The sequence below is a fragment of the Halanaerobacter jeridensis genome, assembly GCF_016908315.1.
Taxonomy (GTDB): Bacteria; Bacillota; Halanaerobiia; order Halobacteroidales; family Halobacteroidaceae; genus Halanaerobacter; species Halanaerobacter jeridensis.
In genome coordinates this window covers 115,344-230,686 of the sequence record NZ_JAFBDQ010000001.1, presented here as the reverse complement: position 1 = coordinate 230,686, position 115,343 = coordinate 115,344, and the positions used below count along the sequence as shown (strand labels likewise).

Below are 115,343 nucleotides of genomic sequence, written 5' to 3'. Positions count from 1 at the left end.
CCATTCTCCGACAGGTGATTTAGTACTGGTCTTTCCTACAGCCACTGGAAAAGTATGAACTAATTTATTATTTTTAAAAACCTTTAACTGCTTTTGATATGCATTCACCACTAAAGAAACATTCTCTGAATCTAAATTTTTTAGATTAATTACAACTGCATTTTCTACTACTACTACACTCAATAAAATTAAAAAAATTACAACCACTATATCATCTTTCATATTCCACTCTCCTTTTTATTTAATCTATGCAAAGGTATAGTAATTTTATGTATTTTTATTATCCAAAAAATAAAACAGTGGCTTTAATGAAAGCATTAAAGCCACTGTTAAATAATAATTACAAATTTTGATTTTCACATCTAAGTTAAAGAATTAAAGCTCCTAACCAAGCAAATAAGATTAAAGGAATATTATAGTGCAAAAATGTAGGTACACAAGTATCCCAAATATGGTCATGCTGCCCATCAGCATTCAATCCTGCTGTCGGTCCTAAAGTACTATCTGAAGCTGGAGAACCAGCATCACCTAAGGCACCAGCTGTCCCAATTAAAATAATTGTAGCTAAAGGACTAAATCCTAATGCTTGCGCTAAAGGAACATAAATTGCTGCAATAATTGGAATTGTACCAAAAGAAGTCCCAATCCCCATTGTAACTAATAAACCTACAATTAACATTAAAATACCACCAATTAATTGACTACCACCAATTAAAGCATCAACAGATTGAACAATCGACTGTACTCCACCTGTAGCTCTAATTACATCACCATATCCAGCCGCAATTAACATTACAAAAGCAATTACCCCCATCATCTTAACTCCATCATCAATCAAATCATGTAGTTTATGCCAATCTACACTTCCTGTTACAACCATAATACCTAAACCTACTAAAGCACCTAATGGTAAAGAATCAATAGTTAGTTGGATTGCTAAAGCTGCTAATAAAGCTAACAAAGAAAAAATGTGTTCTATATTCCATTCTACATCATGATTAACTGAATCTACTTCTCCCTCTAAAGCCTCTGCATCATACTCACGGTCTTGATTATAAGTGATAAAGATAGCTACTAAGAGGCCTAATAACATTCCTAATACTGGAATCCAAATTACACTAGAAATCTGGCCCAAGCTAACATCCATCCCGTTAGCACTCATTTCATCACGAATGATTTTATGAAAAATAAGTCCAAATCCTGCTGGAATAGCCATATATGGAGCCTGTAGCCCAAAAGTCAAGGCTGAAGCTACTGCTCTCCGGTCTATTTTTAACTTATTAAATAGTTCTAATAACGGCGGAATTAAAATTGGAATAAAGGCAATATGAACTGGTATTAAATTTTGCGATAAACAAGCAAAAGCCCCAATTAGCAACACAAATAATTTCTTTTTATCTTTAATTAATTTACTTAGTTTACTACTTAGTAAATGGACTATACCTGTTTTTTGTACTGCTACCGCTAAAGCTCCTAATAAAATATAACTTAAAGCTGTTTCAGCATTGCCCCCCATACCATTAATTAAAGTATTCATCGTCTTAGTTAAAGTTAAACCACCTGTTAAACCACCTGCAATAGCTGCTACTAACAAAGCTAAAATTACATTTAAATTTGCTAAACTGAGTATAATCATAGTTGATACTGATACAAGTACTGGATTCATTAAAAAATTCACCTTCCCTTTTTTAATTATTTAATGTATTAAAGTAATATAAGAATAAAACAATATTATCCGGAAGCATTAGCTAAAACTGCTCCCGGATAATTAACTACAAATTTTAATTAATAAGAAGCAATTACATCATCTAATAAATCAATAGCATCTCCTACTACTTTAGGGTTATTACTTTTAGCTCCTTTAAAGTTACGTTTCTTTTCATCTTCATAAAGACCAAAACCATCTAAATCATAAGCCACCATCATTGATTTAGCTAAAGGCTGATCTACTACTAAAAACCATTCTCTAATTAACTCATGTTTTTCTGGTAAATAAATAAACTCAATATCTGGATGAGATTCAAGATCAGCATCATTCTCACCAAAGAGATACACCTTGCCTACAGTATCTGCTAAGTCTAAATAACGATCCCAAATCGCTTCTGCCCGTGATACTTTCTGAAAACCAGCATAAACAGTAGTATCAGATGCATCATCTTTATTCAATAAAACTTTCTCCATAATATAGCACATCTGCTCTAATTTAGGTATTTTAGTTTCATACTTCAAACTACTTGACTTCAATTTACTATCACTAACATCACCAGTTAAATTTTCTACTTCACCTTCTACTTCACTAAATATTTCTTCATACAGTGATACTTCTTTCATTAGTTGACACCTCCATAAAAATTTAAATATACATTTGATATTTATTAATCTTTCATTATCAACGGCATTAATATTTCAACACTATATTAAATCATAACAAGTTTTCCGTTGTCGGGGCTGATAACCCATATCGGAAATTAAAGTAACAATTCTTTCTGGAGCTAAATACTCTCCTGTATCTTTTCCTGCTGCTTGAGAAATGTTTTCATTAAATAAAGTACCGCCTAAATCATTAGCTCCCGCGCTAAGCATCAATTGAGCCAACTTTGGTCCATACTTCACCCACGAAGCTTGAATATTAGGAATATTATCTAAAAATAATCGTGCTACTGCTATCATTAACAGATCCTCTCTCCCGGTTGTTTCATTTTTCACTTGACCACTTTGCCCTAAAGACGTATTATACGGAATAAAAGATAGCGGAATAAATTCTGTAAATCCATTAGTTTCATCTTGAATATCACGAATTATTTTTAGATGTTCTATACGTTGAGGAATTGTTTCTAAATGACCATACAATATAGTAGCAGTCGACCTCAAACCTACCTGATGAGCTGCTTTAATAGCCTTAATCCAATTCTGTGTCGAAATTTTATTAGGACAAATTTTAGTTCTCACTTCTGGAACTAAAATTTCAGCTGCTGTCCCCGGCACTGAATCCAAACCAGCTTCTTTTAAAAGACGATACCCCTCTTTGAAACTTAAACTTTGCTCACGTAGAGCATGTTCTAATTCAGCAGGAGTAATACCATGTAAATGTACTTCTGGCAACTGTTCTTTAATCTTTTCAATAATTTTTAAATATGTGCTTAAATCAAATTCTGGATGCAAACCACTAACTAGACAAATTTCACTCACATTAGCTTCTTCTGCTTTATCCAAATGCTGATTTATTTCTTGAGCAGTCAATTGATAAGCATCAGAACTATTCACATCTTGATGAAAACCACAAAAAGCACAGTTATTGACACAAACATTAGTTAAATTCAAATTGTAATTAATTACATAAGTAACTCTATCTCCTACTAGCTGCTGCTTAACTTCTTCAGCAGCAGCTATAACTTGATAAATATCAGTACCTTTAACTTCTAAAAGTTCTACTGCTTCTGTAGTTGTTAATCTTCCTCCAGCTTTAACTTTTGCTAAAATCTCTTTTTGCTCTATATTCATCAAGCCAACCCTCACTTTGCAGGCAATCCCAAACTGATTTTCGAATCCATTTCTGATTTAAGTACTGCGAATAAATCGGCAATCTCTCCTGAAATTCTACTTCTGGAAATAGATTTTTTAATTCTTTTATTTTTGGCCACTGATGATCAGGATTAATATAATCTGGTGTTAAAGTTGAAACTCCTCCTAAATCATCTATAAGCTCAACTGGAATTTCTTCTAGGTCTACTAAATTAGGTGGCACTTGTACTGCAATATCTTCAGCTAAAATTTCATTAGCTAATTGCAAAGTATCAATTAAAACCTCTACTTTCGGAGTAAATAAGTGACTATTTGAAGGCGGGTCAACTGGCTGTAAAATCACTTCTTGTAGATGCCCGTACTGTTGAAATAATTTTTTAAGTTCTTCTAAACTAGCTATTCTATCTTGCCTACTCTCTCCAATCCCTAATAACAGACCTGAAGTAAAAGGGATTTTTAATTCTCCAGCGGCAGCAATAAAATCACGCCTGACTTCAAATGTTTTCGTAGGAGAATGAGTATGAGCTTTTAGATCAGCAGTTGTCTCTAACATCAATCCTAAACTCGCATTATAATTAGCCAATTCTTTCAATTCATCTTTCTCTACAACTCCAATATTTGAATGAGGTAACAGTCCCTGCTTTAAAGCTTCTTGACAGGCAGCAATCACAAAAGAAATCCAAGAATCAAATCCTGTCTTCTGCTGTAATTTTTTCTTGAAATCTGATACTTGTTCCGGTTTAGTACCACAAGTAAATAAAACTTCTTTGCAACCCGCTTCTTTAGCTTTTTGCAAAATATCTTGGATTTCATCCATAGACATAATTTTAGCTTCAGATACCGCTTCTTTAAAATGACAATAAGTACAATTATTAGCACAGACAGTTGTTAGCGGAATAAATACATTTTTAGAATATGTTACAGTCTTCATCTTATCTCCTTTTAAAAGTATTATTTATAAGCAATTTTCTACATTTTTTTATCAACGCTAATTTTTATTTTCTATATAAAACTATATATTCCTGTTTTAAATTAGAAAATAAAAAACACTAAAGATTAGAAAAATCAGTCTCTAAGCTTTAGTGCTATTGTATATATATAATATAAAATTCAATAATAATTTTCAACTCATTTCTCTAGAAGAACTTATATCTGTAATAATCTCTTCTTAAAGCTAGTATTATAATCTTCCCTTATCTTTTTTTATTTTCAGTTTTATTGGCATACATTTTTTGATCAGCTTTTTTAAAAGTCTCTTCTAATGATACTTCTTTTCTATCTTTAACAGCATAACCAATTGAAATAGAAAATATTTCAATTGAATCATTTCTCTTTAAATAATTATTTTCTTTTTCCTTAATCCGCTGAAAAATTTTGTGAGCTCCATTACCACCTGTTTGTGGTAATATTAAAGCAAACTCATCTCCTCCAATTCTTGCAGCAATATCTTCTTTTCTAATAGAATCTTTAATTATTTGAGCTGCTGTTTTAATATAATCATCACCCTTTTGATGTCCATAATTATCATTAATATATTTTAAATTATCTAAATCAGCAATTATTATAGTAATCGGCAATCTCCGACTAGAATCCAATCTTTGGATTTCATTTTCAAAATATCTCCTGTTATATAAGTCAGTCATCTTATCATGAAAAGAAAGATATTCTATTTCTTTTTCTCTTTGTTTATTTTCTGTAATATCTAGTGACGTCCCTACAATTTTTTCTACTTCTCCATCATTGATTACAGGTGTTAATTTAGTTAACCACACCCTTCTACCGGCTGGAAGATCAAGCTCTTCCTCATAACTAATACTTACTTTTTTCTTTAGACATTGTTTATAATTTTCTTCTAATTCTAAACCTAATTCTTCTCCAAAAATTTCAACTGGCGTTTTACCTTTAATATTTTCAGTTTTTAAACCAGTAGATTTTTCATGAAAAGTGTTTAAACGCTGGAATTTTAATGTTTCATTTTCAACGTTAATTAAAAATATAGCATTTTCTACGTTAGAGAAAATAGTTTCATATTCTCTAGATATTTTCCCCAATTTCAAATTACTTTTTTTCCGCTTAGAAATATCTCGTACACTAACAACTATTCTTTGGCTTTGATTGTAACTATTGATATTTAACATTCTAGCTTCATAGTATTTCTTTTCTTCATTAATTTTCAAGCTATATTCAAAAGTGACAGGTTTTTCTTCGTTAAAAAGTTCATTAATTTTAGTTTGATAGATATTATATGTCTTTCTAGATAAAAATTCTTTTATATTCTTGCTAATTGCTTCTTTTTTAGAGTAAAGAAGTTGGGATTCATCTTCTGTCCAAACATCTAGAATATCGCCTGCTTTATTTATCAAAAATATCATGTCTGGAATAGTTTCTATTACTCGCTGTAAGTTATCTCGATTACGGCGCAGTTCATTTTCTAAAATATTCTGTTCAGTAATATCTTTCGCCTGACAAAAAAGATGTTTTACATTACCTCTATTATTAAAAATAGGAGTTTTTTTAATTTTAAATAATCTACTTTCTCCTTTAAAATTTCTAACCCACTTTTCTTTTCTAAAAGTTTTCTTATCCCAAAATATATCTATATTCTCTGCAATTATTTCTTCTGCATCCTTAGCAGCGAGTATATTAAAAATATATTCATTATTGAAATTTTCCTTATTTTTTCCAAAAAATCTGGCATAACTCTCATTAACCATTTTATATGTATACGGATCCTTATAATACCATATCTGATTATCTAAATACTTAACTAGATTTTCATTAATATCGTTTTTACTAGTCTTAACTGATCTTGTTTTTTCCATTATAATTTTTACATTATTTTTTAGTTCACTTTGGTCTATAGGTTTATTTAAAAACAAATCACCATTTAGAAGCTGTTTGTTATCTTGCACTTTATCATCTGAAGCACCTGTTAAGAAAATAACAGGAATGTTATAATTGCTTTTTATTTTTTGAGCTAGTTGATAACCAGATATTTGACCAGCAAGAATTATATCGATAATTATTAATTTCGGTAAACTGGCTGAATCAATTTTTTTCATAAAATTGATTACTGTTTCAGCTTTAAAAAAACATTTTACTTTATACCCCATTTCATTCAATACATCTTTTATTATAGCTTTATCTAATTTTGCATCTTCAACCACAAATATTTCACTCATAATTCTCACTCCTTACTTAAATCAAGATCAAATATAATACAAATACTAGACTAGTAATTATATTTAAATAACAAAATAGCCAGTTAATAAATCACTGGCTATTTAATGCTGAGGCAGACCTGACAATCTTAGAGTTTATCCTTAAATTCAGGTTTTTGCGTCACAACCTTTCGATTGTTTTGCTATTAAATTAAATATATTTATTTTTTAATTATTATCTATTTTATATAATTTATAATACAAATTATATCATCAAAAATCATATTAGTAAATAAAAATAGTAAAATCATAATCTGGTGGGACTAGCAGGATTTGAACCTGCGACCTGCAGATTAGGAGTCTGCTGCTCTATCCAGCTGAGCTATAGTCCCAAATAAAATAAGGATATTAATAATTTTCCGCTTTCTCTTCTTTCATTTTTTGTTTTTCTGCATACATTTTTTCATCAGCAATAGTGATTAATTCTTCTACCGAAATCTCTTGCTGTCCTTTATATTCTGCAATACCATGACTAGCAGATATTTGATAAGGTTTATTAGTTTTTTGATTAATTAGTCTAAACTTATTCCTAATTCTCTGCCAAATTTTATCAGCAAGTTCAACATCACATTGAGGAAAACAAATTAAAAACTCATCCCCTCCTAATCTAATTAATTTATCACTAGTTCTAATCTCACGACTAACGGTCATAGCAACTAATTTAATCAATCTATCTCCTTCTTTATGACCATAATTATCATTAACTGTCTTTAGATTGTTAACATCAACAAAACAGACTGATAATTTCTCTCCACTTGCTAATTTTCTTTTTTCTTCCTCTAATATTTGCAGACCTATATGTCGATTATAAACTCCCGTTAAAGCATCATAATAAGCTCGGTCTTTTAATCGTTCTTTAGCCTCCTTACGTTCAGTAATATCAGTCACTATTCCATCTAATCTGATAACTTCTTTAGAATAATTTCTAACTGGAATCGTATACTCTTCTACCCAACGCACTTCTCCATTTTTCTTAACAATTCTATATTCAAACTGCAAATGTTCTTCTCCGGTTTCTTTTTTCTTTAGCAACTCTTCTTTTTTCTCAATAATTTCTTCATCCTCAGGATAAATAACTTCTGATAACAAATTAGAATCATCATAAAATTCTTGGGTTTGATATCCATATACTTTAGTACAAGAACCTGAAATTTCAATTATATCTCCATCTTCTACATTTAAAGAGAAAAAAACAATATTGTTATGGGCAAATATATTTTCTAGCTTTTCTTTAGTTCGTTTTAGTTCAGTTTCAATCTCTTTTTGGAAACTAATATCTTGATAAGTACCAGTTACCCGCAACATTTCACCTTCATTATCTCTTTGAATAACTTCTCCTCGGTCTAAAATCCATTTCCAACCTTCATTAACTTTCCATCTATATTCAGCTTGATAAAAATCAGTCTTATTCAATTCTTCAGTTAATTTTTTTATTACTTCATCTCTATCTTGAGGGTGAATTCGTTTTTTTAAAGTAGTTAAATAATTGCTAATTATATTTGAATTAAAACCCAATTTCTCCATAAAATCAGAACTGCAGCGCACTTTATCTTTCTTTACATTCCAGTCCCAAATTCCGATGCGAGATCCTTGTACAGCACACCGCAGACGTTCTTCTTCAATTTCTAATTCTTCTTTTATTTCCCTATATTTGACAACATAAATCAATAATAAAACTATTATTATAACTAACAAAATAATAGTAACAGTGATAAACCAAAATGTTTTTTGATTTTTTTGATAAAAGTATTGGGGCGAATTAATAATTTTATTTTTAGACGGCAATTTATTAAAACTCACATTATACTCTTTTAATTTATTATAATCAAACATATACTTTGTAGAATTTATCATATTTAAAGCCGCAGTATTTTCTCCCTTTAATAACTTCAAAGCCAAATGAGCTGCATTTTCTCCTTCTTGATAATTATTAATTAACTTTCCACCTATTATCCCATAGTCCAAATAAAAACTCCAACTACTATAAATAGGACTATTACTATAATCGACTAAATCTTGAGCTACAGCACGCAAAGTAATGTATTGATTATCATCTCCTCGCGAAATTTTACCTAAATATATAATATTATTAGTTCCTAGCTGATCTATTTTTTTCTTGATTTCTTGAGTATTATTTACTTGATAAACTTGATATTTGTTAGCTGCAATACTATCATTAGTTGCTACTTGTTCTTCAAAAAATTTACGATTGCTTGTCCCACTAGAATTATTAGCAAAAAAAGCAACTAACTGCTCGCGCTTAGGATGTAATTTTAAAGCTAATTCCACAGTACTGTTAATATCAAGTTTTTCATTATTACCATAATAATGACTATTAGCATCAATAAGAGCTCCAATATTTTTATTGATACTACAAAATACAATTGGGGTTTGTTTAAACAATTGCTCTTGATAATCCTTCACAAAGTTAAATGCATTGCTATTGACCGCAATAACTAAATCTATATTTTTAGTACTATATTTATGCTTATATAATTGGTATAAACTTTGGAAATGTTTTTTCTCAAATCCTCTCTTACTATCCATATATTCTAGATGAAGATTAATCTTTTGCTCAGCAAAACTATCTTTAATACCTTGCTGTACTTTTTTAGTTTCTATATAATCTTGATGAAATGAATGTAAAACCAGTACATTATCTTTGGCAAAAGCAGAAACAGTAAAGAAAAAACAAACCCCAATTAATATAGTGGTGATTAATCCATAATTTAATTTTTTTATTTTAGATTGCACCTAAATCACCCAACTTTATAATAGAATAAATTAATCATTTATTTCTATACTGCTCTAAATCTATAATCTTTTTTTCTTCTGAGCCTCCTATTTTATCTTGCTCAGTTTTATCATCTTCTCCTAATTCATCTAAAGTATTAAATATTTCATCAAAAAACTTTTCAAGGTCTTGTTCATCAATATCCTCAGGCAAGTCTTCTGACATTAAAATCTCTGCTTCAGGCTCTAAAAAATTATATAAGTCGCGTTCTTCCTGAGATAATTTTTGCTTTAAATTTTGTTTAGATCTTTTCTTCTTTTGTTGTATATTTTCAAAAACTAATTTATCTTTTGGCGATAAACGTTCTTTTATTTTCTCATTATACATTTGCTGTAAAAAGAATTTAGTTTCAATTAATTCATTTAATTCCCAATTTCCCACTAATATTTGTTCAAACTCTTCTACCAAATCATCCATTTGTAATAACGCAATTAAATTATCACATTCAATCTTCTCTCCATTTGGAAAAGTTATCTCTATTTTATTACTATTAGGTCTTGTCATAAATATCCCCTCTATTAAAATAAATTTTAAATATCATATATCTATTTCTTTATAATATCTATTTTACCTTTTTTTAAACAAAATATTTTATCAATCGAAATTTAATTTAATCTTTAAAATTTTTAAGAAATAATAATTAAACCCAAAATAATTTAAATTATTTAACTATTTTTAATAATAATCCAATATTTTCGGAGTTGAATTCAGAATTGCTTTCAATTATAATATAATTGAAGTTGATAGTGAAGAAATAAAAAAATAAGTATTGGAGGTGATTTTGTATGTTCGATTTAATGACTTCCAATAATAAGAAAGGTCAAGTATCTAAGCAAAATCGTCAACCTAGGGACTTATTTTCCAGTGTTTTAGAAGATTTCATGGACTTAAATGATATCACCGGTTTCAAAACTGATATTAAGGAAACAGACGATGCTTATACGATCGAAGCTGAATTACCTGGTATGGATAAAGAAAATATTGACCTAGAATTAAACAATAACTATCTCACTATCACTGCAGACAATGAAGAAGTAATTGAAGAAGAAAAAGATAATTATATCCGTAAGGAACGCAGAACTGGAAAATATCAACGCAGTTTCCGATTAAGTAACGTTAAGCAAGATGAAATAGAAGCAGAATACAATGATGGAATTTTGGAAGTCAATCTACCTAAACTTGAAGATGATAAAGAAAAACGAAAAACTATCGATATTAAATAAAAACAATCTTGGTAACAAATCCGTCTCCATAAAATGGAGACGGATTTTTTAATTATAAGTGCTCATCTAATAACTGGTACAGTTAAACCACCTTGTGGTAATACAATTGAAGTATAGTCATCATATTTTTGATTAATTTCTTTTAGCACTTGCTCAAGATTATCCATTTTAGTAGCAAACATCATTTCAGTATTTTCCTGAGAAAAATCAGATAATAATATAAAATCTTTCTCTAATACAACTTTACTAATCGCAAATGCTTTATGACCACCAAGAATGAATTTTTCTCTAATTCGTTCAACGTTATCTTTAGGTTCTTCAGCTTCAGTCAGCCACTCTTCAAAGGTCTCCTCACCTAATCCATTTCTACATTCCGCTAACAAAACAATCGTTCCGCCTTCTTTAACTACTCCATCTGCATTATCTAAAGCCTTCTGAGCTTGATAAATATTAATATCTTTTGGATATCCTCCTGCGCTCACTATAGCTACATCAACCTTATCTTCTAATTCAACATGATACATTTCAGCTGAAGTTCTAACCCCTTTTAGCCATGCATTTTCTAAATCTCCAGCTACTACTTCTACTATCTCTTGTTGACTATTTGTCACTACATTTAATATAAAATCTACTCCAGCTAATTTAGCCCCTTCAATCATTTCTTGACTAATCGGATTTTCTTCAATTGCTGGTAAATCACCAATTAAATTTACCATCCGTGAATGATTAAATTGAATAGTATCTCTCCCTGCTACCCCAGGCAAAATTGATTTTCTCCCCCCAGAAAATCCAGCAAAATAATGGGGAGTGATCACACCTGTTGTAATTAATAAATCAGCATCTAAAACTTCTTGATTTAAATATAATTGATTACCAGAACTCAGTTCCCCTAAATCAGCTAAATTTTGATCAGGATCATGAGAAACCAAACGATAGTTATCTACTATTTCATCTCCAAAAATCCTGCGATTTTGTTCTTCTGTATTTGGGTCATGAATTCCTGTAGCAATAATTAAAGAAATCTCATCTTTTGTTACTCCCTGTTGATGTAACTCCTCTAATAATGGAGGCAACATAACCTTATAAGGAGTTGCCCGGCTGACATCATTAACAATAATCACTACACTATCAGGATTTTTTTCTGTTACTAATTCCTTTAGTGGAGCAGAATCAATAGGATTCTTTAACTTCTTTTCAATCTTTTGTTGTGGCGTCTTTACCCCCTCTTTTTCATTAGGACGAAGCACTTGCGGTTGCGATAATCTATCTAAGTCAAGCTCTACTTTTTCAGAACCATATTTTAATTTCATAATTAACTTCTCACTCCTCTACTTTTAGAATTAAATTAAAGATTAATAACTTTATTATAAACTTCAACTGCTTCTTTTGCCATCTCTTCAATTGAATTATCTTGGGCATACTGATAAGCATTTTGCGACATCTCTTCTAGTAATTCCTGACTTCTAATTAACTTAGTTACTTTCTCTGACCACTGATTAATATCTTCAGGTACTTTATATCCATTATAACCATTCTTAATTACATCATCTATACCACTGGACCTAACTGCTACTACAGGTGTAGCCCCAGCCATTGCTTCTAATAATACCATACCTTGAGTTTCTGATTTAGAAGCAAATACAAAGAGATCTGCCATATTATAATACTTACTAATCTCTTGATGGTCTATTGTTCCAATCAACTGAACATAGTCTGTCAACTGATTATCAATAATATATTGTTCTAAGTTTTCTTTTTCTGAACCATCTCCTGCAATCAAGCATTTAAAATTTAATGTGGTTGTTTCTTTAATATGTTGCAAAGCTTCAATTAAAAAATAGAGATTCTTTTCTTTAGACAATCTAGATACAGATAGCAATAATACTTCATTATCACTTTTATATTTGTTCTGGAGTTGATCTATTTCATTTTGAGATACCTGATAGTCATCAAAATCAACTCCAGTAGGCAATACTTCAATATGCCTACTAACTCCAATATTACGGAGATACTCTTTAGCAGTCCCTGTTGGAGCGAACACTGCATCTGAACGATTAGCAGCTTTCTTAATAATATAATGAGCAATTCTATTTTCAAATAACTTTTTAAAAATCATAAAATCGGGCAAATAATGAGAATATTTTTCTAATCTTGTATGATAAGTTAATACCCGCGGAAGATCATATTCTTCAGCTAAAGATAAACCTTTAGAGCCTAGCCAAATTGGGTGATGCGAATGTACTAAATCAAAATCTAATTCAGCAAATTTTTCTTCTATATCATTAGAAAAAATATTAACAATTGGTAATTCCATTCCATTTTGTTCTTTATGCATTAAAGTCTTACATCTAATTACCTTATCTTCATCCTGCTTATCATTCTGAGGATATTCAGGAGCAAAAATATAAACCTCATGACCTAATTTTCGCAGTCCTTTGCTTAATCTTTCAATTGAAATAGGAACTCCGCCAATAAAAGGAAAATAATTGTTAGTAAAAATAGCTATTTTTAACTTCTCTTTATGCAGTTTATTATCAGCTGAATTAAATTCACGATAATAATCCACTTCACGTCTTAATTCTAAATAGAACATGAAAGCAACCATAAAGATAATTACTAATATTAACAATACTGTAGTATAATTAGTATACATAAAAGACTGCAAGAAAATCCAAACATTTTCTAGAAATTTAGCAACTTCAGGATTTAAAAACCCAAATTCTTTAGTCACTTCTTTTATCTGATAATTAATTCCTTGGGGGGTTACATTAACTTTTAAATAGTGGTAAAAGCTTTTTGGGTTATCTAAAATCATAGTTCCCCCCGCACCACCTGTAATAAAATAAGGTACTTTCTTAAAAATTTCTTTTTCGTAAATCTCTAAGTTAGAAGAAAATACACTAGTTACATTATATTTAGCAAATATTTCTTTATAATATTCTCTTTCTTGCTCTTTTTGAACATATTTAGTTTCTTCATCTAATAGATAGTCAACATTAACCTTAAAAGGTGGTCGATTCATAATTACAAATCGTTTATCATAGAGTAAAGAAGTCTCTAGTTCTCCCTTTAACCATGTCTTTTGCCATGGTTTAGGACTATGTCCCGTTGTATCAATAAAAATAAAATAAGAATCATCCACCTGAAAAGAAAAATAAAAAGGCCCAAAGTATTTATAATAATTTTTATACCCTTCTTCTTTAACTTCATTTTCACCTACTCCCGTAATAAACGGGACTTTCATGTCAGATAGAGTACGATATAAAACTCGATATTTCCCCTCACCACTATCTACTACATTATTTCCAGTAGAAATTATAAAATCAACTTCATCTTTATGAATTTTAGGCAAAATCTTTTTATCAAAAATTGTAATAGAGTTTTTAATATTCCCCAGTACTATAAAGGAAAAAGACTCTTTATCATCTACTGTTTTTTTGACCTTCTCTATATTTTTTAAATTAACTGCATTAAAATTTTGAATAGAACGAGGTGCATAAACTCTATAAGAAATAATAATTATTAAAATTAAAATACTACTTGCTAATATCACCTTCGCTTTATTACTCACTTACTTTATCCCCCTTGATGAAACCAGTAAAAAATAATATCATACCGATTAACATCCCAATATATTTTGTTAAAAATCTCCAAGCAAATATCAAAGGGACTATATCACTAGATTGTACAAATCGAGCAAACAATAGTGAATAGCTACCTTCAGCTACTCCAGTAGCACCTGGAGTAGGGGCAAAATACATAGAAAAAACAACTATTACCTGCATTAAAATTATAGATAAAGGTGCAACTTCATAACCTAATCCTTGAATTAGAATTACCGAAAAAGAAAATTCAGCTAATAGAAACAATAAAGTAGCTAAAATAGTAGCAATAATATCTTTTCTTCTACCTCTTAAAAAATAATTTAAATTATCACTAAAAATATCAATTTCCTCAAATAAGTTCTGACATAATTCACGGAATTTTTCTTTAGAGATAATATTTTTATGCTTAATAAAACGCAAAAAATTATATACAATCTTTTTTAATAGTCTATTTTTAAATATAACTATATAGAAAAAAGTAAAATAAAGTACTGAAAACAAAGATATATAAAATAGAACTGTCTGCTTAGGAAAAACTTGTGTGAATTCTTGCTCAGTTAAAATGATTAAGGGGGTCGTAATAAAAAAGAACATGGTAGCTAAAACAGTCCTGATAGTAGTTGCAGCAGTAGCATTACCTAAAGAAATCCCTCTTTTATTTAAAAAATAAATCTGAACAAAACCCCCGCCTGTAGCAAAAGGAGTCACATTAGAAATAAACAAATTAATAAATACCAATTTTACTATATGCTTAAAATCAATATCAGTATTTAAAGTTTTTAATACATAATAAAGTCTTAAACCATCAAAAGTAAAGTAAAATAGTAATAACAACAATAGACCTGAAAAAACAGATAAAGAATAAGACTTAAAAATAGCAAAATTAGAATTAGCCCCAAATATTTTATAAACAATATATAAAGATAATCCTGATAGAGCAATAAAGACCAATAAATATATAGAATAACTGAGTAAATTTTTATTATTTGTTCTTTCAGATTGCAATTTATCCTGTTCGTTATTTGAATAACTCATTTTTAGCTCCTTCTAATATAAAATTTAATTTCCTAATTATGCTAAACCATATTATATCAAAAAACAATGCAGATGCCAACATAGATTTCTTATCCAATTTTTTATAATAAAAAACTCAAAGAAGTCATTTTTATGACCTCTTTGAGTAACAACAATCTAAACTGCTAATTTTTTATTAGAAATTTCGGCTACTGCTGATAACTCTTTCATCAATTGATCATAGCCATCAAGGGTTAAAGATTGTTGTCCATCACATAATGCTTCTTCTGGATTAGGATGAACTTCCATCATTACACCATCTGCACCTACACTAATACCTGCTTTAGCCAAAGGGCCAACTAAACTTCTCTTACCAGTACCATGACTAGGATCCACAATAACTGGTAAATTAGTCTTTTCTTTAATTAACGCAATAGCATTCAAATCCATGGTATATCTAGTAGCAGTTTCAAAAGTTCTAATTCCCCTCTCACATAAAATCACATTTGGATTACCATGACTAATTACATATTCAGCTGCCAACAACCATTCTTTAATAGTTGCAGCATATCCTCTCTTTAACATAACAGGTGTATCTAATTCTCCTAATTTTTTTAATAGACCATAATTCTGCATATTTCTAGAACCGATTTGTAATATATCTGTATATTGATTAACCAATTCAATATCTGTCGAGTCAAGTAATTCTGTAACTATTTTTAAACCTGTTTCTTCTCTAGCTTCAGCCAAATATTTTAAACCTTGTTCCTTCAATCCTTGGAAACTATGCGGTGAAGTACGTGGTTTAAATGCTCCCCCTCGTAAAATTTGTCCCCCAGATTTTTTAACTTGTCTTGCTGCCTTCATTAACTGCTCTCTACTTTCAACTGCACAAGGTCCTGCCATAACAGTCAATTCATCTCCACCTACTGCAACATCACCTACTTTAACAACTGATTTCTGTTCTTCTAAACTTAAATCTTCTAACATAATATCTACTCCCTTCGCAAATTATTTTAATTAAAATTGTTTTTTAAATATAAAAAACCTACTCCAATTTCGTCTTAGGACGAAATGAAGTAGGTAAATTTCGTGGTACCACCCTAAGTTGACTATTTATTAAAAATAGTCCACTAGTTCTGTTAACGACATCCGTGCCGGTATAACTTACTAATAAGTTCAGTTATACAACTCCAGAGGGAAACTTCAATTAAAAATCCTTTTAAAGATGCTTACAGCCGATGACATCTTCTCTCTTACAAAAGGATACTTTAATCTACTTTACTCCTTCTTCGTTGTTAAGCAATATTTATATGTTGTAATTAATGTTAACAGACAGAATATTAATTGTCAATAGTATAATCTGATTTATCTCTTCAAATTATAATTAAAGCTAATTTTGCATCTTATTGAGAAGTAACACGCTCTAAATTAACCTTAGCATTAGTATAATTAGAATTTATTTCTATCGCTTTCTTATAGGCCTGCTTCGCTTTGTCTAACTGTCCCGTGTTTTCATAGCATAAGCCTAAGTTATTGAATATATATGCTGCTTCGGGATTAATTTTTCCTGCTTTCTTCAAATGAGGGATCCCCTTTTCATATTCACCCTTTTTCAAATATAAATATCCTAAATAGTTCAAATAATAATAATTTTCTCCATCAATCTTAACAGCTTGCTTAAAATTTCTAATTGCAACTTTAAGTTTACCACGGGCATTATGTACCCGCCCTAATAATGCATAAGCATCCGGCTTACCATAATCATTTTTCATTGCTTCATTGGCCATATCCATAGCTGCTTGATATTTATCAAGTTGATAATAAGTTCGTCCTAAATTAACTAACACCTTGTAATCATCTGGAGCAATTTGATGAGCTTTTTCTAGCTGTGTTTGAGCAAAATCATAATTCCCCAAACGATAATAACTTAATCCTAATAAATAATGAGCTTGCTTAGAGTCAGGATTATTTGCAACAGATTCTACTAGGTGTTCAACAGCTTGTTGATATTGTTCGTTGTTAAATGCCTCTAAACCTGATTTTAAAGCATTTTCTTGTTGAGCAGTAGCTACTCCAGTAACTAACAACATAATAATCATTACCATACTTAATAATATTTTTTTATTTATCATCTTTTACCACCCTCTTTAATTATTTTAAATAAATATTTTCCGTTAACACAGCTTCTAACTTCTTCATTGAGCTATACTGCCGCCACTGATTACGAGACGGATGGGGGATATCAGTAATGATTTGGGCTGAAGTGCTAACTTTTTTGCTTGTAATAGTTAACTCTAAATAACTTTGCGCTAATTTTCCACAAGGAATTAAATAATTTACTGCGCATTCAGATAAAATATTATTGAGTCTTATAGCAAAATCATTTACTAAAACTTTTTTAATTTCATTCCAGCTTTGGTCACGATGACTTTTAGCTTGATAATTAACTCGTAATTTTTCTAAAATATGTATTATTTTTTTCTCTACTGCAGATAATTTATAATTCTCCAAAGCACTAGCTTGCATTGGAGCAGGTGCTACATTAATTATTCCAAATTGCTTTAATCCCTTATAGTGTTGTTGATAGTCTTCCACATTGCTGACTAATTTACCAAAAGCTTGTTTAGACTCTTGGTCATAAATAAATTTAGTCATCTCAACACCAGAATTACCTGCTACTGGATAACCATGTTTTATCTCAGCTTTATGTGGGGATTCTAAAATAAATAAATAATTCATCTCTCGATTAATTACATCTTCAACATTATACTTTTTAAAATAATTTTTACTTTCTGTTATTAAATCCAAGATTCAATTCCTCCATTTAATTACCTAATAGTTTATCTAGCTCTTGACGAAAAGTTTCAATATCTTTAAATTCTCGATAAACTGAAGCAAATCGGACATAGGCTACTTCATCTATATTTCTCAAATGATCCATTACTAGTTCTCCAATAATTGTACTATCAACTTCATTCTCCATTTGGTTCTTAACCTTTTGTTCTATTGAATTAACTATACTTTCTAATTGTTCACGAGACACAGGTCTTTTTTCACAAGCTTTTAGCAACCCATTTAAAATTTTATTACGATTAAATCTTTCACGATTACCACCACTTTTAATTACCATTACAGGCAAATCATCTATACGCTCATAAGTAGTAAATCTCTTACCACAATTTAAACATTCTCTTCTTCGTCTGATTGTTGTATTATCTTCTGTTGCTCTAGAGTCAATTACTTTACTTTCTAAATTAGTACAGTATGGACATTTCATAAATTGATTACCTCGATTGAGGTAAACCCCCCTTCTAAAAAATCATTATTAGTTATAAATTACTTTCTAGATATTTTTTTAAAATCCTGCAAATTAATATAAAAACTCTTGATTCTTATTAATCTAATAGTTGTTTTTCATCTTTTATTAGTTTAACCAAGATAACATCTTCTCCTATTTTATGTATATCATCCCATGATATATAGATGTTTTCTTGTTGTGATAAAAAATTAAAGATACCACTTTGTTGAGGAATCATAATCCCTTTAATCATTCCTTCATTCAAATTAATATCAACATCCACAACTTCACCTAATCTTTGCCCATTACTAATATTAACAACATCTTTAGCACTTAATTCTGAAGTCTTCACTAGCCTTCCACCCCTTTTTATATATTATATGAAAAATCTAACTAATAAAAACATTAATCTATAATAATTATATGTATAAGACATAAGTTCGTTACTTAGGTAATAATTTTATTAATGCTTTTAACCTAATTAAAATAACAAATTTAGAAAAATTTAATTATATAGTAGCGCTACTTTTATAATTATGATACTTATATGTTCATTATTTTTTAACTTTCTTTAACATATTTTTTTAAGTCCTGCAATGCAGCTTTCTCTAAACGAGAAACTTGAGCTTGAGAAATACCTATATTATCAGCTACTTCCATTTGGGTTTTTCCTTCATAAAAGCGAAGTGCTAAAATTAATTTTTCTCGTTGCTCTAATTTTCTTAATGCTTCTCGAACAGCTATACCTTCTAACCAACTTTCATTTTCTTCATTATTATCACTAATTTGATCTAAAACATAAATCGGATCCCCCCCATCATTATAAATTGGTTCAAACAAAGAAATTGGATCTTGAATTGCATCTAATGCATGAATAATTTCTTCTCTAGGAATTCCAATTTCTTTAGCTACTTCAGTTAAATTAACTTCTTCAGAATTTTTACTTTCAATCTCTTCTTTCATTTGTAAAGCTTTATAAGCAGTATCACGGAGGGAGCGACTAACTCTAATTGGATTATTATCTCTTAAATGTCTTTTTATTTCACCAATAATCATTGGTACTGCATAAGTAGAAAACTTGACATTTTTACTTAAATCAAAGTTATCAATTGCTTTCATCAATCCAATGCAACCTACTTGAAATAAGTCATCGATTGGTTCACCTCGATTATTAAACCTCTGTAATACACTTAAAACAAGTCTTAAATTACCTCCAACTATTTTGTTCCTAGCTTTTAGATCTCCTTGCTGCATTTTTCTAAATAATTTTCTCATCTCTTGATTTGATAAAACCGGTAATTCTGAGGTGTTAACTCCTGATAACTCAACTTTTTTTCTCATCTATTCCCCCCCTACTAAAAAATTCTTTTCTTTATCATTATGTGTATTAACGACAATATATATACATTAAATGATTTGAATTTAAAAGAATTATTATTTATGTTTGAGCAAATAGCTTTAATGTTGTATACTAGAAACGAGCAAATGATTATATCCGATATTTTTTCAATTAATTTAGGAGGTAAACTATGAAGAAATTAAACAATCACAAACTATTAGTTATTTTAGCTTTTAGTATGATTTTATCTTTTGGACTAATTATGAATGTTCGAGGACTGACTAATCCTCTCTTACAAGATGATTATGGAATTAATTACTCTCAGCTAGGTACAGTTTTAATGTTCTTTTCTATTGGAGCTAGTTTAGCAAGCTTTTTCAGTGGTTTCTTAATTGAAACTTTTAGCTTAAAACATGTATTTCGAGCAGGATTAGTGGTAGGAATAATTGGCTTAATCTCTATTTACTTTACTACTAATTATTATCTATTAATGCTAGTTATATTTATCATTGGCTTAGGGATGGGGACTACAAATGTATCAGCAAATTCATTAGCTTCAAGAATTTTTACTAAAAACAAAGGGAAAATGATGAATTTATTTCATTTTTTCTTTGGAATGGGCTCGGCTTCATCTCAACTATATGCTCCTTTTGTCATTAGCCTTGGCTTTCGCTGGGAAGCAGCTTATTCTTTTGGGGTTATATTATTAATAGGACTGTTTGGATTTACTTTTATTCCTACTTTTCCTCAACAGTCTGATGATGATTCCTCTAAAAACGCTAAAGTAACAACCATTTTAAAGGATATACGTGTTTGGTTATTTATCCTAATGTTTTCTTTTTATGTAGGGGCTGAAATAGGAATGAGTAGTTGGTTAGGGGTCTATTTAGATAACATACAACAGCGAACACCTGAAGAAATTGGTGCTTATATGTTTGGATTTTTTGTATTATTTACTATAGGCCGCTTAATAGCAAGCTTTATTGTAGAGAGAGTAGGATACATAAAAACTATTATAATATCTGCTGCTGCTGCAATGATTACTATTGCTATTGGATTACTTGGGCCAAAAAGTTTTGCTTTCTTTTTCTCTCTAACTGGTTTATTTCTTGCTCCTCATTTTGCAACTATCCAAGCAGTTATGTTTGAAGTTTTTGACGAAAACGTTTCAGCTATTGTAGGGCTGACATTAACTGCTGGTAGTGTAGGTAATATCTTATTTGCTAATAAATTAGCAGGAGCAGTTAATCAATGGCTAGGTATTCAATTAGGTTTTGGCATTTTTATTGTTTACTTAACTATTCTAATTGGAATTACAATTTATCTTCGTCAACATTATGTTCAATCTAAAAGTTAAACATAGAACTTAATAAGTCCACATCAAAGAAAGCCGCCTTTTTCATTGTAGAAAAAGGCGGCTTTCTTTTAATCAGTTAGATCTTTTTTATTTTTTTCAAAAAATTCTTCCTCTTTTTTAAATATCCAACGCGTTAATTGCTGAGTGATCTTATCTGGTAATTCTAAAAATTCTACTCCCACAATCATGCTATCCTCTTCAATTCTTACTATTTTCCCCTTTAAGGCTCCCCCGTTTAAAAATGATAAATTTAATTTTAATTCTAAAATTTCTCCCACTTCTAATTCTTGGCAAAATTCAACTTTCATTTTAAGTCCAACACTACTAATATCAATCAATTCTGCTATTTTAGGAGTTCCATCTAAGCCGGTAGTTTTAAATTGGAAATCACTATCTTCAGCTAGACAATAATCTATACTTTGCTGAGCCTGAACTCGAAATGATTTACGCCTTTGTATTCGCTGCACTTTACCTTTCTGCACTAAAATCAATTTACTAACTTCCTTTATCTGTTCAACTTCTACTACTACTTTATAAAGAGCATCTTCTCCCACAAAACACATATTTAATAAAATTCCAATCCGAATAAATTCAATCTCAGCAAAATTTTTATCTAAATTAAGTAATGATACTTCTAAACAATCTTCTTCGATAGTTACTACTTCACCTTCTACCTTAGTCAAAAGTTCTTGATAGGGAACGTCACCACTAGTTAATTTACTTAACTTTACTTTTTTCCCCACTTCTAAATATGAATTCAAAAAAACTGCACCTCCAGTTTAAATTTTGATTAAAGCAAAATCCATTATACATAATTCTACAAATCAATTTTAGTTCCTTTAAAAATTGTCACTTCTTAAATGATAAATAGAATTAAAACTTTCAAGAATTATCTCTGATTGATAAATATTAATTATATTAACCGCAGTATTAGCTTGATTAAGACGCCAGCACTTCTCTAATGGCATTTCTAAGAAATTACTAATAATAACCCGATTAACTCCTCCATGAGCAGTTACTAATATAGTTTGCCCTTGATGTTCATCTAATATTTCTTCAATTGTTTCAAACACTCGGCGCTCTATATCTTTTAAACTTTCTCCCTGCTCAGGACCATTCTCCTTTGGATTTTGGTCCCATAATTCAAATTGTTTTGGATAATGTTCTTTTATTTCTTCATAAGTCAACCCTTCCCAGACACCAAAATCTATTTCTTGCAAATTTGACCGCTGCTGTATCGGGAGTTTATGCAAAGCAGCTATGATTTTTGCTGTTTTATAAGCCCTGTCTAAATCACTACTATAAATAACATCAATTTTCTCATTTGCTAATCTTTTAGCTAATTTATGAGCTTGTTTCTCTCCGTTTTGATTTAAGGCAACATTTTTATTACCTTGGAATCTAGCCTCTTTATTCCAATCAGTCTCTCCATGTCGGACTAAGATTAATTTTGTGACCATTATAATCCTCCTCTTATGATTTAATATTAGATTACTCTTCTACTAGATATTTACTGTTCAAAAGGAAGCTTGACCTTATTCATTTCTGTTACTCAATCATCCCTGATTTTATCTTTATCTTTTAATTTTTACTACTAACTAGTGCTAAGATAATGAAACTTTATATAGATTTTATCAAAGAAACGATTCATTATCCACTAAAAAAAGAAAAACAAGAAGCCAAAAATGGCTTCTTGTTTAACTTAACTAGCAAAATAATGTCTTCCTATTCTAGTTACAACCTGTCTCGTATAAATCCAATGAGAAGTTACCTTAGCTGGATTATAATAAAAAGTAGCTCCAAATGTAGGATCCCAACCTTTTAAAGCAAGTTTAACTGCTCGTTGAGCATCAGTATTTGGAGTTAACCAAAACTGACCATCATGAACTGCTGTAAAAGCCCACGGTTGAAAAACAACTCCTTTGACTGTATTAGGAAATCTGTTATCTTCTATCCGATTCAAAATTACTGATGCAACAGCAACTTGTCCTTCTAAAGACTCTCCTCGTGCTTCAGAATAAACAGCTCTAGTTAGTAAATTAAAATCCTCTTTACTTAAACTATGAATAGCAACTTTAGAAGTAGACTTTTTTATTTCAATTTTTTGTCCTACATATATATAATTAGAATTTATATTATTCCAAAGTTTCAATTCATTAATACTAACATTAAATTTATGAGCAATTTTTGATAAAGTATCTCCCCGCTGCACATAATATAAATTATCATTACTTTTATTTGTTATATTTTTTAATTTATCAATAGTATCATATCCAGCCAGACCATCAATCCTTAAATTATTAGCTTGTTGAAAGTGAATCACTGCTCTTTCAGTCATTTTCCCATAAATCCCATCTACTGAATAATAATAATAACCTGAATGCTGTAATTTACTTTGTAACTGTACAACATCAGAACCCACATGACCAAATTTTAATGTTCTCTGTCCTAAATCTAAAGCCTGAACAGTAGTAACAGAACTAACTACTAAGATAGTTGTGATAATTATTAAAATAGCTATAAAATTTGTCTTCTGCTGCATTTAATCGAGCCACCTCCTTCTATTTAAATTAACCATTCATAATTATACTTGATTATTAGCTAATTAGCAAAGGAAGTTAATGTTAAGAAATAAACAAAAAACTAAATAATCAAGCCTGGACCACGGCTTGATTATTTAGCAAAAACATGATTGCCAATTTCAACTACTACTTCTCTTGTCTTAAACCACCATCTATTTTTAGCCGTCCGAGGATTATAAAAATAACAAGCTCCTCGAGTTGGGTCTTGACCTTTTAAAGCTGCTCTTGCAGCACGATAAGACGTCCGATTAGGTCTTAAATTTATCTGGCCATTAGCAACAGGGCTAAACTGTCCTGGCTGATAAACCACACTTCTGATATCATTTGGAAAATACGAACTAAGCACCCTATTTAAAATCACTGCTCCTACTGCTACTTGCCCAATATATCTTTCTCCACGAGCTTCACCGTGAATTAGACGAGCTAATAATTCAAATTCTCTATCACTAATTGTATGATAAATTACTTCTTTTTGGCTTAAATTATTAATTGGTAGTTCTATTTTATCTCCTTTACGAATTACATTTGATTTATCTAACTTATTCAACTTCTTTATTGCTGCTATACTTGTTTTGAATTCACGTGCTAAGTCATATAAATTATCTCCTGCTCGCACATAATATTCTAAAGTTCGCAAATTACTAATATCAACGCTTTCAGAAGATGAAGAATTCTTTATTTGTACATTATACTTTTGATTACAATTCAATTGATATTCGCCTGATTCTTTTTCATACAAAGAAATATTTTTATCCTGCTGTTGATTATGATTAAAGTCTAGACTATTAACGTTAGGAATTACTAGTTCATCTCCTACTTTAATCACTTCATCATCTGATAAATCATTTGCTGACCGTAATTTTTTAACGCCTAACTCAAATTGGCGAGATAAGTCATATAAAGTATCTCCTTGTTGTACTTCATAAATCAAATCAACTTGAAAAGTTGGTGCAGCAAAAACTAAATTGCTCAAGCCAAATAAAAGAATTAAGGCTAAAGATATAATTAAAAATCTTTTCATTTTATTCTCCCTTCTTTCATTACTGAATTCACTTACAGATAATACTATTATATAGTAAACTTATTTAATCAAATCTCTAATAGCAGCTAAATTCTGTTCATCATCTCCAGCTTCATCAATTGGTGTCTCTAAGATAAAAGGTTTATCTTTAAGTTGGGGATGATTGACTAATTTTTCAAAGCCTAAATTACCAATTTTACCTTGACCAATATGATGATGTCTGTCTTTATTACTTCCTAAGTCCCCTTTGCAGTCATTAGCATGAATTACCCCCAATTTATCTAAACCAAAAACATCATCAATGACCGTTAGTAGTTCTTCTATTTCTTGCTCACTTCTTAAATCATATCCTCCTGCAAAACCATGACAAGTATCAAAACAAAGTCCTACTTGAGATCTATCTACTAAATTATTATAAATTTGGGATAATTCTTCCATTGTAGTTCCAATTGCAGTTCCTGCCCCAGCAACATTTTCTAATAATATTTGAAAGGATAGCTGTTTATTACTCAAAACTTCATTTAAGGCAGCAATAATTCTTTTTCGCCCCTTTTCAACGCCTCCTCCAGTATGACTACCTGGATGTAAAACTAAATACTGCGCTCCAATTTTATTAGCTCTATCTACTTGTTCTTTAAGAGCAGTTATTGATTTCTGATATAAGTCTTCTTTAGGAGAAGCTAAATTAATCAAATAAGGAGCATGAATAACTACTGGACTTATATTATATTTTGTTAAATTATCTTTAAATTTCGCAATTTCTTTCTCATTTAACTCTCTTGCTTTCCAACCACGAGGATTAGAAGAAAAAATTTGGACTGTATCACACCCTAATTCTTCTGCTCTAACTACTGCTTTATCAATACCACCGGCAATTGAAGTATGTACACCAAACTTGATAATATCACCTTCCCAAATTACAACTTGATAACTTAAAATAACAAAATTAAAACTAAAATTCGCAGCAATAAGAAATAAAAAACTCTATCTCTGTTATTGAGATAGAGCCACCATTTAAATATATTCAACATTATTTTTTATTTTCCTGCAAGTTGTTGCAAATATATTGATAATTTAAAGAAAATAGCGAAAACATAAACCAGAATAAATCTAGTTTATGTTTTTTTAGATTAATTAATTACTATCTTCTTCATCAGATATAGCTTCTTTTCTAGATAAGCTAATACCACGATCATTAATATCAATTACTTTAACTAAAACTTCTTCGCCTTCTTTTAAGATATCTTCAGTATTCTTAACATGATGATCAGCTAATTCAGAAATATGAACTAAACCTTCTTTACCAGGTAAAATTTCTACAAATGCTCCAAAGTCAACAGTTTTCTTAACTTCACCCATATACATATTTCCTACTTCAACTTCCTCAGTTAATTTCTCGATGATCCGTTTAGCTTCTTGACCACTTTCTTGGTCTTCAGCAGCAACAAAGACTGTTCCATCATCTTCAATATCAACTTTAACTCCCGTTTCATCTACAATGCTTTTAATAGTCTCGCCGCCTTTACCAATTACATCTCTAATTTTTTCCGGATCAATCTTCAATGTAATCATACTTGGAGCGTATTCAGATAGTTCTTCTCGAGGTTCAGAAATTGTCTCCATCATTTTATCTAGAATATGCAGACGCCCATTACGAGCTTGCTCTAAAGCCTCAGATAGAATATCAGAAGAAATACCTTGTACTTTAATATCCATTTGTAAAGCAGTAATTCCATCTTCAGTTCCTGCAACTTTGAAATCCATATCTCCATTATGATCTTCAATACCTTGAATATCAGTTAAAATAGAATAGTCATCTTCTTTTTTCATTAGTCCCATTGCAATACCAGCTACTGGTTTTTTAATTGGTACTCCCGCATCCATTAATGATAAAGTACTACCACAAATACTTGCTTGAGAAGTAGAACCATTAGAAGATAGAACTTCAGATACTACTCGAATAGTATATGGAAAGTCACCTTCTCCAGGAATCATTGGTTTTAAAGCTCTTTCACCTAAAGCACCATGTCCAATTTCTCTACGTCCTGGGGAACGTAATGGATTCGTTTCTCCAACACTATAAGGTGGGAAATTATAATGATGCATATAACGCTTAGATTCTTGTTCTTCTATACCATCTAATACCTGCTCATCTCCAACCGCACCTAATGTAACTACTGACATTGCTTGCGTTTGGCCTCGAGTAAATACTCCTGATCCATGAGCTCTTGGTAATAACCCTATATCACTAGAAATTTGACGAACTTCATCTAGGCTACGACCATCAATTCTTTTCCCTTCCTCTAAAACTAAAGTTTTAATAGACTTTTTAGCAATTTTATCTAAAGTATCTTTAACTACTTTAATTTTTTCATCTAAATCTTCATCTTCTGCAAATTGCTCTTTAAAATAATCAACTACTTCTTCTCGTACTTGATTAACTTGTTCACCACGCTCTGCCTTATCTTTTGTCTGCAGTGCCTGACTTAATCGATCACCTACATGTTCTTCTACTTCTTCCTCTAATTCAGGATCTTCTACTATTTCTAAATCTAAATCAGCTTTTTCTTTACCAATTTCAGCAACTACCTCTTTTTGCAATTGAACAACATCTCTAATAGCATCTTGTCCAAAATCAATCCCTGAAATTATTTCTTCTTCTGAAACTTCATTTGCTCCAGCTTCTACCATCATTACTGCTTCTTCAGTTCCTGCAACAGTTAAATCTAATAAACTTTCTTCCATCTCTTCACTAGTTGGATTAATAATGTATTCATCATCAACTAACCCTACTCTAGCACCAGCGATTGGACCGTCAAATGGAATATCAGAAATTGCTAATGCAGCTGAAGATCCTACCATAGCAGCAATATCAGGGGCATTATCATTATCAACCGATAATACTGTTGCTACTATCTGTACATCATGTCTCATTCCTTCTGGGAATAAAGGGCGAAGTGGACGATCAATTAATCGAGCAGCTAATGTAGCAGCATCACTCGGTTTCCCTTCTCGTTTAATAAACCCACCAGGAATCTTTCCCACAGAATATAATCTCTCCTCATAATTAATCATTAAAGGAAAATAACTCATTCCTGGTCTAGGATCAGACATAGTAGCTGTTACTAAAACTACAGTATCCCCATATCTAACAAGGACTGAACCATTAGCTTGTTGAGCTAAATCTCCAGTCTCAATAGTTAATTCTCTTCCTCCAAATTCAGTTGACCAACTATTTCCCATACTTTTAACTCCTTTCTCTTTAATATTTATTATATTTCCTCAGTAATTTCAAATCTATTCTCTACTAAAAAACAGGCTACTTTTTAATTAAAATATAAGAGCGGGGAACCCCGCTCTTATTTTTATAATTAGCCTCTAATATTCAACTTATCGATTAATTCTCTATATGCTTCAATATCATTATTTTCTAAATAATTTAGTAGACTTTTTCTCTTACCTACCATTTTTTCTAGGCCTCGGCGAGAATTAAAATCTTGCTTATGATCCTTTAAGTGTTCAGTAAGTTGCTTAATCTTTTCAGTTAATAAAGCAATCTGAACTTGTGGAGAACCAGTGTCATTTTCATGAACAGCATATTCTTCAATAATTTCTTGCTTTTTTGTTTGTGATAACATTTACTTCACCTCCTTAATTAATTACAGCCCCATTTTCCAAGTTAAATGTCGGAGTTAACAATTTAACCTAGAAAATGGTTACACAACTATATATAATTTTAGCATAAAATTGGCCAAAAGTAAATAAATATCTATATAAAGTGCCACTAGCTAGTAGATAAAAGCTAGTGGCTAGTAGTTAAAAACATAAAATCAAAACCAAGAGGCACAATCAAAAAATAAGTAACCTCACTTTAAGACAATCCCTGACCCCACTATTAAAGTAAAACTATCATTAGATGGCTGAGCAAGTTTTTCGTAGTGGCATTAAATTTAGGATGTTAATGAGTCTTAATGAAGTAAACTTAAAATAAATTTTGTATTGTTTAATCTCCAATTTTGATTAAACTAAATTTATTTTAAGTTTACGAGTTTTAGACGAATCATCCTAAATTTCTGAACGAAGAAATGCTTACTCAGCCATCTCGAAGTTACACTTTATATAGATAATATTTCTTTGGCTTCCTGCACATCTTGCTCAATATATTCTATCAATTCTTCTTCAGTAGAAAAATCTAATTCGCCCCTAATTCTTTCTACAAATTCTAATTCTACTGTCTGCTCATAAATCATATCAGAGAAATCAAAAATATTAACTTCAATTGAAAACTCACCTTTATTAAAAGTAGGTCGATAACCTAAATTCACAACTCCATCATAAAGTTCATCTTCAACTTTGATTCGACAAGCATAAACTCCCGCTGAGGGGATAACATAATCAGTGACCGGTTTTAAATTAGCCGTAGGATAACCTAATTCACGACCACGACCATCTCCTGAAACTACTTTTGCTTCGATTTTAAAGTTTCTTCCTAGTTGTCGCTTGACTTTAGAAACTGCTCCTTCTTTAATCAATTCTCTAATATATGTACTGCTTATATCTTGGTCGTCAATCTTAATTGCCGGAATTATTTCAACTTCAAAACCATACTTGTTTCCTAGTTCTTTAATCTTCTCTGGAGTCCCTTTACTTTGATGCCCACATCTAAAGTCTGCCCCAACTATAATTTTATTAACTGAAAAACGATCTACTAAATATTTTTTTATAAATTCTTGATAAGGTAATTGAGCAAATTCTTCAGTAAATCTTTTAAAAATTATACGATTAATACCGAACTTTTCAATTAATTCTAGTTTTTGATGATAGCTAGTTAAAGATTTTGGAGCAACTGCAGGGGCTACAACTTCTAAAGGATGAGGATTGAATGTTAATAAAGCACTATCACTATTATAACGCTCAGCTTCCTGAATTGTTTTTTTCATAATTTCTCGGTGCCCTAAATGAATTCCATCAAAGGATCCAATTGTTAAAACTAATTCTGAATTATGAGGGCGATTATAAATAATTTCCATCTAACCTCTCCCTTCAAGCCCAACAATAATAATTTTACTTAATATTTTCTTATTTCTTCCTTTACAGCTTCAATCACTTTCTCTTCTGCTTCTTCTAATCCACATTCCAACAAACATCCTGCAGCTTTAGCATGCCCCCCACCATCAAATTGATGAGCAACTTTATCTACTGCAAAGTACTCATTAGATCTTAAACTCACTTTTATTTCTTGAGGGCGATACTCCTTAAATAAGACTGCAACTTCAACCCCCTGTAAACTACGGGGATAACCTACAATTCCTTCTGCATCTTCCCACGTAGCACCAACTTCTTCTAAAAAGTGTTCAGGAATTTTAACCCAAGCAATTTTAGCTGTTTCATCAACTTCTAAAGTTTCTAACACTTTGGCTTTAAGCATTAAACTTTGATAAGTATTATTTTCAAATATCTGTCGTGTAATATAATTAACATCTACATCAAAATCAAGCAAATCAGCCATGATTTGATGAGTTTCAGGTCTAGTATTAGAATAGCGGAAAGATCCTGTATCTGTAATTAATGCTGTAGCTATAGCAGTCGCTAAGTCTTGATTCAACTTGGATTTATCTAATTCTATTATTAATTGATAAATCAATTCTGCCGTAGCTGCTGCATCAGTTACTAAATTATAATCACCATATAAAGTATTATCTGCATGATGATCAATATTAACAATCACTTGCTTATCTACCAAATCAGCTACATCACTAATCCGCTCCCAATCTCCTGAGTCTAAAGTAAATAAAACATCAAAATCTATTTCTAATTCTGGATTATACTCTTTAATATCCTGGCTATAAGATAAAAAAGAGAAGCAGTCAGGAACTTCATCATCAAGCACTACTTCTACTTTTTTTCCTAACTGCTCTAAAAATATTTTCAAGGCCAAAATAGACCCAATATTATCTCCATCTGGATTAACATGACTAGTAACTAAAAAACGATCATTATTTTCGATAATATTTATAATGGAATCGAGATCATTATTCTTGTTCATTTTCTTCATCCTCATTCAAATCTTCAATAATTTCAAAAATACGTGCTCCTCGTTCAATAGAATCATCATAACGAAAAATTATTTCTGGTGTATGATATAATCTGATTCTATTTCCGATCTCTTTTCTAATGAAACCACGAGTGGACTTCAAACCTTCCATTAATTCTTCTTCATTATCATTAATAGTACTAACAAACACTTTAGCATGTCGTAAGTCACCTGAAACTTCTACATCAGTCACTGAAACAAAATTACCAATTCGGGGATCTTTAACTTCTCTACGTAATAATTGGCTTACTTCTTCTCTAATTAATTCAGCAACTCGTTCTGGACGATGATTAACCATTGTACTCCCTCCCCAAATCTATTCTATAAAGTTCTCTTGATTTCTTCATATTCATAAACTTCCATTACATCTCCAACTTTTAAATCATTATAATCTTCAATTCCAATTCCGCATTCATATCCTTCTCTAACTTCTTTAACATCGTCTTTAAAACGCTTCAAGGATGAAATTTTACCTTCGTGAATAATTTTTCCATCTCTTAATAATCTCAATTCTGCATCTCTTTTTATTATTCCATCTGTTACATAAGCACCAGCAATCATCCCAACATCTGGAACCTTAAATGTATCTCTTACTTCTACCTCACCAATAACTACTTCTTTATAATCAGGCTCTAATAAACCTTCCATCGCTTTACGAACATCTTCAATAGCTCGATAAATAACTCGATAAGTTCTAATATCAATATTTTCTTTTTCAGCAGTTTTTCGAGCATTAGTCCCTGGGCGAACATTAAATCCAATAATGATAGCATTAGAAGCAGAAGCTAACATTACATCAGTTTCTGTGATTCCTCCTACACCACCATGCACAACATTAACTTGAACTTCATCAGTACTTAAATCCAGTAAAGACTCTTTTAGAGCTTCAATAGAACCCTGTACATCTGCCTTAATAACAATATTTAGATCTTTAATTTCTCCTTGCTGGATCTGTTCAAATAAATCATCTAAATTAACAGCAGTTTTATGATCTACTAGTTCTCTAGCTCGCTTTTCTTCTTCCCGTTCTTCAGCTATATCTCGAGCATTAGTACCACTAGGCATTACTTCTAAAATATCACCTGCACTCGGTACATCAGATAAACCTAATACTTCAACCGGAGTTGCTGGACCCGCTTTTTCAACTCGTTGTCCATGATCATCTATCATAGCTCGCACTCGACCATGAGCTGAACCAGCTACAATATAATCTCCAATATTTAAGGTACCATTTTTAACTAATGCTGTAGCTACAGGGCCTCTTCCTCTATCTAATTCGGCCTCTACAATAACTCCATTAGCAGGTCGATTAGGGTTAGCTTTTAATTCTTCCATCTCTGCTGTTAGTAGCACCATTTCCAATAATTCATCTAAATTTTGCTGTTTCAAAGCAGAGATTGGTACTGTAACTGTATCGCCACCCCATTCTTCAACTACTAAACCATGTTCAGTTAATTCCTGTTTAACTTTTTCAGGCTGTGCATTTGGCTTATCTATTTTATTAACTGCTACTATAATCGGCACTTCAGCAGCTTGAGCATGGTTAATTGCTTCAACAGTTTGTGGCATTACTCCATCATCAGCAGCTACAATTATAATCGCAACATCTGTAGCTTGAGCTCCTCTAGCTCTCATGGAAGTAAATGCTTCATGACCAGGTGTATCAAGAAAAGTAACCTTTTGATCATTTACTTCTACCTGATAGGCACCAATGTGCTGAGTAATTCCTCCAGCTTCACCTTCAGTAACATTTGTTTTTCTAATTGCATCTAATAAAGTAGTTTTCCCGTGGTCAACATGACCCATTACTGTTACAACTGGTGGACGTAATTCAAGGTCTTCTTCTTTATCTTCATAATCATTTACTAAACCATAAATATCTTCTTCTTCATCTTCTCCTTCTACTTCTTTAATCTGATAACCATATTCTGCTGCTAATTCTTCCATTGTTTCCATGTCAAGATCTTGATTAATCGTAGCCATTGTGCCCATATTAATCAATTCAGTAATTAATTTATTCGGTTTAACATCTAATTCTTCACCTAATTCTTTAACTGTTAATACATCTTCTACTTCAATCACATTTTCTAATGATTCTTCTTCAGTCTCTTCTTCCTCAAACATATCTCTAACTATATCTGCTGTATCTTCCTCTATTGTACTCATATGACTATTGATATCGATATCTAGCTCTTGTAATATATCGATTAATTCTTTATTCTCTAAATCTAACTCATCTGCTAATTGATAAATCCTAATACCCATAATATCCCTCCCGATATTACATTTTAAATGAACACTATCCTACATTATTCATCTTCAATCTCTGATTTACTTTTAATATCTATTTTCCAACCTGTTAACTTAGCAGCTAATCTAGCATTTTGTCCTTCTTTACCAATTGCTAAAGAAAGCTGATAATCTGGAACTATTACTTGCGCTACTTCTTCATTTTCATTAACCTTAACTTCAACTACTTCCGCTGGACTTAAAGCGTTAGAAATGAAAACTTCAATATCTTCACTCCACTCTACAATATCTATTTTTTCACCATTTAATTCATTCACAATTGATCTAACTCGCTGTCCATTAGGACCAACACAAGCTCCAACAGCATCAACATCATCATCTTCAGAATTAACAGCAATTTTAGATCTGAATCCTGCTTCACGAGCTACAGATTTTATTTCTACAGTATCATCGCCAATTTCTGGAACTTCTAATTTAAATAATTCCTTCAATAATCCCGGATGAGTTCTAGAAACTAAAATATTGGGCCCTTTAGTAGTCTGTTCAACTTCAACAATATAGACTTTAATTCTCTCATTTGATTCATAATTTTCATTAGGAATTTGTTCCCTAGGAATTAATATTGCCTCTGTACGACCTAAATCAATTATTACATTATCATCATGATAGCGTTGTATAATTCCAGTTAAAATTTCTCCTTCACGGGTTACGAACTCTTGATATAAAATATCTCGCTCTGCTTCTCTAATTCTTTGGATTACAACTTGCCGCGCCGTCTGAGCCGCAATTCTACCAAAGTTAGCCGGAGTAACCTCTATTTTTAATTTCTGACCAATTTCGCAATCAAAACCTTTATTTTTAGCTTTTTCAAGAGAAATTTCACTTTCTTCATCTTCAACTTCTTCTACTACTTCTTTCTTAGAATAAACATGTACCTCACCATTCTCTTCATCAATTTCAATCTCAGCATTACCTTTAGAACCAAGTCCACTCTTACCATAAGCAGATTTTAGAGCAGCTTTAATTGCTTCTAATAACATATCTTTTGGTATGCCTTTATCTTTTTCAATTTCCTCCAATGCCTGAATCAACTCAATATTCATTTATAATCCTCCTTTGTGAAGCTTAAAACTCAACTGCTAATTTAGTCTTAGCAACCTTATTTTGAGGTATAAGAAGTTCTTCTCCTTCAACTTCTATCCTAATTTCGCCTTCTTCTAATCCCAATAGTGTACCTGTAAACTCTTTAGCACCATCAACCGGAGCATAAGTAGAAATATTAATTAATCTGCCTGTGAAACGTTCAAAATCTTCATCATCTTTTAATGGGCGATCTAATCCTGGGGAAGAAACTTCTAATAAATAAGATTTTTCAATCGGGTCAACTACGTCAAGCTGTCCTTCTAAATCTCGACTCACTTCTTGGCAATCTTCAAGCGAAATTCCACCTTCTTTATCAATAAAAACTCTTAAAATCCAATCTTCTCCTTCTTTATTATACTCTACATCAACTAATTCCAATCCTCTTGATTCCGCAATTGGATTAGCCAATTCTAAAACTTCTTCTGCTACACTTTTACTCATTTTGTTCCTCCCTCCCAAATCTTTTGTTAATAGTATTAATGCCCGAATTCCATTTATCTTATCCTTATATCGCTTTGACTTCCTCTCGTATATAGTTAAAGAGTGGGCTAAAACCCACTCTGACTAGTCAAAACTATTAATTCTCCCTTGCACATCAACATATATCGCAGGAATATTATAGCACATTACTAATCAATTTGCAAGCCATACTCTAGTTTAACAACTATCACTTTTAACCTAACTAAGCAAATAAAGATAATTGATTCGTTTCCGGTAATCCCTCTAAACAACCATGTTCTTTCATTACTTCAATAACTGTTTTACTCAAACTAGCGCGATTACTTAAATCTTCAATAGAAGTAAATTCTCCTTCTTTTCTTACTTGAACTAAGTTCTCTGCAGCTTTAGTACCTAATCCATCTAAACTAATCAAAGGCGGTCTTAATCCATTATCTGTAATTTGAAATTCATTAATTTTAGACTTATAAATATCAACAGGACAAAACGAGATTCCTCGGGCTAATGCTTCAACAACTATTCTCAACACACGTAAAGTCCTTTTATCCTTAGCAGTTGCATCATTACCCTTATTATTAATTTCAGCAATTTTCTTTTCAATAAATTCTCGCCCCTGCAGTACTATCTGAGCATCAAAGTCATCAGCTTTAATACTAAAGTAGGTATTATAAAAAGCTTGAGGATAATGTACTTTGAAATAGGCAATTCGATAAGCCATCATTACATATGCGGCAGCATGAGCTTTAGGAAACATATAATTAATTTTTTTACAAGATTTAATATACCAATCTGGAACATTATTTTCCCGCATTGCTTTTTCTTCTTCATCACTCAAACCTTTACCCTTTCTCACATGCTCCATAATCCAAAATGCTTTAGAAGGTTCGACACCTTTTTGTAATAAATAATTCATAATATCATCACGTACTGAAATAACTTCTGCTAATTCAGCTGTACCCGAGCGAATTAAATCTTGGGCATTATTCAACCATACATCAGCTCCGTGAGATAAACCACTAATTCTAACTAATTCAGCAAAAGTATTCGGTAATGTTTCTCGCAGCATCCCTCGCACAAAACTAGTTCCAAATTCTGGGATACCTAAAGTACCAAGCTTAACTCCTACTTCATCTTCAGTTACATCGAGGGGTTCAATACTAGAAAATATCTTCATTGTTTTTGGATCATCAAGCGGAATTTCCTGCGGGTCAACCCCTGTAATATCCTGCAGCATCCTAATACTTGTCGGATCATCATGCCCTAAAATATCTAACTTCAAAATCCGACCACTAATCGAATGATAGTCAAAATGCGTTGTTAAAGTATCTGTATCCATATCATTCGCTGGTTTTTGAATTGGAGTAAAGTCATAAACATCTTTTTCCTGAGGAATAACCATTAATCCTCCTGGATGCTGTCCAGTTGTCTTTCTAGCGCCTGTGCATCCATCTACTAAACGGTCAACTTCAGCACCACGCAAAGTTAAATCATTATCCTCCATATGTCCTTTCACAAAACCATAAGCAGTTCTATCAGCAATAGTAGAGATTGTACCAGCCCGATAAACATATTCTTCACCAAATAACTTTTCTGTATAACGATGTACTTTTGGTTGATATTCACCTGAAAAGTTTAAATCAATATCAGGAACTTTGTCACCTTCAAAACCTAAAAACACTTCAAAAGGTATATCAAAACCATCTTTAATTAAATCAGCTCCACATTCAGGACAAGCTTTATCCTCCAAGTCAATTCCTACTCCTATAGAGCCATCAGTAAAGAACTTAGAATATTGACATTCTGGACATCTATAATGTGGTGGAAGAGGATTAACCTCAGTAATATCGGTCATTGTAGCAGCAAATGAAGATCCAACTGAACCTCGCGAGCCTACTAAATAACCATCTTCTAATGATTTTTTAACTAACTTTTGCGAAATTAAATAAATCACAGCATAACCATTACCAATAATTGATTCTAATTCACTTTCTAATCTAGATTCTACTATCTCTGGTAATGGGTCCCCATACCAACTTTTCGCTTTTTCATAAGCCATATTCCTAACATCTTCTTCAGCACCTTCAATAGTTGGAGTAAATAATCCATCCGGAACAGGCTTGATTTCTTCTATTCCGTCTACTATTTGTTTAGGATTTTCAATTACTAGTTCTCGCGCTACTTCTTCCTCAAAGTAATCAAATTCTTCTAACATTTCTCCTGTTGTTCTATAATAAAGTGGAGCCTGTTGATCAGCATCATCAAAGCCCTGCCCTTCCATTAAAATTTGTCTATAAATACTATCTTCTGGATCTATAAAATGTACATCACCAGCTGCTATTACCGGTTTACCTAATTTTTCTCCTAATTGATAAATAGTCTGATTAATTTCTTCTAAATCAGCAGTAGACTCAACTTCACCATTTTCTAATAAAAATTTAGCATTGCCAATCGGTTGCACTTCTAGGTAATCATAAAATTTAGCAATCTCTAATAATTTATCTTCTGATTTACCCTGTAGTACAGCTTTATAAAGTTGACCTGCTTCACAAGCTGAACCAACAATTAAACCTTCGCGTTTTTCTAATAACTCACTCTTCAAAATTCTCGGCACCCGATGAAAATTATTAATATGTGCTTGAGAAACTAATTTATATAAATTCTTAAGTCCTGTTTGATTTTTGACTAAAATCGTAGCATGATAGGGATGCATTCTCTTATAATCTATTTCACTAGTCAAACTATTAATTTCTGATAAAGATTCAACTTCTTGCTCTAACATTAAATCAACTAATTCTAAAAAGATTTCTGCTGTTGCTTGGGCATCATCATCAGCTCGGTGATGATTATCAAGATCAATTTTAAAATGTTTTGCTAATTTATTTAATTTATAAGTTTTTAACTCAGGTAATAATGCTCGCGATAAATTTAAAGTATCAAGAGCTGGATTACTAATTTCATCTTTATCTAAACGATTTAATTTGTCTTCAATAAAACCTAAGTCAAAAGACAAGTTATGAGCTGCTATGGTAGCATCACCTACAAAAGATAAAAATTCTTCCATAGCCTCCTCTATTTCTGGTGCATCAGCAACCATTGCAGTAGTAATACCAGTCAATTCGGTAATTCGCTCAGGCACTTCCCCTTCAGGGTTGACAAAAGTTTGATAACTATCAGTTATCTCGCCTGCTTCAATTTTAGTAGCACCAATTTCAATAATCTGATTATGATGAGGATTAAAGCCAGTTGTTTCTAAATCAAAAACAACATATGTTTCTTTAGTTACTTCTTTTTCAATCGGATTTAAAATAATTGGTTCACCATCATCAACTAAATAGGCTTCTACCCCATAAATCATTTTTACATCTGTACCTTGAGCTGCTTGATAAGCCTCAGGAAAGGCCTGTACTACTCCATGATCTGTTACTGCAATAGCTTGATGTCCCCATTCATCAGCCCGTTCAACTATTTCTTCAATATCTACTACTGAATCCATAGCACTCATCTGAGTATGCATATGCAATTCTACTCTTTTTGCTTCAGCAGTATCTTTTTTACTTTCTTTAAAAATAGGTACTACAGCATTAGCCATCAAAGATAATTCTTGATCATATTTATCATACTGGACATTACCTTTGATCTTAACCCATTTCTCTTCAGCAATATTTTCCGCTAAAGTTCCACCTTGTTCTTCAAAAACTTTAGCCTTAATTGAATCACTTTGATCAGTGATAGAAAAAATAATTAAATTTCTTCCACTCTGTAACTCTCTAATATTAATATCAAAAATCTTACCTTCAACTATAATATTTCTCCGTTCACTTGTTATTTCTTCTAAAGCTTCAGCCTCACCATTAAATTTCTTTCCATGCCATACTTGTGGTTGAGAACTTGAACTCGAGGAATCAGAAGCATTACCACCTTGCTGCGGTGGAGGCATAGAATTAACTAAGTCATCCATATAATCTTTCTTTTCTTGCTCTTGCTCATCCTCTATTTCTTTCGATTCAGCAGCAAAATCTCCCACTTCAAATTTAACTTTAACTTGTTTATGATATTCATTAGACATGATTTCTTTAAAAACCCGATCACAATTTTTATTTTCTAGAGCCTCACAAGCTACTTCACTTTTCACTTTAACAATTATCGTGTCTTCTTCTAATTCCCATTTAGTTGAAGATAACCAACCATTAGTTTTAGAAGATGCCCCTTTAACTTCAGCTATAATTTCTGACCATTGTTCTTCTAATATAACCTGCAAGGGCAATTCAGGGTCATAATATTCAAAGTTTATTTCTAACTTGCCATTAGCTAATAAATCTTCTTTTTTATCTTTAAATTTATTTTCAATTCCAAAGTTTTCAGGTGCTTTTAACTGTACTTGACAAGTCTCGGTTTCCGTATCAACAGCTACTGACTTAATTTTAATTTTAGTTGCAACAGTATCAGCAACACCTAAAAAACTTTTAAGCTTTTCTTGAAAGGCATTATTATTTTGCGGTTTAATAACCACTTTTGCCATATTTATCTCTCCTTTAATCAATTGCTTCAATTTCTAATTCTGAGACTTCTTCTAATTGAGCTAAATGTGTAATCAATTCATTTCTTTCCACATCTTTAAATGTCTTTACTTCCAACTCAATAATCACTTCCGCCTCTTCATAACAAGGTTTAATTCCTACATTCTTAATTGAAATTCTATTTTCATTAAACTTTTCTCCGATCTTACTTAAAAATCCTGGTTGGTCAAAAACCTTGATATTTATTTTCCAATTCAAATTCTTTTTATAAAAATTATCTTCTAATCTATTCAAAATAGTTAAAGTTATAATTACCATTGCCGTAACTAAAATACCACTTACATAAAATCCAGCTCCTAATGCCAGACCAATTCCAGCTAACGCCCACATGCTGGCAGCAGTAGTTAATCCTTTAACAGAAAACTGTTCTCTAATAATTGTCCCCGCACCTAAAAAACCAATGCCGCTCACTACCTGAGCAGCTATCCGGCCCGGATCAATCTGCCCTGCCGAATCAGGAAAACTTAAAAATAATTTAATAGAAACAATCATAATTAAAGCCGAACCAACAGATACCAGAATATTAGTTCTGAAACCTGCTGGTCGTGAATTTCTTTCTCGTTCTAAACCAATTAATCCGCCCATTAAAAAAGCTAAGATTAATCTAATAGCTATTTGTTGATAAGTCATTCCCCCACCTCAATTTCAAATTACAGTAAACAACATATCAGTTATTTAATTTAGTATTTTTTGCCTTTTATTGTTTTATTTTTTACTGTCTCACTATCTTACTGTTTTACTTCTTTACTTTTTACTCTTTACTGATCACTTCTTATTTTATTTCATTTGCAATTAATTCTTTGATCTCTGCTATAGAATTATCTGCATCAATGTTCATTTCTTCATCTGATTGTCTTAATTTCACTTCTAACTCTCCATCTGATAAAGAACGAGAACCAATTGTGATTCTAATTGGACTACCTATTAAATCAGCATCATTGAACTTTACTCCTGCTCGTTCATTACGATCATCTAATAAAACTTCAACTCCAGCCTCATTTAGAGTTTGATATAATTCTTGAGCTTTATTCTCTACATCATCGCCTCCACCTAAAGGTAATAGATGAACAGTAAATGGAGCTAAAGCAGTCGGCCATTTAATTCCATAGTCATCATGATTCTGTTCAATAGCAGCAGCAATAGTTCTTGTAATACCAATCCCATAACAACCCATAACTAAAGGCTGTGGTTTACCATTTTCGTCTAAAAATGTAGCATCTAAAGCTTCGCTATACTTAGTACCTAATTTAAAGACCTGTCCTACTTCAATACCTGGAGTTTGTTCTAAAGTTCCTCCACATTCAGGACATGTCTCCCCTTCTTTAACAGTTCTAATATCTGCTACTTGATCAACTTCAAAATCGCGCCCTGGATTTACATTTAAATAATGCTTTTCTCTTTGATTAGCTCCTGTGACACCATTAACTACTTTCATTACTAATTCATCTGCAATCACTTCTACATCATCTAGGTTTACTGGTCCAGTATATCCTTTAACTGTATCTAATTCTTCATATTTATCTTCAGCCGCTAATTCTATATTAACTACATCAAATAAATTTGATAATTTGATTTCATTTACTTCATAATCTCCTCGTACTAGGGCCAATACTACTTGTTCATCATTTTCATATAATACAGCTTTAATCATTTTTTCCGCTGCTAAATCTAATTCAGACATCAACTCAGCAATTGTACTACTATTTGGAGTATCTACTAATTCTAATTCTTCTAGTTCTTCATCTGCTTTTTCTGCTTCTACTTTAGCAGTAGCTAATTCTAAGTTAGCAGCATAATCACAACTATCACAATAAACTACTGTATCTTCTCCTGCATCAGCTAAAACCATAAATTCATGCGAATCATCTCCACCGATAGTCCCTGTATCAGCTTTAACTGCTCTATACTCTAATCCACAGCGGTCAAAAATACGCTCATATGCATCATACATATCGTTATAACTTTCTTCTAAACCTGCTTCATCGATATCAAAACTATAAGCATCTTTCATAATAAATTCTCGACTTCTTAAAACTCCAAAACGAGGTCTGATTTCATCACGATACTTAGTCTGAATTTGATATAAATTAATCGGTAAATCTTTATAAGACCTAACTTCATCTCTAACTAAATCTGTAATAACTTCTTCATGCGTTGGCCCTAAACAAAATTCTCGCTCATGGCGATCATTTAATCTCATTAACTCTGGGCCATAATTTTCTAATCTTCCTGACTCCGACCATAACTCTGCTGGCTGCAGAGCTGGTAATAAAACTTCCTGCGCTCCTGAGTTGTTCATCTCTTCTTTAACAATTGCTTGAAATTTATTAATTACACGCTGCCCTAAAGGTAAGAAAGTATAAATTCCTGAACCTAGTTTTCTCATCATTCCCGATCTTAACATTAATTTATGACTTACTACATCTGCATTAGCTGGATCTTCTTTTAAAGTTGGTATATACATTTGTGATAATTTCATTTTTATATTCCTCCTATGTAGATTTAGCTTTTTAAATTAAATTTTATAAAAACTATGTTTACTCTATATATAGTAACGAGTAAAAAGTAATCAGTAATGAGTCAAAACCATAAAACCCACAAAATACACACTTTGCAACGATAACTTTTGAACTTGGTTTTGACTTTGTTTTTGATTTTCTACTCATCACTCTTCTCTCATCACTGATTACTATAAATGATTCTTTACAATTCCTTAATTTCATCAACCAATTCAGCTACTAACTCATCACTAGCAACCTTTCTTAATGATTCACCATCTTTGAAAATAAGCCCTTCATTTTTACCGCCAGCAATACCTATATCCGCTTCTCTGGCTTCACCGGGGCCATTGACTACACAGCCCATAATCGCTACTTCAATTGATTTATTAATATCAGAAATTTCCTCTTCTACCTGATTAGCAATCTCTACTAAATCAATCTCACATCGTCCACAAGTAGGGCATGAAATTATTTTAACGCCTTTATCACGTAAATTTAAAGACTTTAAAATTTCATAAACCACTCTAATTTCTTCAACCGGATTCCCAGTTAAGGAAACACGAATAGTATCCCCTAATCCCTGGGCCAAGATACTACCGATTCCGACAGCTGACTTTATCGTTCCTGACTTAACAGTCCCTGCTTCAGTAATTCCCACGTGAAAAGGATAATCTACTTCTTCAGCCATCAATTGATAAGCCTTTAAGGTCATCGGTACCTCAGAAGCTTTAAGTGAAATAACTATATCATCAAAATTATATTTCTCTAATAATTTAATATTATTCAGGGCGCTTTCTACCATTGCTTCAGCAGTGGGGTGTCCATACTTTTCGAGCAGTTCTTTTTCTAGTGAACCACCATTGACCCCTACTCTAATTGGTACATCTTTGGCCAAAGCCTTTTCAGCAACCTCTTTCACATTTTTTTCTCCGCCGATATTGCCAGGATTAATTCTTAAACCATCTATCCCGCGCTCTAAAACCTCTAGAGCTAAGTGATGGTCAAAATGGATATCAGCAATTAAAGGAATATCAATTTGAGCTTTAATTTGATCAACTTTAGTAGCTGCTTCATGATCAGGGATAGCAACCCTGATCAATTCACAACCAGCATCTTCTAATTCTTTAATTTGGGCTACAGTTTCTGTCACATTTCTAGTATCAGTATTAGTCATTGACTGCACTGATACAGGCGCTTGGCCCCCAATTTTTACATCACCCATTGTTACTGATTTAGTAGATCTTCTTTGCATTTTATTCACCTACTTAAATTACATTCTTGTTTAAATTTACATTCTACACAAGATTGTTGTGTTTTTATATGACGATAAACTAACATATCTAATCTTCTAACCCGCTGTAATGCTTCATTAAATTCTATCTCTTGATTATGATGTGCTCCTTGTTCTTCTTTATTCATATTATCTGCATCAGCTACTAAACGCTGCAAAGGAGTTAAATCTACATGAGCACTCACTTGACTTGAATCACTATGAAATAAAATAGCTAAAGCTATTTCACGTGCCTTACCTAAGTCTTCACCTTTTAAAGTCAAAAGTTCATGAGATCTTTCGGCTCCTTTGATAGTATGAATATCGTACTCACTATATGATTCATAATCCCATTCACCTTGATGTTCCCAAATAGTATGACCTATATCATGTAACAAAGCAGCTTTAGTAGCTAAATCAGCACAGACATCTCTTTCTACTGCTAATTCATAAGCACTTTCAGCTACTGATATACAGTGAGCATAACCTGCTTTCGGTAGATGTTTTTTAGCTACACTATCAGACATCAATGTTTCTAAGGTAACATACTGTTCCATTACAATCCCTCCTTACAACAAACAACATGACGAATAAAAAATATAAAATTTAAACCCCTACGTAACAGCTAAGTGCGCTGAGCACTTAGCTGTTTGCGCAGTCATCACATAACCCATCATTGAGCTGCACTTGAGCCCGGGCTTCTTTACCGCATTTACGGCAATTAGTACCCATCAACTCAAAACAATCTTCACAAAACCCATGTTTATGAACAAATTTAGGATCAGGTTCTCCGCAAATCTTGCAAATACAATCTTTACAGTAACCATCGTTTTCTTTAACTTGCTGCGGAGCAACTTTACCGCAACCCTTACAAGCATAATCTCCTTCTTTCTTTTGTCGCAATTCTTCTACACAATCTTCGCATAAATTTTCATGTTTCAAAATTCTAACCTGAGTAGCTGTTTTACCACAACGATGACAATATCTATCTTCATGTCTACCATCCACTTTATTTGGATCTAACCACTTACTTCCTCGTCTCTTTTGCTGTTTTGCCATTTGAATTCACCTCTTAATACAAATTATACTAATCATCTGTTTAAATAAGAACATTAGCAATTTTTATGCCATTTAGCTTCGCTCTTATTGACCCCTCCGGGTCTCAAAAAATCATGAGACCCTTCGTGTAGTCCTAGTCACTCTGCTTAGAGCTAATAAAGTGCGCAATCTATATGCAGTGTTTTTTTGCTATTAGAGTTTTTTAATTCATTTAGCTTGCGCTCTCATTGACCCCTCCGGGTCTCAAAAAATCATGAGACCCTTCGTGTAGTCCTAGTCACTCTGCTTAGAGCTAATAAAGTGCGCAATCTATATGCAGTGTTTTTTTGCTAGGTTACACTATCCCATGAAAAGGTCTTTAAATGTTACTACCAATAATAACAAAATCAATAATACAAAACCAACCATGTGGGCTCGCCCTTCTGTTTCTGGGTCCACTGATTTACCCCGCACAACTTCTACACCTAAAAATATTAGGCGACCTCCATCTAACGCTGGAATTGGGAGCAAATTCATAAAACCTAAATTAACACTAATCAAAGCTGCTAATTCTAAAACTCTTAATAGACCAGTTTTACTAGCCCGACCGACCATCTTAGCTATAGCTACAGGACCAGAAACATCCGCTGACATCTGACCAGTAATCATCTGCCATAACCCTACTGCAATAGCATAGATATACATTCCTGTCTGTTTTATTCCTAACCATACACTTTTTAAAAATCCAACTTTCTGTCGTTCTATTATTGGAGTGATTCCAATTAAACCGCGACCAGATTGTTTATCTATTTTCGGCTTCACAGAGATATTAATAACCTCATCACCGCGTTTAATTCGTAAATTAATTTCTTCACCAGGATGTTCATTAATTTTTGTTGCTAACTGATTCCAAGAATTGACCGACTGTCCATTAACTGCTAAAACTTGATCTCCTTCTTCTATTCCAGCTTGATAAGCAGGTTGTTGCGGTAACACTCGACCAATAACTGCTTGATCTTGAGTATCAACTGGCTGACCATAAAGACCAAAAATTAACGCAAATAATAAAGCAGCTAATAAAAAGTTCATAATTGGTCCCATAATCACTACTGCTATTCTCTTCCAAACTGATTTTTGGAAGAAACATTTATTATTTCGTTTAGCTTCTAAATATATTTCTTTTTCTTCCTCATCCATTTCGTCATCCATCGGCATTTCCCCAGTTAATTTACAGAAACCACCTAAAGGAAAAGCTCTAATAGAATAAACAGTTTCTCCATACTCTGTCCCCAATACTTGAGGGCCCATACCAATAGCGAATTCTTCAACTCTAACTCCAGACCACTTTGCTACCATGAAGTGGCCAAACTCATGAAAAAATACTAATACACCTAAAACTACTATAAAAGAAACAACTGTTGTTAACAACACTGATCCCCCACTTTCTCTGCAATCTCTCTTGCCCATTTATCCGCTTGCAAAATATCTTCCAATTCCGGTTTATTAATAACTTGATGTTCTTCTATTACTTCAGCAATTATTTCTGGTATCTGTACAAACTTTAAATCTCCTTGCAAAAACTTTGCTACTGCAACTTCATTAGCCGCATTTAACACAGCAGGCATAGTTCCCCCAGCTTTTCCTGCTTGATAAGCATATTCTAAACAAGGAAATGAATTAGTTCGCGGCTCTTCAAAAGTTAATTCACCAATTTGAGCCAAATCCAAAGCTTCTAACTCATTACTTTTCCGTTCAGGATAAGTTAATACATATTGAATTGGCACCTTCATATCCGGCATTCCCAATTCTGCCAAAGTAGAATGATCTTCATACTCTACTAAAGAATGAACTATACTCTGGGAATGAACTACTACATCTATATCGTCAAATTTTAAATCAAATAACCATTTTGCCTCAATAACTTCTAATCCTTTATTCATCAAAGTTGCTGAATCAATAGTAATTTTACCACCCATATCCCAATTAGGGTGATCTAAAGCTTCATCAACTGTTACTTCTTCTAATTTTTCAGCACTTGTCTCTCTAAATGGTCCTCCTGAAGCAGTTAATATAATCCGCTCTACATCTTTTCTTTGATTACCCTCTAAAGCTTGAAAAATAGCATTATGCTCACTATCCACAGGTAAAATAGAAACATCATGAGCATCTGCTTCAGACATCACTAACTGCCCTGCTGTAACTAAGGTTTCTTTATTAGCTAAACCAACATCATTACCTGCCCTAATTGCAGCTAAAGTCGGTCGTACTCCAATTGAACCAACTAAAGAATTAATTACTAAATCTATATTCGTTAAGGTAGCAACTTTTAAAATACCTTCTAATCCACTTAATACTTTAGTTTGAGTTCCTGCTAATAATGACTCTAATTTTTCCTGATGGTCTTGATTCATAATTACAGCATAATCAACATCAAATTCTTGTGCCTGCTGAGCTAATAAATCAACACTATTATTAGCAGTAACTGCTGTTACAGAAATTTCTTCTTCCAAATAATCAATTACTTCTAAAGTCTGGGTTCCAATTGAACCAGTCGCACCTAAAATTGAAATCTTTTTCATGATTTATCCCCGCTTCCTATTAACGATTAATTAAATTTCTATGAAGTAACAAATGAAACTATATCTGCTTTAAAGACCGCTCTTAAAACTACTACTACTGCAGGGCCAATAAAGACACCGCTAATCCCAAATAATTGAATCCCTAAATACATAGCAACCAACGTAGCTAAAGGATGAACTCCAATACTTTCTCCCACTATCTTAGCTTCAGATAACTGCCTTACAGTTGTTATAATAATATATAATAAAAGCAAACTCAATGCAAAAGAAGAATTACCTGCTATAAAATTATAAATAATCCAAGGCATAAACACCATTCCTGGTCCAATCACAGGAATCAAATCTAATATTCCAGCAGTTAATCCTGCTACTAAAGCATAATTACTGCCTAAAATCAATAAACCTACAATTGAAAGCAAAGTTGTAATCGAAATTAAAATCATCTGGGCTCTAATAAAACCAACAGCAGCACTAATGATTTCTTCTTGTAACTTAGTAATTTTTTTCTCCCACTCTTCAGGAAAAGGGGCTAAACAGGTTTCTAAAATCATACTTTTATCGCGACTAATAAAGAAAGTAGCAATCAAGCTAATCAATAATATTGTTATCAATTTAGGCAATCTTTTAATTAATTTCAACAACATTGTTACTAATTGTTGAATCCAACTTCTGAATTGATCATAAATCTGCTGAAAATTATTATTAATAGTTTCCTGCATCGGCTGCGGTATTTCCCAATTTTTAGCTAAAGAACTAAATTCCCGGTGACGCTGATGAAACCAGTTACTAAAGTTATTACCAATCGTTTGGTAAGATGGGAACTCATGCACTAATTTATCTAATTCAATAAATAGTCTCGAAACAGTAAAAGTAAGAAACAGACTAATTATAACAATCATAATTAACAATACTACAGCAATTGATACACCTCGTGAAAAATTGGCTTTTTTCTGTAGTACATTAACTAAAGGTTCGATTAAACTAGCAATTAAAATTCCAATCACAAACGGGAGCAAATAGGCTACAGCATACTTTAAAATAAAAATACTACCTATAATTAATCCTATCACACTTAAACCTATTTTATAAATATCTTTCATTTTTTCCTCCCTACCCAGGGTTAACTAACAAACCACTGTAAATAATAATAAACTACTGGAAATACAAATAACAGACTATCAATCCGATCTAAAATTCCACCATGCCCCGGGATTATATCTCCTGAATCTTTAATCTCAGAATCTCGTTTAAAGACCGAAGCAGACAAATCACCTAATTGAGCTATAACACCAATTAAAATACCTAAAATAACTCCATGATATAAAGTAATATTAAAGTATAAAGCTAACAATACTGTCACTAAAATACAACTAACTAATCCTCCAACTGCACCTTCAATAGTCTTTTTAGGGCTGATTTCAGGCGCTAAAGCCTTGTTACCTAAACTAAGTCCCACAAAATAAGCTCCTGTATCTGTAAACCAAGTAGCCAAAATTGGAATCCATACTATTAACCTTCCACTTTGCAGACTAATTTCGGAATTATATAATAAAATTAAATGTGAAAACAAACCAGCTATATAGCAAACTCCAAAGTAAGTCACAGCTGTAGAAAAAATAGCTGATTCATTAATTTTAACTAAAATCTGTTTTAATAATATAATTATCAATCCTAAAATTAATGTTCCATATAAAAATTCTGCTTTTCCTGTTAGATAGGTCACGGTAATTAAAACTATAGCAAATATAATCCCTAAAAATTTATTAACCTTAACTCCTTTATTCTCTGCTAATTTAAAATATTCAACTAATCCTAAAGTTACTACAATTAAATTTAAAGCTAAAAATAACCAACCACCCATTTGAAAAATTAAAACTAATATAGGAACTCCAATTAATGCACTTAAAATCCTATATTTTAACATACTATCACCTACTTTCCTTTAATTCCCCCAAAGCGACGATTTCGTTTTTGGTACTCTTTAATTGCTGCTTTAAATTCTTCTTCCTTAAAATCAGGCCAATATGTAGCTGTAAAATACAACTCTGAATAAGCAATTTGCCACAGCAAAAAATTACTAATTCTTTTTTCTCCTCCTGGTCTAATCAGCAAATCAACATCTTTTTGCCCCGCAGTATACAGGTAATCAGAAAATTTTTCCTCTGTTAATTCAGCAGTACTTAAATTACCTGCCTGTACATCTTCAATTATCTTTTTAGTACTTTCAACTATTTCAGCTTGCCCCCCGTAATCCAAAGCAATATTAAGCTCTAATCCTGTATTATCTTTTGTCTCAGCAACTAATCTATTGGCTTTTTTACTAACTGATTGCGGAAGCCTATCTTTATATCCAATAATATTAACCTTTATATTTTCTTTTTTAAAAGTCTCGAGTTCTTGGGCAAAAACTTCTTTAAATAAATCCATTAAAAACTCTACTTCTTCTTGGGGACGCTTCCAATTTTCTGTAGAAAAAGCATAAGCAGTGAAATATTCAACCCCTAATTGATTAGCTAATTTAACTATTTTCTTTAATGTGCTAACACCTTTTTTATGCCCTTGAGTCCGTACTAAATCTTTTTTTTCAGCCCAACGACCATTCCCATCCATAATCACTGCTATATGTTTAGGTACTTCTTCTTTATTAATTTCTATATCAACTTCTTCTTGACCTTCTTCATTGTTTTGCAATATCTTTTTTATCCATTTCAACATAAAATCATCTCCCCATTTACAAGCTTACCCCCTCAATCATAGAGGGGGTAAGCAGGGTATATTTTATAATTAACCCCAAACTAATTCTTTTCAGCTATTAGTTAAACTTCCATAATTGCTTCTTTTTTGTTTTCTAGTAAAGTATCAATTTTTTCAATATACTTATCCGTTAATTCTTGGATATTCTCTAACCCACGGTGATAATTATCTTCAGAGATTTCCCCTGCTGCTTCTAATTGTTCTAATTCATCATTAGCTTCTCGTCTGATTTCTCGAATTACTACTCGACCATCCTCAGCTTTATCATTAGCTTTTTTAGCTAATTCTTTTCTTCTCTCTTCAGTTAACTGAGGGATATTGATTCTAATTACATCACCATCACTATTAGGAGTTAAGTCTAAATCAGACTTTTGAATAGCTTTTTCTATGTCTTCTAGTACATTATTATCATAAGGGCTAATTACTAATTGTCTTGCTTCAGGCGCAGAAATTTTAGCCATCTGATTAATAGGAGTATACTGCCCATAATATTCAGCTTTAATCCCATCTAATAAAGCAGGTCTAGCTCGACCAGTTCGCAACTTGTTAAATTCCTTTTTCACATCATCAAATGCCTCTTCCATATCTTGCCTAGCTTCTTTTTCTACTTGTTTAATCATTAAATAACCCTCCCTTTATCTAACAAAAGTTCCTATTTCTTCACCAGTCACAACTTTTTTAATGTTGCCTAACTCTTTTAAACCAAATACAACTAATGGAATTTTATTATCCATACATAATGAAACAGCTGTTGAATCCATAACTCCTAAACCTCTATTCAAAACATCAATATAATTAAGTTCCTTATATTTAACTGCATCAGGGTTTTGGTCAGGATCACAATCATAAACTCCATCAACATTTTTAGCCATTAAAATAGCATCAGCATTAATTTCTGCAGCACGCAAAGCTGCTGTAGTATCAGTTGAAAAATATGGGTTTCCAGTTCCCGCAGCAAAAATAACTACTCTACCTTTTTCTAAATGCCTCATAGCTCTTCTACGGATATAAGGTTCTGCTACTTCTTTCATAGTAATTGCTGTTTGGACTCTAGTTTCAACATCCAATTTCTCTATTGCGTCCTGTAAAGCTAAAGCATTAATCACAGTAGCTAACATTCCCATGTAATCAGCAGTACCACGGTCCATACCTTTAGCACTACCAGCAACTCCTCTGAAAATATTTCCGCCGCCTACTACAATAGCTAATTCTAAACCTGTTTCTACAACACTTTTAAGTTCTTCGGCAATTGAGTTAATAAATTGAGGGTCAATGCCGTATTCTTTTTCTCCTGACAAAGCATCCCCACTTAATTTCACAATCACTCGCGAATATTCAATTTCAGACATTAATGCAACCCCCAGTTCATTTTTAGATATAGTCAAAGCTTATTCTTCTCTAAAAAAATTATGCTTCTTCTTAAAAAAAAGAGAACACCCCCGTGTTCTCTTTTTTACTGCTTAGTTTCTTTACTTGTTAACCTCATTCATTACTTCTTCAGCAAAGTCTTCCTCTTCAACTTCAATACCTTCTCCTACTTCATAACGAACAAACTTCACAATTTCAGCATCTTGTTCTGCAATTAATTCCTTAATAGTTAAATCAGTATCACGAATATATTCTTGCTCTAATAGACAATTATTCTGATAGAATTTATCAAGACGGCCATTAACAATTTTATCAATAATATGCTCTGGCTTATCTTCTTTTTCAGCTTGTTTTCTTAAAATCTTCTTCTCTTTTTCTACTTCTTCTTCTGATACTGAATCTCTATCTAAGTAATCTGGATTAGCAGCAGCAATATGCATAGCTACATTCTTAGCTAACTCTTCATCAGCATCTTCTAATAATACAGCTACTCCAATTTGGCCACCCATATGTAAATAAGTAGCAAGTGTTTGCTCTGCATTCTTATCTAAAATCTCAAATCTTCTTAGAGTGATTTTCTCTCCAATTTGAGTAATAGCTTCTTTTAGATATTGATCTACCTTTTCTCCGTCTCCTTTTAGTGCTTGTTCTAACGCTGCATCAACGGAATCAGGCTGCTCCATCAAAATATGATCAGTTACATCATTAACTACTTCTTTAAACTCATCATTTTTAGCAACAAAATCAGTTTCTGAATTAATCTCAACAATTACAGCAGTATCATCTTCTTTCTCTACAGATACTAGTCCTTCAGCAGCAACTCTATCTGATTTATCAGCAGAAGACATACCCTTCTCTCTTAGATAATCAACTGCTGCTTCAAGATCACCATCTGTTTCTGTTAATGCTTCTTTACAATCTAACATTCCTGCACTCGTTCTTTCTCTTAATTTTTTAATATCAGCTGTAGAAATTCCCATTTTTTTCAAACCTCCCTGTAGTTGAAAAAAAGGCGCTGCATAAGAGATAGAATCTCCCCCCTTAATTCACGCCTCTAATTTTTTTAATTACTCTTCGTCTTCCTCAGTTACATCTTCTTCAGTTTCTGCTTCTTGTTCTTGTTGAATTTGTTCACCTTGTTTTCCTTCTAAAACAGCATCAGCCATAAGTCCAGTTAATAATTTAACTGCTCTAATAGCATCATCATTACCTGGAATCACATGATCAATCACATCAGGATCACAATTAGTATCGATAATTCCTACAACAGGAATACCTAACTTATTAGCTTCTGCAACTGCAATTTCTTCTTTCTTAGGATCTACTACAAAGATAGCATCAGGTAAACCATTCATATCTCTAATGCCACCTAAGAATCTCTGTAATTTTTCATGTTCTCTTTCTAATTCTAATGCTTCTTTATTTGGTAGAACTTCTAAAACACCGTCTTCTTCCATCTGCTCAATTTCATCTAGACGGTCAATTCTTTTCTTGATTGTTTGATAGTTAGTTAACATTCCACCTAACCATCTTTCATTAACATACGGCATACCGCATCTTTGTGCTTCTTCTTCAATTGTTTCTTGAGCTTGTCTCTTAGTTCCAACAAATAAAATATTTTGACCTTCACTTGCTAGGTCACGAACAAAATTATAAGCTTCTTCTGCTAGTGACATAGTCTGCTGCAAGTCAACAATATAAATCCCATTTCTTTCCGTGAAGATATAATCTTCCATCTTCGGATTCCATCTTCTTGTCCTGTGTCCAAAATGAACTCCTGTTTCTAACAACTCTTTCATAGTTACTACACCCATTAACAAAACCTCCTCTTGGTTTTAAACCTCCATTCCCTTCATCCCTTGATAAGACCAGTATTAGGCACCTTTATCAAGGTCCAGAAATGTGCGTGCTAATAATTTTTTCCACACATCAATATGTAGTATACCACAAGCAAAAAACAATATCAAGATTTGTAACTATTTTTTTAACTTATTTTCCTGTTAAAGATAATAGCACCGTCAAGGGAGAAACATCGGCTGTAAATTTATATCTCCCAGCCATTATTTTATTTTCTAAATCAAACTTTGTCAACAGTTGAATAAAGCTTTTTTTGTTTTTAATTAATTTCTTCTTTAATAATAGATCAGCCACTTCACGACTTGAAATCCCAGAAGGAATATTAATACTTATCGATGTAGGAGTAGACAATGAAGACGAAGTGGCTTCAGGAAGGCTTAAAGTAGTTGTCTGATTTAAAGATAAATCCTGCTGATGTTTATTATAATATTCTTGACCAGCAAAAGACATACCAAACTTTCTAGCTTCTGTTATAATTTCTTGGCGAGATAATTTATTACTTTTAATAGAAGTTTGTTCATTACCAATCGTTAAATCAGTCACCATTAAAATAGAAGAGATAATAATTAAAGTAATTCCAATTCCTAATAAAACATTTCTAAGCATTACCCTTCACCTCGCGAATTAAACTTCCAAATCAGTCTTACCTCTCTAGTTCCCATATCTAGTTTTTGGGCTACTTCAGCTAAAGATAAACCTTGCTCTACTAATTCTTTAATTTTCTGATAAGCTTGATGTTCTTGAACTTCAGCCTGTTCTTCTTTATTTTGAGTCTCATTTGCTGCTGAACTAACTGCATTGGATAAAGAATAATTCATTTTACTTTCTAAACGATCGATCTTTTCTTCTAATTCAATAATTCTATCTTCAATATTATCTAGGGTAGAATTCAAGTTTTGATTAGCATTATTTTGTTCCCGTTGCTGATCAAAAACCTGTTGGAAATTTTCCCCTTCTATATTATCTAATTTATCTTCTAACTCGTCTTTAACAGCCCTTATTTCTGATAATAACTCTGACTGCAAATAATAATCATCTTGGCTATTATTATTCTGTTTATAAGATATAAATAATGAGATTACAACTATTAGTATTCCTAGACTAAATAATCCATATTCCACTATTATCAACTCCAATCAAACCTTTATATCAATATGCTGGCCAACTGTCTTTTGATCATTGTTACTATTAGATTCAGAGTCTTCTGCTTCTTCTTGGTCCTTCTTTTCTTTGAATTGTTGTTTTTGTTTTTTTTCTTGTTCTTTTTCTTCACTAATTCTTTTGTGTTCGCTCTCTTCAGTTTCATTAACCTGTTTTTGTTGTTGGTCATATCTTTCTTCTTGATCCGCTGCAATTTGTTGTTGCTGAATTTCGGGGTGCATTTTTTTATTTTGTTCAAGGCTACTGAGATCCATTGACCGTGACATAATTGTTTTAGGATTAATAGGATCTACCATTATCATCCCCCCCTATCAATTACAGGATGTAGCTTTAATCTCTCCTTCTTGTAAATAATACTTAACATTACTATTCTTTTTACCAATTTTTCGTTTATAAGTACCAATCATAACTACAACTCCAGGATTTATTTCTTGCTCTATTTTAATTGTTCCCTCTTTACGTTTATCTAATTTTTCACTTAATTCATTTTTCTTCTCTTTAATAGATTCTAGTTCATTAGCCAAAGAATATCTCTTTCTAATTAATTGATTTAGCAACATTTCTTTACGTTCTTCTAATCCATCTTGTTGTTTTTTTACTTTCTTTAACAAATTAATGTTTTTAACAGTTTCATTAAGATCATCTTGCATATCTTCTAATTTTTCATTTACTTCGTGATACTCATCTCTTAATTCAGGAGTAATACCAACTGCAACTGTAGTAGAAGTTGCTAAATTAGAGCCAATAACTTTAGCCATAATTTCTTCTCCAGCTCTTACTGTCCCTCCAGAAATCAATCCTTTGCCGTGTTCAACGGTAATAGCTTTTCCTACATCTATATCACTATGAATTATAGCATCTTTAACTACTAGATTTTTTTGGGTCTTAACTGTTCCATTTTCAATGAATTTTACTTCAATATTTCCTTCTGCCTCTAATAGTCCTTTATTAGGAGAGCCAATAAATCCTTTTCTAATACTTATTTGCCCTCCAGATTCTATATCTGCTTCATAAACACTACCCTTAACTTCCACACTTCCTTTAGCTTTAATTTCCATTCCTTCTTTGACATCACCATGAACTATTACATTACCATTAAAATCTATATTCCCCGTTGATAAATCAACATTCCCATTAACTTCATGAGTGTCATCTACATTAACTTTAGAACCATCATAAGAGGCCTGTCCTTCCATTGTTGAAATTAACTTAAGCTCATCTTCATCTTCAATAACTTTGACATTCTTACCAGCTGGCAATGCTATATCTTCGCCAGGCTGAGGAGGGATTTCTTCTTCTTTAATGCTTTTACCAGGTGTACCCTCAGTTGCTGGTTTTTTAATGACCAACACTTCTTCCTCTTCAACATTGACAATCCGACCTAAATTATAAAAATCTGCTTTGCCGTCTTCATCTATATTAACTTTATTAGTATCCGATTCAGTATCAAATTTAAACTCTAATTCTGCATTATCACCAGTAATTGGCTCTTTTCCTTGAGCAATCTTAAATTCTTCTAAGGCGGTTTCTGGGTCAAATACATCTAGAAACTCTTCTTCTTTAACACCATAAGTAATTCCTTCTGATTTTACTTCCTCTAATATTTCAGAAGAGCTATAATTACTTCCACCTAAAGCTGGTTGATAGCTTAAATAAGCTGTTAATTGATCATCACTTATTTCTATATTTAGTTTAGCGTCTCTATCTAATTCAGGCTTTCGCTCAGCAATTTTAACTTCTTCCCCATCTAAAGTAAGAGCTTCACTGACAGCTCCATAATCTACATCTTCTATTTCTTTAGCACCCAAAACTTCTTCAACATCTGATAATTCCACTTCATCTCCTGCACCTTCTGGCTGCTGAACTTCTAAGAAAATACCATCTTCTTTAAATTTTAATTTAAATTCACCATCTTCTCCTTCTTCCTCTTCAATTTCAATCACTGCTTGATAAGTTTTTTCTCCTCCAAACAGCCCTAAAAATCCACTCTTCTCTTCGAACAACTCTACATCAATGTCTGTTTTTTTTATTTCCTGTTCTACTTTATTTTGAAAATGCTGTTGTGCTTTATTTAATGCTTCATCTTTATCTTTAGTTTTAACCTTAAATTCCAGCTTTTCAGCCATAATCATACCTACCCCCAATAGAATATTATTTAGCTAAACTTAACTAATACATCTTTCTTTTGCCCTAAATAACCACGTAATCTAAAAATTGATTTAGTATGCAATTGAGATATTCTAGCAGTAGTTAATTCCATTATCTCGCCTATTTCTTGTAAAGTTAGATCTTCATAATAATATAAGCTAACTACTAATTTCTCTTTTTGAGGTAATTTATCAATAGCAGTTCCTAAAACTTCTTTCATTTTATTATAATCAAAAACTTGATCAGGCTGTTCTTCTTTAGAACCTTTCACTAAGTCTTTAATAGTTATTTTATCATTATCTTTAAAAGAAATTATCTTTTCTAAAGAAATATTCTCTGGAATATTTATTTGAGAAAGCATCTTCTGATATTGTTTAGAATTCAAATCAAGTTCTTCTTTAATCTCTTCATCAGTTGGTTTTCTACCCAACTCTTTCTCTAATTTTATTAAAGCAGTACTAAACTGCTTGGACTTCTTTCTTACTGATTGTGGTACCCAATCATCTTTTCTAACTTCATCATAAATTGATCCTTTAATCCGCGGTACAGCATAAGTAGAAAATTTAATCCCTCGTTGAGGATCAAATCTTTCTAAAGCATCCATCAATCCTAAAATTCCATAATTAACTAAATCATCAAAACTATATTTATCAGGAATACTAATCATTACTTTTCCTACAATATGCTTGACTAATGGTACATAATCTAAAATCAATTTTTCCCGAGCGGATTGGGAACCATCTTCTTTATACTTGGCCCATAATTCTTCTTCAGTCAATTCATTATCAGTTCCCATATATTTAGGCCTCCTTAATTATCTTGACTCATTTCTCTTACTATTTCTGCACCTTCTTCTCCATCTATATTATTAACTACATTATTAGCTTCATCATCTAATTCTTCAAATTCTAATGGCTCAATATTTTCACTATCTTCTTCATCATTTTGATTATTATTATCCATCTGATTATTCTCGGCTTCTGGATTAGAACTTTGCTGGGAGTTATAATTTCTATCAGTTTGCGAAATCGCAGAATTTATATTTTGATAGATTACTTCTCCTAAAATACCACCGATTATAGAAAAGATTAAGCTGCCAGCAAGAACTCTAATTAAAACAGTTTGTAAACTAAAATCTAACACTATACTTATAATAATAATTAAAATAATAGCTATAATTGCAAAACTTATCATTAGCTTCTTTGCTAGCCAACTCACTAATATTAACACTCCTAACTATGATTAATTAAAAATATACAATTTATAATTGCAATATAATATGAACTTCAAACCTAGACTTGGCTTCACTCTCATTAATCCTCCGTGTATAAATTCAAAACATTACTACGCTACTCAACAATCTTTCTGGTGCAATATTACTCTTAGCCCTATTCTCTATATTTAAAACTGATTAAGTGCCTACGAGTTTTAAAAAACAAAACTCTCCGTGTAGCCCACAGTACTTAGCTTTCGCTCTTGGTGGCCCTCCGTGTTTTCAAAAATCGGAAAACACTCCGTGTAGCCCTAGTCACTCTACTTCTTGCTATATGCTCTGCGCAATCTATATGCAGTCTTTTATTGCTGGGTTGCCTACTTGCTATAATATAATATCATCTTTTTTAACAGTTTTAATTGTGGCTTTTCCTGTTCCCACATCAAATTCCATAGTACGTCCATAATCTTTTCCTACTTCAGATCCTTTAATTGGGATATTAGATTTTTTCAAATATTTTTTTACTGCTTCAATATTACGAGCACCTATACGCATTTTATCACTAGAATTAGAAAATTTAAACATTTGCGCTCCACCTGCCATTTTAGCCTCAAATCTACGCTTACTTGCTCCTGCTTTCTTCAATTTATCAATTAACATATCTAAAGCAGTATCAGCATACTTAGCTGGATTTCCATCATCTTTATTCTCAGGGAATTCAGGCAACATCACATGGGCCATTCCCCCTATTTGGCTTTTAGAATCATATAACGTAACTCCTACACAAGAGCCGAGACCAGAGGTGATTAATATATCACCATCTTTCCCAATATTTAAATCAGCCATTTTAATTCTGATCTTATTCCCCATCTAAAACACCCAGCTTTTTAAGCATAATTTCTAAAGAATCTGGATCTGGAATCAAGAAAAAGTTACCATTAATCCCCTGGGCTGTATCACTCTTAAATTCAGTTTCAACCACTAAACCATAATCACCTACTTGACCTAATTCAATAAAGCAAACCTCTAAAATTGCTCCTGCCATATCATAAGCTAGAGAAGGTACATCTGGTTTAATAGTCATATCAAGCATCTGAGCAAAAGCATTTAAATTAGAACCAGTTAAAATATTTGCTATTTCTTTTAAAGCCGAAGCCTCTATTTCACCTAAATCATCTTCAATATTAGCTGATTGACCAGTTAATAACTCGATTAATCTATTAGCTGCTTTAGTATCTAAAGCAAATAAAACTCCACCTTCCATATCTCCTTCTGTCTCTACTAACATAGCTATAATTAAATTCTCCGCCCCACCCATTATTTCAGGGATTTGATTAACTGGCATAATATTAACTTCTGGTACAGTCATCTCAATTTTACCATTTAACATATTTGATAAAGAAGTAGCAGCATTACCTGCCCCTATACTTGCCACTTCTTTTAAAGCATCTAATTGTATTGGCCCTAGTTCTGACAATTTCTGATCCAAATTCACATTTATCACCTCTATTGAATATTCTTCTTGATAAATTAAATAAGTCCTTTTTTTCTCAACTCACGCTGTTTAGAAAATAACCAACTCATTAACTCATCTCGTTCCGACCTTCCAAAACCTAAAAATTCAACTCCTACTTCATATCTTTTATCATTCTCTTTAACTACTTTATCCACCCGCACTACTTCCCCTAATACTGAAGTGAATTTAGAACCTACAAAGCTCAAATCCAAATCTAATAATTGCTCTAATTCTAACTTGTGTTGCGTGATCAACTTTACTCCTCCAGCACTAATATCATCTATTATCCCTGGGATTTCTCTCGTTTCTAGTTCATCAAAATCTATATTCTGACTTTCTATAAAATCTTCTGGATTAATATTTTCAAATTTCTCTAAATCCTTTTCTTCCCCAATTAGTTTAAACATAGTTGATTTATAAAGGTCTAATCTAAAATATCTTCTCTCTTGAATTTTACGTGCTTGCCCCGCTTGCTCTACAATGAATAAATGAGTAGAATCAAAGTCTTTAGCAACTAAAGTAACAGGTATAGAATAAAGAGCAGTCTTCCCTCTGATAGAAACTTGACCTCTAGTATTAGTAGAAGCTCTAATAACTCTACCTTTAGAAAAGGGAGCATTAATCACAAATCTATTATCATTAATTATATCAACTACTTGAGTAGGATAACTTCCTTCATATTCTCCATTCTTAATCTCAAATTCTACTCTTTGATTTATTTCCAAATTTTCTTTTAGATTAAAATCATCAACCTTTTGTCCCTGTCTCAACTGTTGCAACCTCCTTTTTTACTTACTGAATCCAAATACATCTTTTAAGAAACCAGTAAATCCTTTTGATTCTTCTTGTTCTTTGCCAATTAATTCTGCTCCTAAAGTTCTTATTTTTTTAGCTACTTTTGATTTTGGATATTCTATTAAAAATGGTTTCCTTTTTTTAACTGCTTTAATCACAGACCTATCTTCAGGTAACACACCTAATAAATCAACATTTAAATCTAAAAATTCTTGAGCGGTTTTTGTTAGACGATTAGCAATTTTAGTTCCTTCTTTATCACTAGCTTGATTAATAACTAATTTTATATCAAGGTTTTGATTATGGTTAGATAATACTTTAACCACACCATAAGCATCCGTTATAGAAGTAGGCTCAGAAGTTGAAATAACAAGAGTTTCATCAGCTGCTAAAATAAAATTAATCACTATATTTGATAAGCCAGCTCCAGTATCAATTAAAATAATATCATACTCTTCTTCTAATTCACTCCAACTATCAATTAAATTATTTAATTGATATCTAGATAAGTTAGCCAATTCTTCTACTCCCGAACCACCTGGAATTAGTGAAATACCATTTGGCCCTTCTAAAATAATCTCCGGCAACGTTTTTTTTCCAGAAATAACATGATTTAAATTATAATTTGGAGTTACACCTAAAATCACATCTAAATTAGCCATTCCTAAATCAGCATCAAAAAGAATTACTTTCTCTCCTTGTTCTTGCAAGGCTAAAGCTAAATTAGCTGTGAAATTAGATTTGCCCACGCCCCCTTTACCACTAGTCACAGTATAAATTCGAGCAGAATCAACCTTATTTTGAGCAGATTCTACTCTACTACTAGAATCTGAGTTATTCTTTTTTTGCTGGATCATTTTTCTCAGGTTTTCAGCTTGATCTTTCATAATTTTACTCCCTCAATAATATTATCAATTAATTTTTTATTATCTGCTATTTCAATATCTTCTGGTACATCTTGGCCTACTGTTACATAAGAAATAGGTTTTTGAGCTAAAGATAATGCTTCAAAAATAACACCTAAAGAATTAGTCTCATCAATTTTACTAACAATAAATTTATCAAAATTTAATTGACTATAAACCTCAATTATTTCCTTCATATCCTCTGTTTTGGTTGTAGCACTAATCACTAAGAAAACTTGATCGATAACATCCTTCTTAACAAATCCTTTTAATTCAGAAATATGAATATCATTATTTTGACTTCGACCTGCAGTATCAACAAAAATCAAATCATAATTTTCATTATACTCTTCAATTGTATTCTCCAATTCTTGAGGGCTAAATGCTACTTGTAATGGAATATCAATTATTTCGCTGTAAGTTTTCAACTGATCTACTGCTGCAATTCGATAAGTATCTGCAGTCACTAAACCTACTCTTTTATTTTGCTGTAAAGCAAAATCAGCTGCTAATTTAGCTAAAGTAGTTGTCTTACCTACTCCTGTAGGACCTACTAATGCTACAACTTTAGTTTGCTCAGCTAAATCAATTTTATTTTCACTTTCAAGCTGCATCAACTCAGCAAGCTCTTCACGTAGATTTTCTTTTATTTCTTCTTCATCTAAATTATAAGAATTATTCTTTTCAAATACATTCTGAGTCAATTGACATGCAGTCTCATAACTAAAACCCAAATTTAGTAGACTTTCAATCAAACTTTGGGCTGTTGAATTACCTACTACATTAAAACTATTATTCTTCTTATCTTTTATTTCATCTATTTCACCCACTAATTGATCCATCTGACCTTTTAAAGCTTCCAAATTATTTTTTACATCTTCATCAGCAGTTGAATTTTTTGTTTTATTCCCTGAATTAGAATTAGCTGTTTTCCCTTCTACAGTAGCCATTACTTCTACTACCTGATCAGTAAAAAAACCTAAAAATCCTCCTTCTTCAAACTTACGTGTATCTAAAATAATAGCATCTGAGCCTAAATCAGATTTAACTTTTAAGACTGCTTCTTGCATAGTAGGTGCTTTGTATTTCTTTACTTTCATTTATACATTCACCATCCCCACTGTCTGCACATTTATATAAGATTCTAATTCATTATACGATAAGACAACTAAATCAGGAGCTACTTGTTCAGTTAATTCTTTAAAATGATAACGCAAGATAGGTGAAGTAATTACAATTGGCTCATAACCCTGATTATTAATAGTTTGAATTTGCTGTGATAAACTATTATAAATTTGCTGCGCAAAATCTGGATTCAGTGCTAAATAAGAACCTTGGTCTGTATGTTCTATCGCATCAGATAATTGTTCTTCTAATTGTGGATTTAAAGTAATTACATTTATATTATCATTATCATCTTTATATTTCTTAGAAATTTGACGTGACAATGCATCTTGGCGTACATATTCTGTTAAAACTGCTACGTCTTGAGTATTATGTGCTTGATCAGCTAATACTTCTAAAATAGAACTTAAATCTCTAATAGAAACCCGCTCTTTTAATAAATTCTGTAGTACTTTCTGCACCTGTCCAATTGTTAATAGATCAGGAATTAATTCATCTACTACAGCTGGATTATCTTCTTTCACATTATCAATTAGTTCTTGCACATCCTGTCTTCTTAACAATTCATGAGCATGATTTTTAACAAGCTCAGTTAAGTGAGTAGCAATTACAGATGGTGGGTCTACAACTGTATATCCTGCCATTTCAGCTTTTTCCTTTTCATCTTCACTAATCCATAAAGCTGGTAAATCAAAAGCTGGTTCTGTCGTTTCTTGACCTTGAATCTCTTCTGTTGCCATTCCTGAATCCATTGCCATGTATTTATCAACTAAAATTTCATGGTCAGCAATTTCTACTCCTCTTAAATTAACTCGATAATGATTAGGTTCTAACTGCATATTATCTCTAATCCTAATCGGGGGGACTACGATTCCCAATTCTAAAGCGCATTGACGGCGAATCATTGATACCCGATCCAATAGGTCTCCTCCTTGTTCTGGCACTACCAGAGGAATTAAATTATATCCTACTTCCACCTCCATTGGATCTACTTGTAATAAATCAGTCATACTTTCTTCTTCTCGATATTCTTCTGCTTCTTCTTCTTGCACCTCTTCTTCCTCTTCTATCATTTCTTCTTGCTCAGCTTGATATAAAGTATAGCCAATTGCTCCTGCTGAAAGTGCTAAAAAGAAGAAAGGAATAAAGGGTAAAGGTGTTAATCCCCCTAATAAGAAAATTACAACACTAACGATCAACAACGTACGCGGTTGAGAAAAAATCTGATTAGTAAAGTCTTGTCCTAAATTACCTTCAGAAGCGGCTCTCGTAACTACAATACCTGTAGCAGTAGAAATTAATAAAGCAGGGATTTGACTTACTAATCCATCACCTACAGTCAATAATGTATAGGTAGTCAAAGCATCAGTAAAAGACATCCCCTGTTGAATAACACCAATCACTAAACCACCGACAATATTTATTAAAGTAATTATTATTCCGGCAATCGCATCTCCTTTAACGAATTTACTGGCACCATCCATTGCACCATAGAAATCAGCTTCTTGTCTGATTTCTTCTCGTTTCTGTCTTGCTTCAGCTTCAGTTATTAAACCCGAACTTAAGTCAGCATCAATACTCATCTGTTTACCAGGCATGGCATCTAAAGTAAAACGAGCTGATACTTCTGCTACTCGTTCTGCACCTTTAGTAATTACTATATACTGAATTGCTACCAAAATAACAAATATAACAAATCCAACTATATAATTTCCTCCTACTACAAAATTACCAAAAGTTTCAATCACTTGCCCAGCATCAGCTTGTCCTAAAATCAATCGAGTCGTTGATACATTTAAACCTAATCTAAATAATGTAGCTATTAACAATAATGAAGGAAACACTGATAATTCTAGGGGATTAGTCAAATAAATGGCTGAAATCAATATTGTTAAAGAAAAGCTAATATTCAAAGTTAATAACAAATCTAATATAAAAGTTGGTAACGGAATCATGAACATAACTACTACTATAATTACAGCTGCTATAAAGAGCAAATCACTATATTCACTAATTGCCCCTAGACTAGTTCCTTCTAAAGATGAGGCCAATTTTATAACCTCCTTTCATCATCCATTTGATAAACATAAGCTAATATTTCTGCTACAGCCTGATACAATTCAGCCGGGATTTCTTCTCCAATTTCTACCATTCTATATAAAGCCCGAGCTAACGGCTTTTCTTCTACAATTTCTATCTCATTTTCTTGGGCTACTTCTTTAATCTTTTGAGCAATATCATCTTGACCTTTAGCTAATACAACCGGCGCTTCCATAGCCTCTATATCAAATTTAATAGCTATGGCGAAATGAGTCGGGTTAGTAATTACTACATCTGCATCCGGTACATCTTGCATCATTCGTTGCTGCGCCATTTCTTGCTGCTTTTGCTTACGCTGTTGCTTTACTTCTGGATTACCTTCTGTCTGTTTCCGTTCTTCTTCTACCTCTTTCTTACTCATTTTCAAATCCTGTTCATGCTGCCAGCGTTGATAAAACAAATCCATAATCCCTAATACAAGAAAAAGAAGGCTAACCCTCATCCCTAATTTAAAAGATAAACCACCTAATAAAGAGATTACTTTCTCTAAATTACTATAAATTAATAATAAAAATTCAGAAACTACAGCTCTAATAGTAACAAAAGCAATCCCTACTACCAAAACTATTTTGGCTACAGATTTAACTAATTCTACTAAAGTTTTTTTAGAGAACATTTGTTTGACACCTTGTATCGGATTCAACTTACTAAATTCAGGCTGTACAATTTGCGGAGAAAATAAAAAACCAATCTGTAAAATGGAACTTAAAACTCCAACTACCATAACCATCGTAAAAATCGGAGCGATCAACCTTAGTATAAATCTCATTATTTCTATACTTAAATTATGAATAGTTAATAAACTAAATTCCATACTAAAATATTGAGTATAAACCTTAGTAATGAAACGCATAATTTCTTTTAAAATATGAGGCATCACAAAAAACAAAATCACAAAACTAAAAAATAATGTTAAAGCAGTATTTAGTTCTTGACTTTCAGCTACTTGCCCTTCTTCACGAGCTTCTTCTCTCCGCTTGGGGGTCGGATCTTCGGTTTTTTCGGCATCATCTGGCATTATCATCCCCCCTATAGATAACTCATCATGGTCCCATTACTTGTAATACATTATATAAATTTTGGACTGTATCTGTAAAGAATCCTTCTAAAAAATTTATATAATTACCTAAAACAAAGCTTAACATCAATAATCCTACTAAACTCTTAGTAGGCATTCCCATAATAAATACATTCATCTGGGGTACTACACGAGCTACTAATCCAAATGCTAAATCAATTATAAATAAAATACTAACAATTGGTAAAGCAATCTTAAAAGCTATTGGGAATATATCTCCAATGATTTTCATTAACGACTGAGCCAATCCCGTAGAAAAAGACAATTGATTAATCGGAACCATCATAAAACTCTCATCTAATAATTTTAAAATATAATGATGTCCATTAACTGTTAAAAAGATCAAAGTTGCCACTATATTTTTAAATTGCCCTACTAATGGTACTTGGAATCCTTCACTAGGATTCATCACATTAGCTAAAGCATAACCCATCCTACGATCAATAAACTGCCCTGCCAATTGAATTGTAGTAAAAGCTAAAGAAAATATAAATCCAATAATCAGACCAACAATAAACTCCATCACAAAATATATAAACATTTTTAATAATGGTTGTGGCCATTCAATTTGTGCTACAGGAATTTGAGGGTATAAAATAAAAATAATTAGCAGAGCTAAAGCTAATTTTAAACGTTTAGGCACAGCCTGACTGCCGTAAATAGGGGCTATCAAAAACACAGCAATAATTCTGAATAAAATTAACCCTAAATGATAAATTTGGATTAACAACTCTTGTTGATTCATAAAATTCCCCTTACTTATAGCAATTTTAACACCTTTTTAAGAAGATTAATTTAATAATATTTATGATGACAAAATAGATAGCTCTGTTTTCTATCACAAGCACTTATCACCCCACATACTGGGGGATACTAGTAAATAAATTAGTGATAAATTCCATCAATGTACTCAACATCCAAGGGCCAAAAACAATAATTGAAGCTAAAACAGCTAAAATCTTAGGTACAAAAGTTAAAGTCTGTTCCTGAATTTGAGTAGTCGCCTGAAAAATACTAATTGTCAAACCAGCCGCCATTCCTAAACCTAACATCGGAGCAGTCACTTTCATTACTGTTAATAAGGCTTCACGACCTATATCAAGAACTTGAACTTGATTCATCTATATCGCTCCTTTACTAAAAAGTTTCAATTAACGACTTAATTACTAAATACCATCCATCTACTAAAACAAATAATAATATTTTAAAAGGTAGTGAAATCATAACAGGAGGAAGCATCATCATCCCCATTGACATTAGAGTACTTGCTACAATCATATCAATCACTACGAAAGGCAAATAAATCATAAACCCAATTTGAAATGCTGTTTTTAGTTCACTAATCACAAAAGCCGGGACTAAAACATACAGCGGAATATCTCGATGATTATCAGGCCGCGGCATTTCCGACAAATTAACAAACAGAGCAATATCTTTTTCTCGAGTATATTCAAACATAAATTCTCTCACTGGTTTTGTAGTTCGCTCAAATGCTGTAGCTTCATTGATTTCTTCTTCCAAATAAGGCTGTAAAGCTTCTTGATTTACTTGACTCCACACTGGAGCCATAATATAAACTGTCAAAATCAAAGCTAAACCAATCAACACCTGATTAGGAGGCATTCTCTGTGTTGCCAAAGCACGTCTCAATAAAGACAATACAACAATAATCCGGGTAAAAGAAGTTACTAAAATAAGTATTGCCGGTGCTAAAGTTAATACTGTTAATAATAACAGTATTCTCATTGACATAGCTAAATCTTGTGGTTGAGCCTCTCCATCACCAATTTCTAATCTCAAATTAGGGATTTCAAATTGAGGTGCAGCAAAGGCAGTACTTTGCATAAATACTAACAAAAGTACTACTAATAAACTAAGTAATAAGTGTTTATTCTTCATCTTTGCTATCAGTACCTTTCTTAAAGTAATTTAGTATATTAGGCCCCTGGGCAGTTGATTCTTCAAAATCTTCTACATCTAATTCTACCTGCTTCACAAACTCAATTTTTTGCTCAGTGGCAGTTACTAACCAAATCTCTTCTACTACTTGCACTAAATATAAAACCTGATCGGAGTTTAAATAACTCCGCTCTAAAACTTTAATTTGATTAGTTTCATTAAATACTTTTTTATTTCTAATAAATTTAGCTATAGCATAAAACAAGCTTAAAATCCCAACTAAAACTAATAATACTTTCAGCAAATCCCAGGTATATTCCATACAATCAACCCTTACTTATAATTTCTTAAGTCTTTCTTCAGAACTAATTATATCAGTCACTCTAAATCCAAAGTTCTCATCAATAACAACTACCTCACCACGAGCAATGATCTTACCATTAGCTAATAAATCAACAGCTTCTCCTGCTAACCTATCTAATTCAATTACTGAACCAGGCGCTAAGTCAAGGATATCTTTAATTGGCATCTCAGTTTTACCTAGTCTAACAGTTAATTCTAATGAAATATCATTAATCAGACTAATATCTTTTGCTGAAGCTTTTCCATTACCACCTAATTCTTCTAATTCTACATCTTGCACTTCAACATTTTCTTGCTGGACTCCTGGACTAGCAGCTTGATTTCTTTGTGCTTGCTGTTGTTGTGGCTGTTGTTGGGCCACTTGTTGCTGATTATTCTGAGCTGCTGCAGCTTGTTGTTGATTAACTTGAGCTGCTGGCTGCTGTTGCTGTTGTTGTTGCTGTTGTTGTGGCTGCTGCTGTTGTTGTTGTTGATTAGCAGCTTGTTGCTGTTGTTCTGGCTGAGAACTAGTTGTTTCTTCTGCACTACTGCTGGTTTCACTTTCACTCCCCCCAGGATTTAATAAACCACTAGCTAATTTCTTAGCAAATTCTATAGACATCACTTGCACTATTTGACTATCAACTAAATCTCCAATATGAAGGTCAAAGATTATATTAGCTACTGGTTCTTCATCTGAAACACCTTCAATATCTATAGCTGATTTGTCCATATCTAATAACTCAGCTTCTGGAGGAGAAATATTAACCTTATCCCCTTCAAAGAAATCAGACATAGAAGTAGAAGCAGAACCCATCATCTGATTCATTGCTTCTCCAACAGCACTAATATGCATCTCACTTAATTCTTCTGGTGGAGCCGTACCATCGCCTCCCATCATTAAATCAGTAATGATTGAGGCATCTTTAGATTCAAGAATTAATTGGTTACTTCCTTTTAATCCCTCAGTATATTTAACATCGACTACCACACAAGGTCGTTCATAATCATCTACTAAGTCCTTTAATTTCTTCACTTCAACTCGGGGAGTAGTAATTTCCACTTTTTTATTTAAAAGACCATACAACGCAGTAGCAGCAGAACCCATGGAAATATTTGCTACTTCTCCAATAGCATCTTTTTCCATTTCCGATAATGGATCTTCAAAATCTTCAGTATCTGCCTCTACATCAGTCTCTTCTGTAGTATCAACTTCTTCAGCCCCTTCATCATCTTCATCATCATTTAATAATGCATTAATTTCATCTTGTGATAAAACATCATCACTCATTGTCTTCCTCCTCCCAATCATCTTCTTCGGATATTTCAGAAGTAATTTCTACAGCTACTTTACTTCCTTTCTTTCCTGCTTTAGCTCTAAATTTTTCTCTTCCATCAACATTAATAACTAAATCTTGCTCAGTCTTAGAATCTAACCTCAATACATCACCTTTATTTAAATTTAATAATTGATTAATAGTTACGGTAGTACTTCCCAACATTGCTTCTACTTGCAATTTTGCTCTACCCAGTCGTTTCTTTAAATCAGATAAATTCTCTGATTTTGATTCACTCATTGAAGTAGCAAACCAATATTGAGCACTTAATTTAGAAACTAATGGTTCTAAAACAATATAAGGAATACAAATATTTATTAGTCCTTCAGTATCACCAATTTGCGTCTCAAAAGTAGCAAGTATAACCATATCATTACTAGGCACAATCTGGGTAAATTGCGGATTAGATTCTAATTCTCTTAAACGCGGCCGCAAATCAGCTACATTTTCCCAAGCTTCACCAAAACTATTTAAAATATGTTTATTAATCTTTTTCAGTACAACCTCTTCAATATCTGTAAATTCTCTACCTTCGGCATTTTGACTAGTATCTCCACCACCAAAAATACGTTCTACAATTGCTAAAGCAATTTTAGGATTGATCTCAATAATAAATTCACCATTAAAAGGATGAAAATCACAGATTCCCATTACTGTAGGCTGCGGTAGAGAACGAATAAATTCATCATATGATAATTGTTCTATAGAAGTTACATCTATTTTGACCATTGTTCGCAACTGAGTAGAAATTTCTGTACTCACTAAACGACCAAAACCTTCATAAATCATTCTGAGAGTTCTCAGCTGGTCTTTAGATAATTTATTGGGTCGCTTAAAATCATATACTTCTATTTCTTTCTCATTTTCTTCTTCTTTTAATTCTTCAGTTCCTACTTCTCCTGAAGAAACTGCATCTAATAAATTATCTATTTCATCTTGCGATAAAACCCTATCTGAGGGCATATTACTACCTCCCATCTCAACAAACTAACTGCCAATTTAAATACTTTACTGTACTACAAATTCAGTAAAGAAAACATTAGTAACTTTACCTTGAGCTAAGTGCTGATTTACTCTATTCCTAATTTCTTGTCGTAATTTCTTAGCAGATGGATTATTACTAATATCTTTCATCTCTTTAGACCTTAAAATTGAAATGATTGTATCTCTAATTTGTGGAGTCCTATTTTGAATCTCCTCAATTACATCTTTATTATCTACTTCTACAGAAATTTTGATCTTAACATAACTATTGCTACCTGATAAATTAACTAAAAATTGATCTAAATTATGAGTAGGACCTATTTTTTTAACTTCTTCTTTTTTCTTTTTAGATTCTTCAGTTCCATTTTCAGCATTTCCATTACCTAAACCACCAAATTTCATCATCATAAAGTAAGATAAACTAGTAGCTAATACTACTGATAATACTACTGCAATAATCAAACTTAAATTAAAGCCATTATCATTATTGTTTTCATTTTCCTCGTCAGCCATCCAAAGCTCCCTCCTTCTGTTGCTGATCCATTCTTAAAATTACAATATCTACTCTTCTATTCTGCATGCGGTTTTCCAAACTTTTATTAGGTACAATTGGTTTATATTTTGAATATCCGGCAGCAGAAAGGCGCGTCGGGTCAACATTATCATTTTCAATAAAATATCTAATCACATTTGTTGCTCTAGCAGTAGATAATTCCCAGTTAGACGGGAATTCAGAATTATTAATTGGTAAATCATCTGTATGTCCTTCTACCATTACATCATTAGGCACGGTTTTAATAAATTGAGCCATGTTATTCAATATTTCTTTAGCATCTTCTTTTATTTCGGCCTCTCCAAGGTCAAAAAGAACTTTTCCTGTAAATCTAACTGTCAATCCTTTATCAGTGATTTTGGTTTCGACATCCTCTTCTAGACCTTGGTCTCTAATATATTCTTCTACTTTAGTATTCAAGTCACTTAATTGGCGAGCACCACTTCTTTGGCTATTTAATCCAGCATCAATCATCGGAGCTGAAGAAATAGTTTTCCCGCCTTTTAAGACGCCTAGTTTTCCTTGTAAACCTTCAATCATCATTTTAAATTTATTAGCATCTAAAGAAGAAAAAGAATATAATAATACAAAAAAGGCTAATAAAAGGGTCATCATATCTCCATAGGTTGTCATCCAATCTGCTCCACCATCATCATCTTGTTTTTTTCTATCCCGCGGCATTGGCATTCATCTCCTCTTCTTCCATTTCAACTTCTGAACGGGTAGCTGGTGGTAAAAAGGCTTTTAACTTTTCTTCTACAATCCGAGGGTTTTCTCCAGCTTGAATTGACAAAATCCCTTCAATTATAATTTCTTTAACTAAAATTTCTTCTTCACTCTTTACTTTTAATTTTTCAGCTATTGGAATAAAGATTAAATTACCTAATAAAGCTCCATAAAAAGTTGTAATTAAAGCTGTTGCCATTCCTGAACCTAATGTACTAGGATCTTCTAACTTACTTAACATCCCAATTAAACCAATTAAAGTACCTATCATTCCAAAAGCAGGAGCTAATTCTGCTCCTTTAGCATATACACTTCGACTAATTGAATGTCGTTCAGATAGAAAATCAAGTTCCGTCTCTAATATATTCTTTACTAATTTAGGGTCTGTACCATCTACTACTAATTGAATTCCCTTCTGCAAAAACTCATCATCTAACTGATTAGCTTCTTCCTCTAATGCTAACAATCCTTCTCGTCTTGCTTTTTCAGCAAAACTAACTAAGACTGAAATAACTTCACTAGCTTCATCTTGTTGGCTAGAAAAAACAACTTTTAGAGCCATTGCAGCATTTTTTAGCTGTTCAAAGGAATAAGCTAAAATTACTGCTCCAAAAGTACCACCGATTACAATTAAAGCAGAAGTAGCACTAGCATAGATGATTAAATTCCCCTGTAGGAACATACCAAATAATACAAGAGCTGTTCCCAAAATCAATCCAACAATTGATGCAAAATCCATTCTACCACCTCTATTTATTCAGGCTTAAAATTAACTTTTCTTTGATAATTAATTACTTTGTCAATAATCAGGTCTACATCTTCTTGCACAATAATTGTATAACCAGAAGTTAACTTGACCACTGTATCAGGAGTAGCTTGTACAGATTCAATTAAATCCGCATTAATCACAACTTCAGAATCATCAAGCCGAGTAACTTTTATAATTCATAATCACTCCTTTACAATCTAATCCTGCTAAAAAAGTAGGGGGACAAGGCCCCCCCTCTATTTAAATGATTACTATCGCTTTAAATTAACTAATTCTTGTAATATCTGGTCTGAAGTCGAGATTGTTTTAGAGTTAGCTTGAAATCCACGCTGAGTAGTAATCATTTCTGTAAATTGCCGTGATAAATCAACATTAGACATCTCTAAACTACCAGATTTAATATTCCCTAATCCCCCTGAAGCTGGAGCACCAATCTTAGGCGCTCCGGAGTTATTAGATACTCTGAACATCGTTTGTCCCTCAGAAGCTAAACCACCTGGATTATTAAAACTAGCTAAAGCTACTTGTCCAATAGTTTGACGCATCCCATTATCATACTCTCCAGTGATTGTTCCTGTACTATCAAAAGTATAATCTACTAATGAACCAGCTTTATAACCATTTACTGTATCTCTATCAGCAGTCATTTCTTTATAATTCTGAGTCATATTAGAAAAATCTAGATCAATAGAAACTGGCGTTGCAGCTCCATCATCTTCATACTGAGGATTAAACTCTAAGTTACCAGGAATATTACTGTTAGCAGCATCATAACTTCCATCCCCATTAAAGGCAACTGTTCCAGTAGTATTATTAGTGTCAGCAGCATGGGTACCACTAATATCATACTCTACATCACCTTGCTTATCTTCAATATGAGTTACCTCATAATCCCAAGTATTAGCTGCATTTTTAGTAAACCTCAAATCAACTTTATGCAGTCCACCTTGCGAATCATAGGATTCAAAAGAAGTATTCCACTGCTCACCATTAGCTGCAGCTGCATCTAAATTACCACCATAAGTTACTTCCGTTGTAGATTCCGCCGGCATATTCTGTTTTAAAGTTAAACCCTCTAATTCACCATTGGTATTAATATCGCCATTAGCATCTGCTTGCCATCCTCTCACTCGATAACCTGTAGTGGAATTAACTAAATAACCATTTTCATCTTTAGAAAGTGTACCAGAACGAGTATAGCGTTGACTGATACCATTACTTACTACAAAAAATCCTTCTCCTTCAATAGCTAAATCTTGATTACGACCAGTAGATTGTAAACTACCTTGGCCCATATCTTTATCTATACTTCCTAAACTTGTTCCTAATCCAATCTGTTGCGGGTTTGTTCCACCGCGTCCTCCTTGCGGAGCAGAAGCACCTTGTATCATTTGGCTAAACATAGTTTTAAAAGTAGCTCTACTACCTTTATAACCAACAGTATTAACATTAGAAATGTTATTACTTACAACATCCATTTTATCCATATGGGCTTTCATACCCGAAACTCCAGCGTACATTGAACGTAACATAGCTAAACCTCCTATTTTTAATTTGCAGTTTGTGATTTTTGCTAGGCTCTTTAATTCTTGCTTTATTATCTGCGCAAGCTATATGCAGCAACTTTTGCTTGGCTCTCTACTGGCCGCTTCTGTCAGTTCACGGCCTCTGACTTCCCGGTTTCGGGTCCAGTCAAAATTTTATTCCATTACAACTGCACTATCAATATTAGTTACAACTTTACTATCCATGCTATTTTTATCCATAGCAGTAATTACCGTATCATTCTCTACACTTACAATATATGCATTTTCTCCTGCCATAACTAATGATTCTTTAGCACCTTTATCTTTAGCTTTAGTTACAGCTTCTTGTAATTTATGCAAGTCATCTTGAGCTAAATTAATATTTCTTGATTTTAATCGCTGTTTTGCATGTTTAGAAAATTTAAGTTTATTCGTCTTTAACTTATTCTCTAAAAGCGACTTAAAATCAGATTGCCCTTTTTTAGACTGCTTTAGATTCTGACTTTGCTTCCTTTGAGGTGCTAATGGCTGATTAGAATAAATCTTAGTCATCAGCAATCACTCCCCAGCTATAATCTGCTGAATATTAGCTAAAGGATACTTGCTACCATTAACGGTAATTGTAGTACTGTCACCAGTTACATTAGCTTTTTCAATTTTACCTGTAATAGTTTGACCAGTACTAGAATTTAATACTTCTACTTTTTTACCTACTAAACTACCAGCTTGTGATATTTTCTGGAATTTTACAAAATTACCCATGGTTGAATTTAAATTATTCATTTGTTCTAGAGAACTAAACTGGGCCATTTGACTAATAAACTGTTTATTATCCATAGGCTCTAATGGGTTCTGATTCTTAAGCTGAGTTGTTAATAATTCTAAAAATTGATCTTTACCCATGTTATTATTTAAGGCATTAGTAGCAACATCAGTATTTTCTTGACTATCACTTGTTTGTGCTGTCTGCTGAATTTGCCCTTGTGATGATTGATAAATCTGCTGTAAACTCATCATTTACAGACCCCTCCTTCTAAGCCCTATAATCAACTTGGTCATCAATAACTTGCGTTTCATCTTCTTCACTTTGTACTCCTTCAGTTGATAATTGGCCATCTTCTGATTTAAGGCTGAAATTTTTCAACCTATTCTTCTCTTGCTGCTGTTTAAATAAAAAGTCTTGCTGTGATTGATTCTGTTCTGCTAATTCTTCTTCTTGATAGCCCACAGAAACATCAAATTGATCAATTTCAATCCCTTTTTGCTCTAGAGTAGTTTTCAATTTAGTTAAATTACCATTTAATAAATCTTTTACTCCATTATTTTCAGCTAATATTTTAGCAGTTACTGAACCATTTTCTACTCCAATTTTCATTTGGATTTTACCCAAAAATTCAGGTTCTAACTGCATAGTGATTTTATTACCTTGTTTTACTGCATTGAAATTAATTTTGTTATTCATCTGATTTAAAATATTTTGAAATTTGACTGTTTTAGCAGCTCTAGATTTAGTAGCAACTGCTTGGCTAAATACTTTAGCATCAGTATTAAACTGTCCTAACTTAAAATTACTTAAATTGCTTAAATCCATATTAGCATTATTCTTATTCTTGATTGTTTTAAAATCTATAATCTGCTTATCAGAATTTATATCCTTTGCAGCTTCTTGCTTAATTAATTGCTGTCCCAACTTTTCACCTAACTTTTTCAAATCAATAGTAGGCGATTTGGACTGCTTACTTTGTTTAGTTTGTTTATCTTTTGGTTTAACAAGATTAAATTGACTTAATATCTTTTGATTAGCTAAATTCTGACTAGCTTTAGAATCAGACTTAGAGTTAATAACTTTAGCATTAGTCTCTTGTAATAATTTCTGTAACTCTTGAGTAGTATTTTGCAACTTACTCTTTAATTCAGCTTGAGCTTTTGCTTGATTACTCTGTTGTGTCTGCTCCAACAATAATTTTTCCTGGATTGTATTTAATTCTTTCAGCAATGATTTGAACTTATCACTTTGCTTAGAATTAAAGTTATTCATCAAGTTTTGTAACTGTTCTTGATTAGCAGTGATTGATTTAACTAAATTCTTCAACTGATCTTGATTAATCATATCCTGGGATAATTGTTGATTTAAAGTTTCTAAAATTTTACTCAAATTAGTTAACAAAGCTTCTAAATCCTTATCAGATAGTTTATCTGAATCTTGAACTTTAGCTAATAACTTTTTCAACTTTTTTAATTTCTTTTTAGAAATAATTTCATTATCTTGAGCTTCAGTTTTAAAATCTTTACTCTGCTCTCGATTATTATTTATCTCTTCAGATCGATTATTACTTCTTCCTCTAGTACGATTATTGTTATTTTTATTTCGACTCTTGAATTGATTTTGCACTTGATTCTGCTGATGGCTATTTTGTTGGCGACGTATTCGATTGTTATCTTGATTTTTCTGCAACGAAGATATAAAATCACTACTATTCTGATTCGTTTTGCTCTTAGATTGCTGTGGAGAATTAATTTGAGATTTCTTCATTCCTAAAAAATTCATAATATTCATCTCGGCCGGCACGCTCTATCACCTCCTTTCAATACTGCTTCACTCATCACTTCTACTCGTTGTTACTTGATTTGAGATTTCTACTGCTACTTCAGTTGGCATTTGATTCAATATTTCTGCTGCTACATCATTATCTATTTCATTTAAAATATCAACAGTTAATTCAGTCTCTAAATTCGCCAATACATCTGCTGCCCTAGCAGCTTCCATCTCATTATAGATATTTGCTAGTTTTTTGACTTTAGCTTGATATTCTTCTTCATTCTGCTCTCTAGTGGCTAACTGTGATTCCAAATTAGCTACCTGCTCTTTCAAATTAGCAATTTGTTCATCTTTGCTCTGTAATTGAGTATTCAACTGAGTATTCTTATCTTGACTAGTAGATAATTTGTTTTCTAACTCAGTGATTTGTTTTTGGAATTCTTCATTTTCTTTCTTCAATCCGATATATTCATTAACTACCGGCCACTTTTTAGCCTGAGTTAATAACTGTTCTTGCAATTGATCAAATGTATAAACACCACTTACATTTAATAAAAATAATGTAGCACCAGCAAAAAGTATTAATAATATAAGTCCGAGGAGTAATTTTTTCATCTTAGAATTCTCCTTACTAGTTAAATTATAGAACCAGATGAATTATCTTGATTATGATTATAATTATTAGTCGCAACTTCATCAGTTTGCTTTCTTTCTTCTTGTAAAAACTTCTCCCAATGTTCTTCAGCTTGTCTTTCTTTCAATTTTGACAATTTCTTTCTTTCTTTCACTTTAGCTAATAAACGATCTTGACATTCTTCTATTTTTTCTCGCCAATAATCCATTTCTAATTTTGTTTCTTTAATCTGTTCATTTAAGTATTCAATATAATTATGATACTTCACTAAAGTAGTAGAATTAATCCCTTTTTCTTGCTCTTGGGCCAACTTTTGCTGCCAATTTCCTTTATCACTTTTATATTCTTCTAACTGCTCCTGTAATTCATTATAATTTTTTCTTAATTTCATCAATTCTTTTTGAATATTCTTTTCTTCTTGTTTTCTTAAATTCAACAAGGGCTCGAGGCGAAATTCAAATTCTTTCATCTAAATCACTCTCCAGAAAAAATATCGATTAAATGTTGAACAGTTTCTTCATAACTACTCTTTTCTTTAACCCCTTGTTGCAAGAAATCATAAATTTGATCTAATTTAGATAATGCATAATCTAAATCAGGGTCACTACCTTCTTCATAAGCACCAATATTAACTAAGTCTTTTGATTCTTCATAAGTAGCTAAAGTTTCTCGCAATTTATTTGCTGCTTCTTGATGTTGCTCAGTAGTTACATCTTTCATAACTCGGCTCACACTTTCTAAAACATCAATAGCAGGATAATGGTTCTGAGCTGCTAAGTCTCTTGATAAAACGATATGACCATCTAAAATACCACGCACAGCATCAGCAATTGGCTCAGTCATATCATCTCCTTCTACTAAAACAGTGTAAAGACCTGTAATAGTTCCTTTAGAGCTAGTCCCAGCTCGTTCCATCAATTTAGGTAACTTAGCAAAAACTGAAGGAGTATAACCTCTAGTAGCTGGTGGTTCGCCAGCAGCTAATCCAACTTCTCGCTGGGCCATAGCAAATCGAGTTACTGAATCCATCATTAACATTACATCATTACCCAAATCTCTAAAATACTCAGCAATAGTGGTCGCTACAAAAGCACCTTTCGAACGCACTAAAGCAGGTTGATCAGATGTAGCTACTATAACGACAGATTTTTTTAATCCTTCTTCACCTAAACTTTCTTCAATAAACTCCCTCACTTCTCGACCACGTTCTCCAATTAACGCAATTACATTTACATCAGCACTAGTATTTCTGGCTATCATACCTAATAATGTACTTTTCCCTACACCACTACCAGCAAAAATACCCATTCTTTGCCCTTTACCACAAGTCAAGAGTCCATCTAAACTTCTAATTCCTAACGACAATGCTTCTGTTATTCTTTCACGGTGTAAAGGATTAGGGGGCGTATTATCAACTGAATATTGCTCTATATTATCAGCAGAAATTTCAAAATCAGTCATTGCTTCGCCTAAACCATTTAATACTTCTCCTAATAACTCTTCACTAACATTAACTTTCAAAGATTCTCCAGTAGAAAAGACTTTACATCCCGGGCCAATGCCACTCATTTCGCCTAAAGGCATCAATAATACACCATCTTCTTTAAATCCGACTACTTCCGCTTGTACTGTTTCAGCACTAAAACGCGGTTCCACAAAACAAATCTCTCCCACATGTACATTACTTGGCCCTGCTGATTCAATAATTAAACCAATCACTCGCTTTACTTTACCAAATTCCTGGGTTGAAGATAAAGCATCTACCTTATTTATCATCTTATCTAAATCAAAAAATGAGTTAGCCATCTTGATTCACTTCCAATAATTCACTTTTTATTTTTTCTAATTGAGTAGCAACCGTAGCATCAAGACCTCCAAAATCAGTTTCAATAATTACTCCATTATCCTTAATCTCTTCATCCCCAATGATCTTAATTTCTTCAATATAACCATTCGTCATAATCAGGTCTTCTTTTACTTTTTGCAACAATTCTAAATTATTGGGGTTAACTCTTAACTTTAAATTTTCTCCTTCTTCTAATAACTTTAATTTCTTTCTAATCATATTTTCCAAAACTGTTTCATCAAGTTTTAATTTTTGAGCTACAATCTTTTCACTAATTACAATTGCTAACTCCACTATATCATCTTTTATATTTTCTTTTCGCTCTTCAATGTTTTGATGGAAGTTATTAACTTCTTGTTCTATATTCTGCAACAAATTTGCAAACTGCTCTTCTATATCAGCTTTTCCTTTCTTTTTACCTGCTTCACGTCCTTCAGCTAATCCTGCTTGATAACCTTCTTCTTTTGCTTCAGCAAATATTTCCTCTTTCTCTGCTTCAATTTCTTGCTGGGCTTCTGTTTTGATTTCTTCTGCTTTTTCTTTAGCCTCAGCAATTATTTCATCAGCCTTATCCTCAGCTCGGTCTATAATTTGCTTTGCTTCTTCTTGCTCTTCTGACTGAGGAGATTCAACTTCTTCTTTTTGCAGTTTGAAATTAGAATTATCTAATTTAACCTTCTCGCCAGACTTAACCTGGTTTGATTTGATAACATTAGACAATTAACTCATCCTCTCCACCACGGCTAATAACAATTTCTCCAGATTCTTCTAATCTGCGAATCTCATTTACTATCTTTTGCTGTGCTTCTTCAACATCACTAATACGTACTGGACCTAAATATTCTATATTCTCTTTTAACATTTCTGCAGCTCGACCAGATTGGTTACTAAAGATTTTTTCACCAACTTCATCACTAGCAGTTTTCAATGCTAAAGCTAAATCATCAGTATCAACTTGTCTTAATACAGCTTGTACATCTCTATCAGTTAATAAAGTAATATCTTCGAATACGAACATCTTTTGTTTAATTTCTTCTGCCAATTCAGGGTCTTCAGTATCTAACTCATCTAAAATATTCTTTTCAGTACCTCGATCAGCAAGATTCAATACATCAACAATAGTATCTATACCTCCAGCTTGAGAGTATTCATTAGTAACTAAAGAAGATAATTTACGTTCTAATACTCTTTCTACCTCTTTAATTACCTCTGGCGATGTTCGATCCATTGTTGCTATTCGTTTAGCTACTTCTGTTTTTTTATTATCGGGTAAAGAGGACATAATAGTAGCAGCCTGTTCTGGATCTAGATAAGCTAAGATTAAAGCAATAGTTTGAGGATGCTCATTTTGAATAAAGTTCAAAATCTGTGCTGGATCTGCTTTTCTTAATTGATCAAAAGGTCTAACTTGTAATGACGCTGTTAATCTATCAATAATATTATTAGCTTCATTCTCTCCTAATGCTTCTTCTAGTACATCTTTAGCATAATCCATACCACCATGACTAATATAATCATAAGCCACACACATTTGGTGAAACTCATTCATGACATCTTCTTTTGTCTCAGAATCTATCTTATCTAAGTTAGCAATTTCTAAAGTTAAATCTTCAATTTCTTCTTCATCTAAATGTTTAAATATTTCTGCTGAAGTATCTTTCCCTAAAGTCACCATTAATATTGCTGCTTTTTCTTTACCAGATAGTTCTTCAGCCACAAACCATTCACCTCCTTACTTTTAATCTTCAGCCATCCAGCTTCTTACTAATTCAGCAATCTCTTCAGGTTGTTCTTCTGCCAATTGTTTTAGTTCTTGCTGCATTTCTCGCTTAGCTTGTTCTTCTTCACTTAATTCACTAGTAGCAGCTTGTTCTGATTCAGCATCATCAACTGTATAATCAATACCTTCTGCTGTTTGGGAAGCTGAACCACTTGATGAAGATTGAGATTTACGAAAAATATAAAATAATAGACCGAGGGCAACAATGATTCCAGCAATCATCAAGTACATATTTCGCCGCCTTTCGGCTTCTAATTGTTGTTGCGCTTCAGTAGTAGCCTCTGCTACTGATTGGTCAAATGGCATTCCTATCACAGAAATCTCATCACCACGTCCTTGATTATAACCTACAGCAGTAGAAATAGCTCTTCTAATCTGCTCTTGCTGTTCATCACCTAAATCTTCATTAACCATCACTGAAACAGACAAACGTTCTATATTCCCTTGTTCCTTAACAAATTCCTCAACTTTTTTATTAATCTCATAATTTACTATTTGCTCTTCACTTTCGCTTTCTTGCTGCTGTTGGCTATTTTCTTGATACTGTGGTATGTTAGATGTAGTACCAGGCACTCCTTCAGGAGTCGTAGTAGTCCCTTCTTGACTTTGCTCTTTAGTTTGCCTACTTCTGACAATGCCTTCTTCTCCTACTACTGGTTCATATTCCTCACTTTTGACATTTCGCTGATTAAAATTTAAATTAGCATTGACCTTAACTACAAAATTATTCAATCCTAAAACTTTGGTCAACATTACATTTAAATCTTCTTCCATCGTAGATTCTAACTGATTTTTCATCTCTAAATGATTACCAAAATCATTTCCTTCTTCTTCTTGTTCTAATTTAGCAGATAGCAAATTCCCACCTGTATCTACAATTGTTACATTAGCTGGGTCAAGAGTTTCTACGCTACTAGCTACCAAATTGGCAATTGAACGAACCTGCGCAGTTGACAACTGTTGATATTGATCTAATTTTAACATTACTGATGCTTTAGCTGGTTTTGCTTTATCTTTATAAATACTATCTTTACTGGGGGTCACTTGTACTTTAGCATAACTAACATTCTGCATTTGTTTAATTGTCCTGGTCAGTTCTCCCGATAAAGCTCGATAGTAATTAACCTTTTGTTCAAAATCGGTACTTCCAATTTGAGTTTGATCAAATATTTCAAAACCTGTTACTCCCCCAGACGGCAATCCTTCACTAGCCAAATCCAGTCGGAGTTGATGAACTTTACTGCGCGGCACTAAAATACTGCTACCGCCGTCTCCGATTTTATAATTTATTTGTTGTTCTTTAAGTCTATTAGTTATATTACCAGCATCTTTAGAAGATAAATTATTAAATAAAACAGTATAATCTGGCCTGCTAGCCCAGTTAACTAATATTAATAATCCTAAAAAAGCAATTATAGTAGATACAGTAATTATAATCTTAGCTCTTTTACTAAAATTATTCCATAATTGCAAAAACTGATTTTTTAATTCAGTAAAATTACCAACCATATTCACACCCCAATCTGACTAACTAAATACATCACACCTGCATCCTCATAATTTCTTGATAAGCTCCAACGACTTTATTACTTACTTTAGCTGTTAAGTCTATTGATAATTTTGCTTTTTGTGCTGCAATCATTACTTCATGCACATTATCCACTTTACCTAAAGCTAAATCTTTTCCAGCTTGATTAGCTTGGTCTTGTAACTGATTAACATTAGAAATTGATTGTTTTAAGTATGAGGAAAATGACTTTTTATTACTATTATCTTTTTGCTTAATTTGATTATTCATTTGAGCTATACTCCTATTTGAAATCCCTTGAATCTCCATTATAATATACCTCCCTTAATTAACCAATCTGTAAAGCACTTTTCACTATTTCTTTTGAGGTATTAATAGCAGTAACATTAGCTTCATAAGCTCTACTTGCAGACATCATATCTGTCATTTCAGAAACAACATTAATATTAGGCATCTGGACATATCCATTTTCATCAGCATCAGGATGATTAGGCTTATACACTAATTTAGGAGGTTGACTGCTTTCTTTTATTTTTGAAACCTCCACCCCATTACCTACATTTTGATTATTACTAGAGAGACCATTATTCATTTCCGCTTTTAATCTTGAAGCAAAAACTGGCATCTTCTTGCGATAAGGGCCTCCATCTTCAGTCCTAGTTGTATTAACATTAGCAATATTATTAGAAATAGTATCCATTCTTAACCTTTGGGCGGTTAAACCAGAAGCACTAATATCCATTCCCCTAAACAAAGACATTCTTAATTACCTCCCTTTTGAATAACTGAACTCATCCGATTAAACTGATTAGAAACTTGTTTAACAATAGCCCGATATTCTAGACTATTTTTCGCCAGCTCAGCCATTTCTTTATCTATACTTACATTATTACCATCATTACGAAAAGAAGTATTTTCATTTTTACTAACTTGTGGTTGTACTTCATTTAAACTACCTGCACCAGTAGCAATATGTCTATTATTAGTAGTAGCTAAATCATTACTTCCTTCCATAGCACTCTTTAATTGATTGCGAAAACTAACAGAGCGACGTTTATAATTTGGGGTATCAACATTAGCTAGATTATTACTAATAGCTTTGTTTCTTAAATCTAGTCCATTCAATGTCTTTTCTAAGACACCAAAGCTTTGGTTGCTAAACAAACTCATTCTACCTCCCCTATAATATATTAAATTATTTTTATTGATTCTTACGGATTACTCATTGTTTAATATTCGACATTTTGAGAGTGATGTCCTGCAAAAAGTTATAATTATAGCACTAAAGAATATTTTTTTGCAAATTCATGCCATAAAACTAGCGTGCCCCTATTTTTTAGACACGCTTAATTTTATAAATAACTAATTTCTAGTTATCTTTCTATATTTAATTCATCAAATAGCCTTTCATTTAAAACTTTAATATGGGTTCCCTTCATTCCTAGGGATTTAGATTCAATTACTCCAGCACTTTCAAACTTTCTTAAAGCATTAACAATCACTGATCGCGTAATCCCTACTCGATCTGCAATCTTACTAGCTACAACTAATCCTTCTGCACCATCTAATTCAGCAAAAATATGTTCAATAGCTTCCGTTTCTGAATAAGATAAGGTTTCTAAAGCGATATGCACAGCCGCTTTCTTTCGGGCGCTTTCTTCTACTTTTTCACTTCTTACTCTTAAAATTTCCATTCCTACAACCGTAGCTCCATATTCAGCTAAAATTAAATCACTAGCTCCAAACTCTTCATTAAACCTAGCAATCACTAATGTCCCTAATCTCTGCCCACCACCATTAATAGGTACTACAGTAGTCAATTTATGCTTGAATAAGCATTCTTCTCCTTGCTTAAATACACACTGACCGTCCTGTTGTTCATAATTAGAACGAGTTTGATTAATATCTAAAAGCCAGTCATTATAATCAGGAGGAAATTCTCCTTTATCTAAAACTTCTTGTTTCATTAAATCACATTCAAATTGATCAATCAAATGATAACTTAAAATTTCACCTTGCTCATCAACTAAGTATACATTCCCACCAATTGTTTCCCCTAATAATTTTGATATCTTATCAAAATCTACTGGATGACCGGCCGAACGCTGTAATAAACGATTTATTTTTCTGGTTTTGTTTAAGAGCTCTTTCATTGCTTATTATCCTCCTTAATAAACCATTCTTCAACAGACATCAATAAATTACATACTTCTATTTTATCTTACTTATTGCTATTTTTCAAATCAAAGAATATATTTACTTAAATCTTTATCTTGAACAACATCATCTAATTTATCCTTTACATACTCACGATCAATTTGAACCTTATCCTCTCCCATGTCTGGAGCCTCAAAAGAAACATCTTCTAACAATTTTTCTACAATAGTATGCAGTCGACGAGCACCAATGTTTTCAGTTTGTTCATTAACTTTAAAAGCAATACTAGCTATTTCATCAATTGCAGTAGTAGTAAATTCAATCTCTAGCCCTTCGGTAGCTAATAATGCTGTGTATTGTTTAGTCAAAGCATTTTCAGGTTCAGTTAAAATTTCTTTAAAGTTCTCTTTAGATAAATTATTTAGTTCTACCCGCAAAGGAAAACGACCTTGTAATTCTGGAATCAAATCAGTTGGATCAGATACATGAAAGGCTCCAGCAGCAATAAATAAAATATGATCTGTTTTAACTGAACCATATTTTGTATTAACTGTTGACCCCTCAACAATAGGTAAAATATCTCGCTGCACCCCTTCTCGCGAAACTTCTGGGTTTGAATTAGACTGCCCCCCAGAAATTTTGTCAATTTCATCTAAAAAGATAATCCCTGACTGTTCAACACGATGGATTGCTTCACGATGAACTTCATCCATATCAATTAACTTTTTAGCTTCTTGATCTTTTAAAATTTCTTCTGCTTCTTCAACTTTGACTTTCCTAGTTTTTTTGGAATTAGGCATCATCCCCCCAAACATATCTTCAAAATTTACACCTAATTCCTCAACTCCAGACCCTGAAAAGATCTCTACCATTTGTGAATTATTATCTTCTACTTCTATTTCTACAATCCTATCATCTAATTCTCCTGCTTCTAATTTCTGAGCTAATTTTTCTCTATGTTTTTTAAATCTTTGGTCACGGTCTGTTTCTTCTTCGTTAATTTCTTCTTCATCATCAGAAAACAGGCCTTCAAAAGGATTACTACTTTTTTTAGGCTGTGGCAATAAGATATCTAATAATTTTTCTTTAGCTAATTGTTCTGCTTTCTCTTCTACTTCAGCTCTTTTTTCTTGTTCAACCATTCTAATGGCTGTTTGTACTAAATCTCTAATCATTGATTCTACATCACGACCAACATAACCTGCTTCAGTAAATTTAGTAACTTCTACTTTACTAAATGGTGCTTGGGCCAATTTAGCCAAGCGTCGAGCAATTTCTGTTTTACCTACACCAGTGGGACCAATCATTAATATATTTTTAGGAATTACTTCATCACGCAAATCATCATCTAACTTTTTTCTGCGGTATCTATTTCTCATTGCAATAGCAACAGATTTCTTAGCATCTTCTTGCCCTACAATATATTTATCTAATTTTTCTACTATTCTTTGTGGAGTTAAATCTTCCATCGTTATCCCCCTTATAATTTTTCTACTGAAATATTATCATTAGTATAAATACAAATATCAGAAGCAATTTTTAAAGATTTTTCAGCAATTTCTTCTGCACTTAGATCTGAGGATTCTTGATAAGCTTTAGCAGCAGCTAAAGCATAAGAGCCCCCAGAACCAATAGCTGTCACTCCTTCATCTGGTTCAATAACATCTCCAGTTCCAGAAATAACTAATAATTGTTCTTTATCAACTACAATTAATAATGCTTCTAACTCGCGCAACATCTTATCTGTACGCCATTCTTTAGCTAATTCTACTGCCGCTCGCTTTAAATTACCATGAAACTCTTCTAACTTCCCTTCAAACTTTTCAAATAAAGCAAAAGCATCTGCTGCAGAACCAGCAAAACCTGCCAACACTTCTCCATTATGAATCCTTCTAATCTTTTTAGCTCCATGTTTCATGACTGTATGTTTCATTGTTACTTGCCCATCTCCAGCAACAGCCACATCATCTCCTTGTTTTACTGCAATTACCGTTGTAGCATCAAACACTTCAACCACTCCAATCTTCAATTAATATTTAAGGTTAAGTTTGAGTTTAAGTCTAAGTTTAAGTCTAAGACTAAATATAAGTTTAAGATTGAGCTTGAAACTAAGGTGAATTTAAAATAAAAAAATACTTTTTACGCTTATACTTGCATTTGAACTCAAATTTAAAATACTTAAGCCCATACTCATTCTTACTAACTAACTTAACTCAATAGTTTCATATTTACAGTCTTCATCAATACAGTACTTGATTGTTTTATTTTTCCTCTTCTTTTCCACTAAAAAACTCCCACATTCTGGACATTCTTCCTCAGTGGGATGATCCCAAGTCATAAACTCACATTCAGGATAATTGCTGCACCCATAAAAGCGGCGCCCTTTTTTGCTTTTGCGTTCAATCACTTCACCATCTTCACACCGAGGACACTCTACACCTGCCTTAACTAAAAAAGGTTTAGTATTTTTACACTCAGGAAAGCCAGGACAAGCTAAAAACTTTCCATAGCGACCATATTTAATTACCATATTACGGCCGCATTTTTCACAAATTTCATCAGTTTCTTCTACCATATCTACTTCTTCCATTTCATCATGAGCTTCTTCTAATTTATCCTGAAAAGGAAAATAAAATTCAGATAATATTTCTCTCCAATCTGCTGTACCTGCTTCTACTTTATCTAAATTATCTTCCATTTGAGCAGTGAATTCCACATCAGTTACATTAGGAAAATGTTTCACTAATAATCCATTAACAACTGCCCCTAATTCTGTCGGCTTAAATTTTTTTCCTTCTTTTTCAACATAGTCACGATCTTGAATAGTTCCTATAATTGTTGCATAAGTACTCGGCCGGCCAATACCTTCTTTCTTAAGAGTTTTGACTAATTTGGCTTCTGTATATCTAGCGGGAGGATTAGTAAAATGTTGAGCTAATTTTATTGTACTTAATTCTATTTTATCTCCTGGATTGAAATTTGGTAATAAAGTATCCTCTTTTTGCTCCCGACTCTGATCCACTTGCAAAACCCCAGCAAATAATTGCTGTGAACCATTCGCTCTAAGTAAGTATTTCCCGTTTTTACTTTTAATATTAACACGCAGTGTTTTATAAAGGGCAGGAGCCATTTGACTAGCTACGAACCTTTCCCAAATTAATTTATATAATTTATACTGTTCCTCATCTAAATATTCTTTCATCTTCTGTGGAGTTCTAAATACAGAAGTAGGACGAATAGCTTCATGGGCATCTTGTGCTTTAGAATCTACTTTATAATTTCTATCTTCAGCTAAATATTTCTCACCAAATTCATCCAGTACATATTGTTGTACATTAGTCTGAGCTTCTTTAGCTATTCTAGTTGAATCGGTTCTCATATAGGTGATTAAGCCTACAGTTCCTTCTGCACCAATATCTACACCTTCATACAGTCTTTGAGCTACAAACATTGTTTTTTTAGCACTAAAATAAAGACTATTAGCAGCTTGTTGCTGCAAGCTGCTAGTAGTAAATGGAGCAGCTGGATTTCTTCGCCGCTGCCCTTCTTTTATTTTACTCACCTTTAATTTTCGTTCTTGCAAATCTTCTTTGAGTTCTTTAGCCTCTTGTTCATTCTTCAACTTATATTTTTGATTGTTAATTCTATATAATTTAGCTGAAAATTTATCATTAGCTGGATTTTTTAGATTAATTTCTGCAGTCCAGTACTCTTCAGGTTCAAATTTATTTCTGGCATCTTCTCGTTCACAGATAATCCTTAAAGCAACTGATTGTACCCTTCCAGCACTCAACCCTTTTCTAACCTTTTTCCAAAGCAAAGGACTTAATTTATAACCAACAAGTCTATCTAAAACCCGCCGGGCTTGTTGAGCATCAACTCTATCTTTATCAATAGAACGTGGATTTTCTAAGGCCTGCTGAACTGCAGCTTCAGTGATTTCATTGAACTCAATCCTACATTTATTTTCTTCATCTACCTTTAGAGCATTGCTTAAATGCCAGGAGATAGCTTCTCCCTCCCGGTCAGGATCAGTTGCTAATAATACCTTTTTACTTTTCTTAGCTTTCCGCCGTAACTTCTGTAGTATCTTTCCTTTACCGCGAATTGTAATATACTTAGGCTCAAAATTTTCTTCAACGTCAACTCCTAATTGACTTTTAGGCAAATCAATTAAATGCCCCATTGAAGCTTCTACAGTATATTCTCGACCGAGAAATTTACTAATTGTTTTGGCCTTAGCAGGAGACTCTACAATCACTAATTGTTTCTTCTTTTTGGCCATAGCCTTCACTCCTCCACTAATGAAGATGCTTGATTTCGACTTGATTTAAACCCTTAAATTGAGGTATTTTTTTAGAAATCGAAAGTAATTTCAAATCATCGTCTACTACTTCTTCTACAGTCTGCCACAGATCAGACACCTGAGCACTACTACGATACCTCATTAATAGTTTAGTAATCACTTCTTCTAATTCTTCTTCTTGCAGATCATCTAAAGCACCTAACTGCAGCAAACCACCTTGAACTTCAATATTAAAGTTAACTCTTTCTTTAATATTGAATACCCGCTGACTAATTTGGTTCTCATCCCAACTATCTTTCTGAAGTTCAGCCTTATCTTCTTCTCCCTCAGTTTCTTTTTCAGAAGCAAAAATAAATTCAAAGGCTTGATTAATCTCATCTATATTATAACCATCTTCTTTTAATGAATTAATTAATTTTTCACTATCTTCAATTTCTTCTCCCTCATATAATAATCTTTTTACTAACTGACTGATTATTTCAAATATATTCTCTTTCATTGATAACAACATAGCAATTATTATTACTATGTCTTCCTCCCTTCTAAATTATTGATTTATTAGACAAATTCTTTTTCCAGGTAATTGTTTTATTAATCCCATAATTTCTAACTGGGCCAAAATAGAATTAAGTTCCTTTGCTTTCATTGTAACATTAGATAATATTTTTTCAAATTGTTGAACCTCATCAGTTAATAAATTATAGACTCTCTTTTGTTGTTGATTCAATCTTTTTGTCTTAATTTCATCTTCTGCATCTTCTTCATTTACATCCTGCAGTAAATAATTCTCTAACATTAATTCTTCTAGAATATCATCTACATTTTGCACTAATTTAGCTCCGCTTTGAATTAACTTATTAGTGCCTTGACTTTGTCTTTTTCTAATATTTCCTGGGATAGCAAATACTTCTCGACCTTGACGTAAAGAAAAATTAGCAGTGATTAAGGCACCACTTTGCTGGGGAGCTTCAATTACTATTGTACCTAAACTCAAACCACTAATAATCCTATTACGAGCTGGAAAATGTTCTCTTTGCGGTTGAGTCTGTAATTGATATGATGTAATCACAGCTCCCTGTTGAGCAATTTTCTCTGCTAAATGATTATTTTCTGGAGGATAAATGTGATCAAGCCCCGAACCCAATATAGCATAGGTCATACCAGTTTGTAGTGCTCCCTGATGAGCTTTAGTATCTATCCCTCGGGCCAAACCACTAACAACTACAAATCCCATTTCTGCTAATTTTTTAGCTAAGTTATAGGCAGTTATTTTACCATACTCAGTACAATCACGAGTTCCAACTACTGCCAAACAAGGTCTGCTTACTTTAACTAAAGCACCCCTGTAATAAATTACAGGAGGGGGAGCATATATTTCCTTTAACAATTTAGGATAACATGTATCTTCTAAAGTTACAAGTTTTACTTTAGCTTTTTTTAACTTTTCTTTTTCTTTAGCAGGCAAGAAATTCTTTTTAGCTTTGATAATTTCTTGACTTAAAACTGAACCTATTCCTATGCTATTATTAAGTTCTTCTCTACTAGCCTCCCAAATACCTTGTGCATTTTGAAATTTTTCCAATAATTTCTTTATTTTAACTGAACCTAAACCATTAATTTTACTAAGCCAGACCCAATATAATTTATTTTCCACATTATCCCCCCAAAAAGTAATAAGTTTATCTTCTATCTAAACTCCGATATTGAATCGCCTCTCCTAAATGTTCGATAGTTATAATTTCTGTTGCTGCTAAATCGGCAATAGTGCGGCTTAATTTTAAGATTCGATCATAAGCCCGAGCACTTAAATGAAGACGATTAATAGCCTCTTTAATCATTTCTTCGGCCTTCTCATCTAGAAGACAATATTTTTCTACCGCTTTAGTATTCATTTCAGCATTATAATTTATACTAGTATCCTTAAAGCGCTGAGTTTGTATTTCACGAGCAGCTAAAATTCTTTCCTTGATTTCAGCTGAGGTTTCACCTTGACGATAAGTAGTTAACTCTTCAGCTTTTAATTGCGGTATTTCCAAATGAATATCAATTCTATCTAAAATTGGCCCAGATATTTTATGTAAATATTTCTTTCGTTGGTAAGGAGTACAAAAACATTCTCTCCCCTCAGTACCATAATAACCACAGGGGCAGGGATTTAAAGCTGCTACTAATAAAAATTCACAAGGATAAGTTAAAGTAATAGCAGAACGAGTTAGAGTTATTTCCTGTTTTTCTAGTGGTTGACGTAAAATTTCTAAAACTTGCCGCTTAAATTCAGTTAATTCATCTAAAAACAAAACTCCCCGATGAGCCAAAGTAATTTCTCCTGGTTGGGGCACACGTCCTCCTCCAACTAAACCTGCTTGAGAAATACTATGATGGGGATTACGGAAAGGGCGGGTTTTAATTAATGATTGTTCACTAGGTAATTTATCAATAACACTAAAAATTTTAGTTACTTCTATAGATTCTTCTTTAGTTAGCGGTGGCAAAATAGTCGGTAATCTTCGAGCCAACATTGTCTTACCGGCACCTGGCGGACCAATCATCACTAAATTATGATTACCTGCTGCTGCAACTTCTAAAGCCCTTTTAGCCTCTTCATGTCCTTTAACATCTTGATAATCAATCTGATACTCTCCATTTAATTGCCAAGACTCAGTAACAGGCTCAATTGCTTCTAATTCTTGATTAAAAAAATCGATTACATCTTCCAAACTTTTAACTCCTATAACTTCTATTCCTTCCACAACACTTGCCTCTTGAACATTTTCATAAGGAACAATAATCCCTTTTTTACCTTCATCTTTAGTTGCTAAGGCCATGGATAAAGCTCCAGTTATTCTTTTAATTGTACCATCTAAAGATAGTTCACCAACCAAAGTATAATCAAGTAATTTATTTTCTTCTACTACATCTACTGCTGCTAAAATCCCTACAGCAATTGGCAAATCAAAAACTACCCCTTTCTTTTTAATATCTGCAGGAGCTAAATTAACTGTAACTCTTTTCACTGGAAATTGAAAAGCAGAATTTTTAATGGCTGCTTTTACTCTTTCTTTAGCTTCTCTAACTGCTACATCAGGTAAACCCACAATATTAAAACTAGGTAGTCCTTGTGATAAATCAATCTCTACTTCAACTAAATATCCATCCACTCCAGTCACAGCATTACTATAAGCCTTAGCAAGCATTAAACCCTCTCCTTTGTCCAAAAGGCATTTTGTATCAACTTAATCTCTGGCTTAGCTTCTTCTTCGTTGATTAAAACAACATCAAAGCGAAAATCAAAGGGCACGTTACGGAATTTTAAATAATACTGGGCTGTTCTTTTAATTTTTTCTTGTTTAAATTTATCTATTTTATACTCTAGCGGCATAAATGATTGATCAGAACAGAATTTGACTTCAATAAACGACAAATAATTATTCACTTGAGCAATTAAATCTATTTCACCATAACGACAGCAAAAGTTCTTCTCTAATATTATGTAATCGTGCTGTTCTAAAAAGTTTTGGGCTAGTTGTTCACCCTGCCTCCCAATTTCTCTATTATTCATACCACTTGAACACTCCCTATTTAAATTTAATCTATATAAAGTTTCACTTTCAGTGAAACTTTATAGCTAGAAGTAAGTAGCTAGGAGCTAGTAGTTAAAAACATAAAATTAAATTCAAAGCTGTGAACTGTTTTATGGTTTTGAATTTACTACTAGCTACTAGCTTTTATCTACTAGCTAGTGGCACGATAGTGCCACTTTATATAGATTATTCTTTAAGTTAGTGTATCCAGAAGTGCCATAATTATACATGAGAAAATAGGAAATCAGGTACTTATTTTTATCTAATTGCATATAATATAAGTAAAGGCAGTTAGATATCTGACTGCCTTTTAATATAGATAGTCCCCTCCAAATTTCTGGAGGGGACTCTATAGTTTAGATGAACTATTAAACTTTAATATCAATTGAGCCAGAAGAAACCTTTCCTTTACGATTTAATACTTTTAATAATAATTTTCCTTCATGCCAGCCTTGCACCTTAACTTTTACTTCTTCACCAGTTTCTAAATCAGCTAAAACCTGGGCTTCAATTGCTCGGGGACCAAATTTAATAACTGCTGTTTCTTCTTTAGCCTCCAATACTATCCCTGTTAACACATCACCCTCTTTAACCATAGGATCACCTTCTACATATGTTTTTGAACAATCTGATAAGATTTGCGGTGAATATCACACGGGCCAAATTTTTCAAGTGCTTGCCGGTGAGATTTAGTACCATATCCTTTATGCCCAGCAAAACCATATTCAGGATACTGTTCATCATATTCTACTAACATTCTATCTCGTGTTACCTTAGCAATAATAGATGCTGCAGCAATAGATACGCTTTGACTATCTCCCTTTTCAATTCCAGCTTGCGGAATATCCACTTGAGGAATAGTTTCGGAATCAATTAATAAATAATTAGGCTGTACTCCTAAATCATCAACGGCTTCTGTCATAGCCTCATAAGTAGCTTGCAAAATATTGATCTCATCAATTCTATCTTGGTCAACAATTCCTACTCCTACTGCTTCAGCCTTTTGATAAATTATATCAAATAACTCTTCCCGTTTTTTTTCACTTAATTTTTTAGAATCATCTAAACCGGGAATATAAGTATCAGTTCCCAATATTACTGCTCCCGCTACAACTGATCCTGCTAAAGGTCCACGACCTGCTTCATCTATACCGCAAATCAAATCATAACCATCAGCTAATTTCTTCTTTTCATATTTACGCATTTCTTGATATTTCTCTTTTGCTGCTTGTGCTTTAGCTTTTTTTCTTTCTATTCTTTGAGCTATTTGCTGGACTCCTTTACGAGAGTCTGCTTTAAGCTGTTGCATTAATTGTTGAGATATGTTATTTAAATTATTAATTTTATTTTTAATCTCTTTAATTGTTAATTGCTCCAAATCCATTTTATGCTAAACCTCCTATTTTTTATTTTTGCAGACTTGGCGATGCCAAGTCTCTACATAAAATATTGCTTTCCTTGAAATTAAACCCTATTTTACTCGTTACTGCTTTATTGTCCCCTCCGTGTTTTTAAAATTCAAAAAACACTCCGTGCAGCCCCATTATCTCTACTTTCCGCTTTACTAACTGCACAATCTATATACTGCAATCTCCCCAAATTTCACTACCAGCTACTGTTCTTACTGTTTCACTGCCTTACTGCCTTATTGCTTAACTCTCTACTGGCGGCTGTTCTAAAGTAATTCGTCCTAATTTCCCTTCATCAAATTCTTTAAGAATTATTTTAGAAACCCGATTACGATCTACTTTTCCACCCGACTGTAAACAGCCTCGTTTCTTGCCTATATCAGCTACTAATTGATAAGTATCAGGACTAAGATGATCTAAATCATATCTTTCCTTTAATCGTTCCGGATTACTTTCTTGTAATATTTGCACTAACTTATAAGCTAACAACTCATTATCAAATCTACCTTCTTTAATTGCTCCACATAATGCCAAACGAACTCCAGCTTCTTCATCATTAAACTTAGACCATAAAACACCTGGAGTATCCAACAGTTCAAAACCTTGCTGCAATTTAACCCATTGTTCTCCTCTTGTAACCCCCGGCCGATTACCTGTACGAGTTTTATTTTTATTACCTAATTGATTAATCAACTGTGATTTCCCTACATTAGGTACTCCTACAATCATTAATTTCACATCTCTTTTCTTACGTCCTCGCTCTAATGCTTTAGCTTGTTCTTCTTGAGTTAATTGATCAGCTAAAGAAAAAATCTGCTTCACATTATTACCTGATAATGAATTAATAGCTAAGCTCGGTGCAGTTTCAGAAAAATAATCTAACCACTGTTTAGTCACCTGTGGATCAGCTAAATCCTTTTTATTTAAAGCAATAATTCTCTTCTTATCCTTCAGTACTTCATCTATATCTGGATTTCTACTACTTAACGGAATTCTAGCATCTAATAATTCAATCACAACATCAATTAAATTTAGTCTCTTTTTTATCTTTTTCTTAGCTTTGTCCATATGTCCTGGATACCATTGAATCGACATGAATATCTCCCCCAATAATTTTTATTCTATTTAACGGCCAGAAAATAATAAACGGATGTCCTACTATATTATCTTCTGGAACAAACCCCCAATATCTACTATCTTTACTGTTATTCCGATTATCTCCCAAAACAAAATAATTATTTTCCGGCACTTTAACTTCAGCAAAATCAGTGTAACTATCTTCTACTACATATTCTTCTTTTAATTGTTCTCCATTAACAAAAACTTTGCCTTCTTTAATTTTCACTCTATCCCCAGGAGTAGCTATCACTCGTTTTACAAACTTACGATCTGGTTCAAGAGGATAATTAAAAACAATAATTTCTTGCCGCTTAGGATCTCTAAAATTATAAATAAATTTATTAACTAATATCCTGTCACCAGGTTTTAAAGTAGGTTCCATCGATTCTGATGGAATATAAAATGCTTGCACTACAAATATAATCAAAATTATGGAAACCACAATTGCAATAGCAATTGCTTCTAATAGGTCTTGCATAATTTATCCTCCATTCTGATACAAAAAAGGGACAGGCTAAAAGCCAGTCCCTTATAACATTAGTTACTTCTTAGTATTCTTTTTTTCTTTAACTTGAGCTGCTTTTCCGCGTAGTTCTCTTAAGTAATATAATTTTGCTCTACTTACATCTCCTCGTTTGATAACTCTAATCTGGTCAATCTTTGGAGAATGTAGTGGGAAGATTCTTTCTACTCCCACACCAAAAGAAGTCTTTCGGACGGTAATTGTTTCACTAGCACCGCCACCTTTACGCTTAATAACAACACCTTTAAAAACCTGAATTCTTTCTGTGCCACCTTCTTGAACCTTATAGTCAACAGCCACAGTATCTCCCGGTGCGAAATCCGGATGATCGTCTCTCATTTCATCTTTTTCAATAACATCAACTAAATTCATTTTATATATATCCTCCTTGATTAGGCGTTCTTAACCACTTATTGGTTAGCGGACCGCCTGTTTTTGTACGCAAGTAATTATAACACACAGCTATAGTTTTTACAAGAGGATAATTTTAAAATTATCCTCTTGTAAAAACAGTTAAGCAGTATACAGTTAAACAGTTAAAATCAAATTCAAAACATAAACATAATCCAGTTAATCGTTTTATCTCTTATATTTCATAATATATTATGTCTCTCTTTAAGCAAATCTATTTGAATTACTAATTAAGTTCCCTTCGTGCAGCCCTAGACTCTTTAGTACTTACTAATAAAGAGTGTCCAAGCTACATCCTACTACCTCTGAGCCGGTCTAGTATAATTGCTGCTGCAGCCCGTACTGATAAGTGATTATAATCTCCAGGGCCATGAATTGGTTCTAAGATATAATCGGCTGAATTCATCATTTCTTCAGTTAAGCCCCAGCCAGTACCTAATAATACTAAAAATGGTTGTTCTTCTGTTTCTATCTTTTCTCGTAAGTTCTGATAACTAATTGTATTAGGATAAGTTCTAGCATCAGTGGTAATTACTACTGGCTTTTGACCTTCCTCGGCTTCAATTTTCTCAATTACATCTTCTAATTTACGAGCAGGTTCAATCACACTAAATGCTTCTTTTCGATCCGGGTTATATTCTCCACCAAAATCACTAGCCCAGTAATTAGTCATCCGCTGAACTCGATTTTGCTGTGAATCTAATCTATTGACTACATAATATTTTTTCACATCATAAGTCCGACTAGAGCGGGCAATATCATGTAAATCAAGACTAGTTACAGTAGTAGTAATCTCTTTCATATTCTTATTATAAACTTGATTATGTAACAGTGCTAAATAAAAATTATCTTCTGCCATTAAAAATCCTCCCTAATTAATCAAAAATTAATCAGTTTTTTTTTCTGCTTTTATCTCAGTTAACAATTCTTTTTCCTCTGCAGACAATTCCGCATCTTCTAATAAATCAGGGCGTTTGTTTAATGTCTGTTCTAAAGACTTTTTCTTCCGCCACTTATCTATTTTAGCATGATCTCCACTTAATAATACTTTAGGAACTTCTAAACCTTGATACTCTTGAGGTCTAGTATACTGGGGGAAATCTAACAAATCATTATAAAAGGAATCTTCCTGGGCTGATTCTTGACTACCTAATACCCCTGGTATCATCCTTGTTACAGCATCTATTAAAACCATTGCTGGTAATTCTCCACCAGTTAATACATAATCACCAATGGAAATTTCATGAGTTACTAATTCTTCTCTAATTCTATGGTCAAAGCCTTCATAATGTCCGCATAATAGAACAATCCGGTCTTGATGATTAGCAAATTCTTTAGCAGTGTCTTGCTCGAATTGCTGCCCTTGAGGAGTTAATAATACTACTGGGGTATCATCCTCTAAACCCAAATCTTCAATAGCTCTAAAAATTGGTTCTGGCTTTAAAACCATTCCTGCTCCCCCGCCATAAGCATAATCATCAACTTGTTTATGTTTATCTTGAGTATAATCACGCCAATTAATTAGATTAACTTCTAATAAATCTTTTTCCTGTGCTTTAGCTAGCATACTATTATTCAAAACTGGGCCAAACATTTCCGGGAATAAAGTCAAAATATCAAATCTCACTTTATTCTAACCCCGCCGGAACTTCAACTAACATCTTTTCTTCTTCTAAATCCACTTCTAAAATAACATCTTTTAGTGCTGGTAACAACATCTTATTGTCATCATTCTCTACCACATAAACATCATTAGCCCCAGTTTCCATAATTGTAGCTAATTCTCCTAGATATTCTTGGTTTTGATAAACATCTAACCCTACAATATCTTGCATATAATAAACATCATCATCTAATTCATATCTTTGTGACTTAGGAATCTTAATTTCAAATCCTTTATGCTCAATTGCTGCTCCAATATCATCAACATCAACAAATTTTAAAATTACATAGCCTTTGTGATAACGAATATTTTCTATTTCAACTTTTTTTTCAATTCTACCTTTACTTAATTTAATTCTTTCTAAATCTTCAAAGCGTTCAGGAAAATCAGTTAATGGTTTAACCCTCACTTCACCCTTATTACCTTGATGTTTAGTAATTTCACCGATAGTAACTAACTCCATCTTATCACACCCCTTAAAAAACAGTAATGAGTAACAAGTGAAGAGTAATCTGAATTCTCATTACTATTTTTAGTTATTCTAGTTTTGAACTCAAGATTATTTTATCTTTTATCTCTTTACTTCTTGCTCTTCACTCTTTACTATTCCCTGATTAATAATTACTTATAAAAAGGCTAGAGAAGAAATCTCTAGCCCTCCAATAAGTAATTTATTGTAAAATTTCTACTATAACTCGTTTCCCTTCTTTAGTAGCTGCTGCTTTTACTACAGTTCTAATTGCTTTAGCAATTTTCCCCTGCCGGCCAATAACTTTTCCCATGTCTTCTTCAGCTACATCTATCTCTAAAATAATAGACCGCTTACCTTCAACTTTAGTAATTTCAACATTTTCCGGCTGATCAACAATATTCTTAGCAATTACTTCTACTAATTCTTTCAAGGGAGCACCTCCAATGCTACTAAAGTTATTTCATCTCATCAAACTTTTCCATAATTCCTTGGTCACTGAATAAATTTCTAACTGTATCAGATGGCTTAGCACCATTTTGTAACCATTCTAAAGCTTTCTCTTCATCAAGCTTTACAGTTTCAGGTTCAGTAGTAGGATTATAATGTCCTAACTCTTCAATAAATCTACCATCTCTAGGCTTTCTAGAATCAGCCACAACAAATCTATAAGCAGGGTTTCTATTAGACCCCATTCTTTTTAATCTAATTTTAACTGACATATATCTTCACCTCCTTCAATAATTAAGATCAAGAATAATTTTTAGTTTAAGCAAACCCAAAAAATTTTAGACTTAAACTTAGTCCTTATATCTATCCAAAGAAAGGAAAGTTTCCTCCCCCTCCCATTTTACCACCTAAACCACCTTTTTGCATGTCTCCAACTTGTTTCATCATTTTTTGTGTCTGTTTAAACTGCTTTAACAGACGATTTACATCTTGTACTTCAGTACCGCTACCATTAGCAATTCTACGGCGGCGACTGCCCTTAATCATCTCTGGGTCCCGCTTTTCTTCTTTAGTCATTGAACTAATAATAGCTTCTATTTTATCTAACTGTCCTTCATCCATATCTAAATCTTTTATTTTATTTCCTACTCCAGGAATCATATTTAAAATTTCTTTAAAAGACCCCATATTTCTAACTTGCTCTAATTGATCCATAAAATCTTCTAAAGTAAATTCATTCTTACGCAGTTTTTCTTCTAATTCCTGAGCTTTCTTCTGGTCCATCTCTTCTTCGGCTTTTTCAATTAAGCTCAATACATCTCCCATACCTAAAATTCGGGAGGCCATACGATCAGGATGGAATGGTTCTAAGTCTTCTAACTTTTCCCCTACACCGGCAAATTTAATTGGTTTACCAGTTACAGAACTAATTGATAGTGCAGCACCACCACGAGCATCACCATCTAACTTAGTTAAGACAACACCATCAATTCCTAAAGTATCATCAAATTTATCAGCTACATTAACTGCGTCCTGACCAGTCATTGAGTCAACAACTAATAATATTTCATCAGGTACTACAGCTGCTTTGATTTGGCTTAATTCATCCATTAATTCTTCATCAATATGAAGTCGACCTGCAGTATCTAAAATCACTACATCATTACCATTTGATTCAGCTCTACTAATTGCAGCTTTGGTAATATCAACCGGGTCTTGTTTATCTCCCATACTAAATACTGGCTGATCTAATCTTTCTCCTAAAACCTGCAACTGTTTAATTGCTGCTGGACGATAAACATCTGCTGCAACTAATAATGGATCCTTACCATCTTTAATGAATTTCTTAGCAAGTTTACCTGCAGTAGTAGTTTTACCTGCACCCTGCAGACCAGTTAACATAATCACAGTTGGAGGATCAGAAGCATATTCAACTTTACTTTGAGCTCCCCCCATTAAATCAGTTAATTCTTCATTAACAATCTTAATTACTTGCTGTCCAGGAGTTAAGCTATCTAATACTTCTTTACCTACTGCTCGCTCTTCAACTTTACTAATAAAATTCTTAACAACTTTAAAGTTTACATCAGCTTCTAAAAGAGCTAATTTAACTTCACGTAAAGCACTCTTTACATCTTTTTCTGACAATTTACCCTTACCTTTTAATTTATCAAAAGTGTCTTGTAATTTTTCAGCTAACCCTTCAAAAATCACTCTAATTCCCCCTCGTGATGAGCTTTTAGTTCTGCTAGCAGTCTTTTAAACTCTGCAGTTTCTTCTGGGTTCAGCTTGGCACTAACTTGCTCAAGCTTATCATGCAGCGCTTCGATTTTTTCCTGCATAGCAAAGTAATATTCTGTCATACCCAACTCATCTTCATATCTCTCTAAAGCTTCTTCAGATCTCTTTAGGTTGTCAAAAACAGCTTGCCGACTAATCTCTTTTTCTTCAGCAATCTCGCCTAGTGACAAATCATGATAATAGTATAATTTCACAAATTCCTGCTGTTTATCAGTTAATAGAGAACCATAAAAGCTAAATAGTTTCCCTACTCTTACTACTTTTTTTACATTCAAACAAGAATCACCTGCAAATCGTGTTAAGTTCTTTTCCTTTACAGGTGATGATAATAACACATCTCTGTATCTTTGTCAAGAAAATTAAAAATCAAATAAAGCATCTACAAAGGATTCCGGCTCAAAGTCCTGTAAGTCTTCTAAGTCTTCTCCGACTCCAATTAATCTAATAGGAATACCTAATTCTTCTCTAATTGCAATTACAACTCCACCCTTAGCAGTTCCATCTAATTTAGTTAAGGCAATGCCATCAACATCTACAGCTTCATCAAATAATTTAGCCTGAGAAACTGCATTTTGACCAGTAGTGGCATCAAGCACTAATAAGACTTCTACTTTCATTGGGCCAGATTCTTTTTCAATTACTCGCTTTACTTTTTCCAACTCATCCATCAAATTAGATTGAGTATGTAATCTCCCCGCTGTATCAACAATCAACAAATCAGTCTCTTTAGATTTAGCAGATTGGACAGCATCATAAGCTACAGCAGCAGAATCTGCTCCCTCTTGGTGAGAAATAACTTCTGTTCCTACTTTGTTGGCCCAAGCTTCTAACTGTTCAATTGCCGCTGCTCTAAAAGTATCACCAGCAGCTAATAAAACATCTTTATCATCTTGTTTAGCTCGCTGTGCAATTTTACCGATAGTAGTTGTTTTTCCAGCACCATTAACTCCTACAACCATCAAAATTGTTGGCTGTTCATCATCTTCTTCTGTTTGATTTAACATTTCTAAAATATCATCCTGTAAGATATTGATTAGCTTATTGGGATCTTTTATTTTTTCTTCTCTTGCCTTTTCTTTAATATCATCCACTAATTTCATAGTTGTCTGTACACCAACATCAGCTTGAATTAATATTTCTTCTAAGTCTTCATATAACTCTTCATTAATTTTATCATAACTTCTAAACAGACTCTCAAGCTGAGATACAAAACCGTCTCTAGTTTTACTTAACCCTTCTTTTAAACGTCCAAATAAACTTTTACCATCGTCATCATCTTCTTCTTGAGTCTCTTCTATTTCTTCTTCAACCTCTTCTTGCTCTTTTTCTTCTTCCTCTTCATCAGAGCCTAATCCAAAAATCTTTTTTAACATTATGTAATCCCCCTTTTTCTTTAAGTTAAACAATTGAAAAGTTTAACAGTAAGACAGTGAAAATCAAAAAAACAAGCAACTTCATAATAGTACAGTCCCTGCTCCCACTATTAAAGTAAAACTATATTGGCAGGAGGATAAAATCATTTTTTATTATACAAGTTTAGACGAATCAAACTAGATTCAGGAGCGAAGAAACAATTTTATCCTCTCACCCGTAAGTTACACTTTATATAGACTTTATTTCTATTGTTTTACATAAATCAGTATATTCCTGCGCAATCCCAAAACGACGTTTTCTAATATCTGCTTCTTCATCAGGTGTCTGTGCTTCATAAAACTCTTGACCTAATTCTTCATATTCATCTACTAAATCCATTGCTTCTTCTAATAACTCAATCACTGTAGCTCCTTTGATTTCACCATTCTTATCATGGCCAATAGCTACTACTGGTCGTCCCCAAGTAACGGGACCAGCCATTGCATCTCCCATATGCATTACTCCTGTACCACCAGGATGAGTATGAACTATTACTACATTATGGGGAATGTGCTTAGTATAAGCTTCCCGTAAAGAAATTCCTGCAATATCTGTGTAACTCGAGGCTAACAAACGCGAAGGAACATAGCCCATCCCTCCTACTACTATGTCTCCTTGCTGCACAATATGACCATCTTTTACTTCTCCAATCGCTGCCACTTCTCGCCCCTGCTCTACATTAATTGATTTTTTTATTAACTTTTCAGCAAATTCTTCTTCAATCGAGTTTACTTCTACTGGCTTTACTTGCCATTCACTTTCAGATTTTGTTTCAACATTAACCTCAGTTTCTTCTAACTCCACTTGCTCTAATTCCTCACAGATTTCTAAATACTCTAATTTGGTTTTAGAATTTTCTTGCAATACTTCTCGTTCTTCTTCCATAGTTTTAGCAGTTAATCTTTTTAATTTTATTTCTTCAGATTTAGTTGTTAATTCAAACAAGTGCTCCTGAGGATAAATAATACCTACCCCTGCTACTTGGCCCATCTTAACTCCAATACTAACCAATGGTTGATCTAAAGTATTAATTCCTCCAGTTTCTACAATTAAGCCTGTTTTACCAGGGTTAGTAGTAATTAAAACAGCATTATCAGGGAGTTGATTCATAATTTCTAATAGTGATTCACCTTTTCTAGAAGCTACTTTCGATAAAATCTCACGATAAGGTAAACCAGAAACTCCACCATCAACTATCTCTGTAATAGAATCTATATATCCATTTTGATTAACAAATCCTATTACTCCTACTGCTCTACCTTGACTCAAATGATTACTTCTTGTTACTAATTTATTTACTATTGACTTTGCTATTCCTTTAACTTTCATATATTTTCTCTCCTTAATTTATTCTTAATAGTTAACTACTTCATCTAATTTAAGAGATACAATTTGTGATACTCCACTATTTTGCATTGTAATTCCATATAAAGTATTAACTGCTCTCATAGTTCCTTTTCTATGAGTGATCACAATAAACTGTGCTCTAGCTGCTAATTCCTGCAGATAATTAGCAAAACGATTAACATTAGCATCATCTAATGGGGCATCTAATTCATCTAAAACGTAAAAAGGACTAGGGTTAACCTTTAACAAAGCAAAAATTAAAGCAGTTGCAGTTAAGGCCTTTTCTCCCCCTGACATTAATGATAGTTTCTGCAAATTTTTCCCTGGGGGTTGAGCATTAATCTCAATTCCTGTTTCTAATAAATCATTTTCATCCTCTAATTTTAACTTTGCCTGTCCACCTTCAAACAAGTCTACAAATATAGTTTCAAATTCCTCTTTAACCTCTTTGAAAGTTGTTAAAAATTCTTCTTTCATTTCATTCTCAATTTCAGAAATTACTTCTTGTAGTGAATTTCGACCTTCAATTAAATCAGTATGTTGTTCTTCTAAAAACTCTAATCTCTTACTTAAATTCTCATACTCTTCAATTGCACCTAAATTAACTGGCTCTAATTCTTTCATCTTCTTCTTTAAATCTTTAATTATTTTCTCAACTTCCTGATAATTATCAATTTCTTCTCGTTCTTCAATCAAATCATAAACTTCAATTTCATACTCCTGCTTTAATTTTTCTTCAATGTTCTCTAAATTAACTTTAATTTCTGTTAATTTAACTTCATTTTGATTAGACTTTTCTTGCAGTTTATCTCTGCGTTCTCTACTTTCTTTTGATTCTTGTTGATATTGACTAATCTTTTTCTTAACTTCTGTTCTGTTTTCTTTTAAACTATCTAATTCTTTTTTTGCCTCAACTATTTTATCTTTTAATTCTTTTTTTTCTGCTATTAGTTCTTCTTTTTTACTTTCAATTTCTTTTGTTTTTTCCTTAACTTTAGTAATATTATTCTCTTCTTTAGTTATTTTTTCTTGCTTATTTTTCAAAGCCATTTTTTTATTCTTATATTCTTGAGCTAAACTTTGTTGTTCTTGCTCTAAGGAGGCAATTTCAACTTTAGTGTCTGTAATTTTATTTCCTAGTTCTTCTTTATTGGCTTGTAATGCATTAATTTCTTTTTCCAATTTATTGATTAATCCTTCTAAATCATCTTCTCCGGTAGTTAAACTCTCGAGTTCTTGCTTAACTTGTTGTTGCTGCTCCTTTAATTCATCTTGCTTTTCTTCTAAAGTATTAATTTTATTCTGTTTTTTATTTAATTCTTTCTTTAATCTTTTAACTTCATTATCTGCTTGTTGATAATCCTTGTCCAAACTCGTCTGTTCAAGATCTAGTTGACGAACTTCTTCATCGAGTTTTTCTATTTCTTCTCGCAATTTTTCTAGCTCTTTTCTTTTAGCAAAACCTTTGTTCTTAATATTCTCTTCCTGTTCATTTAAATCTTCTACTTCTGAAGATAACTCTTCGATCTGTCTTGAACGTCCTAATAAATTACTATTTTTATTTCTACTTCCCCCAGTCATTGATCCTCCTGGTCTAACAATTTCTCCTTCTAAAGTAACTACTTTAACTCGTTTATTAGCTGCTTTAGAAATTTGGACTGCTGAATCCATATCTTGAGCTACTATAATTCGGCCTAAGATATTTTTAATAGCATCTTCATATTGGGATTCATAATCAACTAATTTTTCTGCTACATTAATAGCTCCTTCAACATTTAAAGCTTGCTGCTCATTACTTCTCAAACTTCTAGGGTCAATTAAATCTAAAGGTAAAAAAGTAGCTCGTCCAGCATTGTTTCTTTTCAAATAATCAATAGCCTTTTGTCCTACTTTATTATCCTCTACAACAATGTTTTGTAATATACTTCCTAAAGCTACTTCAATAGCTGTTTCATATTTTTTAGGTACTTCAATTAATTCCGCCACTACCCCACAAACTCCTGGCAGATTATCACTATTTTGGGCATACTTTAATACTTTTTTTACACCCCGATAATAGCCTGAATAACTTTTTTCTAAATCTTTTAAGGTCTTTAACTTAGATTTTTTACGGCTTAATTTATCTTTGAGTTCATCATACTTATCTTTCAAATCATTAAATTCAGTAGTTAATTCCTCATTTGCTTCCTTCTTTTGCTTTAAATTTTGCTGCTGTTCTTCAAACTTCTTCTGCAGTTGAGATAGTTCTGTCTCATATTCTTCTTTTTCTTCCTGCTTTGCTGTTAATTCTTTATTGAGTTCCTCTTCTTCTTCCTGCAATTCTTCTACTTCGTGCGTATAATACTCTATATTCTGCTCTAAATTACTTAATTTATTTTGATACTGATTAATTTCATTAATATTAGCCAATTTATTATTTCTAATTTCTTCTCGACGCTGATTTTTCTCCTGTAATTTTTCCTTAATCTCAGCTAATTGATCCTGCTGATTATTTAGCACCTCTTTTTTACTTTTTAAATCCTTAGTAACTTCTTTCTTCTTTTCTTCACTTTTTTTAATTTCATCTTGCAGAGTACTAACTTCTCTTTTCAAGCGTTTTACCTCAGACTTTAATCTGTCCTTTTGTTGGGCTAAATTATTTTCTCTTTGCTCAGCTAAATCTATTTTATTACCTAACTTTTGTTTTTGATTCCGCTTTTGATAAAGCTTGTCCTGTAAATCATCGATCTCTTCAATCAAATCATCTAACTTTTCTTCTTCTTTATCTATTTTTAAATCATATTCATTTACTTTAGATTTAACTTTAGTTAATTTATAAGATAAGTCCTGTTTCGTTGCAATTTTTTGATCTAAATCTGTTTCCAAATCAGCATATTTATTTAATAATAAATCAACTTCATGTTCTTCAAGTTCACTGCTATATTCTTTATATTGTTTTGCTTTCTCGGCTTCTTCCTCTAAGGGCCCTACTTGACGCTTTATCTCACTAATAATATCTTCAATCCGCTGTAGCTTTTGCTGCGTATCTGCTAACTTTTCTTCAGACTCTTCTTTACGCTGTTTATGTTTAGTGATTCCTGCTGCTTCTTCAAATAAACGCCGGCGGTCAGCACTACCTTCATTTAAAACAGCTTCTACTTTACCCTGACCAATAATTGAATAAGCTTCTTTACCAATTCCTGTATCTAACAGTAGTTCTTGAATATCCTTTAGTCTACACCGCTGACCATTAAGCAAATAATCACTTTTACCATCTTTAGTCACTTTACGTCCTATTTTAACTTGGTCATAATCAATATCAAGTTCACGATCCTTATTATCCAAAGTTAAAGTAACTTCAGCTACCTGTTTAGGGCGACGGTCATCACTACCCGCAAAAATTACATCTTTCATTTTGCTACCACGTAATGCTTTAGCACTTTGTTCACCTAAGACCCATTTAATAGCATCAGAAATGTTACTTTTACCACTGCCATTAGGGCCAATAATCCCCGTAATCGAAGGTTCAAAATCAACCGTAACTTTATCGGCAAAAGATTTAAAACCCTTCATCTTAATATTCTTTAAATAAATCAGGTCCACCCCCTATTATAGTTTAGAATTTATAGTTAGACGTTTAAAATTAAAAGAAACAATACAATATTATTTTTGATTTGAATCAATTATTGCATTTTATCTAAAATTCATAATCTGAATTTAATTTTATTTAGCAACAAAGTCAAATTATATTTTACCATAAATCCTGATAAAGTAAAAGGTCAGCCACACAAAAAACCTATCCACAAACTGTAGATAGGTTAAAAATAGTTATTCTTTTTTATTATTTATCTTGGTTCAACGATGAATTTAATAGCTGTTCTCTCTTCACCATCAATTTCAATCTCTGCAAAAGCTGGGATACTAACTAAATCCATACCGTTAGGAGCTACAAACCCCCTTACAATAGCAATAGCCTTTACTGCTTGATTAATTGCTCCTGCTCCAATACCTTGTAATTCAGCTCTACCTTCTTCTCTTAATACAGCAGCTAATGCTCCTGCAACAGATTTAGGTTTTGATGTAGATGATACTTTTAATATTTCCATATATTTTCCCCCTTTTAGTTAGTCGATATTAGTCTACTATTATATATAGTATACTAGAGGGGAAATATTCATAAAGATTCAAACTTTTTAAATAATCAAGCACAAGCTAATTACACTTCTTCTTGTTTTATCTCCTGGGCTAAATCTTTTAACTGTTGAATTTCATTTTTATTTAGATATCTATATTCTCCTGCTTTTAACTCATCATCTAAGCTAAGAGGACCAATCTTCATCCGTTTAAGTTCTTCTACCGGATTCCCAATCGCTTTAAACATTCGTTTCACTTGTCGGTTTCGACCTTCATGTATTGTTATAGATACAATTGCTTTATTATTAAAATTCATCACTAACTCTGTTTCTGCTGGAGCAGTCCAACCATCACTTAATTTAATACCACGTTCTAAACTTTCTAATTTATTATCATTAGGTACTCCTTCTACAGTAGCTAAATATTTCTTGCCAATCTTATGACTAGGATGCGTCAAAGCATAACTGACATCACCATCGTTAGTCAATAATAATAACCCTTCTGTATCTCGATCTAATCGTCCTACAGGATATACACGCTGTTTGACATTGATCAAATCCATCACAGTTCGTCTATCTTTAGGGTCATCAACAGTTGTAATAAATCCAGCCGGTTTATTAAGTAAAATATAAACCTTCTTCTCTTTTTCTATTTCTTCACCATCAACCAAAATTTTATCTTGCTCAGGATCTACTTTAGTCCCTAATTCAGTTACAATATTCCCATTGACCATAACTCTACCTGCTTCAATTATATCTTCACACTTTCTGCGCGAATCAACACCTGCTTTAGCCATTACTTTTTGTAATCTTTCCATAAAAAATCACCTCTAATTACTTTTCTTTCCTATTATATCTTATTAAATTTAGGAACAATAATCAAACTATTATTAGAAATAGATTTGAATTCCTGTTAATATTTCTTGCCAAAATCGACTTCCTGTAGCTAATTCTACTCTTCTATCAGCTACTAAATCAATCTTATCCACTAATTCATTTTTTTGATCATAAAGAATTAATTCTCCTAATTTTTCTCCTTCTAATACTGGAAGTTTAACATTATCTTTATATTTTATTTTTTTTTGCAACTTAATCTCTCTCTCATTTTTTACAATCTGAAAAGCATTTTTAGCTGCTTTCAAGTTTAATTTCTGATTAGCAATTTCAACTTGATCTAATATTGCTCCTTTTTTTACTATACATTTTTTATTAAAATTATCAAATCCATAATGCAATAAATTTAATGAATCCTGCCATAATTGATTACTTTTTAGTACTACACTTATTAATTTTCTATCTCCCTGTTCAGCTGCAGCAACTAAACAACGACCTGCTGCTCTAGTGTAACCTGTTTTAACTCCTGTCACAAAATCACAACGAGTTAATAATTTATTAGTGTTCTTTAAAATTCGATCCCAACTATGTTTAGGCCACGAAATTCTCTTTTTAGGAGTCGCTACAACCTGAGCAAAAAAATCATTTTCTAAAGCATAACGAGCAATTTGTGATAAATCATAAGCTGTAGTTAAATGTCCTTCTTGCGGTAAACCATTAGGATTTTGAAAATTAGTATTTTTTGCCCCTACTTGCTTAGCTTTAAAATTCATCATTGCAGCAAAATTTTCTACACTACCACCAATATACTGAGCAATAGCTACAGCCGCATCATTCCCAGATTTTACTAATAAACCATAAATCATTTCCTTTAAAGTTAATTTTTCTCCCGCAGTTAAATAAATAGATGAGCCACCTTCATGAGCAGCTTCTAAACTAGCTGTTACCTCATCACTTAGATTTCCTGTTTCAATTGCTAAAATTCCCGTCATTATCTTAGTAGTACTGGCTGGAGGACGAGGTTGGTGAATATTCTTTCTATAGAAAATTTCTCCCGTTTCAGCATCAATTAAGATAGCTGATTCAGCCGTAACGAATGAAGCTGCTGTTAATTTAATAGGGATTATTAAAATTAATAATCCAACTAAGATTAAAATCAAATATTTTTTCATCATCTTCACCTCAGTATTATAGACTTAAACTTGTGAAATTTGATCTCTGTACCCTAATATTTAGAAAAATAATATCACTTAGGGTACAGAGTTCATAACTCATCCCCACACTATTGTGGTGGAGGAGTATTAACATTATAATTGTTAGAACTACTTTCAGATTTATTTCTCTTTTTTAACTGGTCAATCAATTCAGGAGCTAAATTTAATAATTTGTCTAAAGTAGCATTATCATTAACCGACATCATACGTACTTGGTCCTGTTTAACTATTAAAAAAGCCATCGGTTGTAACATTACCCCTGCTCCACTACCACCACCAAAATTAGCATCTTGACTTTGCTCTTGATTATTTTCTTGTTCTTCTAAATCATACTGAGCTCCTCCAGCAGCAAAACCAAAATTAACTTTAGAAATAGGAATAATCACCGAACCATCTTTAGTTTCTACTGCATCACCCACAATTGTATTGACATCAACCATTTGCTTAATATTCTGCATAGCTTGATCCATTAACTTAGCAATTGGGTGTTCTTCCATTTTTCTTTCACTCTCCTCTTCAATTCAAAGCACATGATAGTTACTGCTATAAGTATAAGTTTCCCCAATCTAAAGGTGAATATTCCTTTAAATTCAACCATTAACGACTGTTCTTTAGTAAAGTTGGGTACAACATCAATAATTGGCAACTCTTTAAATTCTAGTTTAGTTTGTAAAATAGAAATTAAAGAACTTTTAACAGACCATAATAAACCAGTCATCATACCTGTATGAGCTGGATTTTGACAGCCAAAACTACTCCGCCAAGAAAATAAAGCACAATTATGAGTTAATAAAAATATTAATTCAAAACGAGAAATAATACGTTTTATAACTTTAATTGCATGTTTTAATTCTTTTAATTCTTCTTCTGATATTTCTTCTTTAAATTCAATATTAGTCTCAGAAAACAAACTACTAAAAGTTCCTTTTAATTCACTAGTAGGAAAAGAAAATAATCTCTTAAAATCAATAAAAGATAATTTGAAATTATATTTTAAAAAGAAAATTTTCAACTGCATAGTTAAATCGTCCTTATCATTTTTGCGCTGATAATCAAATGCTAACTGTATAGGAATAAAGTATAATAAAATAATAAATATAATTACAAATAACAAATAAATTTTCATTGCTAACTCCTTTCTTCACTAGTTTATTATTTTTGCACAATTAATAAAGAAATATACTTTTCATCTATATAAAGTGGCACTTTTTTGTGCCACTTTATAGTGACAAGTCAAGAGTAATCAGTAATGAGTTAAAACCATAAAGTCAAAACCTCAAAAGCTGTTTAACCCCCTTTGAAAATAAAGGTTTTGCATTTGATTTGGACTTTGTTTTTGATTTTCTACTCATCACTCTTTTCTCATTACTCATTACTATAAAGCTTCACCAAAAAGTGAAGCTTTATATAGAAAAAGAGCAACCACGCTGTTACGCGCAATTGCTCTCTAAATCACTCACTATCCTCTTGTTCTTCTTCCTCATCAGGTAACTCTTCTTCTGATAATTGACTCCTATCAAATTCTTTAGCTGGCGGCAATTCTTCTAAACTCTCTAAACCCATATACTCTAAAAATTTATCAGTCGTGCCATAAATAATTGGATTTCCAACTGTATCTTTACGACCTTCATCTGTAACTAAGCCTCTCTTTTGCAGAGTATTCAAAACACGTTCCACATTCACTCCGCGAATGTTTTCAATCTCAGTTCTCGTAATTGGCTGCTTATAAGCCACAATAGCCAGAGTTTCTAAAGCAGCTTGGCTCAATTTATTGTCCTGCTCTGGTTTATGATGTTCCTTAATTGTTTCCTGGTATTTAGCTTTAGTTTGAAAGATATATCCATCATTAAATTCAGCTAGTTCTATACCGCGTTCAGGTACTGCATATTCTTCTTCTAATTCAGCTAAATATTCGCGCACTTCTTTAGCCTCTGCAGCAGTTGACTCTTTAATCTCTTGAACTTTAATTGGCTCAGTAGCCATAAATAATAGTGCTTCTATCTCTGCTTTCTTTTCTTCTCGGGTCATGCTGTATCACGCTCCACATGATAAATCATTACTTCAGTGAAATTACTCTCTTGTTCTACTTTTACTTCTTCTATCTTAATTAATTCTAATAAAGCCATAAAGGTAACTATAATTTCTAATTTAGACTCTAACTTAGAAAAGATCTCCCACAAAGTAGCTTCACCATCTAGCTTAACTACTTGCTGCATGATATATCCCTTTTGCTCTTTGATAGTAATTTCTTCTGGTTCTAAATGGCTAATATTGTTGTCTTGTTCTTCATTCTCTTCTTCTTTGCGCTGTTTCTTTTTAGTCAATACTTGTTCAAAAGCAGCTACAAATTCATCTAATTTAATATCTTCTAAGGGTGATTCTTCTTCAAATTCTAACTCTGATAATAAAGGAGCTACATTACGTGTATATGACTTACGTTGTTCTTGTTCGAATTCACGTAATTCAGTAGCTAAATCTTTATATTTTTTATATTCTAATAATCTTTCTACTAGTTTTTGCCTTGGGTCTTCATTATCTTGATTATCATCTTCATCTTTACTAGGTAGCAGGGTTTGGGCCTTAATCTCCATTAACCGTGCTGCCATAATCAAAAACTCACTTGCTACGTCTAAATCAAGACGCTGCATAGTAGCAATATAATCTAAATATTGCTCTGTGATTTCAGCAATCTTAATATCATAAATTTCCAACTCATCTTTTTGTAATAAATGCCATAGTAAATCAATCGGTCCTTGAAAGGCATCAATTTTAACTTCATAGGACATAGTTCGTTCCTGCCTTTCTATCTCATATTCATTGCATTTTTCACTTCAGCTAAAGTCTGACTTGCAATTTTTCTTGCCTGTTGAGCACCTTCTTCTAAGATCTTATCTAACTGCGCTGGATCTGCTAATAATTCTTCTCTTTTAGCTCTAATATCAGCAGTTTGAGCAACTAATACTTCAGCTAATTCCTGCTTACAATCTACACAACCTAATTCAGCACTCCGACAGTCTGCAGCAATTTTCTCTACTCGTTCTTCATTGTTAAATATTTTGTGAAAATCAAAAACTGAACAAACCTCTGGATTACCAGGATCACTTAATCTAATTCGATCAGGATCTGTTACCATTTGATTCACTTTATTTTGAATTTCTTCTTCATCATCCGCTAAATAAATGGCGTTACCATAACTCTTACTCATCTTACGTCCATCTAATCCTGGCAACCGTGGCACTTCTGCTAATTTAGGTTCTGGCTCAGGAAATACATCTTCATATAAATGATTAAATCTTCTTGCAATCTCTCGTGTGATTTCAATATGCGGTAATTGATCTTCTCCTACTGGTACTACATCAGCCTTAGGAAATAGAATATCTGTAGCCTGTAGCACCGGATACTCTAGTAATCCAAAAGGAATCGCATCATTTTCTCCTAATTCTTCAATCTGCTCTTTATAGGTTGGATTTCTCTCTAATCTACCTACTGAAACAATCATTGATAATAACAGATTGAGTTCAGCTATTTCTGGAATATCAGACTGCACAAAAATAATACTCTCCTCTGGATCAATCCCTGCACTAATCCAATCTGCGACCATTTCTCTAATATGCTGCTGTATATTTTCAGTTTGATCATATTTAGTAGTTAAAGCATGCCAATCAGCCACCTCAAAAACACAATTATAATCTTTTTGTAGTTGTGACCAATTGTCTAACACTCCAATTAAATGACCTAAGTGCAACTTACCTGTAGGACGCATCCCACTTAAAATAGTCTTTTCCTTATTCGACATTTGTAATTCCTCCTGTATATAAAATTATAAATTTAAATAATTTTACTTACTAGATTATATAAAGTATTGTAACACATTAAAAATGGGAATTCGAGCTAACAAAGCAAAGATAGGGTTTATAACAAATCTAATCCACCCCATAAATACAAACAATAGTAAAAAGAAAGGTCCATAGGCCTCCAAATTTCTAATTATCTTTTCATTACCTTTAGGAATTAATCCTTCCATGATTTCTGAACCATCTAAAGGCGGTACAGGAATCAAATTAAAAATAGCTAATCCCAAATTAATTGCTACCCCTAAACCAAAGAAGATCACTACAATTTCTGGCTTAATAAGCTTAGTCAACAATCCACCAAATAAATTAAAGGTGATTCCTAAAATAACTGCTATCAATACATTAGCAGTCGGTCCTGCTAAACCAACAAGCATCATTCCTTGTTTTTGATTACTAAAATTACGCGGATTAACCTGTACGGGCTTAGCCCAACCAAATCTTCTTGTAATTAACAATACTAAAGTTCCTAACAGACTCAAATGAGCCATAGGGTTTAATGTTAATCTCCCCTGCATCTTAGGAGTAGGGTCTCCTAATAAATCAGCAGTCTTTCCATGAGCATATTCATGAAACGATAGTGAAAACAACAGTAACGGAATTAATAAAATATATTGAACTAACATCATCTTATTCACTCTCCCTTTCAGCTAACAACTGTTCTAAATATTCCTTTTCTTCTTCATAAGTTTCAACTTCACCATTTAATTTAGCTTTCCTAACTTCATCTAAGACTTCTCTAAATATGGGCCCAGGACTATAGCCTAAGGCAATAATTTCTTCACCACTTACTTCAATATCAGTCCACTGCAATTTTTCTAAATATAATTTAATTTCTTCTTCTAAAGAGAAATCTTTAATTAATAAGAACAACATATCTTCAATTGCTAACCCCTGCAGAAGATAATAAATGGCACTATTATCTTCTGCATCATGTAAAATCCGAATATATTTATCTGCTTTCAAACTAGTCATCAAACGATCAAATAGGTTTTTATTAATATTAAATTTATTAGCAAAATCTTTAATTTCTGTTTCATTTAACCCATGGACTAAGACAATCAAATATAAAACCCATTCTTCAAAACTAGTGACTATTTCTAAATCATGCAGCCAATCTAAAACTTTAGTCACATTATTCTCTAAAATTTCGGTTTCATGGTTCCACTCAATCCCTGGCGAAAAATAGCTTAAAATATTATATTCATCCAATAAAGAAATAAAGCGCACAGGATTTCTATCTTTTAGACCCAATTCTAATTTATTAAATAAACGATCACTACTTAACTTCTCAATTACATCTAATTCAATAGCATGTTTAAATAGATCTTCTGTATTTTCTTCAAAATTATAATCATAACGACTAGCAAAACGAAATCCTCTGAAGATTCTAGTCGGATCATCATATAAGCTAAAGTTATGCAGCAAACGAATTAATCCCTTTTCTAAATCTTTTTTACCTGAAAAATAATCTACTAACTGTCCAAATGAAGCTTGATTTAATTGAATAGCTAAAGCATTAATAGTAAAGTCTCGTCTAAATAGGTCTTGCTGAATAGAACCATGTTCTACTTCAGGCAAACTTGCTACTTGAGGATAGTATTCAACTCGCGTAGTGGCTATATCTAATTTCAAATCTTCTAATGAAACAACTGCCGTACCAAATTCATGATAGATATCTAAATGACCACCTAACTCTTTTGATAATTCACGAGCAAATTCAATCCCATCCCCCTCTACTACTAAGTCTAAATCATGATTGACCTGCCCCAGCACTAAATCACGGGGAAAACCGCCTACAATATATAGGTCAAAATCTAAAGAATCAGCCATCCGACCAGCTTTTTTTAATAATGCAAGTAATTGTTCATCAATTAATTCTAATTTATCTGAAATATCATATCTTTTTTCTTGCACTTGCACTAAACTACGACCGTAAAGATTTTGTCTATTCTTAAGATAATCATCAGTACCATAAAATAATTTTAATAAATCACTGCGCGTTACAATCCCAATTAATTCTCCTTCAGCGGTAACAACAGGTAATCTACCAATATCATGCTCTACTATAGCTTCTTGTACCTCTTTCAAAGAGGCATTAGGTTCAATTGTAACCACTTCCCGGCGCATATATCCTTTCACCGGCGCATGTAATAAATCATAATTACGAACTTTATCTATATCACGACGAGAAATAATACCCACAATTTCATTATCTTTTTCTACAACTAATCCTGAATGACCGTGCCGCAGCATCATTTGGTCTGCTTCTCTCATTGTAGTATCAGGAGTAATCGTCTCTACAGGAGTAGACATAATATCTTCTACCAAGATAGCTGGATTAATCTTTTCTTTGACTACTTGCAATACCTTCTCCTGCCATTCAATTAACTCCCATTCATCAGAAGTTTTAATTGTAGCCGAAGCAGCGCGGTTATGTCCACCACCACCAAAATATTTCAATGTTTCTCCTACATTAATACTATCATCATTACTACGACCTACAATTAATAATTTTTGATTATATTTAGCTAATACAAATAATGCATCAGCATCATGTAATTCATTTAATTTATGAGCTAATAATGAGACATCAGGTATGTATTCTTCCATCTCTGCTTGGAAGATATCTATTTCGTAACCCTTAATTGATATTTGATGAATAGAATCTAATAATTTGTTAAATAATTCTTGTTGTTTGCGGTTTAAAGAATACTCAATATATTCTTCTACAATCTCTAAATTAGCTCCTTGGTCTAATAGATATCCTACAGCTCGAGCATCTTCAGAGGTTGTTGATTCATAAATTAAACAACCAGTATCTTCATAAATTCCTAGAGCAAATAACGTTGCTTCAAAAGAAGTCATATCTATACCTTGACTATAAATTTTATCAACTAACATTGTAGAAGTAGCCCCAACTGGTTCAATGATTTCTTCAGCATTTTGAATTGGATTATTACGTCCTAAATGATGGTCATAGATTAAAACATCAACATCATTTTCTTCTACTAAATCAGAAAAAGGTCCAATTCTAGCTGCTACTCTAGTATCAACCATAATAATTCTATTAATCTGCTTATAATCTATATCACTTGGTTTTTTAACTGTAATTCTATCTTTATATAAAGACATATATCGCTTTACATTATTCGTAGTCTTACCTGAAAAAACCATTACAGCTTCTGGATGTAATTTTTTAGCTGCTACCATGGCAGCTAGTCCATCAAAATCTGTCCGTTGATGACTAATTATTATTTCCATTTTTTCACCTCAAAATATGGATTAATATAAATAAATTTGCTTTTAGT

At 32.5% G+C, this 115,343-nt stretch carries 116 protein-coding genes, 1 tRNA gene, 1 riboswitch and 1 other annotated feature (1 of these 119 only partly in view); of the genes, 2 read left to right on the top strand and 115 right to left on the bottom strand.

Going from position 1 to position 115,343, the window contains the following annotated elements:
* The 9 genes from JOC47_RS01195 to JOC47_RS01155 form a co-directional block, all read right to left on the bottom strand.
* On the bottom strand, nt 1-222 hold the 5' portion of the coding sequence (locus JOC47_RS01195; RefSeq protein WP_204700130.1) for a L,D-transpeptidase family protein. It extends 453 nt beyond the left edge of the window; 222 of the gene's 675 nt are visible here — the first part of the coding sequence; its start codon is at nt 220-222; its stop codon lies off the left edge, out of view.
* A 145-nt stretch (nt 223-367) separates the two neighbouring features.
* Nucleotides 368-1,666 (bottom strand): Na+/H+ antiporter family protein, encoded by a 1,299-nt coding sequence (locus JOC47_RS01190; RefSeq protein ID WP_204700129.1) that lies wholly within the window; start codon nt 1,664-1,666, stop codon nt 368-370.
* Nucleotides 1,667-1,785: 119 nt separating this feature from the next.
* Entirely contained in the window at nt 1,786-2,331 is a 546-nt protein-coding gene (locus tag JOC47_RS01185; protein WP_204700128.1) for a DICT sensory domain-containing protein, read from the bottom strand.
* Between the two features lie 81 nt (nt 2,332-2,412).
* On the bottom strand, nt 2,413-3,501 hold the full coding sequence (gene cofH / locus JOC47_RS01180; RefSeq protein WP_204700127.1) for a 7,8-didemethyl-8-hydroxy-5-deazariboflavin synthase subunit CofH: 1,089 nt from the start codon (nt 3,499-3,501) through the stop codon (nt 2,413-2,415).
* Complete coding sequence (gene cofG, locus JOC47_RS01175; protein WP_204700126.1) at nt 3,464-4,453, bottom strand: 7,8-didemethyl-8-hydroxy-5-deazariboflavin synthase subunit CofG; 990 nt, start codon at nt 4,451-4,453, stop codon at nt 3,464-3,466. The genes cofH and cofG overlap by 38 nt, the downstream gene beginning before the upstream one ends.
* Nucleotides 4,454-4,715: 262 nt before the next feature.
* Nucleotides 4,716-6,704, bottom strand: coding sequence for a diguanylate cyclase (locus JOC47_RS01170; RefSeq protein WP_204700125.1), 1,989 nt, complete (start codon nt 6,702-6,704; stop codon nt 4,716-4,718).
* A gap of 109 nt (nt 6,705-6,813) precedes the next feature.
* Nucleotides 6,814-6,898: riboswitch (cyclic di-GMP riboswitch) on the bottom strand.
* 100 nt (nt 6,899-6,998) lie between these two features.
* Nucleotides 6,999-7,075 (bottom strand) — tRNA-Arg (locus JOC47_RS01165).
* Nucleotides 7,076-7,091: 16 nt separating this feature from the next.
* Entirely contained in the window at nt 7,092-9,497 is a 2,406-nt protein-coding gene (locus JOC47_RS01160; RefSeq protein ID WP_204700124.1) for an ABC transporter substrate binding protein, read from the bottom strand.
* 34 nt (nt 9,498-9,531) lie between these two features.
* Nucleotides 9,532-10,041: a hypothetical protein gene (locus JOC47_RS01155; RefSeq protein ID WP_204700123.1), complete on the bottom strand. Its 510-nt coding sequence runs from the start codon at nt 10,039-10,041 to the stop codon at nt 9,532-9,534.
* Nucleotides 10,042-10,322: 281 nt separating this feature from the next.
* Here JOC47_RS01155 and JOC47_RS01150 point away from each other — a divergent pair, with 281 nt between their 5' ends.
* Complete coding sequence (locus JOC47_RS01150; protein WP_204700122.1) at nt 10,323-10,760, top strand: Hsp20/alpha crystallin family protein; 438 nt, start codon at nt 10,323-10,325, stop codon at nt 10,758-10,760.
* 62 nt (nt 10,761-10,822) lie between these two features.
* Here the strand turns inward: JOC47_RS01150 and larAH6 are convergent, their stop codons facing one another.
* The 9 genes from larAH6 to sigG form a co-directional block, all read right to left on the bottom strand.
* Nucleotides 10,823-12,070, bottom strand: coding sequence for a nickel-dependent malate racemase, LarAH6 family (larAH6, locus tag JOC47_RS01145; protein WP_204700121.1), 1,248 nt, complete (start codon nt 12,068-12,070; stop codon nt 10,823-10,825).
* 35 nt (nt 12,071-12,105) lie between these two features.
* Complete coding sequence (locus JOC47_RS15850; protein ID WP_204700120.1) at nt 12,106-14,331, bottom strand: glycosyltransferase; 2,226 nt, start codon at nt 14,329-14,331, stop codon at nt 12,106-12,108.
* Complete coding sequence (locus JOC47_RS01135) at nt 14,324-15,400, bottom strand: lysylphosphatidylglycerol synthase transmembrane domain-containing protein (RefSeq protein ID WP_204700119.1); 1,077 nt, start codon at nt 15,398-15,400, stop codon at nt 14,324-14,326. The genes JOC47_RS15850 and JOC47_RS01135 overlap by 8 nt, the downstream gene beginning before the upstream one ends.
* A gap of 156 nt (nt 15,401-15,556) precedes the next feature.
* A complete protein-coding gene (gene aroF, locus JOC47_RS01130) occupies nt 15,557-16,369 on the bottom strand; it encodes a 3-deoxy-7-phosphoheptulonate synthase (RefSeq protein WP_204700118.1) in 813 nt (270 codons plus the stop codon).
* Nucleotides 16,370-16,441: 72 nt separating this feature from the next.
* Nucleotides 16,442-16,681, bottom strand: a binding site (T-box leader).
* Between the two features lie 104 nt (nt 16,682-16,785).
* Entirely contained in the window at nt 16,786-17,514 is a 729-nt protein-coding gene (locus tag JOC47_RS01125; RefSeq protein WP_204700117.1) for a tetratricopeptide repeat protein, read from the bottom strand.
* Between the two features lie 19 nt (nt 17,515-17,533).
* On the bottom strand, nt 17,534-18,190 hold the full coding sequence (locus tag JOC47_RS01120; RefSeq protein WP_239550836.1) for a hypothetical protein: 657 nt from the start codon (nt 18,188-18,190) through the stop codon (nt 17,534-17,536).
* Nucleotides 18,191-18,206: 16 nt separating this feature from the next.
* Nucleotides 18,207-18,659, bottom strand: coding sequence for a transcriptional regulator NrdR (nrdR, locus tag JOC47_RS01115; protein WP_204700116.1), 453 nt, complete (start codon nt 18,657-18,659; stop codon nt 18,207-18,209).
* Nucleotides 18,660-18,777: 118 nt separating this feature from the next.
* Complete coding sequence (locus JOC47_RS01110) at nt 18,778-19,032, bottom strand: YlmC/YmxH family sporulation protein (protein ID WP_338035290.1); 255 nt, start codon at nt 19,030-19,032, stop codon at nt 18,778-18,780.
* 209 nt (nt 19,033-19,241) lie between these two features.
* A complete protein-coding gene (gene sigG, locus JOC47_RS01105) occupies nt 19,242-20,021 on the bottom strand; it encodes an RNA polymerase sporulation sigma factor SigG (RefSeq protein ID WP_204700115.1) in 780 nt (259 codons plus the stop codon).
* Nucleotides 20,022-20,209: 188 nt separating this feature from the next.
* On the opposite strand from sigG, the gene JOC47_RS01100 reads away from it, so the two are divergent.
* Entirely contained in the window at nt 20,210-21,376 is a 1,167-nt protein-coding gene (locus JOC47_RS01100; RefSeq protein WP_204700114.1) for an MFS transporter, read from the top strand.
* Between the two features lie 68 nt (nt 21,377-21,444).
* Here JOC47_RS01100 and JOC47_RS01095 read toward each other — a convergent pair whose 3' ends face one another.
* The 97 genes from JOC47_RS01095 to JOC47_RS00615 all read right to left on the bottom strand — a co-directional run bounded on the left by JOC47_RS01095 (nt 21,445) and on the right by JOC47_RS00615 (nt 115,296).
* Nucleotides 21,445-22,137, bottom strand: a complete 693-nt coding sequence (locus tag JOC47_RS01095; protein WP_204700113.1) for a flagellar brake protein — start codon at nt 22,135-22,137, stop codon at nt 21,445-21,447.
* A gap of 78 nt (nt 22,138-22,215) precedes the next feature.
* A complete protein-coding gene (cobC, locus tag JOC47_RS01090) occupies nt 22,216-22,836 on the bottom strand; it encodes an alpha-ribazole phosphatase (protein ID WP_204700112.1) in 621 nt (206 codons plus the stop codon).
* A 242-nt stretch (nt 22,837-23,078) separates the two neighbouring features.
* A complete protein-coding gene (gene sleB, locus JOC47_RS01085; RefSeq protein ID WP_204700111.1) occupies nt 23,079-23,918 on the bottom strand; it encodes a spore cortex-lytic enzyme in 840 nt (279 codons plus the stop codon).
* Nucleotides 23,919-24,049: 131 nt separating this feature from the next.
* A complete protein-coding gene (locus tag JOC47_RS01080; RefSeq protein WP_204700110.1) occupies nt 24,050-24,979 on the bottom strand; it encodes a cell wall hydrolase in 930 nt (309 codons plus the stop codon).
* Nucleotides 24,980-25,039: 60 nt separating this feature from the next.
* Nucleotides 25,040-25,879 (bottom strand): deoxyribonuclease IV, encoded by an 840-nt coding sequence (locus JOC47_RS01075; protein WP_204700250.1) that lies wholly within the window; start codon nt 25,877-25,879, stop codon nt 25,040-25,042.
* Between the two features lie 234 nt (nt 25,880-26,113).
* Nucleotides 26,114-28,222 carry a polyribonucleotide nucleotidyltransferase gene (gene pnp, locus JOC47_RS01070; RefSeq protein ID WP_204700109.1) on the bottom strand — a complete coding sequence of 703 codons (2,109 nt, stop codon included), beginning with the start codon at nt 28,220-28,222 and terminating at the stop codon, nt 26,114-26,116.
* 128 nt (nt 28,223-28,350) lie between these two features.
* Complete coding sequence (gene rpsO / locus JOC47_RS01065; protein ID WP_204700108.1) at nt 28,351-28,617, bottom strand: 30S ribosomal protein S15; 267 nt, start codon at nt 28,615-28,617, stop codon at nt 28,351-28,353.
* A 477-nt stretch (nt 28,618-29,094) separates the two neighbouring features.
* A complete protein-coding gene (locus tag JOC47_RS01060) occupies nt 29,095-30,009 on the bottom strand; it encodes a bifunctional riboflavin kinase/FAD synthetase (RefSeq protein WP_204700107.1) in 915 nt (304 codons plus the stop codon).
* Nucleotides 30,010-30,047: 38 nt separating this feature from the next.
* The gene (locus JOC47_RS01055) at nt 30,048-31,025 is read right to left on the bottom strand and encodes a DHH family phosphoesterase (RefSeq protein WP_204700106.1); all 978 of its coding nucleotides are present in this window, start codon (nt 31,023-31,025) and stop codon (nt 30,048-30,050) included.
* Nucleotides 31,012-31,371 (bottom strand): 30S ribosome-binding factor RbfA, encoded by a 360-nt coding sequence (gene rbfA, locus JOC47_RS01050; RefSeq protein WP_204700105.1) that lies wholly within the window; start codon nt 31,369-31,371, stop codon nt 31,012-31,014. Before rbfA ends, JOC47_RS01055 begins: the two co-directional genes overlap by 14 nt.
* A gap of 23 nt (nt 31,372-31,394) precedes the next feature.
* Nucleotides 31,395-33,338 (bottom strand): translation initiation factor IF-2, encoded by a 1,944-nt coding sequence (gene infB, locus JOC47_RS01045; RefSeq protein ID WP_204700104.1) that lies wholly within the window; start codon nt 33,336-33,338, stop codon nt 31,395-31,397.
* A 44-nt stretch (nt 33,339-33,382) separates the two neighbouring features.
* A complete protein-coding gene (gene nusA / locus JOC47_RS01040; protein ID WP_204700103.1) occupies nt 33,383-34,426 on the bottom strand; it encodes a transcription termination factor NusA in 1,044 nt (347 codons plus the stop codon).
* Between the two features lie 22 nt (nt 34,427-34,448).
* The gene (gene rimP / locus JOC47_RS01035) at nt 34,449-34,907 is read right to left on the bottom strand and encodes a ribosome maturation factor RimP (protein ID WP_204700102.1); all 459 of its coding nucleotides are present in this window, start codon (nt 34,905-34,907) and stop codon (nt 34,449-34,451) included.
* A 241-nt stretch (nt 34,908-35,148) separates the two neighbouring features.
* Nucleotides 35,149-39,444 carry a PolC-type DNA polymerase III gene (locus JOC47_RS01030; RefSeq protein WP_204700101.1) on the bottom strand — a complete coding sequence of 1,432 codons (4,296 nt, stop codon included), beginning with the start codon at nt 39,442-39,444 and terminating at the stop codon, nt 35,149-35,151.
* Nucleotides 39,445-39,457: 13 nt separating this feature from the next.
* Entirely contained in the window at nt 39,458-40,132 is a 675-nt protein-coding gene (locus JOC47_RS01025; protein WP_204700100.1) for an MgtC/SapB family protein, read from the bottom strand.
* 142 nt (nt 40,133-40,274) lie between these two features.
* Nucleotides 40,275-41,981 (bottom strand): proline--tRNA ligase, encoded by a 1,707-nt coding sequence (locus JOC47_RS01020; protein WP_204700099.1) that lies wholly within the window; start codon nt 41,979-41,981, stop codon nt 40,275-40,277.
* Between the two features lie 224 nt (nt 41,982-42,205).
* Nucleotides 42,206-43,255, bottom strand: a complete 1,050-nt coding sequence (ispG, locus tag JOC47_RS01015) for a flavodoxin-dependent (E)-4-hydroxy-3-methylbut-2-enyl-diphosphate synthase (protein ID WP_204700098.1) — start codon at nt 43,253-43,255, stop codon at nt 42,206-42,208.
* 5 nt (nt 43,256-43,260) lie between these two features.
* On the bottom strand, nt 43,261-43,830 hold the full coding sequence (locus JOC47_RS01010) for an HD domain-containing protein (RefSeq protein WP_204700097.1): 570 nt from the start codon (nt 43,828-43,830) through the stop codon (nt 43,261-43,263).
* Nucleotides 43,831-43,915: 85 nt separating this feature from the next.
* Nucleotides 43,916-44,332: a hypothetical protein gene (locus tag JOC47_RS01005; protein ID WP_204700096.1), complete on the bottom strand. Its 417-nt coding sequence runs from the start codon at nt 44,330-44,332 to the stop codon at nt 43,916-43,918.
* A gap of 339 nt (nt 44,333-44,671) precedes the next feature.
* On the bottom strand, nt 44,672-45,739 hold the full coding sequence (gene rseP / locus JOC47_RS01000; RefSeq protein ID WP_204700095.1) for an RIP metalloprotease RseP: 1,068 nt from the start codon (nt 45,737-45,739) through the stop codon (nt 44,672-44,674).
* On the bottom strand, nt 45,733-46,893 hold the full coding sequence (locus JOC47_RS00995; RefSeq protein WP_369127952.1) for a 1-deoxy-D-xylulose-5-phosphate reductoisomerase: 1,161 nt from the start codon (nt 46,891-46,893) through the stop codon (nt 45,733-45,735). Before JOC47_RS00995 ends, rseP begins: the two co-directional genes overlap by 7 nt.
* A 35-nt stretch (nt 46,894-46,928) precedes the next feature.
* The gene (ytvI, locus tag JOC47_RS00990; RefSeq protein WP_204700093.1) at nt 46,929-47,990 is read right to left on the bottom strand and encodes a sporulation integral membrane protein YtvI; all 1,062 of its coding nucleotides are present in this window, start codon (nt 47,988-47,990) and stop codon (nt 46,929-46,931) included.
* A gap of 20 nt (nt 47,991-48,010) precedes the next feature.
* Nucleotides 48,011-48,814, bottom strand: a complete 804-nt coding sequence (locus JOC47_RS00985) for a phosphatidate cytidylyltransferase (RefSeq protein ID WP_204700092.1) — start codon at nt 48,812-48,814, stop codon at nt 48,011-48,013.
* Between the two features lie 8 nt (nt 48,815-48,822).
* Nucleotides 48,823-49,605: an undecaprenyl pyrophosphate synthase gene (gene uppS / locus JOC47_RS00980; protein WP_204700091.1), complete on the bottom strand. Its 783-nt coding sequence runs from the start codon at nt 49,603-49,605 to the stop codon at nt 48,823-48,825.
* Nucleotides 49,606-49,706: 101 nt separating this feature from the next.
* A complete protein-coding gene (gene frr / locus JOC47_RS00975) occupies nt 49,707-50,264 on the bottom strand; it encodes a ribosome recycling factor (RefSeq protein WP_204700090.1) in 558 nt (185 codons plus the stop codon).
* A gap of 15 nt (nt 50,265-50,279) precedes the next feature.
* Nucleotides 50,280-50,993 carry a UMP kinase gene (gene pyrH, locus JOC47_RS00970; protein ID WP_204700089.1) on the bottom strand — a complete coding sequence of 238 codons (714 nt, stop codon included), beginning with the start codon at nt 50,991-50,993 and terminating at the stop codon, nt 50,280-50,282.
* A 120-nt stretch (nt 50,994-51,113) separates the two neighbouring features.
* Entirely contained in the window at nt 51,114-51,992 is an 879-nt protein-coding gene (gene tsf, locus JOC47_RS00965) for a translation elongation factor Ts (protein WP_204700088.1), read from the bottom strand.
* Between the two features lie 87 nt (nt 51,993-52,079).
* Entirely contained in the window at nt 52,080-52,826 is a 747-nt protein-coding gene (gene rpsB, locus JOC47_RS00960) for a 30S ribosomal protein S2 (RefSeq protein WP_204700087.1), read from the bottom strand.
* Nucleotides 52,827-53,001: 175 nt separating this feature from the next.
* Nucleotides 53,002-53,475 (bottom strand): hypothetical protein, encoded by a 474-nt coding sequence (locus JOC47_RS00955; protein WP_204700086.1) that lies wholly within the window; start codon nt 53,473-53,475, stop codon nt 53,002-53,004.
* Complete coding sequence (locus JOC47_RS00950; protein ID WP_204700085.1) at nt 53,475-53,990, bottom strand: DUF2802 domain-containing protein; 516 nt, start codon at nt 53,988-53,990, stop codon at nt 53,475-53,477. The genes JOC47_RS00955 and JOC47_RS00950 overlap by 1 nt, the downstream gene beginning before the upstream one ends.
* Nucleotides 53,991-54,005: 15 nt before the next feature.
* Nucleotides 54,006-54,326: a hypothetical protein gene (locus tag JOC47_RS00945; protein WP_204700084.1), complete on the bottom strand. Its 321-nt coding sequence runs from the start codon at nt 54,324-54,326 to the stop codon at nt 54,006-54,008.
* Nucleotides 54,327-54,341: 15 nt separating this feature from the next.
* Nucleotides 54,342-56,156 carry a FapA family protein gene (locus JOC47_RS00940; RefSeq protein ID WP_239550835.1) on the bottom strand — a complete coding sequence of 605 codons (1,815 nt, stop codon included), beginning with the start codon at nt 56,154-56,156 and terminating at the stop codon, nt 54,342-54,344.
* Between the two features lie 29 nt (nt 56,157-56,185).
* Complete coding sequence (locus JOC47_RS00935) at nt 56,186-56,974, bottom strand: FliA/WhiG family RNA polymerase sigma factor (protein ID WP_204700083.1); 789 nt, start codon at nt 56,972-56,974, stop codon at nt 56,186-56,188.
* Nucleotides 56,975-56,988: 14 nt separating this feature from the next.
* Complete coding sequence (locus JOC47_RS00930) at nt 56,989-57,396, bottom strand: hypothetical protein (RefSeq protein ID WP_204700082.1); 408 nt, start codon at nt 57,394-57,396, stop codon at nt 56,989-56,991.
* A 379-nt stretch (nt 57,397-57,775) separates the two neighbouring features.
* Nucleotides 57,776-58,261, bottom strand: a complete 486-nt coding sequence (locus JOC47_RS00925) for a chemotaxis protein CheD (RefSeq protein WP_204700081.1) — start codon at nt 58,259-58,261, stop codon at nt 57,776-57,778.
* Complete coding sequence (locus JOC47_RS00920) at nt 58,251-58,886, bottom strand: chemotaxis protein CheC (RefSeq protein WP_204700080.1); 636 nt, start codon at nt 58,884-58,886, stop codon at nt 58,251-58,253. Before JOC47_RS00920 ends, JOC47_RS00925 begins: the two co-directional genes overlap by 11 nt.
* 35 nt (nt 58,887-58,921) lie before the next feature.
* Nucleotides 58,922-59,677, bottom strand: a complete 756-nt coding sequence (locus JOC47_RS00915) for a flagellar brake protein (RefSeq protein WP_204700079.1) — start codon at nt 59,675-59,677, stop codon at nt 58,922-58,924.
* A gap of 18 nt (nt 59,678-59,695) precedes the next feature.
* Nucleotides 59,696-60,589 carry a MinD/ParA family protein gene (locus tag JOC47_RS00910; RefSeq protein ID WP_204700078.1) on the bottom strand — a complete coding sequence of 298 codons (894 nt, stop codon included), beginning with the start codon at nt 60,587-60,589 and terminating at the stop codon, nt 59,696-59,698.
* The gene (gene flhF, locus JOC47_RS00905; protein ID WP_204700077.1) at nt 60,586-61,707 is read right to left on the bottom strand and encodes a flagellar biosynthesis GTPase FlhF; all 1,122 of its coding nucleotides are present in this window, start codon (nt 61,705-61,707) and stop codon (nt 60,586-60,588) included. Before flhF ends, JOC47_RS00910 begins: the two co-directional genes overlap by 4 nt.
* Nucleotides 61,708-63,783, bottom strand: coding sequence for a flagellar biosynthesis protein FlhA (gene flhA / locus JOC47_RS00900; RefSeq protein ID WP_204700076.1), 2,076 nt, complete (start codon nt 63,781-63,783; stop codon nt 61,708-61,710).
* 2 nt (nt 63,784-63,785) lie between these two features.
* The gene (gene flhB, locus JOC47_RS00895) at nt 63,786-64,850 is read right to left on the bottom strand and encodes a flagellar biosynthesis protein FlhB (protein ID WP_204700075.1); all 1,065 of its coding nucleotides are present in this window, start codon (nt 64,848-64,850) and stop codon (nt 63,786-63,788) included.
* 25 nt (nt 64,851-64,875) lie between these two features.
* Nucleotides 64,876-65,655: a flagellar biosynthetic protein FliR gene (gene fliR / locus JOC47_RS00890; protein WP_204700074.1), complete on the bottom strand. Its 780-nt coding sequence runs from the start codon at nt 65,653-65,655 to the stop codon at nt 64,876-64,878.
* A 106-nt stretch (nt 65,656-65,761) separates the two neighbouring features.
* On the bottom strand, nt 65,762-66,031 hold the full coding sequence (gene fliQ / locus JOC47_RS00885; RefSeq protein ID WP_204700073.1) for a flagellar biosynthesis protein FliQ: 270 nt from the start codon (nt 66,029-66,031) through the stop codon (nt 65,762-65,764).
* A gap of 16 nt (nt 66,032-66,047) precedes the next feature.
* A complete protein-coding gene (fliP, locus tag JOC47_RS00880; protein ID WP_204700072.1) occupies nt 66,048-66,809 on the bottom strand; it encodes a flagellar type III secretion system pore protein FliP in 762 nt (253 codons plus the stop codon).
* Complete coding sequence (locus JOC47_RS00875) at nt 66,799-67,131, bottom strand: flagellar biosynthetic protein FliO (protein ID WP_204700071.1); 333 nt, start codon at nt 67,129-67,131, stop codon at nt 66,799-66,801. Before JOC47_RS00875 ends, fliP begins: the two co-directional genes overlap by 11 nt.
* Before the next feature lie 15 nt (nt 67,132-67,146).
* Nucleotides 67,147-68,442: a flagellar motor switch phosphatase FliY gene (gene fliY, locus JOC47_RS00870; protein WP_204700070.1), complete on the bottom strand. Its 1,296-nt coding sequence runs from the start codon at nt 68,440-68,442 to the stop codon at nt 67,147-67,149.
* The gene (fliM, locus tag JOC47_RS00865) at nt 68,435-69,451 is read right to left on the bottom strand and encodes a flagellar motor switch protein FliM (RefSeq protein WP_204700069.1); all 1,017 of its coding nucleotides are present in this window, start codon (nt 69,449-69,451) and stop codon (nt 68,435-68,437) included. Before fliM ends, fliY begins: the two co-directional genes overlap by 8 nt.
* Before the next feature lie 45 nt (nt 69,452-69,496).
* The gene (locus tag JOC47_RS00860) at nt 69,497-69,985 is read right to left on the bottom strand and encodes a flagellar basal body-associated FliL family protein (RefSeq protein WP_204700068.1); all 489 of its coding nucleotides are present in this window, start codon (nt 69,983-69,985) and stop codon (nt 69,497-69,499) included.
* Nucleotides 69,978-70,706 carry a flagellar motor protein MotB gene (locus tag JOC47_RS00855; protein WP_204700067.1) on the bottom strand — a complete coding sequence of 243 codons (729 nt, stop codon included), beginning with the start codon at nt 70,704-70,706 and terminating at the stop codon, nt 69,978-69,980. Before JOC47_RS00855 ends, JOC47_RS00860 begins: the two co-directional genes overlap by 8 nt.
* A complete protein-coding gene (locus tag JOC47_RS00850) occupies nt 70,693-71,490 on the bottom strand; it encodes a motility protein A (protein WP_204700066.1) in 798 nt (265 codons plus the stop codon). The genes JOC47_RS00855 and JOC47_RS00850 overlap by 14 nt, the downstream gene beginning before the upstream one ends.
* A 14-nt stretch (nt 71,491-71,504) precedes the next feature.
* A complete protein-coding gene (locus JOC47_RS00845) occupies nt 71,505-71,693 on the bottom strand; it encodes a flagellar FlbD family protein (RefSeq protein WP_338035299.1) in 189 nt (62 codons plus the stop codon).
* Between the two features lie 78 nt (nt 71,694-71,771).
* On the bottom strand, nt 71,772-73,052 hold the full coding sequence (gene flgF / locus JOC47_RS00840; RefSeq protein ID WP_204700065.1) for a flagellar basal-body rod protein FlgF: 1,281 nt from the start codon (nt 73,050-73,052) through the stop codon (nt 71,772-71,774).
* A 168-nt stretch (nt 73,053-73,220) separates the two neighbouring features.
* Complete coding sequence (locus JOC47_RS00835; protein ID WP_204700064.1) at nt 73,221-73,598, bottom strand: TIGR02530 family flagellar biosynthesis protein; 378 nt, start codon at nt 73,596-73,598, stop codon at nt 73,221-73,223.
* A gap of 6 nt (nt 73,599-73,604) precedes the next feature.
* Nucleotides 73,605-74,063, bottom strand: a complete 459-nt coding sequence (locus JOC47_RS00830) for a flagellar hook capping FlgD N-terminal domain-containing protein (RefSeq protein WP_239550834.1) — start codon at nt 74,061-74,063, stop codon at nt 73,605-73,607.
* Between the two features lie 16 nt (nt 74,064-74,079).
* A complete protein-coding gene (locus JOC47_RS15845) occupies nt 74,080-75,615 on the bottom strand; it encodes a flagellar hook-length control protein FliK (protein WP_204700063.1) in 1,536 nt (511 codons plus the stop codon).
* A 27-nt stretch (nt 75,616-75,642) separates the two neighbouring features.
* Nucleotides 75,643-76,200 carry a MotE family protein gene (locus JOC47_RS00820; protein ID WP_204700062.1) on the bottom strand — a complete coding sequence of 186 codons (558 nt, stop codon included), beginning with the start codon at nt 76,198-76,200 and terminating at the stop codon, nt 75,643-75,645.
* A gap of 20 nt (nt 76,201-76,220) precedes the next feature.
* Entirely contained in the window at nt 76,221-76,688 is a 468-nt protein-coding gene (gene fliJ / locus JOC47_RS00815) for a flagellar export protein FliJ (protein ID WP_204700061.1), read from the bottom strand.
* A 5-nt stretch (nt 76,689-76,693) separates the two neighbouring features.
* Nucleotides 76,694-78,025, bottom strand: a complete 1,332-nt coding sequence (gene fliI, locus JOC47_RS00810; protein ID WP_204700060.1) for a flagellar protein export ATPase FliI — start codon at nt 78,023-78,025, stop codon at nt 76,694-76,696.
* Nucleotides 78,018-78,785: a FliH/SctL family protein gene (locus JOC47_RS00805; protein WP_204700059.1), complete on the bottom strand. Its 768-nt coding sequence runs from the start codon at nt 78,783-78,785 to the stop codon at nt 78,018-78,020. The genes fliI and JOC47_RS00805 overlap by 8 nt, the downstream gene beginning before the upstream one ends.
* Entirely contained in the window at nt 78,778-79,782 is a 1,005-nt protein-coding gene (gene fliG, locus JOC47_RS00800) for a flagellar motor switch protein FliG (RefSeq protein WP_204700058.1), read from the bottom strand. The genes JOC47_RS00805 and fliG overlap by 8 nt, the downstream gene beginning before the upstream one ends.
* A 21-nt stretch (nt 79,783-79,803) precedes the next feature.
* Nucleotides 79,804-81,354 (bottom strand): flagellar basal-body MS-ring/collar protein FliF, encoded by a 1,551-nt coding sequence (gene fliF / locus JOC47_RS00795; protein ID WP_204700057.1) that lies wholly within the window; start codon nt 81,352-81,354, stop codon nt 79,804-79,806.
* Between the two features lie 31 nt (nt 81,355-81,385).
* Nucleotides 81,386-81,682 (bottom strand): flagellar hook-basal body complex protein FliE, encoded by a 297-nt coding sequence (gene fliE, locus JOC47_RS00790; RefSeq protein ID WP_204700056.1) that lies wholly within the window; start codon nt 81,680-81,682, stop codon nt 81,386-81,388.
* A gap of 19 nt (nt 81,683-81,701) precedes the next feature.
* Nucleotides 81,702-82,133, bottom strand: a complete 432-nt coding sequence (gene flgC, locus JOC47_RS00785; protein WP_204700055.1) for a flagellar basal body rod protein FlgC — start codon at nt 82,131-82,133, stop codon at nt 81,702-81,704.
* Between the two features lie 2 nt (nt 82,134-82,135).
* Nucleotides 82,136-82,543 carry a flagellar basal body rod protein FlgB gene (gene flgB / locus JOC47_RS00780; RefSeq protein ID WP_204700054.1) on the bottom strand — a complete coding sequence of 136 codons (408 nt, stop codon included), beginning with the start codon at nt 82,541-82,543 and terminating at the stop codon, nt 82,136-82,138.
* A gap of 203 nt (nt 82,544-82,746) precedes the next feature.
* On the bottom strand, nt 82,747-83,526 hold the full coding sequence (gene codY / locus JOC47_RS00775; RefSeq protein ID WP_204700053.1) for a GTP-sensing pleiotropic transcriptional regulator CodY: 780 nt from the start codon (nt 83,524-83,526) through the stop codon (nt 82,747-82,749).
* 90 nt (nt 83,527-83,616) lie between these two features.
* Nucleotides 83,617-84,999 carry an ATP-dependent protease ATPase subunit HslU gene (gene hslU / locus JOC47_RS00770; protein ID WP_204700052.1) on the bottom strand — a complete coding sequence of 461 codons (1,383 nt, stop codon included), beginning with the start codon at nt 84,997-84,999 and terminating at the stop codon, nt 83,617-83,619.
* A gap of 11 nt (nt 85,000-85,010) precedes the next feature.
* On the bottom strand, nt 85,011-85,538 hold the full coding sequence (gene hslV, locus JOC47_RS00765; RefSeq protein ID WP_338035289.1) for an ATP-dependent protease subunit HslV: 528 nt from the start codon (nt 85,536-85,538) through the stop codon (nt 85,011-85,013).
* 195 nt (nt 85,539-85,733) lie between these two features.
* Nucleotides 85,734-87,815, bottom strand: coding sequence for a type I DNA topoisomerase (gene topA / locus JOC47_RS00760; protein WP_204700051.1), 2,082 nt, complete (start codon nt 87,813-87,815; stop codon nt 85,734-85,736).
* 16 nt (nt 87,816-87,831) lie between these two features.
* Nucleotides 87,832-88,335, bottom strand: coding sequence for a DUF494 family protein (locus JOC47_RS00755; protein ID WP_204700050.1), 504 nt, complete (start codon nt 88,333-88,335; stop codon nt 87,832-87,834).
* A gap of 48 nt (nt 88,336-88,383) precedes the next feature.
* Nucleotides 88,384-89,490, bottom strand: a complete 1,107-nt coding sequence (gene dprA, locus JOC47_RS00750; protein ID WP_204700049.1) for a DNA-processing protein DprA — start codon at nt 89,488-89,490, stop codon at nt 88,384-88,386.
* A gap of 25 nt (nt 89,491-89,515) precedes the next feature.
* Nucleotides 89,516-91,030 (bottom strand): YifB family Mg chelatase-like AAA ATPase, encoded by a 1,515-nt coding sequence (locus JOC47_RS00745; protein WP_204700048.1) that lies wholly within the window; start codon nt 91,028-91,030, stop codon nt 89,516-89,518.
* Complete coding sequence (locus tag JOC47_RS00740) at nt 91,030-91,395, bottom strand: YraN family protein (RefSeq protein WP_204700047.1); 366 nt, start codon at nt 91,393-91,395, stop codon at nt 91,030-91,032. Before JOC47_RS00740 ends, JOC47_RS00745 begins: the two co-directional genes overlap by 1 nt.
* 390 nt (nt 91,396-91,785) lie before the next feature.
* Nucleotides 91,786-92,013 (bottom strand): hypothetical protein, encoded by a 228-nt coding sequence (locus JOC47_RS00735; protein WP_204700045.1) that lies wholly within the window; start codon nt 92,011-92,013, stop codon nt 91,786-91,788.
* 11 nt (nt 92,014-92,024) lie between these two features.
* Nucleotides 92,025-92,801: a ribonuclease HII gene (gene rnhB / locus JOC47_RS00730; RefSeq protein WP_275579341.1), complete on the bottom strand. Its 777-nt coding sequence runs from the start codon at nt 92,799-92,801 to the stop codon at nt 92,025-92,027.
* Nucleotides 92,802-93,069: 268 nt separating this feature from the next.
* Complete coding sequence (gene ylqF, locus JOC47_RS00725) at nt 93,070-93,921, bottom strand: ribosome biogenesis GTPase YlqF (RefSeq protein WP_204700043.1); 852 nt, start codon at nt 93,919-93,921, stop codon at nt 93,070-93,072.
* Complete coding sequence (gene lepB / locus JOC47_RS00720) at nt 93,881-94,423, bottom strand: signal peptidase I (protein WP_239550832.1); 543 nt, start codon at nt 94,421-94,423, stop codon at nt 93,881-93,883. Before lepB ends, ylqF begins: the two co-directional genes overlap by 41 nt.
* 63 nt (nt 94,424-94,486) lie before the next feature.
* Nucleotides 94,487-94,840, bottom strand: a complete 354-nt coding sequence (rplS, locus tag JOC47_RS00715; RefSeq protein ID WP_204700042.1) for a 50S ribosomal protein L19 — start codon at nt 94,838-94,840, stop codon at nt 94,487-94,489.
* Nucleotides 94,841-95,168: 328 nt separating this feature from the next.
* The gene (locus tag JOC47_RS00710) at nt 95,169-95,738 is read right to left on the bottom strand and encodes an RNA methyltransferase (RefSeq protein ID WP_204700040.1); all 570 of its coding nucleotides are present in this window, start codon (nt 95,736-95,738) and stop codon (nt 95,169-95,171) included.
* A gap of 27 nt (nt 95,739-95,765) precedes the next feature.
* Nucleotides 95,766-96,506 (bottom strand): tRNA (guanosine(37)-N1)-methyltransferase TrmD, encoded by a 741-nt coding sequence (gene trmD, locus JOC47_RS00705; protein ID WP_204700039.1) that lies wholly within the window; start codon nt 96,504-96,506, stop codon nt 95,766-95,768.
* A gap of 1 nt (nt 96,507) precedes the next feature.
* Entirely contained in the window at nt 96,508-97,005 is a 498-nt protein-coding gene (gene rimM / locus JOC47_RS00700) for a ribosome maturation factor RimM (protein WP_204700038.1), read from the bottom strand.
* Between the two features lie 208 nt (nt 97,006-97,213).
* Nucleotides 97,214-97,444, bottom strand: coding sequence for a KH domain-containing protein (locus JOC47_RS00695; protein ID WP_204700037.1), 231 nt, complete (start codon nt 97,442-97,444; stop codon nt 97,214-97,216).
* Nucleotides 97,445-97,469: 25 nt separating this feature from the next.
* Entirely contained in the window at nt 97,470-97,733 is a 264-nt protein-coding gene (gene rpsP, locus JOC47_RS00690; RefSeq protein WP_204700036.1) for a 30S ribosomal protein S16, read from the bottom strand.
* A gap of 91 nt (nt 97,734-97,824) precedes the next feature.
* Nucleotides 97,825-99,174: a signal recognition particle protein gene (gene ffh / locus JOC47_RS00685; RefSeq protein WP_204700035.1), complete on the bottom strand. Its 1,350-nt coding sequence runs from the start codon at nt 99,172-99,174 to the stop codon at nt 97,825-97,827.
* Nucleotides 99,171-99,536, bottom strand: a complete 366-nt coding sequence (gene ylxM, locus JOC47_RS00680; RefSeq protein WP_204700034.1) for a YlxM family DNA-binding protein — start codon at nt 99,534-99,536, stop codon at nt 99,171-99,173. Before ylxM ends, ffh begins: the two co-directional genes overlap by 4 nt.
* Nucleotides 99,537-99,620: 84 nt before the next feature.
* Entirely contained in the window at nt 99,621-100,634 is a 1,014-nt protein-coding gene (ftsY, locus tag JOC47_RS00675) for a signal recognition particle-docking protein FtsY (RefSeq protein ID WP_204700033.1), read from the bottom strand.
* A 229-nt stretch (nt 100,635-100,863) separates the two neighbouring features.
* Nucleotides 100,864-102,003 (bottom strand): peptidase S7, encoded by a 1,140-nt coding sequence (locus tag JOC47_RS00670; protein ID WP_204700032.1) that lies wholly within the window; start codon nt 102,001-102,003, stop codon nt 100,864-100,866.
* Between the two features lie 24 nt (nt 102,004-102,027).
* Nucleotides 102,028-105,603, bottom strand: coding sequence for a chromosome segregation protein SMC (smc, locus tag JOC47_RS00665; RefSeq protein WP_338035288.1), 3,576 nt, complete (start codon nt 105,601-105,603; stop codon nt 102,028-102,030).
* Nucleotides 105,604-105,845: 242 nt separating this feature from the next.
* The gene (locus JOC47_RS00660) at nt 105,846-106,106 is read right to left on the bottom strand and encodes a stage V sporulation protein S (protein WP_204700031.1); all 261 of its coding nucleotides are present in this window, start codon (nt 106,104-106,106) and stop codon (nt 105,846-105,848) included.
* A gap of 110 nt (nt 106,107-106,216) precedes the next feature.
* Nucleotides 106,217-106,951 (bottom strand): pseudouridine synthase, encoded by a 735-nt coding sequence (locus tag JOC47_RS00655; protein WP_204700030.1) that lies wholly within the window; start codon nt 106,949-106,951, stop codon nt 106,217-106,219.
* A gap of 72 nt (nt 106,952-107,023) precedes the next feature.
* Nucleotides 107,024-108,139 carry a D-alanyl-D-alanine carboxypeptidase family protein gene (locus JOC47_RS00650; protein WP_204700029.1) on the bottom strand — a complete coding sequence of 372 codons (1,116 nt, stop codon included), beginning with the start codon at nt 108,137-108,139 and terminating at the stop codon, nt 107,024-107,026.
* Between the two features lie 110 nt (nt 108,140-108,249).
* The gene (gene ytfJ / locus JOC47_RS00645) at nt 108,250-108,678 is read right to left on the bottom strand and encodes a GerW family sporulation protein (protein ID WP_204700028.1); all 429 of its coding nucleotides are present in this window, start codon (nt 108,676-108,678) and stop codon (nt 108,250-108,252) included.
* On the bottom strand, nt 108,651-109,307 hold the full coding sequence (locus JOC47_RS00640; protein ID WP_204700027.1) for a DUF2953 domain-containing protein: 657 nt from the start codon (nt 109,305-109,307) through the stop codon (nt 108,651-108,653). The genes ytfJ and JOC47_RS00640 overlap by 28 nt, the downstream gene beginning before the upstream one ends.
* A 326-nt stretch (nt 109,308-109,633) precedes the next feature.
* Complete coding sequence (gene scpB / locus JOC47_RS00635) at nt 109,634-110,209, bottom strand: SMC-Scp complex subunit ScpB (protein ID WP_204700026.1); 576 nt, start codon at nt 110,207-110,209, stop codon at nt 109,634-109,636.
* Entirely contained in the window at nt 110,206-110,967 is a 762-nt protein-coding gene (locus JOC47_RS00630; protein ID WP_204700025.1) for a segregation and condensation protein A, read from the bottom strand. Before JOC47_RS00630 ends, scpB begins: the two co-directional genes overlap by 4 nt.
* Nucleotides 110,968-110,984: 17 nt before the next feature.
* Nucleotides 110,985-111,977: a tryptophan--tRNA ligase gene (trpS, locus tag JOC47_RS00625; RefSeq protein ID WP_204700024.1), complete on the bottom strand. Its 993-nt coding sequence runs from the start codon at nt 111,975-111,977 to the stop codon at nt 110,985-110,987.
* A gap of 54 nt (nt 111,978-112,031) precedes the next feature.
* Nucleotides 112,032-112,661 (bottom strand): site-2 protease family protein, encoded by a 630-nt coding sequence (locus tag JOC47_RS00620; RefSeq protein WP_204700023.1) that lies wholly within the window; start codon nt 112,659-112,661, stop codon nt 112,032-112,034.
* Between the two features lies 1 nt (nt 112,662).
* Nucleotides 112,663-115,296: a CBS domain-containing protein gene (locus tag JOC47_RS00615; RefSeq protein WP_204700022.1), complete on the bottom strand. Its 2,634-nt coding sequence runs from the start codon at nt 115,294-115,296 to the stop codon at nt 112,663-112,665.
* Nucleotides 115,297-115,343: the final 47 nt, after the last annotated feature.

Bases quoted from the DNA above. Each gene is read 5' to 3' on its own strand.
- JOC47_RS01190 (WP_204700129.1), bottom strand. From the start codon at position 1,666: ATGAATCCAGTACTTGTATCAGTATCAACTATGATTATACTCAGTTTA.
- JOC47_RS01185 (WP_204700128.1), bottom strand. From the start codon at position 2,331: ATGAAAGAAGTATCACTGTATGAAGAAATATTTAGTGAAGTAGAAGGT.
- cofH (WP_204700127.1), bottom strand. From the start codon at position 3,501: ATGAATATAGAGCAAAAAGAGATTTTAGCAAAAGTTAAAGCTGGAGGA.
- cofG (WP_204700126.1), bottom strand. From the start codon at position 4,453: ATGAAGACTGTAACATATTCTAAAAATGTATTTATTCCGCTAACAACT.
- JOC47_RS01170 (WP_204700125.1), bottom strand. From the start codon at position 6,704: ATGAGTGAAATATTTGTGGTTGAAGATGCAAAATTAGATAAAGCTATA.
- JOC47_RS01155 (WP_204700123.1), bottom strand. From the start codon at position 10,041: ATGACAAGACCTAATAGTAATAAAATAGAGATAACTTTTCCAAATGGA.
- JOC47_RS01150 (WP_204700122.1), top strand. From the start codon at position 10,323: ATGTTCGATTTAATGACTTCCAATAATAAGAAAGGTCAAGTATCTAAG.
- larAH6 (WP_204700121.1), bottom strand. From the start codon at position 12,070: ATGAAATTAAAATATGGTTCTGAAAAAGTAGAGCTTGACTTAGATAGA.
- JOC47_RS01135 (WP_204700119.1), bottom strand. From the start codon at position 15,400: ATGAGTTATTCAAATAACGAACAGGATAAATTGCAATCTGAAAGAACA.
- aroF (WP_204700118.1), bottom strand. From the start codon at position 16,369: ATGTTAGAAGATTTAAGTTTAGAAGAACAGAAATCAGTTGTTAAAGTA.
- JOC47_RS01125 (WP_204700117.1), bottom strand. From the start codon at position 17,514: ATGATAAATAAAAAAATATTATTAAGTATGGTAATGATTATTATGTTG.
- nrdR (WP_204700116.1), bottom strand. From the start codon at position 18,659: ATGAAATGTCCATACTGTACTAATTTAGAAAGTAAAGTAATTGACTCT.
- sigG (WP_204700115.1), bottom strand. From the start codon at position 20,021: ATGAGAAAAAAAGTTGAGTTATCAGGAGTTAACACCTCAGAATTACCG.
- JOC47_RS01100 (WP_204700114.1), top strand. From the start codon at position 20,210: ATGAAGAAATTAAACAATCACAAACTATTAGTTATTTTAGCTTTTAGT.
- cobC (WP_204700112.1), bottom strand. From the start codon at position 22,836: ATGGTCACAAAATTAATCTTAGTCCGACATGGAGAGACTGATTGGAAT.
- sleB (WP_204700111.1), bottom strand. From the start codon at position 23,918: ATGCAGCAGAAGACAAATTTTATAGCTATTTTAATAATTATCACAACT.
- JOC47_RS01080 (WP_204700110.1), bottom strand. From the start codon at position 24,979: ATGAAAAGATTTTTAATTATATCTTTAGCCTTAATTCTTTTATTTGGC.
- pnp (WP_204700109.1), bottom strand. From the start codon at position 28,222: ATGGGAAATAGTTGGTCAACTGAATTTGGAGGAAGAGAATTAACTATT.
- rpsO (WP_204700108.1), bottom strand. From the start codon at position 28,617: ATGTTATCACAAACAAAAAAGCAAGAAATTATTGAAGAATATGCTGTT.
- JOC47_RS01060 (WP_204700107.1), bottom strand. From the start codon at position 30,009: ATGGAAATTATTTATAATCGCCCTCATAATTCAGAATTAGTTTTAACA.
- JOC47_RS01055 (WP_204700106.1), bottom strand. From the start codon at position 31,025: ATGAACAAGAATAATGATCTCGATTCCATTATAAATATTATCGAAAAT.
- rbfA (WP_204700105.1), bottom strand. From the start codon at position 31,371: ATGGTTAATCATCGTCCAGAACGAGTTGCTGAATTAATTAGAGAAGAA.
- infB (WP_204700104.1), bottom strand. From the start codon at position 33,338: ATGGGTATTAGGATTTATCAATTAGCAGATGAGTTAGATTTAGAGAAT.
- nusA (WP_204700103.1), bottom strand. From the start codon at position 34,426: ATGAATATTGAGTTGATTCAGGCATTGGAGGAAATTGAAAAAGATAAA.
- rimP (WP_204700102.1), bottom strand. From the start codon at position 34,907: ATGAGTAAAAGTGTAGCAGAAGAAGTTTTAGAATTGGCTAATCCAATT.
- JOC47_RS01030 (WP_204700101.1), bottom strand. From the start codon at position 39,444: ATGGCAAAAGTGGTTATTAAACCGCAAAATAATAATGCCTTTCAAGAA.
- JOC47_RS01025 (WP_204700100.1), bottom strand. From the start codon at position 40,132: ATGACTTATCAACAAATAGCTATTAGATTAATCTTAGCTTTTTTAATG.
- JOC47_RS01020 (WP_204700099.1), bottom strand. From the start codon at position 41,981: ATGAAATTATCACAAATGTATATACCAACTTTAAAAGAAGATCCAGCT.
- ispG (WP_204700098.1), bottom strand. From the start codon at position 43,255: ATGCAAAGAAGATCTACTAAATCAGTAACAATGGGTGATGTAAAAATT.
- JOC47_RS01010 (WP_204700097.1), bottom strand. From the start codon at position 43,830: ATGGAACAGTATGTTACCTTAGAAACATTGATGTCTGATAGTGTAGCT.
- JOC47_RS01005 (WP_204700096.1), bottom strand. From the start codon at position 44,332: ATGGCAAAACAGCAAAAGAGACGAGGAAGTAAGTGGTTAGATCCAAAT.
- ytvI (WP_204700093.1), bottom strand. From the start codon at position 47,990: ATGAAAGATATTTATAAAATAGGTTTAAGTGTGATAGGATTAATTATA.
- JOC47_RS00985 (WP_204700092.1), bottom strand. From the start codon at position 48,814: ATGTTAAAATATAGGATTTTAAGTGCATTAATTGGAGTTCCTATATTA.
- uppS (WP_204700091.1), bottom strand. From the start codon at position 49,605: ATGTTGAAATGGATAAAAAAGATATTGCAAAACAATGAAGAAGGTCAA.
- frr (WP_204700090.1), bottom strand. From the start codon at position 50,264: ATGATTAAACAAGTAGAAAAAGAAGCTAGGCAAGATATGGAAGAGGCA.
- pyrH (WP_204700089.1), bottom strand. From the start codon at position 50,993: ATGTCTGAAATTGAATATTCGCGAGTGATTGTGAAATTAAGTGGGGAT.
- tsf (WP_204700088.1), bottom strand. From the start codon at position 51,992: ATGGGAATTTCTACAGCTGATATTAAAAAATTAAGAGAAAGAACGAGT.
- rpsB (WP_204700087.1), bottom strand. From the start codon at position 52,826: ATGGGTGTAGTAACTATGAAAGAGTTGTTAGAAACAGGAGTTCATTTT.
- JOC47_RS00955 (WP_204700086.1), bottom strand. From the start codon at position 53,475: ATGCTTAGAAATGTTTTATTAGGAATTGGAATTACTTTAATTATTATC.
- JOC47_RS00945 (WP_204700084.1), bottom strand. From the start codon at position 54,326: ATGGTAGATCCTATTAATCCTAAAACAATTATGTCACGGTCAATGGAT.
- JOC47_RS00940 (WP_239550835.1), bottom strand. From the start codon at position 56,156: ATGGCTGAAAAGCTGGAATTTAAGGTTAAAACTAAAGATAAAGATGAA.
- JOC47_RS00935 (WP_204700083.1), bottom strand. From the start codon at position 56,974: ATGGGAACTGATAATGAATTGACTGAAGAAGAATTATGGGCCAAGTAT.
- JOC47_RS00925 (WP_204700081.1), bottom strand. From the start codon at position 58,261: ATGGGGAATAAGATCAGAATTAAAATGGCTGATTTAAATATTGGGAAA.
- JOC47_RS00910 (WP_204700078.1), bottom strand. From the start codon at position 60,589: ATGAAAGATCAAGCTGAAAACCTGAGAAAAATGATCCAGCAAAAAAAG.
- flhF (WP_204700077.1), bottom strand. From the start codon at position 61,707: ATGAAAGTAAAGAAATACAAAGCACCTACTATGCAAGAAGCAGTCTTA.
- flhB (WP_204700075.1), bottom strand. From the start codon at position 64,850: ATGCCAGATGATGCCGAAAAAACCGAAGATCCGACCCCCAAGCGGAGA.
- fliR (WP_204700074.1), bottom strand. From the start codon at position 65,655: ATGAATCAACAAGAGTTGTTAATCCAAATTTATCATTTAGGGTTAATT.
- fliQ (WP_204700073.1), bottom strand. From the start codon at position 66,031: ATGAATCAAGTTCAAGTTCTTGATATAGGTCGTGAAGCCTTATTAACA.
- fliP (WP_204700072.1), bottom strand. From the start codon at position 66,809: ATGAAGAATAAACACTTATTACTTAGTTTATTAGTAGTACTTTTGTTA.
- JOC47_RS00875 (WP_204700071.1), bottom strand. From the start codon at position 67,131: ATGGAATATACCTGGGATTTGCTGAAAGTATTATTAGTTTTAGTTGGG.
- fliY (WP_204700070.1), bottom strand. From the start codon at position 68,442: ATGAGTGATGATGTTTTATCACAAGATGAAATTAATGCATTATTAAAT.
- fliM (WP_204700069.1), bottom strand. From the start codon at position 69,451: ATGCCCTCAGATAGGGTTTTATCGCAAGATGAAATAGATAATTTATTA.
- JOC47_RS00860 (WP_204700068.1), bottom strand. From the start codon at position 69,985: ATGGCTGACGAGGAAAATGAAAACAATAATGATAATGGCTTTAATTTA.
- JOC47_RS00855 (WP_204700067.1), bottom strand. From the start codon at position 70,706: ATGCCGCGGGATAGAAAAAAACAAGATGATGATGGTGGAGCAGATTGG.
- JOC47_RS00850 (WP_204700066.1), bottom strand. From the start codon at position 71,490: ATGGATTTTGCATCAATTGTTGGATTGATTTTGGGAACAGCTCTTGTA.
- flgF (WP_204700065.1), bottom strand. From the start codon at position 73,052: ATGTTACGTTCAATGTACGCTGGAGTTTCGGGTATGAAAGCCCATATG.
- JOC47_RS00835 (WP_204700064.1), bottom strand. From the start codon at position 73,598: ATGACTAAGATTTATTCTAATCAGCCATTAGCACCTCAAAGGAAGCAA.
- JOC47_RS00830 (WP_239550834.1), bottom strand. From the start codon at position 74,063: ATGATGAGTTTACAGCAGATTTATCAATCATCACAAGGGCAAATTCAG.
- JOC47_RS00820 (WP_204700062.1), bottom strand. From the start codon at position 76,200: ATGAAAAAATTACTCCTCGGACTTATATTATTAATACTTTTTGCTGGT.
- fliJ (WP_204700061.1), bottom strand. From the start codon at position 76,688: ATGAAAGAATTTGAATTTCGCCTCGAGCCCTTGTTGAATTTAAGAAAA.
- fliI (WP_204700060.1), bottom strand. From the start codon at position 78,025: ATGGCTAACTCATTTTTTGATTTAGATAAGATGATAAATAAGGTAGAT.
- fliF (WP_204700057.1), bottom strand. From the start codon at position 81,354: ATGGTTGGTAATTTTACTGAATTAAAAAATCAGTTTTTGCAATTATGG.
- fliE (WP_204700056.1), bottom strand. From the start codon at position 81,682: ATGGAGATTCAAGGGATTTCAAATAGGAGTATAGCTCAAATGAATAAT.
- flgC (WP_204700055.1), bottom strand. From the start codon at position 82,133: ATGTCTTTGTTTAGGGGAATGGATATTAGTGCTTCTGGTTTAACCGCC.
- flgB (WP_204700054.1), bottom strand. From the start codon at position 82,543: ATGAGTTTGTTTAGCAACCAAAGCTTTGGTGTCTTAGAAAAGACATTG.
- codY (WP_204700053.1), bottom strand. From the start codon at position 83,526: ATGAAAGAGCTCTTAAACAAAACCAGAAAAATAAATCGTTTATTACAG.
- hslU (WP_204700052.1), bottom strand. From the start codon at position 84,999: ATGGAAGATTTAACTCCACAAAGAATAGTAGAAAAATTAGATAAATAT.
- topA (WP_204700051.1), bottom strand. From the start codon at position 87,815: ATGGCCAAAAAGAAGAAACAATTAGTGATTGTAGAGTCTCCTGCTAAG.
- JOC47_RS00755 (WP_204700050.1), bottom strand. From the start codon at position 88,335: ATGAAAGAGAATATATTTGAAATAATCAGTCAGTTAGTAAAAAGATTA.
- JOC47_RS00745 (WP_204700048.1), bottom strand. From the start codon at position 91,030: ATGCTTGCTAAGGCTTATAGTAATGCTGTGACTGGAGTGGATGGATAT.
- JOC47_RS00740 (WP_204700047.1), bottom strand. From the start codon at position 91,395: ATGAATAATAGAGAAATTGGGAGGCAGGGTGAACAACTAGCCCAAAAC.
- JOC47_RS00735 (WP_204700045.1), bottom strand. From the start codon at position 92,013: ATGGTTAAAGAGGGTGATGTGTTAACAGGGATAGTATTGGAGGCTAAA.
- rnhB (WP_275579341.1), bottom strand. From the start codon at position 92,801: ATGGATTTGGAGCAATTAACAATTAAAGAGATTAAAAATAAAATTAAT.
- ylqF (WP_204700043.1), bottom strand. From the start codon at position 93,921: ATGTCGATTCAATGGTATCCAGGACATATGGACAAAGCTAAGAAAAAG.
- lepB (WP_239550832.1), bottom strand. From the start codon at position 94,423: ATGCAAGACCTATTAGAAGCAATTGCTATTGCAATTGTGGTTTCCATA.
- rplS (WP_204700042.1), bottom strand. From the start codon at position 94,840: ATGAATTTAGTTGATGTTATTGAAAAAGATGAAATGAGAGACGATCAT.
- JOC47_RS00710 (WP_204700040.1), bottom strand. From the start codon at position 95,738: ATGGCAGAAGATAATTTTTATTTAGCACTGTTACATAATCAAGTTTAT.
- rimM (WP_204700038.1), bottom strand. From the start codon at position 97,005: ATGGAGTTAGTTACTATCGGTGAAATTACTAAACATCAAGGTAATAAG.
- rpsP (WP_204700036.1), bottom strand. From the start codon at position 97,733: ATGTCAGTTAAAATTAGATTAAAAAGAATGGGGTCTAATAGAAACCCT.
- ftsY (WP_204700033.1), bottom strand. From the start codon at position 100,634: ATGTTAAAAAAGATTTTTGGATTAGGCTCTGATGAAGAGGAAGAAGAA.
- JOC47_RS00670 (WP_204700032.1), bottom strand. From the start codon at position 102,003: ATGAAAGTTAAAGGAATAGCAAAGTCAATAGTAAATAAATTAGTAACA.
- JOC47_RS00660 (WP_204700031.1), bottom strand. From the start codon at position 106,106: ATGGAAATATTAAAAGTATCATCTACATCAAAACCTAAATCTGTTGCA.
- JOC47_RS00655 (WP_204700030.1), bottom strand. From the start codon at position 106,951: ATGGAAAGATTACAAAAAGTAATGGCTAAAGCAGGTGTTGATTCGCGC.
- JOC47_RS00650 (WP_204700029.1), bottom strand. From the start codon at position 108,139: ATGAAAAAATATTTGATTTTAATCTTAGTTGGATTATTAATTTTAATA.
- ytfJ (WP_204700028.1), bottom strand. From the start codon at position 108,678: ATGGAAGAACACCCAATTGCTAAGTTAATGGATCAAGCTATGCAGAAT.
- JOC47_RS00640 (WP_204700027.1), bottom strand. From the start codon at position 109,307: ATGAAAATTTATTTGTTATTTGTAATTATATTTATTATTTTATTATAC.
- scpB (WP_204700026.1), bottom strand. From the start codon at position 110,209: ATGACCCGAGAAGAAAAGAAAGCAGAGATAGAAGCACTATTATTTATG.
- JOC47_RS00630 (WP_204700025.1), bottom strand. From the start codon at position 110,967: ATGTCCTATGAAGTTAAAATTGATGCCTTTCAAGGACCGATTGATTTA.
- trpS (WP_204700024.1), bottom strand. From the start codon at position 111,977: ATGTCGAATAAGGAAAAGACTATTTTAAGTGGGATGCGTCCTACAGGT.
- JOC47_RS00620 (WP_204700023.1), bottom strand. From the start codon at position 112,661: ATGATGTTAGTTCAATATATTTTATTAATTCCGTTACTGTTGTTTTCA.
- JOC47_RS00615 (WP_204700022.1), bottom strand. From the start codon at position 115,296: ATGGAAATAATAATTAGTCATCAACGGACAGATTTTGATGGACTAGCT.